At 68.9% G+C, this 82,971-nt stretch carries 73 protein-coding genes (1 of these 73 running past the window's edge); 37 read left to right on the plus strand and 36 right to left on the minus strand.

Translation table 11 applies throughout. The features are described from left to right. A protein-coding gene (gene pcaC / locus AB0H49_RS08620) for a 4-carboxymuconolactone decarboxylase (RefSeq protein WP_355002663.1) crosses the window boundary here: on the plus strand, window positions 1-27 show its 3' end. The gene continues 327 nt to the left of window position 1, outside the view; only the last 27 of its 354 coding nucleotides appear in the window; its start codon lies off the left edge, out of view; the stop codon is at window positions 25-27. Between the two features lie 111 nt (window positions 28-138). On the opposite strand, the gene AB0H49_RS08625 is transcribed toward pcaC, so the two are convergent. Continuing rightward, a complete protein-coding gene (locus tag AB0H49_RS08625) occupies window positions 139-1,599 on the minus strand; it encodes an aldehyde dehydrogenase family protein (RefSeq protein WP_357248853.1) in 1,461 nt (486 codons plus the stop codon). Between the two features lie 109 nt (window positions 1,600-1,708). Here AB0H49_RS08625 and AB0H49_RS08630 point away from each other — a divergent pair, with 109 nt between their 5' ends. From AB0H49_RS08630 to AB0H49_RS08640, 3 genes are all read left to right on the plus strand, one after another. Beyond that, window positions 1,709-2,185: a MarR family transcriptional regulator gene (locus AB0H49_RS08630; protein ID WP_357248855.1), complete on the plus strand. Its 477-nt coding sequence runs from the start codon at window positions 1,709-1,711 to the stop codon at window positions 2,183-2,185. Between the two features lie 106 nt (window positions 2,186-2,291). Then, window positions 2,292-3,134 (plus strand): p-hydroxycinnamoyl CoA hydratase/lyase, encoded by an 843-nt coding sequence (locus AB0H49_RS08635; protein WP_357248858.1) that lies wholly within the window; start codon window positions 2,292-2,294, stop codon window positions 3,132-3,134. A gap of 14 nt (window positions 3,135-3,148) precedes the next feature. Next, window positions 3,149-4,654, plus strand: a complete 1,506-nt coding sequence (locus AB0H49_RS08640; protein WP_357248861.1) for a long-chain fatty acid--CoA ligase — start codon at window positions 3,149-3,151, stop codon at window positions 4,652-4,654. Between the two features lie 162 nt (window positions 4,655-4,816). Here AB0H49_RS08640 and AB0H49_RS08645 read toward each other — a convergent pair whose 3' ends face one another. The 4 genes from AB0H49_RS08645 to AB0H49_RS08660 form a co-directional block, all read right to left on the minus strand. After that, window positions 4,817-5,476, minus strand: a complete 660-nt coding sequence (locus AB0H49_RS08645) for an MspA family porin (protein WP_357248864.1) — start codon at window positions 5,474-5,476, stop codon at window positions 4,817-4,819. A 69-nt stretch (window positions 5,477-5,545) separates the two neighbouring features. Next, window positions 5,546-6,196, minus strand: a complete 651-nt coding sequence (locus tag AB0H49_RS08650; RefSeq protein WP_357249060.1) for an MspA family porin — start codon at window positions 6,194-6,196, stop codon at window positions 5,546-5,548. 95 nt (window positions 6,197-6,291) lie between these two features. Further along, window positions 6,292-7,635, minus strand: coding sequence for an MFS transporter (locus tag AB0H49_RS08655; RefSeq protein WP_355002461.1), 1,344 nt, complete (start codon window positions 7,633-7,635; stop codon window positions 6,292-6,294). A gap of 128 nt (window positions 7,636-7,763) precedes the next feature. Then, entirely contained in the window at window positions 7,764-8,642 is an 879-nt protein-coding gene (locus AB0H49_RS08660) for an amidohydrolase family protein (protein ID WP_357248867.1), read from the minus strand. Window positions 8,643-8,725: 83 nt separating this feature from the next. Here AB0H49_RS08660 and AB0H49_RS08665 point away from each other — a divergent pair, with 83 nt between their 5' ends. Both AB0H49_RS08665 and AB0H49_RS08670 read left to right on the plus strand, forming a co-directional pair. Then, window positions 8,726-9,496, plus strand: coding sequence for an IclR family transcriptional regulator (locus tag AB0H49_RS08665; protein ID WP_355002463.1), 771 nt, complete (start codon window positions 8,726-8,728; stop codon window positions 9,494-9,496). Between the two features lie 220 nt (window positions 9,497-9,716). After that, window positions 9,717-10,367 carry a hypothetical protein gene (locus AB0H49_RS08670; protein ID WP_357248870.1) on the plus strand — a complete coding sequence of 217 codons (651 nt, stop codon included), beginning with the start codon at window positions 9,717-9,719 and terminating at the stop codon, window positions 10,365-10,367. 16 nt (window positions 10,368-10,383) lie between these two features. Here AB0H49_RS08670 and AB0H49_RS08675 read toward each other — a convergent pair whose 3' ends face one another. After that, the gene (locus AB0H49_RS08675) at window positions 10,384-10,749 is read right to left on the minus strand and encodes a cupin domain-containing protein (protein ID WP_357248873.1); all 366 of its coding nucleotides are present in this window, start codon (window positions 10,747-10,749) and stop codon (window positions 10,384-10,386) included. A gap of 343 nt (window positions 10,750-11,092) precedes the next feature. Here AB0H49_RS08675 and AB0H49_RS08680 point away from each other — a divergent pair, with 343 nt between their 5' ends. Both AB0H49_RS08680 and AB0H49_RS08685 read left to right on the plus strand, forming a co-directional pair. Continuing rightward, window positions 11,093-11,605 carry a DUF2231 domain-containing protein gene (locus AB0H49_RS08680; RefSeq protein WP_357248876.1) on the plus strand — a complete coding sequence of 171 codons (513 nt, stop codon included), beginning with the start codon at window positions 11,093-11,095 and terminating at the stop codon, window positions 11,603-11,605. Between the two features lie 375 nt (window positions 11,606-11,980). After that, window positions 11,981-12,304, plus strand: coding sequence for a GYD domain-containing protein (locus AB0H49_RS08685; protein WP_355002467.1), 324 nt, complete (start codon window positions 11,981-11,983; stop codon window positions 12,302-12,304). A gap of 47 nt (window positions 12,305-12,351) precedes the next feature. On the opposite strand, the gene AB0H49_RS08690 is transcribed toward AB0H49_RS08685, so the two are convergent. Continuing rightward, window positions 12,352-13,020: a hypothetical protein gene (locus AB0H49_RS08690; RefSeq protein WP_357248879.1), complete on the minus strand. Its 669-nt coding sequence runs from the start codon at window positions 13,018-13,020 to the stop codon at window positions 12,352-12,354. Between the two features lie 213 nt (window positions 13,021-13,233). On the opposite strand from AB0H49_RS08690, the gene AB0H49_RS08695 reads away from it, so the two are divergent. The 8 genes from AB0H49_RS08695 to AB0H49_RS08730 all read left to right on the plus strand — a co-directional run bounded on the left by AB0H49_RS08695 (window position 13,234) and on the right by AB0H49_RS08730 (window position 21,785). Further along, entirely contained in the window at window positions 13,234-13,437 is a 204-nt protein-coding gene (locus AB0H49_RS08695; protein ID WP_355002469.1) for a hypothetical protein, read from the plus strand. A gap of 550 nt (window positions 13,438-13,987) precedes the next feature. Beyond that, window positions 13,988-17,095 carry a CHAT domain-containing tetratricopeptide repeat protein gene (locus AB0H49_RS08700; protein ID WP_357248883.1) on the plus strand — a complete coding sequence of 1,036 codons (3,108 nt, stop codon included), beginning with the start codon at window positions 13,988-13,990 and terminating at the stop codon, window positions 17,093-17,095. Beyond that, the gene (locus tag AB0H49_RS08705) at window positions 17,092-17,505 is read left to right on the plus strand and encodes a hypothetical protein (RefSeq protein WP_357248886.1); all 414 of its coding nucleotides are present in this window, start codon (window positions 17,092-17,094) and stop codon (window positions 17,503-17,505) included. Before AB0H49_RS08700 ends, AB0H49_RS08705 begins: the two co-directional genes overlap by 4 nt. Next, the gene (locus AB0H49_RS08710; protein ID WP_357248889.1) at window positions 17,502-18,413 is read left to right on the plus strand and encodes a hypothetical protein; all 912 of its coding nucleotides are present in this window, start codon (window positions 17,502-17,504) and stop codon (window positions 18,411-18,413) included. Before AB0H49_RS08705 ends, AB0H49_RS08710 begins: the two co-directional genes overlap by 4 nt. 150 nt (window positions 18,414-18,563) lie before the next feature. Continuing rightward, window positions 18,564-19,859, plus strand: coding sequence for an AarF/UbiB family protein (locus AB0H49_RS08715; protein WP_357248893.1), 1,296 nt, complete (start codon window positions 18,564-18,566; stop codon window positions 19,857-19,859). Window positions 19,860-19,901: 42 nt separating this feature from the next. Next, window positions 19,902-20,177, plus strand: a complete 276-nt coding sequence (locus AB0H49_RS08720) for a hypothetical protein (RefSeq protein ID WP_357248896.1) — start codon at window positions 19,902-19,904, stop codon at window positions 20,175-20,177. Then, on the plus strand, window positions 20,174-20,893 hold the full coding sequence (locus AB0H49_RS08725; RefSeq protein WP_357248899.1) for a hypothetical protein: 720 nt from the start codon (window positions 20,174-20,176) through the stop codon (window positions 20,891-20,893). Before AB0H49_RS08720 ends, AB0H49_RS08725 begins: the two co-directional genes overlap by 4 nt. A gap of 385 nt (window positions 20,894-21,278) precedes the next feature. After that, window positions 21,279-21,785, plus strand: coding sequence for a hypothetical protein (locus AB0H49_RS08730; RefSeq protein WP_357248902.1), 507 nt, complete (start codon window positions 21,279-21,281; stop codon window positions 21,783-21,785). A 68-nt stretch (window positions 21,786-21,853) separates the two neighbouring features. Here the strand turns inward: AB0H49_RS08730 and AB0H49_RS08735 are convergent, their stop codons facing one another. Continuing rightward, complete coding sequence (locus AB0H49_RS08735) at window positions 21,854-22,378, minus strand: helix-turn-helix domain-containing protein (RefSeq protein ID WP_357248905.1); 525 nt, start codon at window positions 22,376-22,378, stop codon at window positions 21,854-21,856. A gap of 61 nt (window positions 22,379-22,439) precedes the next feature. On the opposite strand from AB0H49_RS08735, the gene AB0H49_RS08740 reads away from it, so the two are divergent. Together AB0H49_RS08740 and helR are read left to right on the plus strand one after the other, a co-directional pair. Then, entirely contained in the window at window positions 22,440-23,084 is a 645-nt protein-coding gene (locus tag AB0H49_RS08740) for a dihydrofolate reductase family protein (RefSeq protein WP_357248908.1), read from the plus strand. A gap of 266 nt (window positions 23,085-23,350) precedes the next feature. After that, window positions 23,351-25,546, plus strand: coding sequence for an RNA polymerase recycling motor ATPase HelR (helR, locus tag AB0H49_RS08745; RefSeq protein ID WP_357248911.1), 2,196 nt, complete (start codon window positions 23,351-23,353; stop codon window positions 25,544-25,546). A gap of 24 nt (window positions 25,547-25,570) precedes the next feature. Here the strand turns inward: helR and AB0H49_RS08750 are convergent, their stop codons facing one another. From AB0H49_RS08750 to AB0H49_RS08785, 8 genes are all read right to left on the minus strand, one after another. Beyond that, entirely contained in the window at window positions 25,571-26,953 is a 1,383-nt protein-coding gene (locus AB0H49_RS08750) for an FAD-dependent oxidoreductase (RefSeq protein WP_357248914.1), read from the minus strand. Between the two features lie 226 nt (window positions 26,954-27,179). Then, on the minus strand, window positions 27,180-28,181 hold the full coding sequence (locus tag AB0H49_RS08755) for a dipeptidase (protein WP_357248917.1): 1,002 nt from the start codon (window positions 28,179-28,181) through the stop codon (window positions 27,180-27,182). Between the two features lie 25 nt (window positions 28,182-28,206). After that, window positions 28,207-29,436, minus strand: coding sequence for an FAD-dependent oxidoreductase (locus AB0H49_RS08760; RefSeq protein ID WP_357248920.1), 1,230 nt, complete (start codon window positions 29,434-29,436; stop codon window positions 28,207-28,209). Between the two features lie 216 nt (window positions 29,437-29,652). After that, the gene (locus tag AB0H49_RS08765; protein ID WP_357248923.1) at window positions 29,653-30,447 is read right to left on the minus strand and encodes an aminoglycoside adenylyltransferase domain-containing protein; all 795 of its coding nucleotides are present in this window, start codon (window positions 30,445-30,447) and stop codon (window positions 29,653-29,655) included. Window positions 30,448-30,645: 198 nt separating this feature from the next. Then, window positions 30,646-31,155, minus strand: coding sequence for a YfcE family phosphodiesterase (locus tag AB0H49_RS08770; protein ID WP_357248926.1), 510 nt, complete (start codon window positions 31,153-31,155; stop codon window positions 30,646-30,648). A gap of 107 nt (window positions 31,156-31,262) precedes the next feature. Next, window positions 31,263-31,559, minus strand: a complete 297-nt coding sequence (locus tag AB0H49_RS08775) for a DUF6506 family protein (RefSeq protein WP_357248929.1) — start codon at window positions 31,557-31,559, stop codon at window positions 31,263-31,265. A gap of 33 nt (window positions 31,560-31,592) precedes the next feature. Next, the gene (locus tag AB0H49_RS08780; RefSeq protein ID WP_357248932.1) at window positions 31,593-32,534 is read right to left on the minus strand and encodes a LysR family transcriptional regulator; all 942 of its coding nucleotides are present in this window, start codon (window positions 32,532-32,534) and stop codon (window positions 31,593-31,595) included. Window positions 32,535-32,661: 127 nt separating this feature from the next. Beyond that, a complete protein-coding gene (locus tag AB0H49_RS08785) occupies window positions 32,662-33,048 on the minus strand; it encodes a hypothetical protein (protein ID WP_357248935.1) in 387 nt (128 codons plus the stop codon). Between the two features lie 176 nt (window positions 33,049-33,224). Here AB0H49_RS08785 and AB0H49_RS08790 point away from each other — a divergent pair, with 176 nt between their 5' ends. Further along, window positions 33,225-33,704 carry a GNAT family N-acetyltransferase gene (locus AB0H49_RS08790; RefSeq protein ID WP_355002487.1) on the plus strand — a complete coding sequence of 160 codons (480 nt, stop codon included), beginning with the start codon at window positions 33,225-33,227 and terminating at the stop codon, window positions 33,702-33,704. 50 nt (window positions 33,705-33,754) lie between these two features. Here the strand turns inward: AB0H49_RS08790 and AB0H49_RS08795 are convergent, their stop codons facing one another. The 4 genes from AB0H49_RS08795 to AB0H49_RS08810 form a co-directional block, all read right to left on the minus strand. Beyond that, the gene (locus AB0H49_RS08795) at window positions 33,755-34,588 is read right to left on the minus strand and encodes an RNA polymerase sigma factor SigF (RefSeq protein ID WP_355002488.1); all 834 of its coding nucleotides are present in this window, start codon (window positions 34,586-34,588) and stop codon (window positions 33,755-33,757) included. 118 nt (window positions 34,589-34,706) lie between these two features. Further along, window positions 34,707-36,119 (minus strand): NAD(P)/FAD-dependent oxidoreductase, encoded by a 1,413-nt coding sequence (locus AB0H49_RS08800; protein WP_357248939.1) that lies wholly within the window; start codon window positions 36,117-36,119, stop codon window positions 34,707-34,709. 27 nt (window positions 36,120-36,146) lie between these two features. Further along, a complete protein-coding gene (locus tag AB0H49_RS08805; RefSeq protein ID WP_357248942.1) occupies window positions 36,147-37,967 on the minus strand; it encodes a DUF3556 domain-containing protein in 1,821 nt (606 codons plus the stop codon). A 116-nt stretch (window positions 37,968-38,083) separates the two neighbouring features. Then, window positions 38,084-39,544 carry an AMP-binding protein gene (locus AB0H49_RS08810; RefSeq protein ID WP_357248945.1) on the minus strand — a complete coding sequence of 487 codons (1,461 nt, stop codon included), beginning with the start codon at window positions 39,542-39,544 and terminating at the stop codon, window positions 38,084-38,086. 175 nt (window positions 39,545-39,719) lie between these two features. Here AB0H49_RS08810 and AB0H49_RS08815 point away from each other — a divergent pair, with 175 nt between their 5' ends. Then, window positions 39,720-41,033, plus strand: a complete 1,314-nt coding sequence (locus AB0H49_RS08815) for a helix-turn-helix domain-containing protein (RefSeq protein WP_355002492.1) — start codon at window positions 39,720-39,722, stop codon at window positions 41,031-41,033. Between the two features lie 301 nt (window positions 41,034-41,334). On the opposite strand, the gene AB0H49_RS08820 is transcribed toward AB0H49_RS08815, so the two are convergent. From AB0H49_RS08820 to mftR, 6 genes are all read right to left on the minus strand, one after another. Further along, a complete protein-coding gene (locus tag AB0H49_RS08820; protein ID WP_357248949.1) occupies window positions 41,335-43,767 on the minus strand; it encodes a SpoIIE family protein phosphatase in 2,433 nt (810 codons plus the stop codon). Window positions 43,768-43,816: 49 nt separating this feature from the next. Then, on the minus strand, window positions 43,817-44,452 hold the full coding sequence (locus AB0H49_RS08825; RefSeq protein ID WP_355002494.1) for a SpoIIE family protein phosphatase: 636 nt from the start codon (window positions 44,450-44,452) through the stop codon (window positions 43,817-43,819). Continuing rightward, complete coding sequence (locus AB0H49_RS08830) at window positions 44,445-44,858, minus strand: anti-sigma regulatory factor (protein ID WP_141811885.1); 414 nt, start codon at window positions 44,856-44,858, stop codon at window positions 44,445-44,447. The genes AB0H49_RS08825 and AB0H49_RS08830 overlap by 8 nt, the downstream gene beginning before the upstream one ends. Next, on the minus strand, window positions 44,848-45,237 hold the full coding sequence (locus tag AB0H49_RS08835) for an STAS domain-containing protein (RefSeq protein ID WP_067781095.1): 390 nt from the start codon (window positions 45,235-45,237) through the stop codon (window positions 44,848-44,850). The genes AB0H49_RS08830 and AB0H49_RS08835 overlap by 11 nt, the downstream gene beginning before the upstream one ends. A 13-nt stretch (window positions 45,238-45,250) precedes the next feature. Then, a complete protein-coding gene (locus AB0H49_RS08840; RefSeq protein ID WP_141810165.1) occupies window positions 45,251-46,156 on the minus strand; it encodes an STAS domain-containing protein in 906 nt (301 codons plus the stop codon). Window positions 46,157-46,280: 124 nt separating this feature from the next. Beyond that, window positions 46,281-46,877 (minus strand): mycofactocin system transcriptional regulator, encoded by a 597-nt coding sequence (mftR, locus tag AB0H49_RS08845; protein ID WP_355002495.1) that lies wholly within the window; start codon window positions 46,875-46,877, stop codon window positions 46,281-46,283. A gap of 86 nt (window positions 46,878-46,963) precedes the next feature. On the opposite strand from mftR, the gene mftE reads away from it, so the two are divergent. Both mftE and mftD read left to right on the plus strand, forming a co-directional pair. Next, window positions 46,964-47,665, plus strand: coding sequence for a mycofactocin biosynthesis peptidyl-dipeptidase MftE (gene mftE, locus AB0H49_RS08850; RefSeq protein WP_355002496.1), 702 nt, complete (start codon window positions 46,964-46,966; stop codon window positions 47,663-47,665). A gap of 3 nt (window positions 47,666-47,668) precedes the next feature. After that, a complete protein-coding gene (mftD, locus tag AB0H49_RS08855) occupies window positions 47,669-48,877 on the plus strand; it encodes a pre-mycofactocin synthase MftD (RefSeq protein WP_357248954.1) in 1,209 nt (402 codons plus the stop codon). A gap of 6 nt (window positions 48,878-48,883) precedes the next feature. Here the strand turns inward: mftD and AB0H49_RS08860 are convergent, their stop codons facing one another. Beyond that, window positions 48,884-49,351, minus strand: coding sequence for a MarR family winged helix-turn-helix transcriptional regulator (locus tag AB0H49_RS08860; RefSeq protein WP_355002498.1), 468 nt, complete (start codon window positions 49,349-49,351; stop codon window positions 48,884-48,886). Window positions 49,352-49,675: 324 nt separating this feature from the next. Between AB0H49_RS08860 and AB0H49_RS08865 the strand changes: the two genes are divergently transcribed. From AB0H49_RS08865 to AB0H49_RS08880, 4 genes are all read left to right on the plus strand, one after another. Then, the gene (locus AB0H49_RS08865) at window positions 49,676-51,352 is read left to right on the plus strand and encodes a fumarate hydratase (RefSeq protein ID WP_357248959.1); all 1,677 of its coding nucleotides are present in this window, start codon (window positions 49,676-49,678) and stop codon (window positions 51,350-51,352) included. Between the two features lie 174 nt (window positions 51,353-51,526). Beyond that, a complete protein-coding gene (locus AB0H49_RS08870) occupies window positions 51,527-51,922 on the plus strand; it encodes a hypothetical protein (RefSeq protein WP_355002500.1) in 396 nt (131 codons plus the stop codon). A 142-nt stretch (window positions 51,923-52,064) separates the two neighbouring features. Beyond that, entirely contained in the window at window positions 52,065-52,253 is a 189-nt protein-coding gene (locus AB0H49_RS08875) for a hypothetical protein (protein WP_355002501.1), read from the plus strand. A gap of 671 nt (window positions 52,254-52,924) precedes the next feature. Beyond that, window positions 52,925-53,437, plus strand: a complete 513-nt coding sequence (locus tag AB0H49_RS08880; RefSeq protein ID WP_357248963.1) for a M15 family metallopeptidase — start codon at window positions 52,925-52,927, stop codon at window positions 53,435-53,437. A 541-nt stretch (window positions 53,438-53,978) separates the two neighbouring features. On the opposite strand, the gene AB0H49_RS08885 is transcribed toward AB0H49_RS08880, so the two are convergent. The 6 genes from AB0H49_RS08885 to AB0H49_RS08910 all read right to left on the minus strand — a co-directional run bounded on the left by AB0H49_RS08885 (window position 53,979) and on the right by AB0H49_RS08910 (window position 64,412). After that, the gene (locus tag AB0H49_RS08885; protein WP_355002503.1) at window positions 53,979-54,251 is read right to left on the minus strand and encodes a DUF2283 domain-containing protein; all 273 of its coding nucleotides are present in this window, start codon (window positions 54,249-54,251) and stop codon (window positions 53,979-53,981) included. A gap of 62 nt (window positions 54,252-54,313) precedes the next feature. After that, on the minus strand, window positions 54,314-55,666 hold the full coding sequence (locus AB0H49_RS08890; RefSeq protein WP_357248966.1) for an MFS transporter: 1,353 nt from the start codon (window positions 55,664-55,666) through the stop codon (window positions 54,314-54,316). An 11-nt stretch (window positions 55,667-55,677) separates the two neighbouring features. Beyond that, window positions 55,678-59,889 carry a TIGR02680 family protein gene (locus AB0H49_RS08895; protein WP_357248969.1) on the minus strand — a complete coding sequence of 1,404 codons (4,212 nt, stop codon included), beginning with the start codon at window positions 59,887-59,889 and terminating at the stop codon, window positions 55,678-55,680. 2 nt (window positions 59,890-59,891) lie between these two features. Further along, on the minus strand, window positions 59,892-61,289 hold the full coding sequence (locus AB0H49_RS08900) for a TIGR02678 family protein (RefSeq protein WP_357249063.1): 1,398 nt from the start codon (window positions 61,287-61,289) through the stop codon (window positions 59,892-59,894). After that, window positions 61,289-62,908, minus strand: a complete 1,620-nt coding sequence (locus tag AB0H49_RS08905) for a TIGR02677 family protein (RefSeq protein ID WP_357249066.1) — start codon at window positions 62,906-62,908, stop codon at window positions 61,289-61,291. The genes AB0H49_RS08900 and AB0H49_RS08905 overlap by 1 nt, the downstream gene beginning before the upstream one ends. A gap of 364 nt (window positions 62,909-63,272) precedes the next feature. After that, the gene (locus AB0H49_RS08910; protein WP_355002506.1) at window positions 63,273-64,412 is read right to left on the minus strand and encodes an XRE family transcriptional regulator; all 1,140 of its coding nucleotides are present in this window, start codon (window positions 64,410-64,412) and stop codon (window positions 63,273-63,275) included. 324 nt (window positions 64,413-64,736) lie between these two features. Here AB0H49_RS08910 and AB0H49_RS08915 point away from each other — a divergent pair, with 324 nt between their 5' ends. Continuing rightward, entirely contained in the window at window positions 64,737-65,084 is a 348-nt protein-coding gene (locus AB0H49_RS08915) for a hypothetical protein (protein WP_355002507.1), read from the plus strand. A gap of 158 nt (window positions 65,085-65,242) precedes the next feature. On the opposite strand, the gene AB0H49_RS08920 is transcribed toward AB0H49_RS08915, so the two are convergent. Next, entirely contained in the window at window positions 65,243-66,127 is an 885-nt protein-coding gene (locus AB0H49_RS08920) for a PAC2 family protein (RefSeq protein WP_355002508.1), read from the minus strand. 350 nt (window positions 66,128-66,477) lie between these two features. On the opposite strand from AB0H49_RS08920, the gene metH reads away from it, so the two are divergent. From metH to hisG, 8 genes are all read left to right on the plus strand, one after another. Next, the gene (metH, locus tag AB0H49_RS08925) at window positions 66,478-70,074 is read left to right on the plus strand and encodes a methionine synthase (RefSeq protein ID WP_357248973.1); all 3,597 of its coding nucleotides are present in this window, start codon (window positions 66,478-66,480) and stop codon (window positions 70,072-70,074) included. A gap of 461 nt (window positions 70,075-70,535) precedes the next feature. Next, window positions 70,536-72,236 (plus strand): serine/threonine-protein kinase, encoded by a 1,701-nt coding sequence (locus AB0H49_RS08930; RefSeq protein WP_357248976.1) that lies wholly within the window; start codon window positions 70,536-70,538, stop codon window positions 72,234-72,236. Window positions 72,237-72,247: 11 nt separating this feature from the next. Next, window positions 72,248-72,913 carry an HAD family phosphatase gene (locus AB0H49_RS08935; protein ID WP_357248979.1) on the plus strand — a complete coding sequence of 222 codons (666 nt, stop codon included), beginning with the start codon at window positions 72,248-72,250 and terminating at the stop codon, window positions 72,911-72,913. Window positions 72,914-73,342: 429 nt separating this feature from the next. Next, entirely contained in the window at window positions 73,343-74,203 is an 861-nt protein-coding gene (locus AB0H49_RS08940; protein WP_357248981.1) for an arpA protein, read from the plus strand. Between the two features lie 32 nt (window positions 74,204-74,235). Next, window positions 74,236-75,057 carry a class I SAM-dependent methyltransferase gene (locus AB0H49_RS08945; RefSeq protein ID WP_357248984.1) on the plus strand — a complete coding sequence of 274 codons (822 nt, stop codon included), beginning with the start codon at window positions 74,236-74,238 and terminating at the stop codon, window positions 75,055-75,057. Between the two features lie 154 nt (window positions 75,058-75,211). Then, a complete protein-coding gene (locus tag AB0H49_RS08950) occupies window positions 75,212-77,026 on the plus strand; it encodes a choline/carnitine O-acyltransferase (RefSeq protein WP_357248987.1) in 1,815 nt (604 codons plus the stop codon). A 117-nt stretch (window positions 77,027-77,143) separates the two neighbouring features. Then, complete coding sequence (locus AB0H49_RS08955) at window positions 77,144-77,407, plus strand: phosphoribosyl-ATP diphosphatase (RefSeq protein ID WP_355002515.1); 264 nt, start codon at window positions 77,144-77,146, stop codon at window positions 77,405-77,407. 125 nt (window positions 77,408-77,532) lie between these two features. Then, window positions 77,533-78,384: an ATP phosphoribosyltransferase gene (hisG, locus tag AB0H49_RS08960; RefSeq protein ID WP_357248990.1), complete on the plus strand. Its 852-nt coding sequence runs from the start codon at window positions 77,533-77,535 to the stop codon at window positions 78,382-78,384. A gap of 162 nt (window positions 78,385-78,546) precedes the next feature. Here the strand turns inward: hisG and AB0H49_RS08965 are convergent, their stop codons facing one another. Beyond that, window positions 78,547-79,455, minus strand: coding sequence for a RecB family exonuclease (locus tag AB0H49_RS08965; RefSeq protein WP_357248993.1), 909 nt, complete (start codon window positions 79,453-79,455; stop codon window positions 78,547-78,549). Window positions 79,456-79,537: 82 nt separating this feature from the next. On the opposite strand from AB0H49_RS08965, the gene AB0H49_RS08970 reads away from it, so the two are divergent. Further along, the gene (locus AB0H49_RS08970; protein WP_355002518.1) at window positions 79,538-80,371 is read left to right on the plus strand and encodes a tRNA (adenine-N1)-methyltransferase; all 834 of its coding nucleotides are present in this window, start codon (window positions 79,538-79,540) and stop codon (window positions 80,369-80,371) included. Between the two features lie 93 nt (window positions 80,372-80,464). Here AB0H49_RS08970 and AB0H49_RS08975 read toward each other — a convergent pair whose 3' ends face one another. Then, window positions 80,465-80,998: a hypothetical protein gene (locus AB0H49_RS08975; protein ID WP_357248996.1), complete on the minus strand. Its 534-nt coding sequence runs from the start codon at window positions 80,996-80,998 to the stop codon at window positions 80,465-80,467. A gap of 181 nt (window positions 80,999-81,179) precedes the next feature. Between AB0H49_RS08975 and arc the strand changes: the two genes are divergently transcribed. Beyond that, a complete protein-coding gene (arc, locus tag AB0H49_RS08980; protein WP_355002520.1) occupies window positions 81,180-82,940 on the plus strand; it encodes a proteasome ATPase in 1,761 nt (586 codons plus the stop codon). Window positions 82,941-82,971: the final 31 nt, after the last annotated feature.

Here is an 82,971-nt window from a genome sequence, read left to right on the forward strand (position 1 = left end):
GTGTTGCGCGAATCCGCCGCCGAATAAGGCAGGCGCACAGACGAAAGCCCGGCTCCCACGAGGAGCCGGGCTTTCGCGCACCACCGACCGGTCGACGACAAGGCCGGACCACCCGGGGGTGATCCGGCCGGACCGAATTCAGCCGGGGAACGGCAGCTGCTCGGTGGCCACTGTGACCCAGCGGGTGTTGGAGAACGCGTCGATGCCCCAGCGTCCGCCGAAGCGGCCGTAACCGGAGTCGCGGACGCCGCCGAACGGCGCCTGCGGCTCGTCGCCGACGGACTGGTCGTTGATGTGCACGATGCCGGTGCGCAGGCCGGCCGCGACACGCAGGCCGTGGGTGGCGTTCTCGGTGATGATGCCCGCCGACAGGCCGTGCTCGGTGTCGTTGGCCATGGCGATCGCCTCGGCGTCGGTGGCGAAGGTGTCCACGACGCACAGCGGGCCGAAGGCCTCGTCGTGGTGCAGGTTCGCCGCGTGAGTGACACCGGTCAGCACGGTCGCGCGGTGCAGCGCCCCCTCCGGCTCGCCGCCACCGGCCACGACCGTCGCGCCCTTGGCGACCGCGTCGGCCACCAGGCCCGCGATGCGCTGGGCGGCAGCGGGATTCACCATCGGACCGATGACGGTCTGCGGATCCGACGGATCACCGGTCGGCAGTCCGGCCACCGCGGCGGCGAACTTCGCGGTGAACTCCGCGGCCAGCGACTCGTGTACCAGCACCCGGTCGGCCGACATGCAGATCTGGCCCGAGTTGGCGAACGCGCCGAACACCGCGGCGCCGACCGCGTAGTCCACGTCGGCGTCGTCCAGCACGATGATCGAGTTCTTGCCGCCCAGTTCCAGCACGGCGGGCTTGAGGTGCTCGGCGGCGAGGGTACCGATGATCCGGCCGACCCCGGTCGACCCGGTGAAGTTCACCGCGCGCACCCGCTCGTCGCTGATCAGCGTGCGCGCGATCTCGGGCGCGTCCGCGGGATCGTTGGTGATCACATCGAGGACACCGGCGGGCAGCCCCGCCTCGTGCAGCACGTCGGCGACGAGCAACCCGCTCGAGATCGGTGCGGCCTCGCTGGGCCGCAGCACCACGGTGTTGGCCGCGGCCAGCGGTGCGGCGACGGCACGCGCCGACAGGATGATCGGCGCGTTCCACGGCGCGAACGCCGCGACGACGCCCAGCGGTTCGCGCACGGCCATGCTCAGCACACCGGGTGCGCCCGAGGCCAGTACGTCACCTCGGGACGCGGTGATCGCCGCGGCGGCCTCGCGAAAGACGTTCGCGGCGAGCATGACGTTGAAGCCTGCCCACGGCGCCGCGCCGCCGACCTCGCCCGCCATATGTCCGATGGCCTGCTCGGCGCGCGCGTCCAGCAGATCGGCGGCGCGCAGGAAGATCGCGCGACGCTCGAACGGGGGCATGGCGGCCCAGTCGGCGAACGCCGAGTCGGCGGCGTCGACGGCGGCGGTGACGTCGGCGGGCGCGGCGGCCGCGACCGTGGCGTAGACGGTGGCCGACCAGGGATCGATCACGGTCGTGGTCCGCGCCGACGTGGCCGGAACCTCCTTGCCGCCGATCAGAAGAGCACGAGAAATGGGCATGGTGCCACGATGGGCTTTCTGTGGCCGGGGCCACTACGGCACTTTCATTGAATGGAAACCCAAGGCGCGGAAAGGCTGCCGGACGGTCGCGCGGTGCAAAGATGGCCCGGTGACCGATCGGCCGGAACCCGAAGCACCATCGACGCTGTACCTGATCAAGCAACTGGAACTGGCGGTGCGCGCGCTGATGGACGACGCGCTGCGCCCGCTGGGCCTGACCACCTTGCAATACACGGCGCTGACCGTGCTGGAACGCCGCAGCGGCCTGTCCTCGGCGCAGCTGGCGCGCCGGTCGTTCCTGCGTCCGCAGACCATGAACGTCATGGTGCAGACGATGGAGGAACGCGGCCTGATTCGCCGCGACCGCGACCCGGCCAACCGACGGGTCCTGGTGGCTGCCCTGACCGACCACGGGCGCGAGGTCCTGCGCGAAGCCGAGCCGCTGGTCGCCGCGATCGAAGGCAAGCTTCTGAACGGTCTGAGCCCGCGCCGTCGCGCGGAATTCCGCGCGGTGCTCGCGCACGGCACCGCGACACTCGCCGCCGAGGCAGGCGCTCGCGATCTGGGCGAAATGACCATCGGCTGAACGGTTTCGGCGTCCATACCGGGAGTGGAAACAGGTATTGACGGACCGGATCGGGTGGGGTAGACCTGTCCCCGAAATCATCAGCAATACTGATAAAGGAAGTGTGATGGACAGCAGCGCCGAACCTTGGGGCAACACCGTCGACGTGCAGTTCGACGACGGCATCGCGTGGGTGACGCTCAACCGGCCGGAGAAGCGCAACGCGATGAACCCGACCCTCAACGACGAGATGTGCGCGACCCTCGACGTGCTCGAGTACGACGACCGGTGCCGCGTGCTCGTACTCACCGGTGCGGGTGAATCCTTCTCCGCCGGAATGGATTTGAAAGAGTATTTCCGCCAGATCGAGGCCGCGGGCACGGTCGCGGCACAGAATCGCGCGCGCCGGGCCAGCACCGAATGGCAGTGGCGGCGGCTGTCCTACTTCGCCAAGCCCACCATCGCGATGGTCAACGGCTGGTGCTTCGGCGGCGCCTTCAGCCCGCTGGTCGCCTGCGACCTCGCCATCGCCGACGAGAAGGCGCAGTTCGGCCTGTCCGAGGTGAACTGGGGCATCCCGCCGGGGTCGGTGGTCACCAAGGCCATGGCCGCCACCGTGAACCAGCGCGACTCGCTGTACTACATCATGACCGGCGAGCCCTTCGACGGCGCTCGCGCCGCCGAGATGCGGCTGGTCAACGAGGCCGTGCCCGCCGATCGGCTGCGCGGTCGGACCCGCGAGCTGGCGCTGAAGCTGGCCGGTCTCAATCAGGTGGTGCTGCACACCGCCAAGGTCGGCTACAAGTTCGCCGCCGAGATGACCTGGGCGCAGTCCGAGGACTACCTGTACGCCAAGCTGGACCAGTCGCGGACGCTCGATGTCGAAGGCGGCCGGGAGAAGGGTCTGAGTCAGTTCCTCGACGACAAGACCTACCGGCCCGGTCTCGGCGCCTTCGACCCTGCCAAATAACCGCGAGGAGAGGGATGAACGTGCGGAATCGGGGGCTCGGCTCGTGGTCTGCGCGCCGCGCCCGGATGACACCGACGGCCGTCGCCGTCACCGCGGATGATCGGGAGATCACCTACGCGCAGCTGAGCGAGCGGGTCGACCGCGCCGCGCAGGCCCTGCGCGCCCTCGGCGTCGGCGCGGGGGACCGGGTCGCGTACCTCGGCCCGAATCATCCCGCCTACCTGGAGATACTCTTCGCTGCCGGTCGGCTCGGCGCGGTCTTCGTGCCGCTGAACAACCGGTCGGCCGTGGCGGAGATCGAGTACGCACTCACCGATTCCGGTGCGCGCGTGCTCGTGCACCACGGCGAGCACGATGCCGCGGTCGCGGCCCTGCCCGGCATCGCGGGCCTCGGCATCGTGCGCGTCGGCGGTGTCGGCGGCTACGACGACCTGCTCGCCGCCGCGTCGGCCGAACCGATCGATGTCGAGGTCGGTCTGGACGACGACTGCCTGATCATGTACACCTCCGGCAGCACCGGGCGGCCCAAGGGCGCCGTGCTCACCCACGGCAACCTCACCTGGAATTCGGTCAATGTGCTCGTCGAGAGCGATGTCGCCGGTGACGAGGTGTCGCTGGTGGCCGCGCCGCTGTTCCACGCGGCCGCGCTCGGCATGATCTGCTTGCCGACTCTGCTCAAGGGCGGGCGGGTGGTGCTGCTGGCCAAGTTCGATCCGGCCAGGGTGCTCGCGCTGATCGAGCAGGAGCGCGTCACCTGGATGTTCGGCGTGCCGACGATGTACGACGCGCTCGCCGCGCAACCGGGCTGGGCCGACGCCGATCTGTCCAGCCTGCGGATTCTGTTGTGCGGCGGCGCGCCGGTGCCGCACGCCACCATCGGCCGCTACGTCGAACGCGGCCTGGGCTTCGTCCAGGGCTACGGGATGACCGAGGCCGCGCCGGGCGTGCTCGTCCTGGATCGGGCGCACGCCGAAGCCAAGCTCGGCTCGGCCGGCGTGCCGTCGTTCTTCACCGACGTGCGCGTGGTCGACGCCGACGGCGCGCAGGTGGCGCCGGGGCAGCGCGGCGAGGTCCTCGTCAGCGGGCCCAATGTGATGCGCGGTTACTGGAACCGGCCGGAAGCCACCGCGGACGCGTTGCGCGACGGCTGGTTCCACTCGGGCGATGTGGCCACCGTCGATGCCGACGGCTACGCCTACATCGTGGACCGGGTCAAGGACGTGATCATCTCCGGCGGGGAGAACATCTATCCCGCCGAAGTGGAGAACGAGATCGCCCATCACCCGCAGGTCGCGGCCTGCGCGGTGATCGGGGTCCCGGACGAGAAGTGGGGCGAGGTGGGCCGAGCGGTCGTCGTCGCGCGGGAGGGGACACAGCCCGACGCCGAGGAACTGCTGGCCTTCTTGCGGGAACGCTTGGCCGGGTTCAAGATTCCCCGCTCCGTCGTCTTCGTGGACGACTTGCCGACCACCGGCTCGGGCAAGATCCGCAAGACGGAGGTCAAGAAGCAGTACGGCTGAGCCACCGCTCGATGTCGCACACCACGGCCCCTCGATCCGCACAACGGCTCGAGGGGCTTTGTGCTGTGTCCGGTAGCGGCAGCAGAACCTGTTGTGCCTTCGGACACGACGAAACCGCCCCGGCTGCAAGGGCATCCGGGGCGGTCTGGGGAGGTATCGAACTCAGCCGAGGCTGAAGGGCTGCCCCCACAGGGTCACCCAGCTGGTGACGCTCTCGGTGACGACCTCGACACTCACGAAAACCCGTGCTTGCGCGTACCCGCCACAGCCGGACAGCCCGATGGTCTGGTCCGCCCAGGTGACCGACCCGCTCGTGCCGCCGAAGACGTTGTACGGCTTGTGCGACTCAGCGCCGAAATCGTCGGCCTTCTCCCGATCGAGAATGTGGAACGAGGTGGCCTGGCCCGGGCCCAGCGACAGTTCGCCGCCGGTGTTCGCGCCCACGGTCCCTTGGCCTTCCCCGCTCACCGAACCGTCGACGCCACCTGATACGCCACCGCCGGCGATGTCGACCTGGCACCCGACCACATACCCGGGCAGGATGAGCCCACCGTCGGCGCCCGCACCCGCCACCTCGACCTGTGCGCTGCCGGACACCCAGGCATTGCGGTGCAGCGGCGTGGAACCGAGCGAGGGACTGATGGTGGCCGACTCGCCGACCAAACGCACGGTGACGACGGTGCCGTCGGAGAGGGTCTTCACCAGTTCCCCGCCGGGGAGCGCAACGAACGTGTCGGCCTCGGCCGAGCCGGTCGCGAGCAGACCGAGCGTGACCGCCGTCGCCGCACTACTCAGGCGAAACAGATTCTTACGGTTGAACATCACAATTACCTTCGATTGATGTCGAATTCGCTGATGCGAGAGATGAATTCAGGACGGTGCTTCGACATCTCAGCCGATGCTGAACGGCGCGCCGTACAGCGTTGTCTTGGAGTAGTGGTCGCCGATGATCTCGACGACGGTGTAGGCGCGCGCCTGGGCGTAACCCGCGCAGCCCTGGATCTCGATCTCGGCGTCCTGGTATTCGACCGAGTACACACCCGGCTTCGGAATGTCCTTGTAGTCGATCTGGACGAACTTCACCTCACCCGGACCGACGTCGACCCCGATGGACCCACCGGCACTGACTCCGCCGGTGCTGATCCCACCCGACACGCCCGCGCCGATCGCGTCCTCGGCGATACTCACCTGGCAACCGACGAGGTACCCGGTGTTCAGCTGCGACGCGCCGTGGGTGGACGAATTGTTCGACCCCGGGATGTCGGCCGGACCGTTGTTCGGGCCGACTTCGCCTTCGGGCGTGACCGAGACATCGGCGGTGGCATCGCCCGATACCCAGACCACCCGGCCCGCGCCGTTGGCGGCCAGCGACGGTGAGATCACCGCGTGCTCTCCGGTGCGCGTCACCGTGACGCCCGGACCCTGCTTCGAACCATCCGGCAACGGCACGAAGGTATCGGCGACGGCCGGGCCGGTGGCGAGCAGCCCGGCGGCGACGGCGGCGGCGACGCTGCCGCCGGTCAGCACAGCTTTACTACGAATCACGACAGTTCTCGAATTTCCTGTTCCGATGGGAAATCGAGGCGCTGGGGATGTCTCCGGCAGCGCCTGCTTCGGCCGCTTCGCGCGGCGCGATCTCACGAGTTGACCGGTACCGAACCGACTGCGGTCTCGGCTTCGGGCTCGCGCGCCTGCAACGCGGGCAGGTGCGCGATCGCGATCGCGATGCCCGACACCACGGTCAGGACCGCCAGATACACACCGATCAGCAACGAACTGCCGGTACCGGTGAAGATGGCGGTGGCGATGATCGGCGAGAGCGAGCCGCCGAGGATGGCGCCGAACTGGTAGCCGATCGAGGATCCGCTGTAGCGCACTCTGGTCGGGAACAGGTCGGCGATCAGCGCGGGCAACGGCGCGTACTGCGTCGTCTGGGCGATCAACGCGATCGAACAGGCCAGAATCGCGAGCGCGACGACGCCGGAATCGAAGATCGGGAAGAAGATCAGCGCGGCGATGGCCTGGAAGACCGAACCGACGACCATCAGCTTGTTCCGGCCCCAGCGATCGGCCATGGCCGACAGCACCAGCATCGCGACGAACTGCACGGCGCTCACCACGATCACCACGACCAGCAGCGAATTACGTGTGTAGCCGACCTCTTTCGTGCCGTAGGACAGGATGAACGTCAGCACGATGTAGCCGACGGCGGGGCTGGCGGCGGAGGCGAAGAGCGCGACGAGCACACCGAGCGGATAGCGGCGCAGCACCTCCACGATCGGTGCGCGCGCGGTCTTGCCGTGCGCGGATTCCTTGGCGAACAGCGGGCTTTCGGCCAGTTGGCGGCGCAGCCGCAAACCGTAGAGGACGAGGGCGATACTGGCCACGAAGGCGATCCGCCAGCCCCAGTCGTTGAACGCGTCGCCGGTGACCGCCGAGAGCAGCAGCATCGTCGAGTAGGCGATGATCGCGCCTGCGGGCACACCGAGCTGGGTGGCCGCGCCGTAGAACGTCTTGCGTCCGGGGGGCGCGTTCTCGACCGACATCAGCGCGGCCCCACCCCATTCCGCACCCACGGCCAGACCCTGCAGCAGGCGGAGGATGAACAGCAGGATCGGTGCGGCCACGCCGATCTGGGCGTAGTTGGGCAGCAGGCCGACCAGCACCGTCGAGCCGCCCATCAGCAGCAGCGACATCAACAGCACGCGCTTGCGGCCGATCCGGTCACCGAAATGCCCCGCGATGACACCGCCGAGCGGGCGCGTCAGGAAGCCGACCGCGAAACTGGCGAACGCGCCCAGCTGGCTGATCGCCGGATTGCTCGACGGGAAGAACTGCGGCCCGAAAATCAGCGCCGCCGCGGCTCCGTAGAGAAAGAAGTCGTACCACTCGATCGCGGTGCCGATGAAACTCGCGGTCGCGGCCTGTTTGGCCGCGGCCGGAGTGATCGGTTTGCTGATTTCTGTGGGCTGGTTGTGCATCAACCCGCTCCTGTTCGAAAAGGTGACTGAATGCCGATCAGGAAAGGCGACAGCGGGAGCACGCTCAACGGATCTTTTCATTCAATGAGAACTGGGTCACAGTGCGCTGTGCTGCTGTGAACCCGCGGTCAACGCAGGCGAAGCGCTCGGATCGCATTGCCTTTCATGATGTCCGGCAGTAGAGCCGAATCGATCTCGAGCTGGGCGAAGTCGCGGATCCAGCGCTCGGGGGTGATCATCGGGAAGTCGGAACCGAACAGCACCTTGCGTGCGAGCTGGCCGCGGATCGCGCGCACCAGCTGCGCCGGGAAGTACTTCGGCGACCAGCCGGACAGGTCGATGTAGACATTGGCCTTGTGGGTCGCGACCGAGATGGCGGCGTCCTGCCACGGCACCGACGGGTGGGCCATGATGACGGTCAGGCCCGGGAAATCGGCGGCGACGTCGTCGAGCAGCATCGGGTCGGAATAGCGCAGTTTGATCCCGCGCCCACCCGGTAATCCCGCGCCGATACCGGTCTGGCCGGTATGGAAAAGGGCGGGGACGCCGAGGCTTTCGATTTCGGCGAACAGCGGATAGGCGCTGCGGTCGTTGGGTGCGAAGCCCTGCAGACTCGGATGGAATTTGAATCCGCGCACCCCGAATTCGGTGACCAGCCTGCGGGCCGCGCGCACCCCGGCGAGCCCGCGCGCGGGGTCGATCGAGGCGAACGGGATCAGCACGTCGCGGTGGGCCGCGGCGGCCGCGGCGAGTTCCTCGTTCGGCAAAGCCGGATGCCCGGTCGCGGCCTCGGCGTCGATGGTGAAGACGACGGCGGCCATGCGCGCGGCGCGATAGCGGGCGGCGAGCTCGTCGACCGTCGGCCGCGGCGGGGTATCGGTCTTGAAGTACGCCTCGGCCGCGGTCATCAACTCGGTGTCGAGGGCGAGGTTGCCGCAGTCGTCGGCGTGGATGTGCGTGTGGACATCGATGGCGGTGATCGCGTCGAGGTCGATGGCGGTTGTCACAGCATTGACCTCGGTGGTCTCGGAGTGGTACACATCTCATCTATATCAGTAAAGCTGATGATTGAGCGAACGGAGGCGGCAGCATGGCCCGATCCTCGAGCGGTGAATCCTTGCTGTCGCGTGTGGTGCGTATCTACGAGGCGTTCGGCCCCGATCACCGGGCCGTGACCCTCTCCGAACTGGCCCAACGCAGCGATCTGCCGCTGGCGACCGCCTCGCGCCTCGTCAACGAGCTGATCGACTACGGCTGGCTGCGACGGGACGCGCAGCGGCGGGTGTGCGTCGGCGTCCGGATGTGGGAACTCGCCTCCCGCGCCGCGCCGACCCTCGGCCTGCACGACGCGGCCTATCCAGTCATGGCCGATCTGCATGCTGTCGTCGGGCACAACGTGCAACTGGGCGTGCTACAGGACCGTGAGGTGCTCTACATCGAACGGCTCGCCGCGCCGCAAGCCGTCCGCAACCGGGTCCGCGTCGCCGGGCGGCTCCCGCTCCACGCGACCTCGAGCGGGTTGGTTCTGCTCGCGCACGGACCTCGTGAGTTGCAGGAATCGGTGCTGTCGGGTCCGCTGCGTGCGCTGACGCCATACACCATCACCAGTCCCGATCTGCTGCGCGCGACGCTGGGCGAGATCCGGCGCACCGGCTTGGCCTACTGCCCCGGGTTCGTCGACGAGTGCGCCACCGGCATCGCGGTGCCGGTCCGCGCGGCGGGCGGGCGGATCGTGGCGGCGCTGTCGGTCGTCGTTCCCAACGACGCGTCGGCCCGGACGGCGGTTCCGGCTCTGCATGCGGCAGGTCGGGGGATCTCCCGGATGCTCGGTGCCACGGCTCAGGCGCGAGTAATGGTTTGAGCGGGATGCGGATGGCGGGCGTGTCCGTTAGGCGCCGCACTCTCGCACCTGCCGACCGTGGTCGCGCTACGACTATGCGGAAAGGCCTCGGGGCCAGCGTGATTCGCGCCGCGTGATCCGGCGGCGACACGCCCGGGCGGTCCGTCCGCCTCCGTACGACGTGACTTTTCCGCGACCGTTTCGTAATCTATTGGTGATCTTGTCCCCGACACGCTAGCCGGTGATCGACATCATGCCTGGTCAACATCGAAAACGGACCGCAGCTTCGAAGCTCATCCCTTCGGCTGTGTGTGGCAGCGTGGCGACCGCCGCCGTCGTGCTGGGGGTGACGGTCCGGCTGAGCCCGGTCGCTCAGCCGGTCGCCGCGGTCGATTCGCCGTCGGCCGCCGCTGCCGAATTCGGCTCGGTCTCGACCACCGGGCCGTCGGCAGCTCCGCTGGCGGGGGCGGCGATCGCGGCCGAGCTGCCACCCCTGACGGAAAAGATGGCCGTACAGCACCCGCCTCCGTTCGTCCCGTGCTCGACGGAACTCGTCGGCACGCGGCCGCATGTGGCGCAGGTGGGCAACATGCTCAAGAAGACGTTCGGCGTCAGCGAGGTCGGCGGCGCCGTCGGCCGTTGGGACGGCGACCACGGCGCCGGCCTGGCGCTGGATTTGATGACCTCCGATTTCGCACAAGGCGACGCGATCGCCGAATTCGTGCTGGCCAATCGGCAGCGTTTAGGCGTGACCTATGTGATCTGGCGGCAGCGATACAACGACGGCAACGGTTGGTCGTACATGGAGAACCGCGGGAGCCCGACCGCCAATCACTACGACCACGTGCATGTCTCGTTCGCCAGCGCCACCCACGTGGACGTGAGCTGCTGAAGCTTTCAGCTCGTCGTTATGGCCGCTTCGCGTAGTCGGCGAAGCCCTGCCAGTCGAGCATGACGCAGGGTTCGTCGCCCACGGTCCACGCGTCGTGGCCGGGCGGGACGATCATGAAGTCGCCGGGGCCGTATTCCTCTTGCTCGCCGCTGTCCATGGCCACCACCATGCGACCAGAGACGCAGTAGCCGATGTGGGCCGACTGGCAGCTGTCGGTCTGGGCAATCGGCTTGACGTGCTCCGACCACCGCCAACCCGGTTCGAACACCGCCCTGCCCACCGGCCCTTGTTCCATGTTGACGAGATCGACTCTGCCTTTGTCCTGTTCGAAAGGGCGAGTTTCCTCCGGGGATTCGAAACTCCGGCGCACTAGACCAGCCATGGTTCTCTCCTTCGACGGCCCCGACGATGCGTGGTTGTGGCTTTCGACAGCAAATCGCAGTTACCGGATAGCACTCGTGATCGACGGCAAACGTCACACGATTGGCCTCCGATGCGATTTCTCCCGAGAGTGGGTAAGCGGGTAACGGGTGCGCTGTCGGGCTGGACTTCGGCCGATGTTCTCGATCCTGATGGAGGGCCGAACCGGTGACGCATCCGCCCAGTGCTGCACACCGGCGAAATACCCGGTGTGCAGCCGGGCGGTGCCATCGGCTGGTTCCAGGCATCGGGGGCGAGGCGATCGGTGCTGTCGTGCGGGTGGTCGATCTACAACGGAGGTTGTCGTGCACAGTGATTCGCAGCAGGCCAAACGACCCGTCAGCGCGGTCCTCGCGGGGCCGTACGGGCATCCGTTCCATCCCATTCTCGTCACGGTTCCCATCGGGGCGTGGGTGGCGAGCCTGATCTTCGACATCGGCTCCCACGTCGTCGACGACCCCGACTTTCTGGCCGAAGGAGCGCGCTGGCTGATCGCCATCGGTGTGCTCGGCGCCTTGGCCGCCGCCACGATCGGCTTGCTGGATCTGCTGGCGATTCCCACCGGCACCGCCGCGTTCCGCACGGGCTTGCTGCACATGGGCCTGAACCTCGCCGTGACGGTCGCTTTCGCAATCGGTTTCCTGTGGCGCGGATCCGATCCGACGGGAGCGGTGAAAGCCGGCCCGCTGGTGCTGTCGGTGGTGAGCCTGGCCGCCCTGGGCGTCTCCGGCTGGCTCGGCGGCAAACTCGCTTACCACTATGGCGTCCGGGTGGCCGACGAAGCCACGCAAGCCGCCGGATTCGAACACCGGCCATGAGCGCCTGACCCGGCCCTGCGCCCATTCGGTGTCGCAGGTCGCTGCGCCGCGCTGTCACAGAGTTTCGGCCACGCAAGGACGCGGTCACTCAGTTGACCCGTGCCGACGACACCGTTCGTGACGTGTCCTTCGGCGGACGCGTCGCGGTCGTGCTGAAGGAAATGGCGACCAGAAGCTCGTTTGCCAGCGCGCGGGCGGGCCGCTCCGCTCTGTGAGGTAGCCAGCGCGCCACAGGAACGGCAACACGCAATATCGCCACTGTCACGGTGCCGCATCATTGCCGCGACGTCGTTCGCGGAGTGCCCGCCTGGCGCTGGGGGAGACCGTAGGGTCGGGTCTGCCCGAGATCGTTCCGCGAGAAGGAGGCGACACGAAATGCCGAAGTACCTGTGGCGGGTCAGCTACTCCGAGGATGGGGCACGCGGCCTGCTCGCGCAGGGCGGCACCGCCCGCCGAGCGGCCATCACGGAAATGGTCGAGAGCGTGGGCGGCCATGTGGAGGTCTGCTATTTCGCTTTCGGCGAGGACGATCTGTTCGTGATCGGTGACGCTCCGGACGAGGTTTCGGCCGCGGCGCTCGCCATTCGCACCGCTGCCTCCGGTGCGGCGATCTCGCACACCGTGACGCTGCTGACCCCGGAACAGGTCGACCAAGCCGTCGCGCGAGAGGTCACTTACCAGCCGCCCGAAGCATCCTAGGGTTCCGGTCCGCCGCATCCCGTGGTGCGGCGGACCGCCCGCGTCCGTTACGCGACCGGCCGCTGGTCGAGGCGGGTTCGCGCGTAGGCGAGGACATCCGCCGCGTAGTCGGCCCGGTCCGAGACGCACTCGCGGAGTTGATGTATCGCGTCGTCGAGTCGCGGCCCCGGTCCGTGGTCGGCGAGCAGGACGACTATCGCCGCCAAGGTCGGCGCCTGCCGATCGGGTCGGGCCAGGAGTTCGTCGAGGTAGCTGTCCGGTTCCAGTAGCCGTAATGCTCTGCGCGCGTAGGCGTGAACGCGGCGCGGGAGTTCGGCGCGGATGGTGTCGATGTCGGATTGCAGCGCTTGGCGGCCTGCCTGTGCCGGGTCGAGCCGCAGGGTCCACGGCTCGGTCAGTCCGTCGGGTAGGGAGTCGGCGCCGACCAAGTCGGGGCCGGTGGCCGCATCCAGGGGAACGGGCGGTAGGCCCAGTCGGGCGTTGCGCCAGTTGCAGTACTCCCACCAGGCGGTGGGCGTGGCGTTCATGGTCAAGCCGAATCCGAGAACCTGCTGTCCGTCGGTCCATGTGCGGGAGACGCGGGTGCGACCGACGGAAGCGACTCCGCCCGGCGCGACGCGGGTCCACGTGGGCTCGCTGCCGTGAAACCCGTACGGCTGTAGCAATTTTCCTATCTCTTGCAGCAGACGACGCACTGCCGTATCGGGGCTGACCATGCCAGGCAGATTAGCGACGAGCCCCGACACGGCAGCACGCCCGCACCTGTGCCGCCGTTTGGCGCGGTCTAGCGGGTGCGGGGCGAGTGAAGCTGTGATTGTCGCTTTCGCCGGTATGTAGTTGTAGCCCAGTAACTTCGGGCTGGTCGCCGTTTCGGGGACGCGGTACTGTGCGCGGCGATGACTACCCCGGTGGGGACAGGAGGATCGGCGATGATCGGCACGGTACGGATCGCGCTCGTGGTGGCGGGGGTGGCGCTGGCGACCGGTTTGGGGATCGGTGGCTCGGCGGCCGAGGGGGACGAATGGGAGGGTGACCACACCGCGATCGACGCTCGGGTGTGCGTCGACGGCGGTGGAGTGGTGGTCGGGCGAATCTGCGAAGGTGGTGTCTACACCGGCTACATCGTCGGCTAGCTCGCCGCACCGCCTCCCCCCAGCTGGGATGCCGCGCGGTCTGCCCCGGATCGGAAATCCGTTGCGCGGCAGTGCCATCGGCGTTCATCACCCAGATCTCTGCTCCGGGTTCGGGTGCGGGATTGCGGGTGTAGAGAATCTTCGTGCCGTCGGGGGAGAACGCGGGACCGTTCCCGCCGGTGGCGAGCTCGACGACATTGCCGCCGTCGGGATTCATCGTCGCAATGGCCCGCCCGCCGACGACGATCCCACGCAGGCTGGGGCTGCTGGGTGTCGAGACCGGAACCGCCTGCGGCGTGGCCGAGTCCTCGAGTGGGCGTAGCGTGTCGCCGATGAGCCGGTCGATCTCCTCGGCCGCACCCTTACCTCGCCGCCGCTGCGCGTGAGTACCTCCAGCGTCGGGTGATCCGGTCTCCGCCGATCCGAGCATGTATCCCGCAGGGTGTCTGGCGACAGACAGGGCAAGCCCGAAGACGCAGACGGTATTCCTGAGATAGTGTCGCCCCGTTACTAGCCGCGACTCCCGCCAGGGGACGAGGAGATTGGCAGGTTGGACGAGATCCGTACGGCAGCGTTGCTGGAAGCGGGGAACCTTCGAGCGCAAGGTGCCTACAGGGCGGCCGCCGAGGTTCTGCGGAAAGCGTGCGTCGAAGCACTGCACGTCGATCTGCTACGCGCAAATGACGAGCTGTTGGGCGAATGCATTGGTAGGGAGGAGTTCGCCGCCGCGCTGGTTCTCGCCACGACTGGGTGGGAGAACATCAGAGCAATCCGAGGCGATGATGAGGTCGTGCTCGAACGCGCGACCACCGTGCTGATTGTCGCCCAGAAACTGGGCGACAACAAGCGGGCCGCGGCGTTCGCGGACTATATCGTGCGAGGCTGGCGCGAGTTGGTGCCGCCCCGTCATCCGGAGTTATTGCGGGCGTTGTTCGATGCGGCGGACGTGGCGATGGATGCCCGCGAGTTCGAGCGGGCTCTCGAGCTGTACACCGAACTGGCCACAAGCGTAGGACCGGGCCAACAAGATCCGACGGCGGACGCGTCTCTACGCGCCCAAAGTCACTTTCTGGCAGGAATGCTGGCCGCCCGTCTCCAGTCTGGCGACAAGGCCGAAGAACACTGGCAGCGGACTATGCACTACGCATTACAGCTCTCGCCGGAAGTAAGGCGCCCGCTGGAGATCGGGGCGCTGCTGCAAATCGGCAACCTGATGCAGCGTTTCGGAGATCTCGCAGGTGCGACAGAGCAGCTGATACGGGCACACGGCTTGGTGCGCGAGCACATGGAGGCGTCCAGCGAACCCGTCTGGCTGAGCGAGGAAGCGAGTGGAACGGCCGCGGCCAATGAGCTGTTGAATCTAGGTATTCGCCTGATCCGCGCTCAGGACCTGCCTGAGGCCGAGTACGTGCTGCAGTCCGCGATGGACTTGTTCAACCGCACCGGCGACCGCTATGGCGTTGCCCGTGCTGTGCACATGATCGGGCAGGTCTACCACTCGATGGGGCACTTCGACCATGCGGAACGCAACTATCAGCACGCGTTGAAGGTGCTGCGCAGTTCGGCGGCGTCTTCGGAGCAGTGCGCACCGGTGTTGATCTCGTTGGGTGCGCTCTATGAAATGGGCGGCCGGTACGAGGAAGCGACAGCTGCTCTCCGTGAGGTCGTCGCGGCGCAGCCCACCGACGCAGGTCCGTCCGAACGCGTCGCTGTCCTGAACGGCCTTGCCCGGCTGGACTATCGTCTGCGACGGGACCAAGACTGCGAACAACGGCTAGTAGAGGCCATCGCCCTGCTGCGTACCTTGCCCGACAACAAGGACGGGCTGAGCAAGTTGCTCGCCAATCTTGCTGAGCTGTATGCCTCGACCGGTCGTGCCGTCGAGGCACTCACGACCTTCGACGAGGCTCTGGCCCTGGACGACCGCTGGCTGATCGAAGTGTTCAGCCGTGGGTCGCAGCGCCAGTGGCTCGCGGCGGCGAGCGCGACACGGTTCCGAGTGGACCAGATGCTGTCCCTGGTGTTCGCCGAGCTGTCTGGCGATCCGACGGCAGCTGCCATCGTCGCCAGCGCAGCACTGCGACGCAAAGGCCTCACCACTCGCGCGGCAAGATCGTTGATCGATCGTGCCGCACGCAAGTCCGACGCCGATCCATCGGTAGCCGCACTTGCCCAGGAAGCAGCTGAATTGCGCGCGACGATTGGAGCGTGGCGGCTGGCCGGGCCTGCACTCGGACACGAGAAGGAGCATGAGGATCGGCTGTTCGCCGGTCGCCGACAGCTGGACGCTATAGAGGCGGAGATCGCCACTCGGGCACCCCATGTGAGCGAGTCGGACCTGTTCGGTGTGCCGCTCAGCGAGCTCATCTCTGCAATCCCGTCACAGGCCGCGCTCGTAGAGTTTCGCCGTTTCACGGTATACGACTTCCACTCCGAGGACCGCAGCGAGGCAGGCATGCGGCGCGGAACGCGCTACGCGGCGATCATCTTGCGCGATCGAACCAGTACCGTGGTTGTCGATCTGGCCGACGGTGATGTGATCGACCGGCTCGTCGACGGCTCCGTCCGGGAACTCAGTGGCCAGCAGGCAGAGACGGACGATCCTGCCGAATTACGCCGCGCACTCATCGAACCACTGGCGCCTCATCTGGACGGTGTAGAGCATCTGATGCTTTCCCCGGACGGCGAACTGACCCGACTGCCGTTCGAGGCACTGCCGTTGGGCGAGGGCGGGCATGTGATGGATCGCTGGTTGGTGTCCTATGTATCCGCGAGTCAGGACTTGATGCGTGGCACAGCTTCGTCATCGCACACCGAGCCGATGGTCATAGCCGCCCCTGATTTCGATCTGCTGGCGTCATCCGACACGGCTGGGCCATTCGCCCCGCTTCCCGGGGCGTATACCGAGGGCGAGAAGGTCGGTGCGCTGCTCGAGGTCACGCCGGTGACAGGGGCAGACGCGGTCAAAGCAGAGGTACTCAGCGCCCGTAGTCCGTTGGTGCTTCACCTGGCCACGCACGGCTTTTTCTCGAGCGCCGTCCCGCCACCGGTGCTGCGTCCCGAACAGTTCGCCAAGGGTATGACGATCACCGCGGCGGATGTACAACGTCAGCTCGTCGCGCTCGACGGCATCTTGTCCACCCCCATCGAGTTCGTCGAGGTCGGCCCGAAGGACGAGTTCAAGCGGTTGTCCGGCGAGGGCGTGAACGATCCGATGCTGCGGTCAGGTCTGGCCTTGGCGGGAGCCAACTCTTGGCTGGCGGGCCAGGACCTTCCGCCGACCGCCGGCAACGGTGTCCTCACCGCAGCGGACTTGGCGGATATGGACCTCACCGGGACCAAGCTGGTTGTGTTGTCCGCCTGCGATACAGCCCATGGCGATTCACACGTTGGGGAAGGGGTGTTCGGACTGCGCAGGGCTGTCACGCTCGCCGGTGCCAGGTGCCTGGTGATGACACTATGGAAGGTCCCGGACCGGCAGTCCACCGAGCTGATGACCGATTTCTACACCCGGTTGAGAACAGGCGAACCACCACCGATCGCGCTCGACACCGCACGTAAGACGTTGCGCCGACGCTACCCGCACCCGGCGTATTGGGCTGCGTATATCTGTCAGGGCAGCGTGGGATCTGTATTCCTTCCGGAGGACCCTCGATGATCACGCTGGCAGCGCTGATGGCGCAACTCGACCGTACGGCCGAACCCGGCGAACACGTGCCGACCATCATCGTCGACGCCGACGCCGACGCTGACCCAGCGGTCGCCTCCGCATTGACGTACTTCGACGACGACGAAGAACGCACGTCGGTTCTGGTTCATCACAGTGGCGCGGTTCTCGGTGTCCTGTCCCGCGAAGCGGCGTATACATTGCCGCCGCCACCGCAGTATCTGCGGCGCGATGCCGATTTGGCGGGACGTGCGGTGCTGCCGGGCCAGCCTCGCTGGGAAGTTGTCGCCCTGCACTGTCCGCAGCCCGGCTGTACCCGGCGACTCGGCCTCGTCTTGTACGCGCCAGAGCTACCCCGCTGCCCGGTTCACTCGGATCCCATGGTGGCCGAAGTCCGATGACAGCCGCGAGTTTGCCTGGCCTCGGCCAGAATCTGGGTCGTCGACTCACTGTTGTCGGAGCACTCCCGGCACTTGTCGTTGTGCTGGGCGTCGCCGTGCAACTTGCCGCCGGCGCGCCGAATCATCCGCCGAGCCGTCAGCACCTGGTCAAGACCTTCGAGGGGCTGAGCGCCACCGAGTGGACGCTGGTCGCGGTGGGCGTCTTGGTCGCTGTGCTGGTGCTTCAGCCGTTTCAGGTCGCCCTGGTCCGCGCGCTCGAAGGGCATCCGCTGCTCCGAGGCCCGCTGAAAATCATCGGTCTGCCAATGCGAGCCGTCTGGACATTCCGCTGGAACCACCTGAACGCACGTCAGCAAACCCACGATCCGGACGGCGCCGACAACGGCAAGCTACTCGCCGCGGCTGCCGCGATGAGCCGGCTGCCGAGCAGAGAACGTCTCTTGCCCACCCGGCTCGGCAATACGCTCCGAGCCGCCGAAGACCGTCCGGCAGATCGTTACGGCCTCGATATCGTGGTCGCCTGGCCACATCTGCACAGCCTGCTGCCCGAACGTGCAGCCGCAACCACAGACGACGCCCGCGATCAACTGGACGCTGCTTGCCGTTTCACTGTCGCGTTCGCTTCGCTCGGCGTGGTATCCGCTTTCCTGCTTTCCGGCTGGTGGCTGGTCACCGTCGCGCTCGCAACCGCCATTCTCACCGTGCTGGCCTATAGAGCGACCATCGCCGCCGCCGGCACATACGGCGAACTGGTGAACGCTGTTGTGGCACTGCACCGCTTCGATCTCTTGAAAGCGCTCCACCTGCAACTGCCCGACAACACCGAATCGGAACACAAGCTGTTTAAAGCTGTATCGCTCCACCTACGCCAGGGGTGGCCACTGGACGTCGGCTACCACCACGACTGACTCACGTTTCGATGTCCCGATGCCGCATCGACGGGTTGCGGTGAGTGTGAACCGGCAGCGTCGCTGGGTCTCTGGCGGTGCTCGAACGGCGCCGGGCGATCGACGGTCGCGGAAGCATTGGCGCAGCGATAGTTTCGGAAAGGGGCCCGGATGTTCATTCGGATAACGGCGGCCGCGCGCGGCGCCGCCCGCGTTCTGGTCATCGTCCGGGTGCTCGCGCCCGTGCTGGCACGCGATCTGGTGCGGCGGCGCACCGGTCGCCCGTCGGCGCTGGTCGCCGAGCTGCCCGGCGCGTTCGTCGCGCTCGGGCCGATCTTCGTGAAGTTCGGGCAGTTCGTCGCGTCCTCGCCGAGCGTCTTCGGGACGGCGGCCGCGCGGGAGTTCGCCCCGCTGCTCGAACAGGTCGCGCCGGTGGACGTGGCGTTGATCCGGCGGCGCATCGAGGCGAGCCTGGGCGTCGAGGTGGGCCGGTTGTTCACCGAATTCGACGACGACCCGCTGGCGTCCGGGTCCATCGCGCAAGTGCACCGCGCGGTGACGAGCTCTGGTCATTCCGTAGCGGTGAAGGTCGTCCGGCCTGGCATCGAGCACACCGTCGCCGCCGACGTGACGCTGCTGCGCTGCGCGGCGGTCGTGCTCGGCTGGACCGCCGAGGGACGCCGGTGGAACATCTCCGGGGTCATCGAGGAGTTCACCACGCTTCTGCCGCGGGAACTGGATCTCGCGGCGGAAGCGGACGCGATGCGGCGGTGGGCCGCGGAACTGGCTGCCGCCGGTTTCACCGGGCAGGTTCGGGTGCCCGAGGTGCACACGGAGTGGTCGTCGCGCTCGGTGCTCACCATGGAATTGATCGAGGGGACGACGATCATCGAGCCGGCGCCGGGAGACTCCGAGGCGTTCGACGGCGAGTCGATCATGAGCAGGCTGACCCTCTCGCTGTTCCACACCGCGCTCAAAGGCGGGTTCTTCCACGGGGATCTGCACGCGGGCAACATTCTGATCGACCGGGACGGCGGGGTCGTGCTGATCGATTTCGGGATCGTCGGCGAGCTCGACGAGCCGACGCGTCTACAGATCAAACACTGCATCGCCGCGCTTCTGCTCTTGGGCGACTTCACCGCGGCGACCCGCGCGCTGGTGCGCCTCGGTGTGCTCAGCGCCTCGGCACCAGTCGAGCAGTTGGCCGACCGGATCCGCGCGGTCGCCATGCACGCCGACGCGCCGGTCGGCATGCTACGGCTCGGCGACGTCGGCACCGAACTGCGCGCGCTCGCCGACGAACACGGCATGACCATCCCGCGCAACCTGGTCCTGGCCGGTAAGCAGGTCGTCTACCTGGAGCGCTACATGAAGCAGGTCGCGCCGGGCTGGAATCCGGTGTCCGACAAGGCATTGAGCCGCTTCTTCGCGGGCGTGCTCGCGGAATCCCTGCGCGCGACCTCCTGAGTCGCGCGGTCGCGGGCAAGAGTTCGCGGTTGGAGTGAGGACATGATGTGGAACAGTGACGACATCGTCGTCGATCCCGAAAAGGTACGCGCGCACGCCAGCGCGGTCGAATCGACGCTCGGCAACGTCAGCCAAGCCAAGCAGGCCGCCGACTACGTGGCCAAGTTGGACGACGGCTACGGGCTTTTCGTCATTATGGTTTCGACCAGAAGGCGCTGCTTCCGAGGATCAACAGCGACGGTGCCGAACCGGGGCTGCTCAAAGGTACGCCGCTGGGAGATACGTGGGAAGCCGGCGGGCTGGTCAAGGAAGCCTTGAATGGGGAAGACCCGGTCAAGAATTTGTACAGCGCGGCTCTCAAAGCTTCCTCGGTAGCCGTCGCCGCGGCGGACGTGCTGGAGTACCGGAGTCGCATGGCCGCAGGGGTTCCGCTGGCGAAATTCGATCCGTTCAATATCGTGGGCGCCCTGCTGATGGGCTGGATGCTGGAGAATGTCGAGCCGCTGCGCAAGGCGCTCGACTGGGTCACCGGGAACCCGGACATGGTCAAGGCGTATTCCAAGTCCTGGGAGAACATCTCCGATGTGCTGACCAAAGCCGCCGCGACATGGAACACCGAACTCGACAAAGATGTCAGTGAATGGGCCGGTGCCGCCGGTGCGGCCTACAAAAGCAAGGCCGACGCGTTCATGGCGGACATCGAGGCTCAGGCCTCCCTCGCCGCCTCGCTGAGCAAAGTGAATGCCGCGCTCGGTGATCTGGTCGAGGGCGTTCGCGGTGTCGTGACCGAACTCCTGAACTGGCTGGCCGGTGTACTCGTGGAGGCTGCCGCGATCATCATCTGCACCGGGGGGACGGCGTCTTTCGCGGCGGTCGCCCGCGCCAGCACGAGCATCGCGGGCGCGGGTACGAAGTTGTCGAGTATCCTGCTCCAGCTTGCGAAAGAAGCGTCGACGATCATCGGAATGGTGCCGAAACTCATTCAGATCGTGCAGGGGGCGACCGAGGCTTCCATCAGATCGGCGACCGCGTAGGCCGGGCGAGATCGCAAGAGGAGACGTGGTGGGGAGATACCGTAGTACGTCCGCCTTGCCGCTACCAGCGGATTGGGAGCGAAAAGCGTTCGGCGCGTATCGCTATGCGGTGCTGCCGTTCGCGTGTGCGCTGGTCTTGTGGCCGATCGTTGCGGGCGTGATCTGGGCAGTCGTGACAGGTGCGGGATCGGATCGATGGGCCGGACTCCTCGGGGTCGCGCTACTGGGTCCCCTGGCCGCCTCTTTCACGATGTGGGGATGGTCGGAACTCCCTCGAACCGCTCCGGTGGCTGCTGACATCCGTGTCACCGATGCCGGGCCCGCACTTGTGCTGCCGGTACCGCGCCCTTCCTCCGCCGGAAGCTTGCTAGCCGTAGCGGTCGGAGTGGCTCTGCTCGGGGCCGGACTGTGGCAGTTCATCGCCTCGTTGAACGACGACTGGTCGACCGGAGCCGCGTTGTTCTTCCTCATTGCCCTGCCCGCCTTGTTCGCCATCCTCCTCGGCCTCGGTACCTACAAACCTCGCAAAGTCCTCGGCAACGTCGGTATCGTGCTCACGGCACAGCACGTCGCGATCGATTACGGCAATGGCCCGACCAATGTTGCCTGGCAGGACATCTCGGCGGTCGGCGCCCGAAACCGCCGAGAAGGGTTCAGATTCGGTAGCGGCACCAACGTGACCACGCTTGTCACCGGCGATGCCGACACCGGCTACGGAACCATCGACATCGGCCACAAGGACCTCGAGACCGACCCGACCCGGGTTTACCACCTGTTCGTGTTCTACGTGCGCAATCCGGGGCTGCGCTCCGAACTCGGGACCGAATACGGGTTGGACCGCTTCCGGCGCGGCGGGTACGCGCCGGAGCAGCCCCCGGCCTTCGTCGATTGAGATCCATGCCCTCGACAGCGGTCCTGCCGACTACCAGGGACGCTTGACCCGCCCGGTCGCGGCTGCGGTCAGCCCGCCTTCGCGGCCGCTTCGTGATAGGCGGCGGTCAGCTCCGCGAGCACCCCGTCGGCGGGCGGCGGCGCGCCGTGGAGGTGGGTGGCGCGTAGTTCGGTCATGAATCGTTCCCAGAGTGGCGGGCCACCCGCAGCCAGCAGCTCGGCTCGCACGGTCAGTTCCGGCGTCGTGTCCAGCCAACGTGCGCCCCACGCGCCCAGCTGCGCCATGACGGGGACGAGTTGGATCGCCGCCTCGGTGAGGCGATATTCGACCTTCTGGCGGTGGCTCGGGTCGTCGTGGCGGGTGAGCAGTCCCGCGGCGACGAGTTTGGCGAGGCGGTTGGCGAGGATGTTCGACGCGATGCCTTCGATGGACGCGGTGAGCAGCTCGCGGAAGTGTGTGTTGCCGCCGAACACGATGTCGCGCAGGACGATCAAGCTCCAGCGGTCGCCGAGAAGCTCGACCGTCATGTTGATCGGGCAGCCCGATTTGCCCGGGGACACCGGCAGCTTGTCATGGGCAACTGGTTGCGACACGGGATCAGTCTAGGTTAGGTTCCTAACCGATTGCACATTGCAACCAGAAAGGGGAGTTTCCATGACACAGATGGTCCGTGTGCAGAACTTCATGGTGTCCGCCGACGGATACGGTTCGGGCGAGGGGCAGAGCTTCGAGCGTCCGTTCGGTCACGCCGATCCGAGTGCGTTCTTCTCCTGGGCGGGCGCCACCGCGCACTGGCCCACCCGGACCGAGCCGGGTGGAACCTACGGCCTCGACGACTACATCACTCGCGACTACCGCAACAACATCGGCGCGGAGATCATGGGGCGGGGCAAGTTCGGTCCGCAGCGGGGACCGTGGGAGAACTACGACTGGCAGGGCTGGTGGGGCGACGAGCCTCCGTTCCGCACACCGGTATTCGTCCTCACCCACTACGAGCGACCCTCGATCACGCTGGGGGACACTACATTCCATTTCCTGGATGCGACTCCCAAGGACGCGCTCGCGCGGGCGTTCGAGGCCGCCGAGGGCAAGGACGTGCGGATCGGCGGCGGGGTCGCCACGATCCGGGAGTTCCTCGACGCCGACCTGATCGACCGGATGCACTTCGCCGTCGCGCCGGTCGCGCTCGGTCGCGGCGAACGACTGTGGACGAGTCCCGACGAACTCGCCGACCGTTTCCATCTGGAGCGGGTTCCGCGCCCGAGCGGGATCGTGCACCACTTCTTCTGGCGGAAATGATCTTTTCGACGGCTTCGTGAGGAGGTTGCCCGACCGCGTCGGACGATGAATGGAAAGCGGTCCCCACCCCTTTCCCCTTTCAACATATAGCGCACAGGGGGGCTTGCGGCAAGGCCCCGGTCGTCACGCACAATGGCCCGCCGAAGCCAGAACCTGCGGAAATGGGGTGTCGCGAAGTGCGCGGTGTGTTGTCGACGTCCGGGTCGCAGAAAACCGGCGTCCACGGGAACCCGAGGAATCGTCGAGCCAGCGAAAGTGAGGGGCAAGTGTCGACCCGGCGGTACGAAGACGAATTGCGGTCCGAGCGGAGCTACGTGAACGGGCTCTACGCGCGGCTCGACGCCGAGCGCGCGCGAGTGAAGGGCCGCTACAGCGCGGCGTTGCGGGGAAACGGCGTGTCACCGATGGAACGGGATTTCGAGGTGCGCGCGCTGGGCAAAGAGGTGCGGCGGCTGGACGTGGCCGACAACGGGCTGTGCTTCGGCCGGTTGGACTCGCTCTCGGGCGAACGTCTCTACATCGGCCGGATCGGCCTGTTCGACGAGGCGAACGAGTTCGAACCGCTGTTGCTCGATTGGCGAGCGCCCGCGTCGAGCGCGTTCTACACCGCCACCGCCGCGCATCCGGAGAACATGCGCCGTCGCCGCCAATTCCACACGCGCGGAAGGCGATTGGTCGATTTCACGGACGAGGTCCTTGGTCGCCCCTGCGGTGGCGAGCGCGGCGACGCGGCCTTGCTCGCGGCGGTGAACGCGCCGCGCGGTGCCGGGATGCGCGACATCGTGGCGACGATCCAGGCCGAACAGGACCGGATCATCCGGCTCGATCACCCTGGTGTTCTGGTGATCGAAGGCGGCCCGGGGACCGGGAAGACCGTAGTGGCGCTGCACCGCGTCGCGTATCTGCTCTACACCCAGCGCGAGCGGATGGAACGGCACGGTGTGCTCGTGGTCGGGCCCAATCCGGCGTTCTTGACCCACATCGGCCGCGTCCTGCCCTCGCTCGGCGAATCCAATGTGGTGTTCACGACCACCGGCGATCTCGTGCCCGGTCTGCACGTCACCGCCGAGGACGCTCCGGAAGTCGCGCGGCTGAAGGGCTCGCGGAAGATCCTGGACGTCCTCGCTGCGGCGGTCGCCGATCGCCAGCGACTGCCGGAGCATCCGTTGCCGATCGCATTGCAGGACGTCACGGTGCGGATCGACGCGCCGACCGCGGAATGGGCCAGGGAGGAGGCGCGCGCGAGTGGATTGCCGCACAACCAGGCTCGTGCGGTGTTCAGCGAGATCGTCACGTACGTCCTCACCGAGCGGGCGATCGCCCGGATCGGCCGGGGCTGGTTGACCCGTGACGACCGCGAAGCCTGGGAGCAGCTGCGGGCCGACCTTCTGGCGGAACTCGCGGACGACGAGAGGTTCACCGCGGCGCTCGACGAACTCTGGCCGATACTGACGCCGGAAACATTACTGGCAGAGCTGTATTCGTCCCCAGAACGGTTGCGTGCGGCGGGTGCCGACCAGACGCTGTGGCGCGCCGACAGCGACGCCTGGACGGTATCGGACGTGCCGCTGCTCGACGAACTCGTCGACCTGCTCGGTCGCGACAAGTCGGCCGACGGGGACGCCGAGCGGGAACGCAAGGACGAGGCGGCGTACGCCGCGGGCGTGCTGGACCTGATGATCAGCCGCGAAGACCTGATGGACGACGAGGACCATCTGCTCGCCCAGGACATGCTCTACGCCGAGGATCTCGCGGATCGGTTTCTCGAACGCGACACCCGCGAGGTCGCCGAACGCGCTGCGGCGGACCGGGATTGGACCTACCGGCACGTCGTGGTGGACGAGGCCCAGGAGCTGTCCGAGATGGACTGGCGGGTGTTGATGCGGCGCTGCCCCGGCCGATCGTTCACGGTGGTCGGCGATCTCGCCCAACGCCGGTCGGCCGCCGGAGCGACCTCGTGGGACGCGATGCTGGAGCCGTACGTGCCCGGCCGGTGGGTCTACCGGTCGCTGTCGGTGAACTACCGCACCCCGGCGGAGATCATGGCCGTCGCCGCCGCGATGCTCGCCGAATTCGCACCCGGGGTCGAGCCCCCGGAATCGGTCCGCGCCTGCGGCGTCCAGCCCTGGTCGAGGCAGGTCGCCGCGGACGAACTGCCCACCGCCATCGAGGAATTCGTCCGTGACGAAGCCGGTCGCGAAGGCACCAGCATCGTGATCGGGCCGCCCGGCGTGCCGGGCACGGTGCCCGCGTCGGAGACGAAAGGCCTGGAATTCGACGCTGTCCTCGTCGTGGAACCGGAACGAATCCTCGCCGAGGGCCCCCGAGGCGCGGCCGAACTCTACGTCGCCCTCACCCGCGCCACCCAACGCCTCGGCGTCCTCCACCAAGGCCCACTACCGCGGTCCCTGACCGGGCTCACCGAGACCGGACCACCCGCCCACGCCGGAATTCCGCGGTAGGCGTAGCGATTTCGCCGTCGGGCATCAGCGAGGCAATGGGCTGCCCGCGGCGGTCGCGGTGTCGTGTTCCATGACTTCGGTGGCGGCGCGCTCGCCCGAGCGGACGGCGCCGTCGACCCATCCGCACATGACGGCGGAGCTCTCGGTTCCGGCCCAGTGGATGCGGCCGCACGGTGCGCGCAGGGCGTGGCCGAACTGGGTCAGCACACCGGTCGGTGCGTGGCTGAGCATGCCGCCGCCGGAGTAGCGTTCGACGCTCCAGTTCTGCTCGAGGTAGTCGACGGGCGGGCGGGCCTTCGCGCCGAACCGCTCGACGAGTGCGTCCAGAATGGCTTCTCTCCGCTCGGTTTCGTCGAGTCGGCCGATCCGCCGCGCGATAGGCCCCTCGGCGATGACGCACAGGATCCCGGGTCGGCCCGTGTCCGTGCAGGCATCGATGGTGATGGTCGCGGGCGATCCCGGTGCGACCGACTGGCCCGACAATCCGTCGCTACGCCAGAACGGTTGGTCGTAGACGACGGAGGTCTTGATGATGGAGCCGCTCGGCATCCGCTGGTGCAGGAACGATCGATCGACCGGAAGCATTGGCTCGTAAAGGATTTGGCTCGCGATGGCCAAGGGGACGGCGACGATCGCCCGGCGTGCCCGCACGGTCGAGTCGTCGGAACGCACCGTCACTCCGTCGGCGTCCTGCTGGATGCGCCGCACCGGCTGCGACAGGTGGATCGAATCGCCGATCGCGGCCGCCATCGGACCGTAGACGGCGCCCATACCGCCGACCGGCCGCGCATCCTGGGCGCCGTCCTCGACGCCGAGGACGAAGCCGGGCCCACCGCCGGACGCCATCTGGTACAGCACGAAAAGCAGCGACACTTCGGCGGCGGCGGAGGTGTAGCAACCGGTGATCGCGGTCTCGAGGAGTTCGTGCGCCGGTTTGGACGCCACAGTGCTGTCCAGCCACTGCGCCAAGCTGATTCGATCCCATTTGCCCGCGTTCTTCGCCGCCCACGGACTCTCGAGGGGAACCGATCCGCACATATGACCCAGCTCGAGCAACACCGCGCCCAGGTTCATCGCCGCCCACGGACTCATCGTCCACGGGATGGTGCCCGTGTAGCGGTGTTGTTTGCCGCCGACCATCATCATGGCCTCGCCGTCGGTGTACTGCTTGTAGCTCGGGACACCGAACTCGTGCATCAGCGCGTGGATCCGGTCCTGACCCGGCCCGATCCAGGCGCCCCCGCGATCGATCCAGGACCCGTCCGCGCGCGCTTCGGTGAACGTGCGCCCGCCCAGCCGGTCGCGTGCCTCCAGCACCACCACCGACCGACCCGCTTGGCTGAGCCGCAGCGCGGCCGTCAGTCCGGCGAAACCCCCGCCAATCACGCAATAGTCGACGTCTGTCATGGAGCGCCGCCCTCGTATCGGATTTTCCGCGAGCGGCCGATTTCCGCGTGCCGCCACCGTGCGGCCGTGCGCATCACCGGCCGCGGCCTCGACGCACCCTCTGCGTTCGGGCTCGCGTCGGAATTTTCCAGCAATTCTATAGCAATTCGCGCGCCGAGTCTGCCCGCACGGCATCGCCGTTCGTGCTCGTGGCAGCGATTCGGTCGTGCGCTGGGATCGGCTTCGTTCAGTGGCTGGGGGAGATGACGTCGAGCACGCGGAGCACGTTGCCACCGAGGAGCAGGTGGATCGTCTCGGCGGCGAGGCCGCGGCGCAGCAGCGCGTCGGTGAGCCGCGGCAGCTGGGCGGGGCTTTCCAGTCCGCGCGCGGGTCTGATGAAGCCATCCCAGTCCGAGCCGAGCGCGACGGTCTCGCGGCCGCCGACATCGATGATGTGCAGCAGGTGATCGACGACCGCGTCGAGTTCGCCGCCGAGGTAGGCGGGGGAGAAGATGACACCGACGACGCCGCCGGTATCGGCGATGGCGCGGATTTGTTCGTCGTCGATGTTGCGCCACATGGGCCGGACTCCGGCCACGCCGGTGTGCGAGACGATGACCGGTCCGTGGGCGCGGGCGATGGCGTCGAAGAAGCCGGGGCGGTTGATGTGGGCGAGGTCGACCAGCACGCCGAGTTCGGCGCACGCGTCGACGACCTCGCACCCGAAGCCGGTCAACCCTTCCTCCCGGCTACGGCCGATACCCATTGCTGGACAACCGATCTCGCTTCGACTGAAGTGCAGCAACCCCAGGTAGCGCACGCCGCGCCGCGCGAAGGCGACGAGGTTGTCGAGGTCGCCCTCGAGCGCTTGGCCGCCCTCGATACCGCGCAGTCCGGCGCTGATTCCCTCGGCGCGCGCCCGGCGGATGTCGTCGCCGGTGGTCGCCAGCCGGAAGCTGTCGGGATGGGCGCGGGCGGTTTCGTCGAGCGCGTCGAGCTGGCGGTGGATGTCGGCGGCGGTGCCGCGGCGCGGGTAGGGGGCCGTCCACATGCCGAACCATTGCGCGGCGAGACCGCCGTCGCGCATGCGTGGCAGGTCGACATGTCCGACGTACCGGCTGATCGGCCAGCGCGGGCGATGGCGGACGGTGAAGTCGTAGCCGCGGGATATCAGTTTCGGAGTGTCGGCGTGCAGGTCGATGACGGTGGCGCTGTCGTGCACTTGCTGGGCTTCGACGGAGACGAGCATGCGTACCTCCAGACGAGAAGGACGGTCAGCGCCGCCGGAATCGGTCGGCGCGAAACGGGGTCAGTACCGGCGGGCGAACGCCGTCGATCACGTAGCGCGTGAGGGCTTCGGCGGCGGGCGCGGCCAGTGTCATGCCGAGCATGGAAAACCCTGTGACGAGGTAGGTTTCGGCGTGGCCGGGCAGCAGGTCGATGATCGGCAGTCCGTCCGGTGTCAGTGGTCGTTGCCCGCTCCATTCGCGTTGCCGGTCGGTCCAATCGATGCCGTCGAGCATGACCGACGCGCAGCGGGCGATGGGGTCGAGTCGCTGAGCGCTCAACTGCGCCGACGGCCCGAAGTCCATGCCCGAGGCGATGCGCAGCCGGTCGCCGAGCGGTGCGCAGGCGATGTGGTCGTCGAGCAACAGCACCGATCGGCGCAGCGCGGTGGCGGCGGGGACGTCGAAGCTGTAGCCGCGACCGCCGATGAGCGGGAATCGTCTTCCGATCAGGGCGGTACTCGCTCCGGTCGCGACGATCACCACATCGGCGTGACGACGGCCCGCGCCGGTCGCGACCTCGGCGCGCGTACCCAAACGAGTGGCGGTGACGCCTTCCTCGATGCGCACGCCGATGCCACGGAGATGCGCGGCGAGAGCGGCGACGAACGCGCCCGGATCGATCTGAACGTGATCGCGCAGTTCGACGCCGTGGCGGACCAGCGTCGACAGCGCGGGCTCCAGCTCATGGAGCGCGTCGGCGTCCAGGATGGTCTCCGGCACCGAGAACCCGGCGGCCCGGAACGGTTCGCGGGCGCGGCGGAACGCCCGCACGGCATCGGCCTCGCGGGCCACGGCCAGCAGACCCGCGTCGACGCGCCGGAATTCGACGCCTTCGTCGGCGAGCTCGTCCAGCAGCGGGAAGCAGCGCTTGCCCAGCTCGGCCAGCGCCAGGACGCCGCGTCCGTAGCGGCGGGCGGTGGAATGGCGGGCCAGGGACAGCAGCCAGGGCAACAGCCGCGGATAGTCCCGGGCGGCGATCCGCGATGCCGACTCGGGCGAGCGCAGATGCCGGAGCCCGTCGCGCATCAGTCCGGGCTCGGGGAAGGGGCCGGTTTGCGCCGGGTTCACCCACCCGGCGTTGCCGTGGGAGGCGCCCGCGCCGACGCGCTCGGCTTCCAGCACCGTCACCTCGACGCCGCGGTGCGCGAGCTGGTGGGCCACAGTGAGCCCGGCGATGCCCGCGCCGACGACTAGTGCGGTTCGCGGCGTGCTCATATGCCGGAACTGACGTAGCGCGGCATTGTGCGCCCTTCGTTTCGAACGCCGGAAGCATTCCGACGACCGGTGCGTCGTCCTCGCTGGATTGCCAGAACGTTGCCGACGGTCGGGTAGTCGCAGTCTATTCCGGGCCCGGCGGCGGTGTCCTCGATGTGGGATCACTTCGGCACGATCACGCGTTTCGTTTGCTCGGATTACGACCGCCGCTTGTTTTCACCGGGCTATCGCCTCGATTTCGATGCGGTCGGCGACCCAGGACAGGAAGGTGCGTACGTCGGCGGCGGGTAGTGGGACCGCCGAGGAGCGGGGGCGCTCGAAGCTGTCCAGCGCGGCTTCGATGAGCGGTCGGAACGCTTCCTCGGTCTGCGTTATCAGCCGCGCCGCATTCCGCTTCGCCAGCCAGCGGCCGGTGCGGCAGAACGCGACCGAGCGACAGCCGTTGAGGACCTGGTTGTCGCTCAAATGACCTACCCCGTCCGCGTGCTCGCGGACCGAGGCCAGGATCGCGGCGTAGAGGTCGCGGTCGTGCGGCGCCGCGACGACCTGGCGTACCGGACTCCCGTAGAGGAGCCGACCGGACTGGTGGGCGATGGAGCGATCGATGACATGCCAGAACGCCGGGGATCGCTTCGGGTCGAAGTCGGCGCGGCTCGGCAGCAGCGGACCGGTGTTGAGGTTCAGCGAATATCCCGCCGCTACGGACGGTCGCTTGGCGAACTCGGAGTCGTAGATCACCAATTCCAGCCCCGCGGCGGGACAGGGCAGCGCGGGATGAGCGAGCACTTTCGCCATCTGGCGCACCGCCCGCCCGGGAAGAGCCGGACCGGCCACCACCGTCACATCGACGTCGCTGCGCCCGTGCCGATAGTCGGCGAGCGCGATGGACCCCACCGCGAACACGCTGACGAGATGCGGTTCGCATACGGCGCGGGTGCGCCGCACGAGCTCTTCCAGGTACGGCCGCACCTCGACCGGCACCGATTCCGGATCCACGAGCGTGGAGGTCATACGACCAGTATCGGCCCAGGGTCGGATACCGGCCCTCGGACACGTGCGCGCAGTCGAAACCGATGTGCGCTGCGTGACCTGACCGTGGCGACCCGTCTCGAGCGCGTCGATGGTCGTATCCGGCATCGACGGATCGAGACCCGGCTCCTGCCACGGGGCGATCCACTGGGGGACTCGGTGAAATCGTCCTACGGAGGGCTAAGCGCGGCGCGCGGGTGGGATCGTGTGCAGTTCGACTTCGGTGATCTCGCCCGAGGTGACGGTGGCCGTCAGGTAGGTGTGGTGGGGCTGGCGGCGTTTGTCGGTGGGGGAGCCGGGGTTGAGCAGGCGCAGGCCGGTGGAGGTGACGGTGTCCCACGGGATGTGGCTGTGGCCGAACACCAGGACATCGGTATCGGGGAAGTCGCGGGCGCAGCGTGCGTCTCGGCCGGTGGCCGGGCCGGTCTCGTGCACGACCGCCAGCCGCAGGCCGTCGAGGTCGGCGCGGGCGATCTCCGGGAGACGGCCGCGCAGCTCGGGCCCGTCGTTGTTGCCGTAGACGGCGATCAGTCGCTTGCTGCGCGCTTCCAGCCGATCCAGCAGCGCCACCTCGACCCAGTCGCCCGCGTGCACGACGACATCGGCGACGTCCACCGCCCGCCAGACGGATTCCGGCAGATCGCGCGCGCGTTTCGGGATGTGGGTGTCGGAGATGATCAGCAACCGCACGGTGTCCGGTCTACCACCGCCGGAGGTACGACGAGCCGAAGCCACCGAATCCGCGCTGCGAGCGGCCGACCAGCGCGTCGATCGGGCATCCGCGGCAGAGACACCCGTCACGAGAAGATCGCGTGCACCTGGTCGACGGCCTCGGCGCCGTAGGCCACCGCGCCCACCGGAACCGCACCGCGCACCGCCTCGATCACCCGTGCCGTCCATACCGGACCGAACCCGCCGCACAGTTCGATCAGCTGGGCGCCGCCGTCGACCAAACGGCGAGCCACGTCGACGGCCTGCTCCGGGTGATCGACGCCGACGAACACCGACCGGCAAGCGGCCGTCTCCACGACGGTTTCGTTTTCGGGATCGCTTCCTGCCGCGGTGTAGATGAATCCCCATGCGGTCAGCGCCATGCGCGTGCCTCTCCTAGAGCTTCGGCCGCGGACCTATCGAGGCGCGACCCGATCGAAGCCCAGCGAAGCCGATGCCGGGTCGCGCTGTCCACGAGGTAGAACCGCAGAGGCGTGCGGCCATTCCGCACGCACCAGGTCGGCGACCATCCGGCACCATCGCGAGGCCGCCGAATCGGCCGGATTCCAGGCCAGCGCGTAGCGGATGAACGGCGAGTCTTCGACGAAAGGCAGCCAGACCAACCCGTCGCCCGGACGCACGTCCCACGCCGGTCGCAGTGCGACGACATCCCCGCCGTGCGCGAGCTCGGCCGCGAACAGTGCTCGTCGCGGTGCGCTGGCTCGGATCGCCGAGGGCTGCCAGCCCGCTCGGAGCCATGACTCGCGGATCGCGTCGTGATAGCCCGGCGCCGCGGATCGCGCGAACCACGACAGCGCGCTGCCGTCCAGATCGGCCCACCGCACCGCGTGACGCTCGGCCAGCCGATGACCGGCGGCCACGATCACGCCGAGCTGCGCCTCGGCGATCACGACATGATCCAGTCCGGCCAGATCCGTGGGCAAGAGCAGAACGCCCATGTCGAGCGAGCCTTCGCGCAGGGCGGGCAGCTGTTCGGCGGTCTGCGCGTCGAGGAACTCCAGGGTCGGCTCGGCGACCCCGCGCCACAACACCGAAGCCGACCACGGCGGCGCACCGGGTGTCACGGCGACGCGCGGAGTCCGCGCTTCCCGCACGGACTCTCGTGCTCGGCGAGCCGAATCCAACACGGCACGAGCATGTTCGGCGAGCCGCGCGCCCGCCCGAGTCGGCGTCATGCCGGCGGAACCCCGTACGAACAACGCCGTACCGAGGTCACGTTCGAGCGCGATGATCTGCTGACTCAACGATGTCGGCCTGATCCCGACCGCATCCGCGGCGCGCGTGAGATTCCGCTCCTCGGCGACCGCGAGGAAATACCGCAACTGTCGCAGTTCCACTCCGCCACGCTAACGAACCAGCGCCCACGCACCTTCCCGGCGACGGCCCGGTTCGGCTCGCGAGGGGCCGCGCCGGGACCGCGACCGCCGGTTCGACACGCACGGGACCGCGGCATCGGTGGTTCCGTCAGAGAGCCGGTCGATTTCTCGTTCCGTAGGTGCCCCATTCGTCGCCGCGCAGATACGCGAGGTGCTGGGCGTCGGCGCGGGCGGAGACGGCGGCGGCCACGGCGGCGGCGGAGTTGCGGCGCAATTTCAGGAGCACGCCCACGCAGCCCGCGACGATCGCGAAGCCCGCGGCGGCGCCACCGAGTTCGGCGTCGAAGAGATTGCCGATACCGATGAGCAGGCCGAGTGCCGCGACCGCCCACGTCCACGCGCCGGGGTGCCGACGCATCGACCCTCGGAGGCTGCCGAAAGCTTGCTTGGTCTTGTCCGGGTTCTGGAAGCACCAGACGACGAGGTAGAAAGGCCACAGGAACGGAGCCAGCAGCAACAAGACGATGATCTTCATGGCCCTCCTCTCACTGATCCTGGGAATGAGGGATTACCCACCCCATCGAGACCCAGTCCACGCGCTGGTGCTCGCCGCGACTCTGCCGCAGCTGGCAGGCCGGAAATCCGCGAACCGCGCGCCGACCGCAGAGCCGTTCGCGACCTCGGCCGCGTCGAGCGGGGCAGACTGGTCGGATGATCATCGAGCCGTTGCGCCAGGGCGCGATTCCCGAGGTGATCGCGCTGATGGAGCTGGGAATGCCCTACATCACCGCGCGCACCTACTCCGACTACTGGCTCTACGCGAACCTGTTCTCCTCGACCTGTCCGGTGGCGACCATCGACGGCCGGATCGCTGGCGCACTCGTCGCCTTTCGCAGCCAGGACGAACCGGCCGACCTGTACGCGCAGGATCTGATGGTCCATCCCGATTTCCGCCGCCGCGGCGTCACGCGCGCCCTGATGGACCAGCTGCGCGCGACCGCGGCGACGATGGGTTGCCGCCGGATCTACCTGACCTCGATGCCGGGCAACCACGCGGCCCACCGCACCTGGGCGGCGCTCGGTTTCCGGAACGTGCCCGGCGACCGGACCATCGACGGTGTCTCGGTCGTCTCCGACTTCAAGGGCCCCGGCAAGGCGCGGGCGGTCTTCGAACTGCCACTCGACGGATGAGCGCCGAAACCATTGGTGCGAGGGATTTTCGGCCGACAGAGCGCGGCAACTCAGGCCGCGCTGGTCACGCGGGCGGGCGGCTCCGCGAGTGCCTGTTCGCGCAGACTGTCGAGCGTGTTGGTGAGGATCCTGGAGACCTGCATCTGCGAGCAGCCGATCAGGCGTCCGATCTCGGCCTGGGTCCGGTTCTCGTAGAACCGCATGATCAGCACTCGACGTTCGCGCTCGGGCAGCGCGGCGATGAGCGGTCGCACCGCCATGGCGTCCTCTAGCAGGCGATAGCACGGTTCGACGGTGCCGAGAGTCTCCCGGATCGATGGCGTCCCGCCTTCCTCCTCGCCGCGTTCGGGAGTGTCCAGCGAGTCGGCGGTGTAGGCGTTGCGTGCGACGAGCGCCTGGGTTACCTCGGTCAGTTCGACGCCGAGTTCGGCGGCCAGCTCGCGCGCGGTGGGCATGCGCCCGAGCCGGTGGGTCAGCGCGTCGGTGGCGGGCCCGAGGCGCTGGTGCAGTTCCTTGATGCCGCGCGGCACCCGGACGGCCCAGGTGTGGTCCCGGAAGTGGCGGCGCACCTCGCCCATGATCGTCGGCACGGCGAAGGCGAGGAACGGCTTGCCCTGGGAGACGTCGAAGCGGTCCACCGCTTGGACCAAGCCGAGCAGCGCGATCTGCTGCAGGTCGTCGAGATCCTGGCCGCGGTTGGCGAAGCGGCGGGCGATATTGCCCGCCAGCGGCAGACACCGGTGCACGATCTCTTCCCGCAGCGCGCGGCGCTGCGGGTCGTCGGCGTCGAGGGCGGCCAGCTTCTCGAACCACGGTTCGATGTCGTCGTAGCTGTCGCCGGACTTCTTGGCGCCCGGCTTGCTCTCCGATGCCGAGTTGCTCATGGAATACCTCGCTCCCAACCGAATTCGACGTCGGTCAGATACCCGCGACCGCCGACGGCAAACGTCCGTCGAAGCCGGAATTCGTGCCGCCTGAGACCTCTTCGTATGGCGTCGCCGGTCAGCGGAGGCAGCGCAGGGCGCGGTCGGCGGCGTTGGCGCCGCACATGCCGTGCGCGCCGGGGCCGGGCGGTGTGGCGGCGGAGCACAGGTAGTGGCCGGGGAGGCCGAGGTCGTACGGCTGCAAGGTCTTTCGCGGGCCGAAGACGAGCTGGGGGATGTCCTTGGCGCCGGTCATGATGTTGCCGCCGACGTAGTTCGGGTTGTAGTCGGCGAAATCCGTTGTGGTGCGCACGTCGACGCCGAGGACGCGGTCGCGGAAACCGGGGGCGAAGCGTTCGATCTGGGCGACAATCGCTTCGGTGGCGTCGCCGGTGTAGCCGTGCGGGACATGCGCGTACGCCCAGATCGGGTGGATGTCGCCGACCGAGCGCCCCGGGTCCGCCAAATACTGCTGACCCACGAGCACGAACGGCCGCTCGGGCATGCGTCCGGTGTGGATGTCGCGCTCGGTCGCGGCGACCTCCGCGTAGGTTCCGCCCAGATGCACGGTTCCGGCCCGGCGGGCGGCCGTCGCGGTCCACGGGATACCGCCCTGCACGGCGAAGTCGACCTTGAAGGCGCCGGGTCCGTAGCGGAAACGCCGGAACGCCTTGCCGATTCGCGCCGGAAGCCGGTCGCCGAGGATCTCCGCGACGGCGGTGGGCGCCACGTCCCACATCACGACCTCCGCCGCGGGCAGATCGCCCACCGACCTGACCGGAGTTCCGGTCTCGATCTTGCCGCCGAGGTCGCCGAGCCGCGCCGCCATCGCGTCGGTGATGCGCTGCGAACCGCCCGCGGCGACGGCCCAGCCGTAGGCGTGGCCAGCGGTGAGGATGCCGAGGCCGATGCTCGCGCTGAGCGGCCGGTTCAGCGGGCGGAAGGCGTGGGCGGCGACGCCGCCGAACAGGCCGCGCGCCTGCGGCGTGCGGAAGGCCGCCGCGAGCAGGTCGGCGGAAATCAGCGCGGGAATTCCAAAGCGCGCCAAGCTCACCGGATGGCGTGGCACCCGCAGCAGCGGCCGCATGATGTCGGTGCTCATCCGGTCGTAGCGCGCGACGGGACGTTCGAACAGCAGCCGCCACGCACGACCGTCGGCGCCGAGACCGGCTGCCGTGTCGGCGATTGAGCGGTGCAACACACCGGCGCTGCCGTCGTCGAGCGGATGGACGCAGTCGATGTCCGGCCACGCCCAGGTCAGCCCGTAGCGAGCCAGGTCGAGCGACCGGAGGAACGGAGAGCCGACGGCCATCGGGTGGATGGCCGAGCACTGGTCGTGCAGCAGACCGGGCACGATCGCTTCCCTGGTCCGCGCGCCGCCGCCGATCTCGTCGGCGGCCTCCAGCACGGTGACCTGAAGGCCCGCCTCGGCGAGCACGATCGCCGCCGCGAGACCGTTCGGGCCGCTGCCGACCACGACCGCTGTGCTCATATCGCTCTCCGTTCCGGTGGTCATGGGTCAGCCGACGCGCGACGGCTCGGGTTCGCGGACCGGCGCGGCGGGTAGCGTCGCCGCCTCGTAACCCGCGCGCCGCCAGGTCACCTCGTGCGGGATCGGGCCGTCGGGCAGCCACGGCTGCGTCCGCACCGCGTCGCGCACCCGCCATTCTCCGCGCTCGACAACGCCGAGCGCCGCGTCGATGACCTGGTACCGCTGGACGCCGCGGTGGATCGGCTGGGACTCCACCCACACGATGATCCACTCGCCGGGCGCGAACCCGACGCGCGACTGCACCGCGTCGATCAGATCGATGTTGTGCAGGTGCCCGTCGCCGAAGTTGAAGCCGATCAGCGAGTTGCAGCCGAACTCGGCCTCGCGCACCGTCCACCGGTCGAGATCCGGAATGCGCTTGTACAGCAGCGAGAACAGTCCGCGGCCCTGGCTGTGCATGGACCGCCACGCGATGGTCTGCTGCATGGTGATCTCGGCGATCGCCTTCGGGTAACCCATGGCCTGCAACTGGTCGATCTGGTTCTTGGCGGGCCGGTGCGGCAGGCTGTTCAGCTTCTCCTCCGCGCCGGGCGCGAAGGCCCACAGTGCCGAGGCCCAGTTGCCCGCGTACTGCCGCATCGACGGCAGGAACGACACCAGATCCGGGCGCAGATTGCCGAGGACCGGGAAGAACACCAGCGCGGCGACGATGCCGAGGGTCAGCCACGGCGAGGACATGTCGGTCACGGCGTAGCCGTCGGCCGCGGGGTACCCGAGGAAGAGGAACACCGTCAGGTAGGCGAACAGGATGTTCCACTCCAGCGGCACCGCCAGCGGGAAGGTGGAGGTGATGAAGAAGTGGAACACCACCATCATCACCACGCCGGCGAGGGTCAACCAGTGGTTGGTCGAGAACAGCAGCACCAGCGGCGTGACGATCTCGACCGTGGTCCCGCCGACGTGCGCCAGGAACGAGGCGACCTTGGACGGGCGCAGATCACGCGGGAAGTCGCGGTAGTGCAGGCGCTTGATCCGCCGGAACGGCACGGCGGGGCTGTTCGACATCATCGGCGGAACCACGTTCGAGAAGTGGTCGCCGAATTTCGACACGCCCGCGCCGATCCAGACGGCGCAGATCAGCAGCTTCGCCGCGATGATCATGTCGACGAACGGCAGCGCCGCGAAGAAGATCAGCGCGGGCAGGTACTGCTCACCGCGCGCCGCGAGGAAGATCGTCTTGTCCCGCAGACCGCACAGGACATACAGCACGATCGGCGCGATCAGCAGCGCCGGATTCACCAACCCCGCCGTGTTGTCCGGCAGCGCGGTGCTCAGGGACGCGCTCGGGATGCCGGGACGCACGATCGCCGTCAGCAGCGAACCGAGGAACGCCAGGTACAGGCCGACGTCGACGATCGTGCGGGTGTCGCCGTTGGTGAACGGCACGTGCCGCCACGGCCGCAGGCGAATCGTGCCGGGCCGAGCCCAGAACAGGATGCCGCCGGTCATCGGCTTGAATTTGCCCGCGAGCGGACCCCAGGATCCGGCCAGGCCGATCGCCTCGAGCAGGATGGTCCAGAGCACCAGCTTCTGGTAGACGATCGGTTCGTTCCACCACTCGCCCACCGCCCAGAACGGTCCGACGCCGGAGGTCCAGGTCGCCAGCGCGACGCCGCCGACGGTGTAGAGCACGAGCAGTTTGGCGATATAGACGGTGTGGATCATTCGCGGGCTGCCGAACCCGTATTCCACCCAGTGCAACGCCAGCGCGCGCATGCGCTCGCGTAGCGGTTGGTCGAGGAATGTGTCCACGTCGACGGGCGGGAAATCTCCCGTTTTGAATCCCATTGTTCGAACCTTTCTCGCGATCGTTTTCGGGTGCACGGCATCGACATCCGTTCGCTCATCGATCGCGTTCGGACGGTGGCCGGTTCAGTTCTTACGGAGCCGAATTACTGTGCGGCTCAGGCAGGCGCCGCCAGGGCGCGCAGTTTTCTCTTGTCGATCTTGCCCACCGGATTGCGCGGCAGCGATTCGGTCAGATGAATGGCGACCGGCAATTTGACGCGGGCGAGCGAAACGCCGCAGTGCTCGAGCAGGGTCGCCGGCGTGAGCTCGGCGCCCGGCATGGCGACCACGTGCGCGACCGGCACTTCGCCGAGCACGTCGTGCGGCGCGCCGACCACGGCGGCCTCCAGCACGGACGGGTGCGCGTGCAGGACGTTCTCGATCTCCTTGGGGTAGATGTTCTCGCCGCCGCGGATGATCATGTCCTTGATGCGATCGACCAGCACCAGGTAGCCGTCCTCGTCGAAGTAGCCGACGTCGCCGGTGTGCAGCCAGCCGTCGACGACGGTCATGGCGGTCGCTTCCGGCCTGCCCAGGTAGCCGCGCATCACGTTCGCGCCCTTGATCACCACCTCGCCGCGTTCGCCCGCGCCGAGCAGGTCGCCGTCGGAATCCATGACGGCCACGGTCTGACCGGGCAGCGGCACCCCGACCGTGCCCGGCTTGCGCCGCCCGCGCGGCGGGTTCACCGTCGACGCGCAGGTGCCCTCCGACAGGCCGTAACCCTCGACTATCGGTACACGGAAACGGGTTTCGAAGCGCGCGATCAGTTCGGCGGGCATCGGGGCGGCGCCGCAGACCACCAGCCGCAACGACGAGGTGTCCGGCGTCCGCTCCGCGGCCTGGGCCACCAACATGGCGTAGATGGCGGGCACCGCGGAGAAGTAGGTCGGCCGGACGCGCTCGATCACATCGAAGAAGGTGGACGCGGAGAAACGTCCGGCGATGGTGGCGCGGCCGCCCGCCAGCAGCGGCGACAGCACGCTGACCACGATCCCGTTGACGTGGAACAGCGGCAGGATCAGCAGGCTGTGATCGGTCTCGTCCAGCCCGAGCGTCTCGATGAGCATGGCGCACATCGCGGCGATGTTGGCGTGGTCGAGCACGACGCCCTTCGGCTGTCCGGTGGTGCCGCTGGTGTAGATGATCAGGGCGGTCGCGTCGTCCTCGATCGCCACTGCGGGCACCGGCGCGCCGACCCCGACGGCGGGTCCGGCCACGTTGGCCACGTCCAGCGCGTGGAGTCCGCGTCCGCCTTCGGTGATCACGACTTTCGCGGCGCAGTCGGAAATCTGATAGTGCGCCTCGTCGAATGTCGAATCCGGCTTGATCGGCGTGACCGCGGCGCCGAGATGCCAGGCCGCGAAAAGGATTATGACCAATTCCAGGCGGTTCGGCAGCATTACCGCTACCACGTCGCCGCGCCGGACTCCGTGCGTGTGCAGAACGGTCGCGGCGGCCCGGACGCGGCGCGCGAAATTCTCGTTGTCGAGTTCTTCGCGATCGTCCGCGAGACAGGGCCCGGTCGGATTCCAGAGCGCCCGCACGTGGGGTATTTCGGCTACGTTCTGCACCATTTCCTCACCATCGAATGCGTACGTGACTCGGATTACATTTCCAAGGTAGATACCCGGCGAAGGCGGAGCTACGGGCCCGCATCCCAGAGTTTTCGGCGCGGGTTGTGCCGGTGGCACAAAAGGTTGGCGTAAGCGCCCGCCCGGGCCGCTGACCTGGCGTATCGTCCCGGAACAAATGAGCGAACCTGATGACCGGACGATCGACGGGGGCAGGCCACACGCCGAACCGAATGGCGGCGCGGACGCGGGCGGGAACGACGACGTCGAGTCGGCGGTCCGCGAGGTGGCCGAACGCATCAAGGCCGACCTGCCACGGCTGCTCGCGGACATGACCGCGATGTTCGCCGACATGATCGAGGAGTTCCGGCACGACGACGAGGTGCGGCGGCTGATGGAAGCCAGCACAGCCTCGAACCTCGCCGCGATCCTCGACCTGCTCACGCTGGGCATCTCGTTCGACGACCTCACGGTGCCGCCCGCCGCCGCCGAGTACGCCCGCCGGTTCGCCCAGCACGGGATGTCGTTGGAGGCGCTGCTGCGCGCGTACCGCCTCGGCGAGCACATGTTCGCCCAGACGGCGATGACCGTGCTGCGGACGCTCGATCCCTCGGCCGAGCTGGCGCTGGCGACCACCAGCCGGATCGCGGCGCGGATCAACCGCTACATCGACGGGGTCATCGAGGGCGTCATCGACATCTACGAGAACGAACGGCGGCGCTGGGACGCCCGCACGGACGCGACGCGCGCCGCGCAGGTCAAAGCGGTGCTCGAGGGGGAGGAGCTGGATCTGGCCTCGGCGGAGCAGATGCTGGGGACCTCGCTGCGCGGCTGGCATCTCGCGGCGGTCATCTGGACGCCGCCCGGCTCCGCGGCCTCCTACGACCTGCTGCGCACCGGCGTGGGCATGCTCGCCGCCGCGACCGGCAAGCAACCGCTCACCATCCTCGTCGACGAACACAATTGCTGGGCGTGGATCTCCTCGACGGGCAAGCCGTCGCTCGATCCGGCCGTGCTCGAAGCCGAGTTGCGCAAGCAACCGTCGCTGCGGATGGCGGTCGGAGATCGAGGGGCCGGGCTCGCCGGGTTCCGGCAGACGTTCCACGACGCGCAATGCGCGCGCGGCGTGGCGGTCACCGCCGCCAAGGTACGTCAGCTCACCCTATATCCCCGGGTCGCCGTGGCCGGTCTGCTGAAGGACAGTCTCCCGGACGTGCGGGTGTGGGCGCGGCGAGTGCTCGGCGATCTGATGCGCGACGACGAATCGACGGCCCGGCTGCGCGAGACCGCCCAGGTCTACCTCGACGCGCGCGGCAGCCTCACCGACGCGGCCGCCCGCATGCACGTGCACAAGAACACCGTGCACTACCGGATCCGCAAAGCCGAAGAGCTGCTCGGTCATTCGCTCGGCACCAACCGGCTCGACGTCGAGATCGCGCTCATGGTCTGCGCTCAATTCGGTATCACGACAACGGGTTCCGCACGGGAATGACAGTCCCGTCGCCGGATGCGGTGTCAGCAGATCGGTGGCCGGTGGTCGGCTTCCCGGTGGCTCGGTGGTGGGGCCTGGTGGTCGGCTTCCCGGTGGCTCGGTCGTGACGCCTGGTGATCGGCTCTCCGGTGGCTCGGTGGTGGGGCCTGGTGATCGGCTCTCCGGTGGCTCGGTGGTGGGGCCCGGCGGTCAGCTCCCCGGCGACTCGGTCGTGACGCCTGGTGATCGGCTTTCCGGTGGCTCGGTGGTGAGGCCCGGTGATCGGTTCCCCTGGGGCTAGGTGGCAAGCCTCGGCGGTGGGTCACCCGGCGACTCGGCGGTGGGCACCGCGCAGCGGGTTCGCCACCGGCGACTTGATCGCGGGCAGGGTGATGGACATGCGGACGCGGGTGCCCCGTCCGTTGTGGTCGATCTCCAGTTCCTCGGTGAGCGCGCGCATCATGTCGATGCCGCGCCCGCGGTGACCGGGATCGGCCGAGCGCGGCTTCCATGTCCCGGTGTCGGTGACCTCGATGACCACCCGTTCGGTGTCGCATTCCGCGCTCAACCGCACCCGTTCGGTCGCGGCCGCGCCGTTGCGGTAGGCGTGCTCGATGCTGTTGCTGCACGCCTCGTTCGCAGCGGCGACCAGGTCGGAGGCCAGATCGTGCGGCACGGCCGCGGCGGCGAACCAGGCCTTGAGCTTGCGGCGCATGCCGGAGAGTTCGTCGGCGTCGGCGGGGACGTCCAAGCGCAGCGGCGCGGGCGGCTGCCGATACACCACCATCGCGACGTCGTCGTCGTAGCCGGCGGCCGGGCGCAGCCGGGAGAGCACCGCGTCGGCCACCTCGCGCGGCAGCTTGCCCGCGGTGTCGGCGAGCACGGCCGCGATCTTGGCGAAACCGTCGTCGATGTCGACGCCACGCTGCTCGACCAGCCCGTCGGTGAACAGCACCAGCGTCGAGCCCGGGGTCAGCGCGGTGGTGGCCTCGGGGCGGCGCGGCATGTCGAAGGTGGCCAGCGGCACCGAGCGCCCGCCCTCCAGCAGCCTGCCCGGCTTGTCGACGTCGGCGAGGATGGGCGGCATGTGGCCCGCGCTGCTGTAGCGGACCAGTCCGCGCACCGGATCGAGCACGGCCGCGCACACCGTGGTGCACATCGCGCCGGGAATGCGGCTCGCCACCGTGTCGAGTTCGGCGAGCAGCTGCGCGGGCCCGGCTCCGCGCAGCAGCAAAGCCCTTCCCGCCGAGCGCAATTGGCCCATCACCACGGCGGCCGACAGCCCTCGGCCCACGCAGTCGCCGACCACGACGCCGATGGTGCCGTCGCGCAGCGGCACCACGTCGTACCAGTCGCCGCCGATCTCCAGCGGCGGCAGGGCGGGTTCGTAGTGCACCGAGAACCGCGGCGGCAGTTCGATGGGACCGAGCATGGCGCGCTGCAAGGTGAGCGAGGTGGCGCGGGCCTGATCGAAGTTGCGCGCCCGCTGCACCGCCAGACTCAGGTGCCCGATCAGCAGCGAGAACAGCGTCCAGTCCGCGGCACTGATGGCGCGCGGCGCGGCGAAGCGCAACCACAGTGCGGCGTCGCCGGTTTCACCGAGCGGGGCGACGATCCCCTCGGAGCTCTCCGCGCCTTCCGGAATCGCGAACAGGCTGCGCGGCGGCCTGCGCCGGGCACGTTCGAGCAGGGCGCGCGCGGAGTGGTCGAGCGCGGCGGGGTCGGTCTCGACTCCCGTACCGCTCGACGGCTCGACGGTCCCCGAGACGTAGACCTCGGGCTCGGCATTGCGGCTCGGCCACACGGTGACCACCGCGGACTCGGCGCCGACGGTGCGCCGCAGTTCGTCGAGGCCGACCGCGAGCACCTCGACCACGCTGGTCGCCGCGCCCACCGCGGTGGCCAGCCGGGAGGCGGCCTGGTCGCGGGCCTGCGCGTCGTGCTCGGCGGTGACGTCGCGGATGGTGCCGACGTAGATCAGCTCGTTGTTCTCCGGCTTGACCAGCGCGCTGGTGCTCACCGCCAACCACAGCTGCCGCCCGTCGCGGTGCCGGATCGGCAGCACGAAACGCAATGCCTCGGTACCCAGATCGGGATAGCGCGGCCCCGCGGGCAGCGACCACGGGTGCGGCACGGCGTACGGCACGTCCGCGGGGCCGTAGCCGGTGAGCGCGCCGAAGGCGGAGTTGACCTCGACGATGGTGCCGCGCGCGTCGGCGACGAAGAATCCGTCCTGCAGCGATTCGACGAGCGCGGTGCGGAAGGCGTCGCGGCCCGCGAGATCGTCTGCGCGCGAACGCTGTTGCTCGTAGCGGCGCGTGCCGTCGAGGTAGCCGCGGGTGGCGATGTCCAGCGCGGCGAGGGTCTGCAAGAGGAATTCGAGTGCGGTCTCGGCGATTCGCGGTTGCGGTGCGGTACCGCTCTCCGCGGCGGTGTCGATCAGCGGCTCGGCCGCGGTGTCGATCAGCGGCTCGGCCGCAGTGTCGATCAGCGGCTCGGCCGCGGTGTCGATTCGTGGCTCGGCCGCGGTGTCGATCGGCGGCTCCGCGGTGGCGCCGGTCTCGTACTCGGCCTGTTCGGCCTCGGTGGCGAGCCGGAAGTGGTTCTCGGTGAGATCGAGCAGGCTGATGCTCTCGACCAGCGCGCGCCTGCCGAGGTCGTAGCCCTCGGACAGGCTGTCCTGACTCGGGGCGGCCAGGTGGCGGCGCAGCGCGGCGGCGTAGGCGTCCAGGAATTCGGCGAGCACGGTGCTCATGGGCGACCGCCGATCACGACCCCGCCTCGCCTGCACCCCGCTGCATCGGTCATGACGCCCCGTTCGTCGTCCCGCCGCGGTGCCGGGCGGCCAGCACCAGGGCGTCGTCGGTGTCCTTGGCATGCCTGGACAGGATCTCGGAGGTGATCTCCGCCGTGGACCTGGAAAGGTCGATGCCCTCGGCGGATTCGGTGACGATGCCGTCGGTGGTCATCAGCAGCAGGTCGCCCGCGCGCACCTGCACGGTCTGCGGTTGCAGGGTCTGCGGTAACCGGTAGCCCACGATCCCTCCCGTCTGCAGGACCGCGGCGCGCACGGTCAGCCCGGCCGGGCTCGCGGAGAGCACCCGGCAATCGACATTGCCGACGCCGAGCCAGCGGATGATGTCGGTGTCGTCGAACAGTGCCAGCGACACCGCCGCGCCGCGGGTGTCGGCCATGGCCCGATGACACAGCACCATCAGCACGTCCAATGGCTCGGAACGATTCTCGGCGAGCACCTGGGCGGCACGGTCGGCCGCGTCCGCGGCGGCGGCGCCGTGGCCGAGCCCGTCGAGTACGGCGAACAGCACCGTGCCGCCGCCCGCGTCCAGGACGACACAGCGATCACCGGAGATGTGCTGGCCCGGTAACGCGCGACCGGCCACCGCCCACTCGATTCGGCCGATGAACCCGTCTTCATGCACCGTTGGGTACCCACTTCCACATTTCCACCAACGTGCCGCGACCGGGCGCGGAGTCGATCGTGAGCCGATCCATCAGCCGTCGCGCGCCGGGTAGTCCGAGGCCGAGGCCCCGGCCGGTCGAATAGCCGTCCTCCAGCGCGCGGGGAATGTCGCGGATGCCCGGCCCTTGGTCCCGCGCTTGGACCACGAGAGCTTGGCGGCCCTCGCGGTCGTCGACGGACAGGCGGATTTCACCGGTACCCGCGTAACTGGTGATGTTGCGGGCGATTTCGGAGATGGCCGTAGAGATCATGGTGCAGTCGGTCAGGGAGAAGCCGAGCTTCGCTGCCAATTCTCGTCCTGCTTGTCGTGCTGTCACGATGTCGCTGGACAGCTTGACCGCGATCACCACGTTCTCAGCGGCCACTGTCACGACCGTCTCGCTGGCGGCGTACGGAAGACTTTCGGTCCAGCCATGCCAGTCCTTCTTCGAGGTCGAGGGCGGTGTGCATGTCCTCGAAGGTGAGTCCTAGCTGCACCATGGCGAACGCGACCTCGGGTTGCAGTCCGACGATGACGGTCTCCGCCCCGCGCAACTGGGTCATGTGCGCGATGGTGCGCAGCGATCTCGCGGCGAAGGAGTCCATCACGTCGATCGCCGTCACGTCGACGATGATGCCGTGCGCTCGGTATCTGCTGACCTGTTTCATCAGGTCGTCCTGCAGGCGCTCGGTATCGGCGTCGGTCAGTGCGGACTGAACCGACGCGATGAGATAGGTGCCCTGCTTGAGAATAGGTACCGGCATCGCAGGGACTCGATCAGCGTCCGTCGCGTTCGGAAACCCGATCGGTCACCCGGGTCACCTCGTAGCCGAGCAGGCGTTCGGCTTCCTCGATACCGCCCTGGAGGTCGCCGACCGCGTTCATCTTCGACAGGTCCAGGCCGATGGTGACCAGGGTCAGCGCGATCTCCGAGGAGAGGCCGGTGATGATCACGCTGGCGCCCATCAGGCCGGAGGCGTCGACGGTCTGCACCAGGTGGTTGGCGACGGTGGAGTCGATCGTCGGCACACCGGTGATGTCGATGACGACGACCTTGGCGCGGTTGTGCCGGATGGCGCGCAGCAGCTGTTCGGTGAGCTGGCGGGCGCGCTGGCTGTCCAGCACGCCGATGATCGGCAGGATCAGCAGCTGCTCGCGGACCTGGAGCACCGGGGTGGACAGCTCGCGGATGGCTTCCTGCTGCTGGCGGATGACGCGCTCGCGCTCCTGCACGAACGAGATGGCCACGGTGCTCGCGATGCGGTTGGCGGCCGGTTCGTAGGCGTCGAGCGCGTGGTTGAGCAGCTCGAAGTTGGACTGGTACTTCTCGAAGAGCGAGCGCGCCAGCACATCTCGTAGCAAGAGCACGATGCCGAGGACCTCGTCGGTCTCGACTCCTCTCGGGATGATGCGCTCGGACAGGTCGCGCGCGTATGCCTGCAGCGCTTCGACGCTACCGGTCTCCAGCACCTCGACGTAGTTGTCGTAGATGGAGGTGGCCTCGGAGAAGATCTCCTCCGGGGTCATGGCGGTGAGCAGCTGGGCGTCTGTGATGCGGCGCGCCCATTCCTCGCGCAGCGCGGTGCGGTTCTGGCGCAGGTGCTCGACCAGCTGCGGCAGCAGGTTGTCGACCGGTCCCGCGGCCAGCGAGTCCGCCGAAAGGCTCATGGACACCTCGGACATGGAAATTCCAGCCCCTTTCGACGGGTAGGTCGGTAAACGTCGTGCGCTCGGCCGTGGCCGAGTCCGAGCCTAGTCATACCCCATCCCGATTGCCGCCGAAACCTACGGGTTGCTCGTGCGCAATTCACGTGCGCGCCACGAATCCGCGTTCCAGTGCGAGCAGGGCCTCCTCCAGGTACACGGTGAGATCGGCGTCCGCCCGGCGCAACCAGGCGTCGAACGCCGCGCGTGCCGCCGCGAGGGTGGCGCGGCCGACGGCCATCGGGATCAGCGCGTCCTCGGGTTCGCCGAGTCGTCGCCCGGCGAACGCGCTCACCGCCCGCTCCCAGGCGTCGTAGTGCGCGCCCGCCGTGGCGGCCAGCGCGGGCACGGTGGCGATCAGGTGCATGCGATTGCGCAACTCGGGCACGTCTTCGGCGCGATAACGGTTGGCGTTCACCACGACTCGGCGCACGGCCGTCATCATCGGCACGTCGTCGGGCACCGTCGCGAAGTCCGCGCGCAGCGCGGCGACCTCGTCGTCGAACTGGTGCCAGAGCACCTCGGCCTTGGTGGGGAAGTAGCGGAAGAAGGTGCGCCCGCTGATGCCCGCGGCGGCGGCGATCTGGTCGACGGTGGTGTCGTCGAAGCCCTGCTCGGTGAACAGGCGCATGGCGATGACCTCGAGCTCGCGCTTGGTGGTGCCGCGGGGCCGGCCCCGGGTGGTCCGCGTCGTCGTCACGGAGCCATTATGTCCGCTGCGGCGCCGATTTTTGTCAGTCACTGAAAGTATTGATTTTGTCAGCCTGTGACGTTAATCTCGCCGACATGGGCACCATGGCGGATCTCACATGGCCGGAGGCGGGCGAACGCGCCGCCGCCGGCGCGATCCTCGCCGTGCCGGTCGGCGCGACCGAGCAGCACGGGCCGCACCTGCCGCTGTCCACCGACACCGACATCGCCGCCGCGCTCTGCGCGCGGTTGGCTGCCGCGCGCACGGATGTCCTTGTGGCGCCCGCGATTCCGTACGGATCCAGCGGCGAGCACGCGGGCTTCGCGGGCACCCTCTCCATCGGGCAGGCCGCGCTGGAGCTGCTGATCGTGGAGCTGTGCCGCTCGGCCACCGACACCTTCGACCGCGTCCTCGTGGTGAGCGGGCACGGCGGCAACCTGGAACCGCTACGCCGCGCAGAGGAGCTGCTGCGCAGCGAATCGCGTGACGTCCGGGTTCATCTGCCCAGCTATCCGGGCGGTCTGCACGCAGGCCGCGCCGAGACCGCGCTGCAGCTGGCGCTGCGCCCCGACCTGGTGCGCGCGGACCGCGCGGAGAAGGGCGACACCCGCTCGCTCGCCGAGTTGCTGCCGCTGCTGCGCGCCGGGGGAGTGCGCGCGGTGAGCCCGAACGGCGTGCTCGGCGATCCCGCTGGCGCGCACGCGGAGGAGGGGCGCGCCCTGCTCGCCCGGCTGACCGACGACCTGACCGAGAGAACCCGGCACTGGTGGCCGGTGGCCGTCCCCGAAAGGACTTAGCTCATGAATCCCTGGTTCGAAACCGTCGCCGAGGCGCAGCGTCGCGCGAAGAAGCGGCTGCCGAAATCGGTGTACGGCGCGCTGATCGCCGGTTCCGAGCGCGGTCAGACCATCGACGAGAACCAGCAGGCCTTCACCGAACTCGGTTTCGCGCCGCACTGCGCCGGTCCGATCGGCGAGCGCGACCAATCGACCTCGGTGCTGGGCCAGCAGCTGTCGATGCCGGTGCTGATCTCGCCGACCGGTGTGCAGGCCGTGCATCCCGACGGTGAGGTGGCCGTGGCGCGGGCCGCCGCCGCACGCGGTATCGCCATGGGGCTCAGCTCTTTCGCCAGCAAGCCGATCGAGGAAGTGATCGCGGCGAATCCGGCCACCTTCTTCCAGCTCTACTGGTGCGGCGGCAAGGACGAGATCCTGCAGCGCATGGCGAGGGCGAAGGCGGCGGGCGCGGTCGGGCTCATCCTGACGCTGGACTGGTCGTTCTCGCACGGCCGCGACTGGGGCAGCCCGGTGATCCCGGAGAAGCTGGATCTGCGCACCATGTTGAAGTTCGCGCCGCAGACCCTGGCTCGTCCGCGCTGGCTGGCGACCTACGTCCGCTCCGGGCACATTCCCGATCTCACCGCGCCCAATATGGCGGTGGGCGACGGCCCGGCGCCCGGCTTCTTCGGCGCCTACGGCGAGTGGATGGGCACGCCCGCGCCGGACTGGGACGACGTGCGCTGGATCGTCGAGCAGTGGGACGGTCCGGTGATGCTCAAGGGCGTGATGCGGGTCGACGACGCGCAGCGCGCGGTCGACGCGGGCGTCACCGCCATCTCGGTCTCCAACCACGGCGGCAACAACCTGGACGGCACCCCGGCCGCCATCCGCGCGCTGCCGGTCATCGCGGACGCCGTCGGCGGCCAGATCGAAGTCGTCCTCGACGGCGGCATCCGCCGCGGCAGCGACGTCGTCAAAGCCGTGGCGCTTGGCGCACGCGCGGTGATGATCGGCCGCGCCTACCTCTGGGGCCTCGCCGCCAACGGACAGGCGGGCGTGGAGAACGTGCTCGACATCCTGCGCGGCGGCATCGACTCGGCGCTGCTCGGCTTGCGCAAGACGGCCGTCACCGACTTGGACCGTGACGATCTGGTGGTGCCCAACGGTTTCGAACGAGCGCTCGGTGTTCCGCAGCGCTCGACGGCGAAGGTGGTGCCCGCCTCGGCCTGAGGTCGCTCAGCTCGGCGGCTGCCGCCGGTGGTGCGCGAGCAGCGTGTCGTAGATGTCGGCCAGCGCGCTGAGCTGTTCGCGGTCGAGCGCGTCGATCATGTGCCTGCGCACGCTGCGCACGTGCGCGGGCGCGGCGGTGCCGAGCACATCGGCGCCGCGCGGGGTGAGTCGCGCGGCGGTGCGGCGGGCGTCGTCGGGAATCGGCTCGCGCACCACCAGCCCGCGCTTCTCCATCCGGGTGATCTGGTGCGAGAGCCTGCTCTGCGACCACTCCAGCGCCTCGGCCAGATCGGCGAAGGTGAGCCGGTGGTCGTCGGAGCCGGCGAGGTTGGCAAGCACCGAGTACTCGACGTAGGTGAGGTTCGACTCCCGGGAGGAGTCGCGCCCCACGGCGGCCGCGATGAGGTCGCGCGTGCGCACGAATCCCAGCCAGGCCCGCATTTCCACATCGTCGAGCCACTGCGGATCGGTCACGACAGCCTCCAAACTCTGACGTGTCATCTACATTGCCTCGCTGTGGTCGTGTCGAGCGCGACAAACTTCGGATCTGACAGGTAGCACCACCGGGGTTGAACGTGCAACCTTTTGTGCTGCTTACCAATGGGAGACCCGGGGCCTTGCGTCCTGTGCCGAGGGTCGGGTGTGGGTCACTGTGTCCGCCAGCACTATTAGGTTTGCCTAACCCGGAGTCGGTCGCGGCCCGTGGATAGGCTCCCTGTGCTTGTGACCAGCCGGGCTCGGGCCGCCTGTGGCCGCTGGTCCGCTCGAGCCCCAGCCTCACCCGAAGGAGTGCGATCCGTGACCGCCCCGGAGTTCCGCTATTCAGATCTGCTGCCGACCGGCGCCGACGACACGCCGTACCGGCTGCTGACCACCGAGGGCGTCAGCACCTTCGAGCACAACGGACGCACGTTCCTGCAGGTCGATCCCGAGGCGCTGCGCCTGCTGACCACCGAGGCGATGCACGACATCAGCCACTACCTGCGCCCCGCGCACCTCGGCCAGCTGCGCAAGATCATCGATGACCCGGAGTCCTCGGGCAACGACCGCTTCGTCGCGCTCGACCTGCTCAAGAACGTCAACATCTCCGCGGGCGGCATCCTGCCGATGTGCCAGGACACCGGCACCGCGATCGTCATGGGCAAGAAGTCCGAGGGCGTGCTGACCGGCGTGGACGACGCCGAGTGGATCAGCCGAGGCGTGTACGACGCCTACACCAAGCTGAACCTGCGCTACTCGCAGCTGGCTCCGATCACCATGTGGGACGAGAAGAACACCGGCTCGAACCTGCCCGCGCAGATCGAGTTGTACTCCACCCAGGGCGATCCCGCGCACCCGTCCTACAAGTTCCTGTTCATGGCCAAGGGCGGCGGTTCGGCCAACAAGTCCTTCCTCTACCAGGAGACCAAGGCCATCCTGAACCCCACGCGCATGCTGGAGTTCCTGGACGAGAAGATCCGCTCGCTGGGCACCGCGGCCTGCCCGCCCTACCACCTCGCGGTCGTGATCGGCGGCACCAGCGCCGAATTCGCGCTCAAGACCGCCAAGTACGCCTCGGCGCACTACCTGGACAACCTGCCCACCGAGGGCTCGCTCGCCGCGCACGCCTTCCGCGACCTGGAGCTCGAGGAAGAGGTCTTCAAGCTCACCCAGGAGTTCGGGATCGGCGCCCAGTTCGGCGGCAAGTACTTCTGTCACGACGTACGCGTGGTGCGGCTGCCGCGACACGGCGCCAGCTGCCCGGTCGCGATCGCGGTGTCCTGCTCGGCCGACCGGCAGGCGCTGGCCAAGATCACCCCGGAGGGCGTGTTCCTGGAGCAGCTCGAGCGCGAGCCCGCGCAGTACCTGCCGGAGCAGACCGACGAGATCCTCGGCGGCGACGTGGTGAAGATCGACCTCAACCGGCCGATGTCGGAGATCCGCGCGGAACTGTCGAAATACCCTGTCAAGACCCGGCTTTCGCTGACCGGTCCGCTGGTCGTCGCCCGCGACATCGCGCACGCCAAGATCAAGGAGCGGCTGGACGCGGGCGAGCCGATGCCCGAGTACCTGCGTGACATGGCCGTGTACTACGCGGGTCCGGCCAAGACCCCCGACGGCTACGCCTCCGGTTCCTTCGGCCCGACCACCGCGGGCCGGATGGACTCCTACGTCGATCAGTTCCAGGCCGCGGGCGGATCGTTCGTCATGCTGGCCAAGGGCAACCGCTCGGCGCAGGTCACCAAGGCGTGCAAGGAGCACGGCGGTTTCTACCTCGGCTCCATCGGCGGCCCGGCGGCCCGGCTCGCGCTGGACTGCATCAAGTCGGTCGAGGTGCTGGAATACCCGGAGCTGGGTATGGAGGCGGTCTGGAAGATCGAAGTCGAGGACTTCCCGGCGTTCATCGTCGTCGACGACAAGGGCAACGACTTCTTCGCCGAGACCCAGAAGCCCATCGCGCTGCGGGTGCGCACCCGGTCCAAGGAACGGGTCTGAGACGCCCGGTTCCCCCTGCTCACCGGCGGCGCGAGGCGGTCGGCTGACTTCGCCGCGCGGTGTCGGGCGGGACGTGCGGACATGGCGATGTCACCATGATCACCGGTGTGGCATCGCCGCCCTCCCGAGGCACCCTTAGCGGGGTAGGTCGATGAATTTCGAGCGAGGAGGGCAATGAGTACGTCGTTTCGCGTCTCGGAATCGGCCGGGCGACGGCTTGTCGCGCGCGCCGCGCAGGAGGGAACCAGTTCGACCGCACTGCTGAACAGGTTGATTCGGGAGGGGGTCGACCAGTTGGAGCACCCGGGGATCGTGTTCCGTGGGCCGATCCACGACCGGCGGGCCGCGCTGGCCGCCGGGCCGGAGATCTGGGAGGTGGTCGCCCGGCTGCTCGAGTTGGAGGGTCCGGTGGAACAACGGATCACCGTGCTGAGCGGGCAAGCCGATCTGCAGTCCCGGAAGATCCATACCGCGCTCGCGTACGCGCGGGAGTACGGGGTGGAGATCGGCGCCAGGATCGGTCGCAATCGTCAAGCCGCCGAAGCGATTCAGCGGGGCGAGCCGATCTAGCCGGAAAGCCGACCGGTTGGTCGCTGCGCCGAGGCCGTTCGCGGGCCTCGGCGCATCTTTGTTTCGGGGCCGCGAAAAAGGCTCGCGGCGCGGAGTATTCGGACAAATCGCTCCGGCTCGTCCGGCGCGTAGGGTCGGTCCGATGTGGGCGATCGTGCAGACCTGGATCCCGGATTCCGACGGCGGCTTCGGCGAAGTGATCACCGAGACCTGTGAACGCGTCGCGGTTCGAGATGTCCTGGTGGAGACCGATGTTCCGGTCGGGGTCGGTGACCGTGTCCGATTGGAGTACATCGACGGCGAGCTGGTGCGGGTCGTCCGGGCGCAGTAGGGGATTGGTAGCAGCGCCCACTCGACTGTGATCCACAGCACTGGATAACTATGTGGACAGCGATCTTTCCTGTGGATAGTGGGATTGGCGGGCAAGCGGATTGGGGATCGGATGGGGCGATCTGGGGCCGGGATGTAGCCGTTCGCTATCACTGCTGGTTATCCACACGCCTGTGGATTCGGGAGGTCGGGAGGCGGCTCGCCGGGTTTCTCTCCACAGGTAATACACACGAAATCGTCGGTGTGAACCCTGAGTTGGCATGGACTGCAGGTTTCCGGCGGTGATGGTGAGGTCGTACCGGTGCCGCTCCGGGGGTGTGCTCGAAAGGACCGTCCAGTATCGGCTCGCCGCCCGGGCAGCCGCCCTTTCGCTGCCGAGCGGAGAGGAGTGGCTTCGACTGGAGCGGTGGTGCAGCCGAAGTGCTTGTCGGGCAACCATTTTCTTTCTCGGTTCGCGGGTTCCGACTGCTGCGCGGGTGATGGGAGTCGGGTGGGGGATGCCGAACCCTATGGCGCGCCGAGATCGAGACCCGGTTGGAATGGTGTGGTGTCGGGTGCCGCACGGGACCGGTTTGCCAGGTGCCGCATCGCAATCGACGCCGAGTGTGTTGTGGATCTCCCGATCGTTCCGAGCCGGGGAGCGGGTGGTGGCCCGCCACTACTATGGCGCCCATGCTGCTGTGGAGTGAGGGCATCGGGAAGGGGATGGCGGTCGGCGTACTGGCGGCGGCCGCGATCGGGAGCACTGCCGCACCGCAGGCGCTGGCGGCCCCGGCCGGACAATGGGAGGTCGTCGGTTCGGCCGCGGGCACCGAGGGACTCGATCCGGTGCTCGCGGTGGCCTACACCCTCGCCGAGAACGCGGCGCACGCCGAAGACGTTCCGCTGTGGATCAACTCGGGTCACCGCGGCTACGCCGAGCAGCAGGCGATGTGGGAGGACGGCATCGCCACCTACGGCAGCCCCGAGGAGGCGCGCCGCTGGGTGCTGCCGCCCGAGGAGTCGACCCACGTCGCGGGTCAGGCCGTCGACGTCGGTCCGCAGGAGGGTGCGCAGTGGCTCCGAGAACACGGGAACCGCTGGGGTCTCTGTCTCACCTATGCGAACGAATGGTGGCACTTCGAAGTCGCCACCGTCCCCGGCGGCGCCTGCCCGACGCCGCGCACGGACGCCAGCGAACGCTAGGACTTGGCCGACACTGCAACCCAGACGTTGGGCGACGCTGTGACTGGGTGTGGCCCGGCCTCCGGTGAACGCTGTGTCTGGGTGTGGCGTGGCCTCTGGCGAACAGTGTGTCTGGGTGTGGCCAGGCCTCCGGCGAACAGTGTTACCGGGTGCGGCCCGGCCAACGGCGAACACTGCGACCGGTTCGACCCGGCCGTCGGCGACCGCCGAAACTCGTGCCGGGGACAGGCCCGGAAACGCGAAACGCCGCCAGGATCACCCGGCGGCGCTCAGTCCCCCGGCACCGGCGAACGGTGCCACGAACGGGGTGCCGACGTCCCACAAGCGCCTCTCGGCGAGTGGTCGCTCGAAGCGACTGAAAGGGGTGCGGCCCGGGGCTGTCCGGACGCCGACGGTGAGCTTCAACGGGCCGCCGCGCGGATCTATTCCGCACCCGCTGGCGTGACGTGCGCTACTCGTCCACGTCGAGACGGGCCGAGACGTGTCACCTCGGGAATGCGCTGCGGTTCGTCCGCGCTGGGACGGGTTCAGGTTCGATCACTCAGGAGTGCGTCGGCGGAGTCGGGGCCCGGCCGAGGACTTCGGTCGGGACGATGCGCTGCGCGCCCAGAACCTCGAAGCCGAGCAGGGTGCCGGAAGCGCTGAAGTCGAGAACCACGGTTCCGCCCTCGACCGGGGTGACGATCTGCCGGGTCGCCTCACCGGGCGCCACCTCGTCGGCGATGGTGAAATACGCGGCGTCGGCGGCCGGGTCGTAGGTCATGTGCATGTCCGGGTCCTCCGTCGCGTCGCCGTTCGGTCGTGAGCACTTCACGGTAACTCCGATCCGGCCGGACCGCCGAGTCGCGAGCCGTAGCCCGGTCGCCCGCGCGGTGGTCAGCGCACCGGTGCGGGCTCGGCCTCGGGTTCGGTCGACGCCGCTCGTGCCACGGTGCGGCTCGCGTGCCGCGGCAACACCCAGAACAGGACGAACGTGCTGGTCAGGCTGATCGCGCAGACCGCGACGACATACCAGGCGATCGCACCGGACCCGGCGCCAGCGGTCCACAGCGCCGTCGCGATGAGCGGCGCGAGTCCGCCGCCGAGAATGACGGAGATCTGAACGATCAGCGATGTCCCCGAGTACCGCACCGCGGCGGGGAACAGATCCGCGATGATGATGCCGCCCACGCTGTGGCTGATCGGCAGGACAACGCCCATCCCGATCAGCGCCAGGAAGACCACGACCCGATCGCCGGTGTTCAGCAGCGGGAAGTAGACCGCGCACCACGCGAGCAGCGCCGCGGTGCCCGCGAGGAAGACCCGTGCGGTGCCGATCCGATCGCCGAGCGCGCCCCACAGCGGCATGGTGGCGCACCACACGACGGCGGCCACGATGACGCCCGCCAGCAGGAAGTCCCTGTTGAACCCCAGCGTCTTGGTCCCGTAGGTGAGCGTGAAGACCATGAAGATGTACACCACGGCCGAGGTCGCCACCGCCGCCAGCAAGATCAGCGTCAGCCGCGGCAATCCGACGCGCAGCGCGTCGCGCAGCGGAAACGCCGACACCTCGCCGCGTCGCAGCAGCCCCGCGTACTCCTCGGACTCGGTGACGCGCAGCCGCACCACCAGCCCGACGACCACGAGAATCACGCTGAGCAGGAACGGAATCCGCCAGCCCCAGGACAGGAACGCCGCATCGGACAGCAGCGCGCTCGTGCCGAGGAACATCGCGTTGGCCAGGATCAGCCCTGCGGGCGTGCCCATCTGCGGGAAGCTCGCATATCGGTTGAGCCGCCCCGGCGGCGCGTGCTCGATGGAGAGTACGGTCGCGCCCGCACCCTCGCCGCCGAGACCGACGCCCTGCGCCAGTCGCAGCACGACCAGCAGCACCGGCGCCCAGAACCCGATGCTCGCGTAGGCGGGCAGCAGGCCGATCAGTGTCGAGCTCACGCCCATCAGAATCAGCGACACCACCAGCGTGGTGCGTCGCCCAAACCGGTCGCCGAAGTGCCCGAACAGCAGCCCGCCGATCGGGCGCGCGCCGAAACCGACGGCGAACGTGCTGAACGCCGCGAGGGTGCCCGCGGCCGGGCTCAGCGAGGGAAAGAACTGCTTGCCGAAGATCAGCGCCGACGCCGTGCCGTAGAGCATGAAGTCGTACCACTCGAGTGTGGTGCCGACCAGGGTCGCGGCGGCGACCCTGCGCGGTGCGGACACGGCGGTGGAGCGGGGTGGAACAGAGGTCACTGCGATCCGTTTCAGCCGACGGGCGCGGGAGCGCCCGGCATGTCGTCGAGGGTTAGTCCGCCCTCGATGGTGGTGGGCACCCTGCGGCGGTTGGGGGAGCCGAGGGCGGTGGTCAGGTCGCTGCCGTCGTGTTCGGCGAGCAAGTCGCCGCTGTCCCACACCAGCAGCGTCGCGCTCACCGTGTTCTCGGCGGTGGAATGCGCCAAGTCGTAGTGCGCGCAGCCCGGCACGTGCGGGTAGGTGATCCACAGGTCGTAGCCGGTCATGAACAGGTCGAGGTCGAATTGCACGCTCAGGCCCAGCAATTCGCTGCGGCCGTTGTCGTCGACGCCCGCGAACGCCTCGTCCAGCGCGAGCAGCCGCGGCGCCTGCGGATCGGCGGAGTCGAGCATGACGTGCGCCGCCGCGAACAACGGCAGGTGCAGCGACACCGACTGCTCGCCGCCGGACAGCGCGCTGTGCCTGGCGACGGTCAACTTGTCTTCGCTGCCGTCGCCGGAGATCAGCGTGAACGAGAACACCCGCCACGTGCGGTAATCCAGGGTGGCGGCGAGGATCTCGGGGTAGGAGCGTTCCGGGTGCGCGGCGCGCGCGGCGCGGATCTCGGCGGCGAAGTGCGCGCGGATCGCGGCGAGATCGTCGGAGCTCAGCGTGGTGGCGTCACGATCGAGCAGCTTGCACATCGCCCGCGCGGCATCGGAGAGATTGTCGGCGAGCACCCAGTGCACGCCGATGGTGTTGCCCGAGGACATCCGCCGCTGCTTCATCTCCGCGCCCATCTTGGCGATGAGGTCGCGTGCGTCGCTGGTGCGTTCGTGGATCTGCTGGGCGAGCCCGGTGAGCAGCGCGTCCTCCAGGATGCGTCGCTCGGCGTCGGTGAGCAGCAGCTCCTGGTCGTGGCGCGCTTGGTCGATGCGTCCGGCGAAGTCGGCGAGCGCGGCTAGGCCGTGCTCGTCCTGCACCTGCACCACGGTCAGTCCGTCGGCCGCGTCCCACTGCAAGCGGTAGTCGCGGCCGGACGCGGCCAGCGCGGCGTCGAACTCCTGCAGGGCCGCGGTCACCGCGCTCCGGGTGGACTTGCGCGCCGCCTCGCCCGCGCGCACCGACTCCGTTGCCGCGGCGAGGCTTTCGAAGAGCTCGGCCAACTCCTCGGGCAGCACCCGCGGTTCCTGTTCCGGACCCGCCTGGGTGATGCGATAGAGCAGCTGTTCGGGCGTCGACCACGCCGCGTCGCTGCTCGGCCATCGGCACTCGGGCGCGGCGCCGAGCAACGACAGCAGATCCGGCTGGGCATACGGGGCAAGGCTTTTCACGTCGGCGAGCACCTCGGTGAGCGCGGTGCCCAGCGATTCGTGCGCGGTGCGGTAGGCGGCCTCCGCGTCGCCGACCGCCTCGATGGCCGCGTTGGCGGCCTTGCGCGCGGTCTTCTGTTCGGCCCTCGTCGCCTCGATACGCTGCCTGGCCTGCTCGAGTTCGCGGTCGATATCGGCCGCGCCCGCGCCGAGCGCCTCGCGCAGCGTCTCCAGTTTGCGCAGCTGCTCCTGGTAGCCCGCCTCGGCCGCCTCGGCCTCCTCGGCGAACGCCTCGGCCAGGTCGCGCGCCTCGTCGTGCCGGTCGGCGCCCTCGCGTTCGCGTTCGCGTTCCCGCTCGTGGTCGGCGCGCAGCCGGAGCAGCCCGGTGCCGGTGTTCTCGAAATGCCGGATCGCGGCGGCGAGCGCGTCGAGTTCGCGCGGTTCGCGCGGCGCGCGGTGCGCGACGGCGGCGGCCCGCAGCTTCTTGTCGATGGCGGCGACCTCGGCGACCGCTTGGTCGAGATCCTTCTCGGCCTGCGCCGCGGACTCCGAGCGAGAGCGCATGACGCCCGCGGTCTCCGACACCGCGCGCAGCGCGGCGGTGACCGCGGCCGGGCGCGGAAGCGCCTTGGCGGCGGTGGTGATTCGAGCCAGTTCCGCGTCCGCCGCGTCCGCTTCCTCTCGCGCGACGCGCTGCGTCTCGGCGGCCGCGTCCAGCGTGTGCCCCAGCTCGGCGAGCCGTAGCTCGCGGCGGCGGGCGCGCGCGGTCGCGCCGATGAACTCGGCGTCGGACTTGTGGTGCCTACCTACCTGCACGCCCTGCCGGAATCCGCCCGCGCCGCTGATCGCGACGCCAGCGGCGCCGTCGAGGTCGTCGAGCAGGGCGATCGAGGCGAGCACGTCGGCGACGACCTGCCGCGGCACGGCCAGTCCGTCGGCGTCGTTCTCCACCACCAGCACGTCCGCCAGGGTGCGCCCGGCGGGTCGGCCCTTCGGCGGCAGCGGGACGAGGAATTGATCGCTGCGGTAGTCGTCGGGTAGCTCGTTTTCGGCGCATACCCAGGCGTCCAGCAGACCGGCGGCGTGCAGCGCGGCCTCGATACCGGCGGCGGTCTCGGGCGAGACATCGTCGGCGAAGCGGACCAGCCGCCACAGCGGAGCGCCGGGACGACCCGCTCGGTCGTCGGTGCGCGCCGCGGCGTTCGGCGGCGCGTCGTCGCGCTGCGCGCCGACCCGGTCGCGCTCGGCGGTGAGCTCGGCGATCTGTTCGGCCGCCGCCGCGGCGCGCGCCTTGGCCGCGAGCCGACGGTCCCGCAACTCGTCCAGCAGCGGTTCGGCGCGTTCGGCGAGCACCTCCGCCACGCCCGCCGCGTCATCGGATCCGACCTTCGCCAGGGCCGCGTCGAGGGCGTCGAACAGACCGCCGCCGAGCGGGAGATAGCACTCGCGGTGCGCGTCCCACCAGGCGCGCAGCGCCGCCGCGGCCTCGGTGCGGGCCAAGGTCACCGCCGCCTCGGCGTGCGCCACCTCGGCGGCGGCCGCCTCGCGCGCCTGGACCGCGCGCTCGGCCAGGCGTTCCGCCCTGGTCCGCTCGGCAGCCGCGGAATCCATGAGCACCAACGCTTTACGCACCGCGCGCACGTCGGCGTCGCGCTCCTCGGCCCGGGCCCGCACGGTCGCGGTGAGCTGATCGCCGCGAGCGTCGTCCGGCAGCGCCGTCCACGCGATGCCCGCCTCCTCGGCGGCGGTACGCAACTCGTCCTCGCCACGGGACAGCGCGGCCGCGGCCTGCTGCACGGCGGCGCGGGCCCGCTCGGCCTCCTGGGCCCGCTGGTCCAAGGTCTGGTTCGCCTTGAGCGCCTTGTCGCGGTGCACCGCCGCCGAGGTCTCCAGCCTGCGCACCGCGTCGGCGAGGTCGTCGAGCTGCTGTTTGCCCTCGTAGGCGCTGGAGCGTTGCAGGGTCTCGCGATCGGTCAGTGCCTGCTCGTAGGCGCGGTCGGCGTCGTCGGCGCGGGCCTCCGCGGCGGTGCGCTCGGCCTCGCGGCGCTCGCGCAGCGCGGTCGCGGCGAACAGGGCGGTGCTGGCGTGGGTGACCGCGTCCAGCCGCGCGCGCACCTGGTCGACATCGGTCTTCGCCTGTACCGCAAGGTATTTCCGGTACACGCCGACGAAGGCGCGGGTGGCGGTGTCGGCGTGCACCAGGCCCTCGAGCGTGCGGCCGACCTCCTCCATATCGCTGAAGGAGCGCGCCGCGTCCAGGATCAGCTGCTCGTCGAGCGGGCGCAGGCCGTCGGTGAGCGCCTGGGATAGCCCGCGCGGATCCAGGTTCTTGGCCAGCTGCGGACGGCGCAGCGTCAGAATGAGATTGATGAGCTGGTCGTAGCGCTGCTGACCGAGGCCGAACATGCGGGCGTCGATGGCGGCCCGGTATTCGACCGGCCGGTCCACGATGGAGTCGGTGCCGATCTGCTCGGCCAACTGCTTGCGGGTGAACGGGCGGTCGTCCGGCCCGATGAGCGAGAAGTCGACGCCCACCCGGCCGTCGGCGACGAAATACCAGCGGGTGACCTTGTCCGAGGATCGGGTGGCGCGCATCCCGATGCCGACGGTGACCACCTCGGGGTCGTCCCACTTCCCGCGCGCGAACTCCATCCAGACATAGGAGTAAGCCGACTCCTGCTTGCGGTACAGCAGATTCGACTTCATCGTGCGTTCCTCGCCCGCGAACGGATTGAGCCTGCGCGGCTCGATGCGACCGTCCAGCACGAAGGGGAACAGCACCTCGAGCGCCTTGGTCTTGCCCGAACCGTTGGGTCCGCGCAGCACCAGCCTGCCGTCGGCGAAGCAGAACTCCTGATCCCGGTAGTCCCACAGGTTGACGATTCCGGCGCGGGTCGGGAGGAAACGCACTCCGCCGTGGATGACCGACATGTTCAGATCCCTTCCGTACCGGTGCTCGAGGCCCCGACCGTGTCGGCGGCGGTGACGAACAGTTCCGCGGCCCGTTTGGTGCGCACGGTGACCACCGCGCCGCGGTAGCGGGCCAGCGCGGGCAGTACGAGCAGCCCGTCCTCGACCACCTGGATCAGGCGCAGCCGCGCCAGCAGCGCGGTGACCTGGGCGGTGAGCCCGGGCACGTCGGCCTGCCATTGCGCGGCGAAGGTGACGCCGTAGCGGTCGGTGAGGGCACGCACGGTGTCGCGCACCCAGTCGGCCGCGACGAACGGGTACGTCGCCTCGGGTTCGTCCACCGTCGAATCCGCCTCGCCCGCTTCGGGTTCGAACGGCAGGTCGGCCATCGGGGCGAACAGCGTGGATTCGGGGATGGCGTCGTCCAGTTCGTCGGCCAGCGTCTCGCCCGGCTCGGCCCTGCGCGGGCGGCGGGGGAGCGGATGGTCGATGTCGAGGACGACGTCGGCGATCTCGCCGACCAGCAGCAGCGCTACCTGGGCGAGCGTGCCGGTTCCTGGAAAGCGCACATCGGACAGCCGCCCGGAGGTGTCGATGAGCGCGACGCCCTCGGCCCGGCGTTCGGCGCGCAGACCGGTGAACAACTCGACATCGGCGACCGTGCGCTCCTGCGCCAGCACCGGGCGTTCCTCGGGAGTCAGATCGTCGGCGTAGACCACCGGCCGCTCCACCAGCGCCCGGCGCACCCGGCGGGCGAGTTCGCCGGACTGCGCGGCGGGCTGACCGGCGGTGACGGCGGGATCCTCGGCGAGCAGGCCGCGCACGCTGTGCAGATGCTGGAGCGCCCGTGGCGGGCGGAACAGCGCGAACACCACCGGCCGGTCGATGTCGTAGAGCGCCTCGCCCGCCTCGGGATCGGCCGCCCAGCCGCCCGCGTCACCGTCGGCGAGGGTGAGCGCGCCGCGCGCGGCCAGCCAGCCGACCGCGTCGACGAACGCGTCGCGGTCCGCCGCGCGATCCGGGGCGAGCTCGAGCCCCTCGATCCGCGCCGTGTACGCCGCGACCTGGTCGGCCAGTTCGGAGAGCGTGATCTGATCGCCCGCGCGGCCGAGCGCCGCCAGCGCCAGCGCGAGGTAGGCGTAGCGGCGGCGGTCGAAGACGCGATCGTTCACCGTGCGCGCGGGTTTGCCGCCGTCCAGCCGGTCGATCACCGGGTAGACGCGCGCGGTGGTCTCGGTGACCTCGAGCCGGTAGCCGAAGAGTTCGGCGAGGTCCTCGCGCAGTTCGGTGGCCCACCGGCGGATCAGCGGCAGCGCGATCCGATCGGGATAGGTGCGGGTCACCAGGTGATTGGCCAGGATCACCCTGGCGGCGCGCTGATAGTTGTCCAGCGCGAGCGCGTCGATGCGACGTGCGTGAATCATGCCGCGCCCCCTGTGGTTTCGGAGTCGGCGGTGTCCTTCCCGCGTCCGCGCTCCGGATGCCCGCCGCGAGACTTGGTCGCGCGGACGTCGAGCTTGCGGTTGTTCAGGTGCAGCAGACCGCGTGAGGTCCGCACCACGGTTGGTTCCGGGTGTTCGGAGACCGTGAGCGTCACGCCGCTGTCGGAACCGGTGGTTCCCGCCACCCGGCCGGTGACCGGCACCCAGGCGGTCGAGGCGGCGTCGAGCAGCCGCAGCAGGACCTCGGTCTCGCGCTCGTCGAGCACCCGTTCGTGGACATCCGCGGCTGCCAACGACTGCGCGGCCTCCGCCCTGGCTCGCTGCGCGGCCAGCTGGGCTTCGCGCAGACGGCGAATACCCGCGTCGTTGCGCTGGATTCGGCCCGGCGCGCCCGCCGAGGGCGGCCGTCCGGTCTCGGCCAGCGTGCGCGAGATCTCCAGCGGCGGCGCCTCCCACCAGGACCGCGTCGCGGGCACGATGTCGGCGTCGGGATGCTCCATGGCCAGGTGGCGGGGTCTGCCGAGCCCGAAGACCGCGTCGAAGAGCGCGTGCGCGCCGTCCGCGGTCGGCGCCGCGGTGAACCAGCCCGCCAGGTGCCGCAGCGCCGATTCCCGGCTCACCCCGCCGCGGCGCGTCTCGGTGACCCGCCGCAGCAGCGACAGCACGGCCGCGATCGCGCTCATGGTCGCCTCGCGCAGCCGGTCGGCCTCGGTGGACTCGCCTTCGCCGCCCGAGGTGACGAACCAGGTGCGCAGACCGTGCCAGCGGGCGCGCCAGTCCGCCTCGCGTTCCACGGCGCTCAGCAGTACCCGCTCGTCGCAGCTCGCGGCGCGGGCGATGAGCTCGTCGACGCCGGTCTCCTCGATCTCGCCGATGGCGGCGGCCAGCCGCGGCAGGAAACGCGCCAGATCCATGCTGAACTCGCGCATGTGCGCGAGCAGCGCGTCCTTGTGCGCCAGGAACGACTCCGGGGTGATCTCGGTGGTGCGCACCAGATCGCCGAGCGACAGGTAGAAATGCGCGGCGCGCGCGGCCATGTCGGACAGCGCCGCGTCCAGCCTGCGCAGCGTGCGGTAGACGCGCTCGGCGTCGCCCGCCCGGTTCGCCTCGGCGAGGGTGTGCAGGTCGGCGAGCAGTTCGGGCAGCACGAGCCGGGACAGCGCCGCCTCGTCCAGCCGCGCCTCCAGCACGCCCGCCACCGCGCGATAGGCCTGGAATCCGGCCTGGGAGAACTGGTAGACGTAGTGCCGGTTGCGGTATTCGGCCAGCGTCGCGGCCCTGGTGCCGTCGTAGCTGCGCTCCAGCACGCCCCACTGGTGCAGCTGGTCGAGCAGTGGTCCGATCTCCGCGGCGCTCAGCGGCGCGGCGTCGGCGCGCCGGAAAAGGCCGGGTTGCGCCTCGGCTGAGGCGGTTTCGTCCGCGTCCGGCGACGCTCCGCTCTCCGCGACCCGCGCCCGTCCGCCGTTGCGCCGAATCCAGTCCGCCACGTCGTCGGCGTGCAGCAACACCACGTACGCGGCGCGTGCGCTGTCGAATGCCCGCAGCACCCACAGGTATTCGGCGCGCTTCTCCGCGGTCGCGAAGGAGAACAGCCGCAGCCGCTCGTCCCACAACGCCGCTGAGCCGGGCTGGTCACCGAGGGCGGCTGGGCCGGGCTGATTACCACGCGTGGCCGGGCCGGGTTGTTCGTCGAGCGCGGCTGAGCCTGGCTGTTCACCGAGCACGGCTGAACCCGGCTGGTTACCGAGCACGGCTGAACCCGGCTGGTTACCGAGCACGGCTGAACCAGGCTGGTCACCCGGGGCGGCTGAGCCGGGCCTATCGCCGTAGGGCGGGCCGTCGTCGGAGTCGGTCACCGGCAACAGGGTAGTAGCGGGCCGGTCGCCGCCGCCAAGACCGACCCCCGTTCGGCGTGGCTGTGTCCGCCGCGCCGCGGTTCGCCCGCCGTCCGCCGCGCCCCGCTCACTCGGTGGACAGCGCGCGCAGCTGCTCGAGGTAGCAGCGCGTGCGCGGATCGCCCGGGTAGCGTTCGATGATCTCGCGCGCCACCTCGCCCGCGATCCACATCAGTGAGGGCAGCGAGCGGCGTTTGCCCGCGAAGGCGCGCATGCCCTCGGCCACGGCGAGTTCGAGGTCCCGGTTGCGCACGGCGACGACGGCCAGCGTCAGGTGCGCCTCGGAGACGCGCATCGGATTGCGGATGGTGCCGTCGGCGCGGGTGGAGTTCCGGATGACCTCGCGGGCAAAGGATTCCGCGAGCCGATCCTCACCCGCCACGCGGCAGCAGTCCATCGCGTAGAAGTCGAACTTCTGCGGATCCACCACGAAGTGGTTGTCCAGGTTCGCCGGATGGTCGAGTCGCTCGAGGATCGCCCGGCCGATGCCGAGCGCCCGCTCCACCTCGCCGCGGTCGCCGAGCCGAGCCCACGCCTTGGCGCGTTGCGCGGCGAGTTGCACGCCGACCCCGAACTCGCGACTGTCCTCCAACGCGCCGTCCACCGCTTCCACAGCGCCCCGATAGTTACCTTGAGTGAGCGCGAACCAGGCCGCCATTTCCGCGGCCCAGCCGGTGATCTCGCGATGTCCGGCCTCGTTGCCGAGCGACCACGCCGCGCGCCTGGTGGCTTCCGCCGAGGTGCGGCGGCCGAGGTCGTAGTCGACGCAGCCGACCAGCAGCGCGACCCAGCCCGCGAGCACCAGGATCTCCCGGTGCTGGGCCAGCGTCAGCCGCCCGTCCAGCAGCGAGGTGATGCGGCGCAGCCAGGACGTGCCCTCGGCGTGCAATTCGTGCGGATCGGCGTAGGCGTACTCGCAGCACAGGCGCTCCGCGGTGATCCGAACGGCGTCCAGGGTCGCGGCGGACACATCGGACATGCGCAGCCTGCCGATGAATTCCAGCGTGTCCATCCCAGTGGCCGAGAGCAATTCGTCGTCCCGGTTCGGCCTGGCCTTGGGGAAGAACGCCGCGGTGACGGTGTCGAAGGCGGCGGCGATGATGGGCGCGTAGAAATCGTCGGGCCGCGACTCGCCCGACTCCCAACGCCGCCAATTGCGTAGCAGCGTGCTGTCGGTCGGCAGATTGTGCGAAGACTTCGCACGCATCACGCGGACTGCGTCCGCCTGTGACCACCCCCTCGCATCGCGCTCGGAACGCATCCGGACAGCCCAGACGGGTCGATCGTCTCCAGCGGCCACGGTTGTAGTATCGCACCAGTTAACGCGCGGCGGCCCGGATAGGGCATCTAGATGTCACTGGGTTGACACCTGCATTCGCAGTTTTGCGTCAGCGATCCTGGAGAAGGAGCGGTCGGATTGCCCGATTCGCAACTGTAAGTACAGATGCAAGGCCGAGACCGCCCCACCGGCAGTACCCTGCACGGGAAGATCCAAACGAGAGAACAGCGGCCCAATCCAACGGAGGTTCGGGTGGAAGCGTTGATCTATGGATACTTGCGTGACGATCTGGCCGACGGCCACAGCGAAGAGCTCGAGCGGGCGATGAGCACGCTCGCCCAAGCCGAAGGGCTTTGCTTCGCCGCAACATTCCATGAATCGACAGCGGGTGACGGCACGGCGTTCGCCGAGCTGACGCAGGAACTCAAGCGCGCCGACGCACACCACGTGGTGGTGCCCTCACTCGATCACTTTGCCGGCCAGACTATTCCGCGCGACATTCTGATCGCGAAGCTGGCCCAGGAGGCGGCGGCCCAGGTCTGGACCGTCGAGGAGGTGCGGGCGACGAGCGTCGCGGCCCCGCCACCCACCGCCTCATGAGCAACCCGGATCCGGAGGATGCGAGCAACACCTGACGGTGTTGCTCGCACCGGGGGGACAGAGTCGTCGTATCGCTCGCTCGGCGGACGAGCTGATGTCGTGCTCACACGGGGGATACAGCCGTCGTCGTGCTGCGGGAATACCGGCGAGCCAGCCGATCACAACCCGAAACTACCGGGACCCCTTCTGCGCAAGTACTTTTCGAACTCCGCCGCGATCGCGTCGCCATCGATCTTGGCCATCGCGTCGTTCAGATCGACCGCCGCGTCACCGCGCTCCTCGAGCGAACGCACGTACTCGGTGATCTCCTCGTCGCCGACCGTCATCTCGTTGACCGCGGCCTCCCACTCCTCGGCCTGCTTGGGCAACTCGCCCAGCGGCACCTCGATGTCGAGCACGTCCTCGACCCGGTGCAGCAGTGCGATCGTCGCCTTCGGATTCGGCGGCTGGGACACGTAGTGCGGCACCGCCGCCCAGAACGACACGGCGGGCACCCCCGCCTTGACGCACTGATCCTGGAGGACGCCGGTGATGCCGGTCGGACCTTCGTAGCGGGTCTGCTCCAAGCTGAAACGCTCGGCCGCTTCCTTGCTGTAAGCGGAACCGGTGACCGGGACGGGCCTGGTGTGCGGAGTGTCGGCGAGCAACGCGCCCAGGATCACCACGGTCTGCACACCCAACTGCTCGATGAACTCGAGCAGATCCCCGCAGAAGCTGCGCCACCGCATGTTCGGCTCGATCCCGCGCAGCAACACCACATCCCGGTCGCTGCCGGGCGGGGAACACACCGAGAGCATGGTGGCGGGCCACTGGATTTCCCTGGTCACGCCGTCGACCTGACGCACCGTCGGCCGATTCACCTGATAGTCGTAGTAATCCTCGGAATCGAGTTCGGCCAGCGGCTCGGCGTCCCAGATCAGTTCCAGATGCTCCACGGCGCCGCTCGCCGCGTCACCGGCGTCGTTCCAGCCCTCGAAGGCGGCAACCAGCACCGGATCCCGCAACGTCGGCAGTTCCGAATCGGAAGTTTCACTGGGGTTCACCCGGTCAGCCTACGGTGTGCGCTCGCCCGGTGCTGTATCTATTGGCGCGCTTCGCGCGCGTGTTCCCGGCCCCTGGTGTCTCGCGTCCGAGACCGCGAGTCTCGCGACTGCGACGCATGCGCCTCGCGGTCTCGGACGCGAGACGGGCCGGGAACGGGCTCGTAGGACTCGCCCTCGGGGTGGCTGGGAATGTAGGTGTGGCCGTCGGGTGGCGTTGTGCGCCGAGTCGTAGTGGCGGCAGCCTCGAGGCGGCGGTGCGGTCTTCGTTCGGATGTGGCGCCCCTCACGCTCACCGAGGAGATCCGCAGGCTGTTGGTTACCGGTCGTACCCGGCCTTTACGCTTGTACCCATGTCTGTGTCCAATTCCGCCGGGTTCGATACCACGCTTCTCGACACGCTCAGCCGGCGTGTCGTCATCGGTGACGGCGCGATGGGCACGATGTTGCAGGCGGCGGATCTGACCCTGGACGATTTCCGCGGGCTCGAGGGCTGCAACGAGATCCTCAACGAGACCCGGCCCGACGTGCTGCGCGACATCCATCGGGCGTACTTCGAGGCGGGCGCGGACGCGGTCGAGACCAACACCTTCGGCTGCAACCTGCCGAACCTGGCCGACTACGACATCTCGGACCGGATTCGCGATCTGTCCGAGCGCGGTACCCGTCTGGCCCGTGAAGTGGCCGACGAGATGGGCCCGAGCGAGGACGGCACGCCTCGGTACGTGCTGGGTTCGATGGGTCCCGGTACGAAGTTGCCGACGCTGGGGCACGCGCCGTACACGGTGTTGCGCGACGCCTACATCGAGGCGGCGCTGGGCATGCTGGAGGGCGGCGCGGACGCGATCCTGATCGAGACCTGCCAGGACCTGTTGCAGGTGAAGGCGGCGGTGACGGGCAGCAGGCGGGCGATGGAGCGCGCGGGCCGCCGGATCCCGATCATCACCCACGTGACGGTGGAGACGACCGGCACCATGCTGGTCGGCAGTGAGATCGGCGCGGCGTTGACCGCGCTCGAGCCGCTGGGCATCGACATGATCGGGCTGAACTGCGCGACCGGCCCCGAAGAGATGAGCGAGCATCTGCGGCACCTGTCGCGGCACGCGAAGATCCCGGTGTCGGTGATGCCGAACGCGGGCTTGCCAGTGCTGGGCGCCAAGGGCGCCGAGTATCCGCTGACGCCCGAGGAGCTGGCTGTTTCCATGCGCCAGTTCGTCAGCGAGTTCGGGTTGGCGCTGGTCGGCGGGTGCTGCGGCACCACGCCCGAGCACATCCGCCAGGTGCGCGAGGCGGTGCGCGAGGTCGAGCCGACGCTGGCGCCGATCGTGGAGCGGCGCACGCCGGTGCACGAGCCGAGCGTGTCGAGCATGTACACGGCGGTGCCGTTCGAGCAGGACGCCTCGGTGATGATGATCGGCGAGCGCACGAATGCCAACGGCTCCAAGGCTTTCCGCGAGGCGATGCTCGCCGAGGACTGGCAGAAGTGCCTCGACATCGCCAAGGACCAGACGCGTGACGGCGCGCACATGCTGGATCTGTGCGTCGACTACGTCGGTCGCGACGGCACCAAGGACATGGAGGCGCTGGCTTCGCGTCTGGCGACCGCGTCGACCCTGCCGATCATGCTGGACTCCACCGAGACGCCGGTGCTGCAAGCAGGCTTGGAGCACTTGGGCGGCCGGTGCGCGGTCAACTCGGTGAACTACGAGGACGGCGACGGGCCGGAGTCCCGGTTCCAGCAGACCATGCGGCTGGTCGCCGAGCACGGCGCCGCGGTGGTCGCGCTGACCATCGACGAAGAAGGCCAGGCTCGCACCGCCGAGAAGAAGGTCGAGATCGCCGAGCGCCTGATCGCCGACATCACCGGCAACTGGGGTCTGGCCGAGTCTGACATCATCATCGACACCCTGACCTTCACCCTGGGCACCGGCCAGGAGGAGTCGCGCCGCGACGGCCTGGAGACCATCGAGGCGATCCGGGAACTCAAGCGCCGCCACCCGCAGGTGCAGACGACACTGGGTCTGTCGAACATCTCCTTCGGTCTGAACGCGGCCGCGCGGCAGGTGCTGAACTCGGTGTTCATGCACGAGTGCGTCCAGGCGGGGCTGGATTCGGCGATCGTGCACGCCTCCAAGATCCTGCCGATGAGCCGGATCCCGGACGAACAGCGCGAGACGGCGCTGGACCTGGTCTACGACCGGCGCGCCGAGGACTACGACCCGTTGCAGAAGTTGATGGCGTTGTTCGAGGGTGTCTCGACGTCGTCGTCCAAGGCCTCGCGCGCCGAGGAGCTGGCGGCGTTGCCGCTGTTCGAGCGGCTCGAGCGGCGCATCGTCGACGGCGAGAAGGCCGGGATGGACGCCGACCTGGACGCGGCGATGACCGAGGTGCCGCCGCTGCGGATCATCAACGAGACGCTGCTCGCGGGCATGAAGACCGTCGGTGAACTGTTCGGTTCGGGGCAGATGCAGCTGCCGTTCGTGTTGCAGTCCGCGGAGGTGATGAAGGCCGCGGTCGCCTACCTCGAGCCGCACATGGAGGCCACCGACGACTCCGGTAAGGGCCGTATCGTGCTGGCCACCGTCAAGGGCGACGTGCACGACATCGGCAAGAACCTGGTCGACATCATTCTGTCCAACAACGGCTACGAGGTGGTCAACCTCGGCATCAAGCAGCCGATCGCGACCATCCTCGATGCCGCGGTGGACAAGAAGGCCGACGTCATCGGCATGTCCGGGCTGTTGGTGAAGTCGACCGTGGTGATGAAGGAGAACCTCGAGGAGCTCAACGCCCGCGGTGTGGCCGATCAGTTCCCGGTGCTGCTCGGCGGGGCCGCGCTGACCCGCGCCTACGTCGAGAACGATCTGACCGAGGTCTACGAGGGCGATGTGCACTACGCCCGCGACGCGTTCGAGGGCCTGCGGTTGATGGACGACATCATGACCCGCAAGCGCGGCGGCGGTCTCGACCCCGACAGTCCCGAGGCCGTGGCAGAACGGGAGAAAGCCGCCGAACGCAAGGCCCGCCACGAACGGTCCAAGCGGATCGCCGCCCAGCGCAAGGCCGCCGAGACCCCCGTGGTGGTGCCCGAGCGCTCGGACGTCGCCGCCGACCTGCCGGTGCCCGTGCCGCCGTTCTGGGGCACGCGGGTGATCAAAGGCCTGTCGCTGCACGAATACTCGGGCCTGCTCGACGAGCGTGCGCTGTTCCTCGGCCAGTGGGGTCTGCGCGGCCAGCGCGGCGGCGACGGGCCCTCCTACGAGGAACTGGTGGAAACCGAAGGCCGCCCCCGGTTGCGGGCCTGGCTGGACCGGCTCTCCACCGAGGGCGTGCTGCAGCACGCGGCGGTGGTCTACGGCTACTTCCCGGCGGTGTCGGAAGGCGACGAGGTCGTCGTGCTGACCGAACCCGATCCCGCCGCGCCGGAGCGGTACCGGTTCCGTTTCCCGCGCCAGCAGCGCGACCGGTTCCTGTGCATCGCCGACTTCCTGCGCTCGCGCGAACAGGCCGTGGCCACCGGCCAGGTCGACGTGCTGCCGTTCCAGTTGGTGACCATGGGCCAGCCCATCGCCGATTTCGCCAACGAACTCTTCGCCGCCGACAACTACCGCGACTACCTCGAGGTGCACGGCATCGGCGTCCAGCTCACCGAGGCGCTAGCCGAATACTGGCACCGCCGTATCCGCGAAGAACTCGTCCTGGAAGGGCATTCGGTCGCCGAATCCGACCCGGACGACGTGCAGGACTACTTCAAGCTCGGCTATCGCGGGGCGCGCTACTCCTTCGGCTACGGCGCCTGCCCCGACCTCGAGGACCGCGCCAAGCTCGTCGACCTGCTCGAAGCCGATCGCATCGGCGTCGTGCTCTCCGAGGAACTCCAGCTACACCCCGAGCAGTCCACCGACGCCTTCGTCCTGCTGCATCCCGAGGCGAAGTACTTCAACGCCTGATCGGTTCGGCGCGAATGGCGGCGCGTCGCGGCGCCGCCATTCCCGCTGTCCGTGGCGCCCCCGGACCGGAGAGCTGTGATGGTGCTCACCGGGGTGATGGGCGGCGCTTGTCAGAGGGCTCCGCTCTGTTTCCTGCCGCTGACCTGCGGATAAGCGCGGAGCAACCGGCCGCCGAACGGTCGTGGCACAGATATCCGGTACCGGCGGGTACGCTCGAATGTTCGAGGCTACCCGGGTATTCGACCGTCCGGTCCGCGACAGCGGGTCGACGCGGCTGGAGTCTGTCGGGTGGGTATGCCATTGTCGACTAGTTGCAACTGCATCCGGAGCAGTCGGCGGATGCCGTTCGTCTCGCTGCTGACGGGTGCGAAGCACTTCGGAGCGTAGGGATTTCGCCGGAAACCCGCTGGGCGCGCCGGAGTGCTCGACGGCTCGGCGCACAGCAGGAGGGGCACGACCACATGACGGCGGATCGGTTGATCGCTGGACGGTATCGGCTGACGGATCCGATCGGCACCGGCGCGATGGGTGTGGTGTGGCGGGCGACCGACGTGCGACTGCGCCGCACCGTGGCGGTGAAACAGCTGCTGCTCGGCCCCGGGCTCTCCAAGGAGCAAGCGCTGGAGTCGAAACTGCGCGCGATGCGCGAGGGGCGGATCGCCGCCCGGCTGCACCACCCGAACGCGATCACCGTCTTCGACGTCGCCGAAGAGGACGGCCAGCCGTGGCTCGTCATGGAGTACATGAACGCGCCCAGCCTGGCGGCCAAGCTGTCCGGGCATCGCACCCTGTCGCCGATCGAGGTGGCCAAGATCGGCGCGCAGGCCGCCGCCGCGCTGGCCGCCGCGCACGACGCGGGCATCATGCACCGCGACGTGAAACCGGCCAACCTGCTCGTCGCCGACGACGGCACCGTGAAGATCACCGACTTCGGCATCTCCCGCGCCGTCGGCGACGTGACCGTTACCGCGACCGGATTCCTCGCGGGCACCCCCGCCTATCTCGCGCCGGAGGTGGCGCGCGGCGAGAACCCGGAACCGGCGTCCGATGTGTTCGCGCTCGGCTCCACGCTGTACGCCGCGGTGGAGGGCGCGCCGCCGTTCGGCGAGGGCGACAACGCACTGGCGGTGCTGCACGCCGTCGCGCGGGCCGACGTGCCCGAGCCGCGCCGCGCCGACGGGCTGGCGCCGGTGCTGATGCACCTGCTCGCCGCGAGCATCGACGCGCGCCCGACCATGCGCGAGGCGAAGGAGGCGCTGGAAGCCGTTGCGGCGGGCCGCGTTCCGGCATTGGCGACCGCACCGGTGATGACCAAGGTGCTGCCCGCGCCCGGGGCCGACGCGACCACCGTGCTCCCCACCTCCGCCGCCACCGCCAGCACCGGGAACGCCTCCGACGCCACCGAATTCGTGCCGAGCGCGGCGCTCGCCGCCGCGCCGCCGTCGTCGTCGTCGCCCAGCGGACCGTCCGGCGGCGGCACGCTGCCCGGCGCCACCGGTGGCGGCGCCGGGCCGAACAAACAGATCCTCGCCGTGATGGCCGCCGCGGCGGTCGTGCTGGTCGTGGTAGTGGCGTTCGTGCTGTCCTCCGGTGGGGACCGAAACGGATCGGACGATCCCACCGCGGCCCCGCCGCCGGGGACGAGCGAGGCGCTGCAGCCGCCGCCCGGCACCGGCGGTGATCCGACCGAAGAGCCCCAGGCCCAAGTGCCCACCGCCGCGCCGCAGAACAACGAGACCCCGACGGTCGTGCCTGCCACGCCGACCAGCAGCGCCGCGCCGTCGAGCAGCCCGAACAGTCCGCCCAGCACCACGCGGCCGCCGACGACCACGATCACCACGACGCCGTTCGGGCCGCCGACGCCGGACCGGATCGCCCAGTTCATCCAGGGCTACTACGGCATGCTGCCCGGCAATGTGTCCGGCGCGTGGTCGCAGCTCGCGCCCGGCTACCAGTCCCAGACCGGCGGCTACAACTCCTACGCCTCGTTCTGGTCCACCATCCGCTCGGTTCAGGTCAACGGCATCACGCCGCGGGGCAACGACGGAGCCACCGTCTCGCTGACCTACGTGAAGACCAACGGTGCGGTGGATCGGGAGAACCGCTGGATCCAGGTCCGCCAGGACGGTGGCCGGATGGTCATCACCGGCTCCGGCGTGTGAGCGGGAATCACGTGCCAACGCGACTCACCGCGGTCCTGTGGGACATGGACGGGACGCTGCTGGACTCGGAGAAGCTCTGGGACGTCGGGGTTCGCGAGCTGGCGGTGCGGCTCGGCAGCGTGCTGACCGACGAGATCCGGCACGCCCTCATCGGCGCGTCCGGCCCGAACGCTCTGCGCATCCTGTTCAACGGACTCGGACTGGATCCGACACCGGACGCGCTGCGTGATGCCGCGGGCTTCCTGGAGCGGCGCGTCACCGAATTGATGACCGGCCCCATCCCGTGGCGGCCGGGCGCCAAGGACGCGCTCGGCTTGGTCCGCGACGCGGGCCTGGCCTCGGCGCTGGTCACCAACACCAAGCGCTCGCTGACCGAGTACGGCCTGGACACCCTCGGCCGTGACTTCTTCGACGTCTCCGTCTGCGGTGACGAGGTGCCCGAGGGCAAACCCGAGCCCGATGTCTACCTGCGCGCCGCCGACCTGCTCGGCGTGCACCCGCGCGACTGCGTGGCGATCGAGGACTCGCCCACCGGTGCCCGCGCGGCGGCGGCCGCGGGCTGCGCGGTCCTGGTCGTGCCCTGTGAGATTCCGGTCCCGCGCGCCCCTGGCCTCGCTTTCCGCGACACTTTGGTCGGCCTCACCCTCGCCGATCTGGAACAGACGCTCCGCGCCTGACGTCCCGCACGCATCCACCGCGGTACGTCCGCTTGCCGGGCGACCATCTGAGCCACGGTTGCATCCGGCCGGACTTCGAGAAAGGGCCTGACGTTCCGTGCGCGTCCGCTGCCACCGGCGGCTGGGTGCTGCCGTCGCGGGCAACCGAAGGCGAACCGGCTGACGACTTCGATCGTTGGCGTTTGTCGAATATCGTCCGGCGCAATGGGTCGTACTGCGCGGCAGCGCGAGAGGTGCGGCGAGACCCCGATGTCGAGGTCGTCGCCGGGCACAAGACTGGTCGGTTCGATTGTGTGCTGAGCACCGGGGAATGCGTGGGAGTTACTGTGCCGCAACGCAAATGCGCGCAGATAGTAAGTGTGACTGCACTCACCGGCAACTTTTCCGAATCTCCGGGCGTGTCGTCGGGCGCTGCACCAAAATGACGCCATGGCTGCGACGGGAGTGTTGGACGAAATCGTCGACACCGCAAGGTATCCGCTGGAATCGCCGGGCTCGGCGGGGTGGCACACGGCGGTCGACGCGGCGCGGGCCGACCTGGCCGACAGCGGCTGCACGGTGCTGCGCGAGTTCATCCGGCCCGAGCTCGTCGAGACGCTGCGCGCGCAGGGCGAGGACATGGCGCCGCACGCGCACTACGAGGTGGAGCGGGTCAACGCCTACAACATCCCGCTGGATACCGAACTGCCCGAGGATCATCCGGGCCGCATCGTGCTGGAGCGCGGCAACGCGTTCGTGCCGCGCGACCGCATCCCCGCCGACGCGCTGATCCACCGGCTCTACACCAGCGCCGCGTTCCAGCGCTTCGTCGCGGACTGCTTCGACCTGTCCGAGCTGCACGAATACGCCGACCCGCTGGCCGGGCTGTGCCTGAACGTGGTCGCCCCCGGCATGTCGCACCCGTGGCACTTCGACACCAACGAATTCACCGTCAGCATGCTCACCCAGCTGCCCGAAGCGGGCGGGACCTTCGAGTACTGCCCCGGCATCCGCTCGCCGCAGGCCGAGAACCTCGCCGACGTGCGCGACGTGCTGACCGGTTCCGGCGAGCGACTTATCCGCAAGCTCGAGCTGTGCCCCGGCGACCTGCAACTGTTCCAGGGGCGCTTCTCGCTGCACCGAGTGTCCCCGGTTTCCGGTGGCAGGCAACGACATTCGGCGATCTTCGCCTACACCGACCGGCCAGGTGTCATCGGCACCGTGGAACGGACCCGCCAGCTGTTCGGTCGCGTCCTGCCCGAACACGTCGCCGAGGACCGCCTGGTCCGCGGCGACCGACTACTCGACTGAGCCCAGCTCGACCCCGAGAGGAACGAACACACGTGCCAGTACCCTTAGACACGACCGGGAAAGCCTCCTTCGACGACATCTACGACCGTCCCGATCCTCGCGAGTACTACGCACGGATGTCCCAGCTGGACTACCGCATACCCGACCTGGCGAAGCCGTTCTTCGAGCAGCAGATCCGGGAGTATCGCGCCTCCGCGCGCGTCGCGACGCCGACCGTGCTGGACATCGGCTGCTCCTACGGCGTGAACGCGGCGCTGCTGCGCTTCGACACCGGCATCGGCGAACTCGCCGCGCACTACCGCGACGCCGCCGACGCCGACCGCGACCGCCTCATCGCCCGCGATCGCGCCCGCCTCGCCGAGCGCGATCACCATCCCGACGTGCGCTTCGTCGGCATCGACGCCGCCCGCCCCGCGCTCGACTACGCGCGGGCCGCGGGATTGCTGCACGACACCGTGCACGCCGACCTCGAATCCGCCGATCCGACAGACGAACAGCGCGAGGTGCTCGCCGCCGCCGACATCGTCCTGTCGACCGGCTGTATCGGGTACGTCACCGAGAAGACCCTGCTGCGGATCGCCACCGCGCACCCGCGGCGCAGGCCGTGGATGGCGCACTTCGTGCTGCGCATGTTCGACTTCGACCCGATGGCCGAGGAACTCGCCGCGCTCGGCTACCGCACCGAGCGTGCGCCCGGCCTGTTCCAGCAGCGCAGGTTCGCCTCCGCCGACGAACAGCAGCGCGTGCTGAACACGCTGTCCGACAAGGGAATCGACACCCGAGGCCAGGAAGCCGACGGCTGGCTGTACGCGCACCTCTACCTGTCGCGGCCGGGCCCCAAGGGCCGCGCCTGAAGGTTTCGCACCGAAACACCGGCAGCCTCTTGTCGAAACTCGGCCTCGTCGCCGAGGATCTGTAGTGGAGCGACGCACTCCACACTCGCACGCACGGACGTTGTCTCGCCGTGCGCGTCTCACCCCATCGCACCCGAACCTCGAGGACTCCGACTTGACCGACCGCACCTTCGCCGCCGAAGACCACCTGCCCCGGGTACCGCTGCCGACACTGGAGGACAGCTGCGCCAGGTTCCTGGAATGGTGCACCCCGCTGCTCAGCGACGACGAAATCGCCACCACCGAGGCGGCGGTCGCCGACCTGCTCCGGCCGGACGGTCCGGGCCGGACGCTGCACGCGGCGCTGGCGGAGTACGACGCCACCCCCGGTGTCGGCAGCTGGCTCGACCTGTTCTGGCCGTCGCGCTATCTCGGCCGACGCGACCGAATCGCGTTGAACGCCAACTTCTTCTTCCTCTTCCGCGACGACACGCCGCTGGCCGCGTCCACCGCGGCCGATCAGGTGGAGCGGGCCGCGGCCATCGTCTCCGCGGCCGTGGACTACAAGCTGGCCCTCGACGAGGAAGCCGTCCCGCCGGTCACCCAGCGCGGGCAGCAGCTGTCCATGTGGCAGAACAAATACCTGTTCTCCGAGACCAGAATCCCCGGCGAACAGCAGGACACCGTGCGGGTGCCCTACAGCCCCGAGTGGCCCGGCCCCTCGCGCGAGCGGCACATCGTGGTGTTCTACCGCGGCAGCATGTTCCGGATGGACGTGATCGGCCAGGGCGGCGCGCCGTACTCCCTCGACGACCTCGCCGACGGTCTGCGCGCGGTGCTCAAGGCCGGGTCGCGTTCGGCGCGCACCGACACCGCCGTCGGTCACCTCACCACCAAAGCGCGCGCCGAATGGGCGGCGAGCCGGGCCGCGCTGCGCGCCGAACCCGCCAACGTCGCGGCGCTCGACACCATCGAGACCGCGCTGTTCTGTCTGTGCCTGGAGGACTTCACTCCGCGCGACACCCTGCACGCCTGCGATCAACTGCTGCACGGCGACAGCGCCAACCGCTGGTTCGACAAGGCGGTGTCGTTCATCGTCTTCGGCGACGGCCAGGCGGGCATCAACGTCGAGCACTGCGGGTTGGACGGCACCACCATCCTGTCGTTCGTGGACACCTTGCTGGAGACGCCCGCCGCCGAACACGCGCGGCGCTCGGGCGCCCAGGCGCAGGGACTGCCCGTCGTGGAGCCCATCGAGTTCACCCTCGACGCCGCGCTGCGCACCGACATCGCGGCGGCGGGCGCGGCCTTCGCCACGTACGCGGCCGAAAATGCCACGCAGACGGTCTCTTTCGAGGATTTCGGCACCGCGCGAGCCAAGCAGCTCGGCATCTCGCCGGACGCCTTCGCGCAGTTGAGCTACCAGCTCGCGCACCGGCGCAGCAAGGGCATCACCGGCGCCACCTACGAATCCATCGCGACCCGCCAGTACCGCAACGGCCGCACCGAGGCCATGCGGGTGGTGACGCCGGAGATGATCGCCTTCGTCGACACCATGCTGGACCCCGGCGCCGACACCGCCGCCCGCCTCGCGGCCGCGCGCACCGCCGCGGCCAAGCACGTCGAACGGGCCAAGCAGTGCCAGGCCGGTGACGCGCCGGAACAGCACCTGTGGGAGCTGGAGTGGATCCAGCGCCGTCGCGGCGCGGAACTCGGTGTCACCGAGCCGATTTCGCTCTACACCAGCCCCGGCTGGGTGATCATGCGCGACGACTACCTCAGCACCAGCTCCGCGCCTTCGGTCAACATCCAGTACTTCGGCTTCGGCTCGACCAGCCCGCGCTGCATCGGCGTCGCCTACGTGCTTCTGCCGGACCGCTGGAACCTCTACCTGGCCACACCCAAGACGGTGGCCGACCAGATGTACGCGTTCGCCGATCACCTCCGCGAGGCGGTGCGCGAACTGGCGGAGCTGCTGGCGCCGGAGTGACCGGCGTCGAGCGGCCGCGCTGAGCCCAGCGTCCGCGCGGTGAGCGCGCGGGCCGTCCCGGTCCCGGGGTGGACCGGGACGGTAGCTGGGAATGCGCGTCTGAGAGAATGACCAGCCGTGAAGACTTTCGAAACCCTGTTCGCCGAGCTGCAGGATCGTGCCATCACCCGTCCCGAGGGTTCCGGCACCGTGGCCGCGCTGGACGCCGGTGTGCATACCCAGGGTAAGAAGGTGCTCGAGGAGGCGGGCGAGGTCTGGCTCGCCGCCGAACACGAGAGCGACGAATCGCTGGCCGAGGAAATCTCGCAGCTGCTCTACTGGGTCCAGGTGCTCATGGTGGGCCGGGGACTGAAGCTCGAAGACGTGTACCGACATCTGTGACGGTCGCGTCCATTCCGTAGTTTCGTTTCGCGCCGGAGCGGGTCAGGCCCGGAGGCGGCAGCGCAGCGTGACCACGGAGGGACCCCCGCTCAGGCCAAGTCGAACACCGAAAGGACATCCACCCCATGCTGCGCGTCGCAGTCCCCAACAAAGGCGCCCTGTCCGAATCCGCGACCTCCATCCTGGCCGAGGCCGGATATCGCAAGCGCACCGATTCCCGCGACCTGAGCGTGCTCGATCCCGCGAACCAGGTCGAGTTCTACTTCCTGCGTCCCAAGGACATCGCCGTCTACGTCGGTTCCGGTGAACTCGATCTCGGCATCACCGGCCGCGATCTCGCGCTGGACTCCGGCGCGCCGGTGCAGGAGCGGATCGCGCTCGGTTTCGGCCGCTCCACCTTCCGCTACGCCGCCCCCGCGGGCCGGGAGTGGAAGGTCGAGGACTTGCAGGACAAGCGCATCGCCACCTCCTACCCGAACCTGGTGCTCGCGGATCTGCGGCGCCGCGACATCGAGGCCGAGGTGATCCGCCTCGACGGCGCGGTCGAGATCTCCATCCAGCTCGGCGTCGCCGACGCCATCGCCGACGTGGTGGGCTCGGGACGCACGCTGCGCCAGCACAACCTGGTCGCCTTCGGCGAGACCCTCTGCGATTCGGAGGGCGTGCTCATCGAGGCGGTCGGCTCGGACCAGAACGACCGGGCCCGCAACCAGCTCATCGCCCGCGTCCAGGGCGTGGTGTTCGCCCAGCAGTACCTGATGCTGGACTACGACTGCCCGAAGGACCTGCTCGAGCAGGCCGTGCGGATCACGCCGGGCCTGGAATCGCCGACCGTCTCCCCGCTGGCCGACGCCGGCTGGGTCGCGGTGCGCGCGCTGGTGCCGCGCGGCAAGGGCAACGCGGTGATGGACGAGCTCGCCGACCTCGGCGCCAAGGCCATCCTGGCCACCGACATCCGCTCCTGCCGGGCCTTCTGACCAAGCCGGACGCCGGGCGGATACCGGAGTGCATCCGCCCGGCGGCTCCGCCGTCGCGGTGAATCTGCTTGTGGGCCTTGGTCTCTCGGCGCTGTCGTTCCGCGACTTCACGGCCTGAGCCGCGGGATGGCGCGGTGACGGTCTCGCCCGGGTGTCGCGGGATCAGTCGGCGACGGCCTCGGCCAACGTCTCGCCCGGCGACTCGCCGTCGTCCTCCGGCCAGCCGGGGTACGGCGGCGGGGTGCCCCCGAACGCCGGGCACAGCGGCTTGTAGTCGCAGTAGTTGCACAGCCAGCTGGTGGTCGGCGGGAACTCCCCGGTGCGGCCCGCCTCGCGCACGGCCGTCCACAGCGCGGACAGGGTGCGTTCGAAGCGGCCGAGCTCCTCGGCGTCGGGCGCGTAGGTGAGGATCTGCCGGTCGGCCAGGTAGATCAGGCGCAGCTGGGCGGGCAGCACGCCGCGGGTGCGCAGCACGACCAGCGCGTAGAACTTCAGCTGGAAGAGCGCCTTGGTCTCCTGCACGAGTCCGGGCGCGCGGCCGGTCTTGTAGTCGACCACCCGAAGCTCGCCGGTCGGGGCCACGTCGATCCGGTCGACGTACCCGCGCAGCAGCACGCCGTCGTCCAGCTCGACCTCCACCCGCGCCTCGCGGGACTCCGGTTCGAACCGGGTCGGGTCCTCCAGCTGGTAGTAGCTCTCGACCAGCGCGCGGACCTCCGCGAGAAACGGCGCGAGCCCGTCTGCCGGGATCAGATCGGCCACCTCCGGCTGCGCCGCGAGCACCCTGGCCCACGCGGGATCCACGAGAGCGTCGGCCCGCTCGGGTCCGCGCTCCGCGGCGGGCAGCCCGTACAGGTCCTCGAGCACCGCGTGCACCACCGTGCCGCGCACCGCGTGCCGCGACGGCGGCTCGGGGATCCGGTCGATCGCCCGGAAGCGGTACTTCAGCGGACACTGCTTGAAATCCATTGCCCGCGAAGGCGACAGCGCGGGCCTGCGCCGCGCCGAGACGGCCGCGGACGGCTCGGTGGAGGCTGCGTCGGCAGGGGGCGTGGACACGGGCGCTGGCATACCTGGCAGGCTATCCGGCGGCACCGACACGCCGGTGCCGGACCGCGACGACAGCGCGACGACGAGCAGCGAACGGAGATTCATGACGGCCAGACGGACCGGGCCATTCACCACCGGGGACCGGGTGCAGCTGACCGATGCCAAGGGACGCCTCTACACGGTGATCTTGGAGCCGGGCAAGGAGTTCCACACCCACCGCGGCGGGATCAAGCACGACGATCTGATCGGCGCCGACGAAGGCAGCCTCGTGCACTCCACCAACGGCACCCCGTACCTCGCGCTGCGGCCGCTGCTCGTCGACTACGTGCTGTCCATGCCGCGCGGCGCGGCCGTCATCTACCCGAAGGACGCCGCGCAGATCGTGCACGAGGGCGATGTGTTCCCTGGCGCGCGCGTCCTGGAGGCCGGCGCGGGATCCGGCGCGCTGACGTGTTCGCTGTTGCGCGCCGTTGGCCCGGAGGGCGAAGTCGTGTCCTACGAGATCCGCGAGGACCACGCCGAGCACGCCGTCCGCAACGTCGAACGGTTCTTCGGCGAACGTCCAGCTAACTGGAGTCTGACCGTCGGCGACGTCGCCGACTACACCGGCGACCCGGTGGACCGGGTGGTGCTGGACATGCTGGCGCCGTGGGACGCGCTGCCCGCGGTGTCCAAGGCGCTGGTGCCCGGCGGCGTCCTCATCGTGTACGTCGCGACCACCACCCAGCTGTCCAAGGTGGTCGAGGCGCTGCGCGAGCAGGAATGCTGGACCGAGCCGCGGTCCTGGGAGTCGATGGTCCGCGGCTGGCACGTCGTCGGCCTCGCCGTGCGCCCCGAACACCGCATGCAGGGCCACACGGCGTTCCTGGTGAGCGCGCGCAGGCTGGCCGAGGGCGTGGTCACCCCCAAGCCGCAACGCCGCCCCTCGAAGGGCTGAGGCGCCGCGACGCCCGTGCGGGAACCGGGTCCGCGCCGCCGTGCGCGGTCCGACGGAAGACCACGCACGGCCGGAGCGAAGGCGGGGGTACGCTCAGGGCGTGCAGGGCGCCTGCGCGAAGCCGAGCAGGGTGCACGCCGTGGCGTCCGAGAGCTTCCACTTGCCGTCGACATGCTGGAAGGTCATCGGCATGGCCGGCGCCGAGCCGTGCGGCGACGTGATGACGACCTGCGCGGTCGCGGTCTCGCCCTCGGTCTTGACGTCGGTGACCGCGAAGGTGAGCTGACCGTAGCCCGCGAGCAGCTGGTTCATCTGGTCGATGTTGGCGGTGCGCTTCTCGCCGTCGACGATCACCGCGGTCTTCTCGGACGTCGGCTTGCTCGGGTCGGCGACCAGTGCCAGGGTGGCCTGCAGATCCTCGGGCTTGGGCGCGTCGGCTCCCGCGTGGTCGTGGCCACCGGCCGCACCGGTGGTGGCGGCGGCCGAGGTGGTGGCCACCGCCGAGGTGGTGGTCGCGGCGGTGTCGGAGGAGTCGTCCGAGCCGCAGGCGGTGAGCCCGACCGTAACGGCGAGGGCGGCCGCGGCGGTAGCCACGGAAACACGCAGGGTCTTGGCGGGAAGGAGCATTCTCTAGCAACCTTTCGGCTTGGGCGTCGAGGGACCTCGCGCCTTGTCGGGTTAGGGCAGGCTAACATGGTTGCTCGGCCGCCGATCGCAGCACAGATGTGATCACGACGAAACCATGTCGGACAGCGAGAACGGTTCGCGCCCGGTAGCGTTGATAGACCGGGACTGGGAGGAGCAGCACATGAGCCCCATCGAGAATTCGGATTCGGCGGCCTGGAGAGAGCTCGAGGCGATACGCGCCGAGGCGGCTGCACTCCGGAGGCAACTCGCCGATTCGCCGGATCGCACACGGGAATTGGAAGCCCGCATCGATTCGCTGACCATTCGCAACACGAAGCTGATGGACACACTCAAGGAGGCGCGCCAGCAACTGGTCGCACTGCGCGAGGAGGTCGATCGGCTGGGTCAGCCGCCGAGCGGATACGGCGTTCTGATCGGCGTGTACGACGATCAGACGGTCGACGTGTTCACTTCGGGTCGCAAGATGCGGTTGACGTGTTCACCGAACATCGACACCGCGACCCTCGAGTACGGCCAGACCGTGCGTCTCAACGAGGCGCTGACGGTGGTCGAGGCGAGCACCTTCGATTCGGTCGGTGAGATCGGCACCTTGCGCGAGATCCTCGACGACGGTCGCCGCGCGCTGGTCGTCGGCCACGCCGACGAGGAGCGGGTGGTCTGGCTGGCCGGCCCGCTGGCCAAGGTCGCCGAGGTCGACGATCTGGACGACCCCGATTCCCCCATTCGCAAACTGCGGCCCGGTGATTCGCTGCTGGTCGACACCAAGGCGGGCTTCGCTTTCGAGCGGATTCCCAAGGCCGAGGTGGAAGACCTCGTGCTCGAGGAAGTCCCGGATGTCGACTACAACGACATCGGCGGTCTCGGACGCCAGATCGAGCAGATCCGCGACGCGGTGGAACTGCCGTTCCTGCACAAGGATCTGTTCCGCGAGTACGCGCTGCGTCCGCCCAAGGGCGTGCTGCTCTACGGTCCGCCCGGCTGCGGTAAGACGCTGATCGCCAAGGCGGTGGCCAACTCGCTGGCCAAGAAGATCGCCGAGGCGCGCGGTGAGGACGCCAAGGAAGCCAAGTCGTTCTTCCTGAACATCAAGGGCCCCGAGCTGCTCAACAAGTTCGTCGGCGAGACCGAGCGTCACATCCGGATCATCTTCCAGCGGGCGCGCGAGAAGGCCTCCGAGGGCACGCCGGTGATCGTGTTCTTCGACGAGATGGACTCGATCTTCCGCACCCGCGGCTCCGGCGTCTCCTCCGATGTGGAGACAACCGTTGTGCCGCAGCTGCTTTCGGAGATCGACGGCGTCGAGGGCCTGGAGAACGTCATCGTCATCGGCGCCTCCAACCGCGAGGACATGATCGACCCCGCGATCCTGCGGCCGGGCCGCCTGGACGTGAAGATCAAGATCGAGCGGCCGGACGCCGAATCGGCGCAGGACATCTTCTCCAAGTACCTGACCGAAGGACTGCCGCTGCACGCCGACGATCTCGAGGAGTTCGGCGGCGACAAGGGCGCCTGCATCCGCGCGATGATCGAACGGGTCGTCGACCGGATGTACGCCGAGAGCGAGGACAACCGCTTCCTGGAGGTCACCTACGCCAACGGTGACAAGGAAGTCCTGTACTTCAAGGACTTCAACTCCGGCGCCATGATCCAGAACATCGTGGACCGCTCCAAGAAGTACGCCATCAAGGCGGTGCTCGACACCGGCAACCCGGGTCTGCGCATCCAGCATCTCTACGATTCGATCGTGGACGAGTTCTCCGAGAACGAGGACCTGCCCAACACCACGAATCCCGATGACTGGGCCCGCATCTCGGGTAAGAAGGGCGAGCGCATCGTCTACATCCGCACCTTGGTCACCGGCAAGAACGCCAGTGCCAGCCGTGCGATCGACACGGAGTCGAACACGGGTCAGTACCTGTAGTTCGGTGGATATCGCGGGCCGTGTCTCCTCG

Origin of the sequence: Nocardia sp. NPDC050713, assembly GCF_040654315.1 — a bacterium.
Taxonomy (GTDB): Bacteria; Actinomycetota; Actinomycetes; order Mycobacteriales; family Mycobacteriaceae; genus Nocardia.

Coding starts and splice junctions, on each gene's coding strand:
- AB0H49_RS08625 (WP_357248853.1), bottom strand. CDS start 1,599: ATGCCCATTTCTCGTGCTCTTCTGATCGGCGGCAAGGAGGTTCCGGCC.
- AB0H49_RS08635 (WP_357248858.1), top strand. CDS start 2,292: ATGGACAGCAGCGCCGAACCTTGGGGCAACACCGTCGACGTGCAGTTC.
- AB0H49_RS08640 (WP_357248861.1), top strand. CDS start 3,149: ATGAACGTGCGGAATCGGGGGCTCGGCTCGTGGTCTGCGCGCCGCGCC.
- AB0H49_RS08645 (WP_357248864.1), bottom strand. CDS start 5,476: ATGTTCAACCGTAAGAATCTGTTTCGCCTGAGTAGTGCGGCGACGGCG.
- AB0H49_RS08655 (WP_355002461.1), bottom strand. CDS start 7,635: ATGCACAACCAGCCCACAGAAATCAGCAAACCGATCACTCCGGCCGCG.
- AB0H49_RS08665 (WP_355002463.1), top strand. CDS start 8,726: ATGGCCCGATCCTCGAGCGGTGAATCCTTGCTGTCGCGTGTGGTGCGT.
- AB0H49_RS08675 (WP_357248873.1), bottom strand. CDS start 10,749: ATGGCTGGTCTAGTGCGCCGGAGTTTCGAATCCCCGGAGGAAACTCGC.
- AB0H49_RS08685 (WP_355002467.1), top strand. CDS start 11,981: ATGCCGAAGTACCTGTGGCGGGTCAGCTACTCCGAGGATGGGGCACGC.
- AB0H49_RS08690 (WP_357248879.1), bottom strand. CDS start 13,020: ATGGTCAGCCCCGATACGGCAGTGCGTCGTCTGCTGCAAGAGATAGGA.
- AB0H49_RS08695 (WP_355002469.1), top strand. CDS start 13,234: ATGATCGGCACGGTACGGATCGCGCTCGTGGTGGCGGGGGTGGCGCTG.
- AB0H49_RS08705 (WP_357248886.1), top strand. CDS start 17,092: ATGATCACGCTGGCAGCGCTGATGGCGCAACTCGACCGTACGGCCGAA.
- AB0H49_RS08710 (WP_357248889.1), top strand. CDS start 17,502: ATGACAGCCGCGAGTTTGCCTGGCCTCGGCCAGAATCTGGGTCGTCGA.
- AB0H49_RS08715 (WP_357248893.1), top strand. CDS start 18,564: ATGTTCATTCGGATAACGGCGGCCGCGCGCGGCGCCGCCCGCGTTCTG.
- AB0H49_RS08720 (WP_357248896.1), top strand. CDS start 19,902: ATGATGTGGAACAGTGACGACATCGTCGTCGATCCCGAAAAGGTACGC.
- AB0H49_RS08740 (WP_357248908.1), top strand. CDS start 22,440: ATGACACAGATGGTCCGTGTGCAGAACTTCATGGTGTCCGCCGACGGA.
- AB0H49_RS08750 (WP_357248914.1), bottom strand. CDS start 26,953: ATGACAGACGTCGACTATTGCGTGATTGGCGGGGGTTTCGCCGGACTG.
- AB0H49_RS08755 (WP_357248917.1), bottom strand. CDS start 28,181: ATGCTCGTCTCCGTCGAAGCCCAGCAAGTGCACGACAGCGCCACCGTC.
- AB0H49_RS08760 (WP_357248920.1), bottom strand. CDS start 29,436: ATGAGCACGCCGCGAACCGCACTAGTCGTCGGCGCGGGCATCGCCGGG.
- AB0H49_RS08765 (WP_357248923.1), bottom strand. CDS start 30,447: ATGACCTCCACGCTCGTGGATCCGGAATCGGTGCCGGTCGAGGTGCGG.
- AB0H49_RS08775 (WP_357248929.1), bottom strand. CDS start 31,559: ATGGCGCTGACCGCATGGGGATTCATCTACACCGCGGCAGGAAGCGAT.
- AB0H49_RS08785 (WP_357248935.1), bottom strand. CDS start 33,048: ATGAAGATCATCGTCTTGTTGCTGCTGGCTCCGTTCCTGTGGCCTTTC.
- AB0H49_RS08790 (WP_355002487.1), top strand. CDS start 33,225: ATGATCATCGAGCCGTTGCGCCAGGGCGCGATTCCCGAGGTGATCGCG.
- AB0H49_RS08795 (WP_355002488.1), bottom strand. CDS start 34,588: ATGAGCAACTCGGCATCGGAGAGCAAGCCGGGCGCCAAGAAGTCCGGC.
- AB0H49_RS08800 (WP_357248939.1), bottom strand. CDS start 36,119: ATGAGCACAGCGGTCGTGGTCGGCAGCGGCCCGAACGGTCTCGCGGCG.
- AB0H49_RS08805 (WP_357248942.1), bottom strand. CDS start 37,967: ATGGGATTCAAAACGGGAGATTTCCCGCCCGTCGACGTGGACACATTC.
- AB0H49_RS08810 (WP_357248945.1), bottom strand. CDS start 39,544: ATGGTGCAGAACGTAGCCGAAATACCCCACGTGCGGGCGCTCTGGAAT.
- AB0H49_RS08815 (WP_355002492.1), top strand. CDS start 39,720: ATGAGCGAACCTGATGACCGGACGATCGACGGGGGCAGGCCACACGCC.
- AB0H49_RS08820 (WP_357248949.1), bottom strand. CDS start 43,767: ATGAGCACCGTGCTCGCCGAATTCCTGGACGCCTACGCCGCCGCGCTG.
- AB0H49_RS08835 (WP_067781095.1), bottom strand. CDS start 45,237: ATGCCGGTACCTATTCTCAAGCAGGGCACCTATCTCATCGCGTCGGTT.
- AB0H49_RS08840 (WP_141810165.1), bottom strand. CDS start 46,156: ATGTCCGAGGTGTCCATGAGCCTTTCGGCGGACTCGCTGGCCGCGGGA.
- mftE (WP_355002496.1), top strand. CDS start 46,964: ATGGGCACCATGGCGGATCTCACATGGCCGGAGGCGGGCGAACGCGCC.
- mftD (WP_357248954.1), top strand. CDS start 47,669: ATGAATCCCTGGTTCGAAACCGTCGCCGAGGCGCAGCGTCGCGCGAAG.
- AB0H49_RS08870 (WP_355002500.1), top strand. CDS start 51,527: ATGAGTACGTCGTTTCGCGTCTCGGAATCGGCCGGGCGACGGCTTGTC.
- AB0H49_RS08875 (WP_355002501.1), top strand. CDS start 52,065: ATGTGGGCGATCGTGCAGACCTGGATCCCGGATTCCGACGGCGGCTTC.
- AB0H49_RS08880 (WP_357248963.1), top strand. CDS start 52,925: ATGCTGCTGTGGAGTGAGGGCATCGGGAAGGGGATGGCGGTCGGCGTA.
- AB0H49_RS08895 (WP_357248969.1), bottom strand. CDS start 59,889: ATGTCGGTCATCCACGGCGGAGTGCGTTTCCTCCCGACCCGCGCCGGA.
- AB0H49_RS08910 (WP_355002506.1), bottom strand. CDS start 64,412: ATGCGTGCGAAGTCTTCGCACAATCTGCCGACCGACAGCACGCTGCTA.
- metH (WP_357248973.1), top strand. CDS start 66,478: ATGTCTGTGTCCAATTCCGCCGGGTTCGATACCACGCTTCTCGACACG.
- AB0H49_RS08930 (WP_357248976.1), top strand. CDS start 70,536: ATGACGGCGGATCGGTTGATCGCTGGACGGTATCGGCTGACGGATCCG.
- AB0H49_RS08940 (WP_357248981.1), top strand. CDS start 73,343: ATGGCTGCGACGGGAGTGTTGGACGAAATCGTCGACACCGCAAGGTAT.
- hisG (WP_357248990.1), top strand. CDS start 77,533: ATGCTGCGCGTCGCAGTCCCCAACAAAGGCGCCCTGTCCGAATCCGCG.
- AB0H49_RS08965 (WP_357248993.1), bottom strand. CDS start 79,455: ATGCCAGCGCCCGTGTCCACGCCCCCTGCCGACGCAGCCTCCACCGAG.
- AB0H49_RS08970 (WP_355002518.1), top strand. CDS start 79,538: ATGACGGCCAGACGGACCGGGCCATTCACCACCGGGGACCGGGTGCAG.
- AB0H49_RS08975 (WP_357248996.1), bottom strand. CDS start 80,998: ATGCTCCTTCCCGCCAAGACCCTGCGTGTTTCCGTGGCTACCGCCGCG.
- arc (WP_355002520.1), top strand. CDS start 81,180: ATGAGCCCCATCGAGAATTCGGATTCGGCGGCCTGGAGAGAGCTCGAG.